The organism is Acidaminococcus hominis (assembly GCF_900291475.1).
In the GTDB taxonomy this organism is placed as follows: domain Bacteria; phylum Bacillota; class Negativicutes; order Acidaminococcales; family Acidaminococcaceae; genus Acidaminococcus; species Acidaminococcus hominis.
Genome location: NZ_OLMM01000003.1, coordinates 173,015 through 288,357, shown reverse-complemented (window position 1 = coordinate 288,357; position 115,343 = coordinate 173,015). Strand labels below are relative to the sequence as shown.

At 52.8% G+C, this 115,343-nt stretch carries 83 protein-coding genes, 5 tRNA genes, 3 rRNA genes, 1 pseudogene and 1 CRISPR repeat array (2 of these 93 running past the window's edge); of the genes and pseudogenes, 79 read left to right on the top strand and 13 right to left on the bottom strand.

Features of this window, described 5'->3' with window-relative positions; translation table 11 throughout:
* Window positions 1-132, bottom strand: partial view of a tRNA lysidine(34) synthetase gene (locus C7E10_RS03480; RefSeq protein WP_105325959.1) — the start only. It extends 660 nt beyond the left edge of the window; 132 of the gene's 792 nt are visible here — the first part of the coding sequence; the start codon lies at window positions 130-132; its stop codon lies off the left edge, out of view.
* Between the two features lie 263 nt (window positions 133-395).
* On the opposite strand from C7E10_RS03480, the gene C7E10_RS03475 reads away from it, so the two are divergent.
* The 4 genes from C7E10_RS03475 to C7E10_RS03460 all read left to right on the top strand — a co-directional run bounded on the left by C7E10_RS03475 (window position 396) and on the right by C7E10_RS03460 (window position 4,451).
* Window positions 396-854 carry a tetratricopeptide repeat protein gene (locus tag C7E10_RS03475; RefSeq protein ID WP_105325958.1) on the top strand — a complete coding sequence of 153 codons (459 nt, stop codon included), beginning with the start codon at window positions 396-398 and terminating at the stop codon, window positions 852-854.
* A gap of 420 nt (window positions 855-1,274) precedes the next feature.
* Window positions 1,275-3,452: a CRISPR-associated helicase/endonuclease Cas3 gene (locus C7E10_RS03470; protein ID WP_105325957.1), complete on the top strand. Its 2,178-nt coding sequence runs from the start codon at window positions 1,275-1,277 to the stop codon at window positions 3,450-3,452.
* Between the two features lie 31 nt (window positions 3,453-3,483).
* Window positions 3,484-4,137: a type I-C CRISPR-associated protein Cas5c gene (cas5c, locus tag C7E10_RS03465; protein WP_105325956.1), complete on the top strand. Its 654-nt coding sequence runs from the start codon at window positions 3,484-3,486 to the stop codon at window positions 4,135-4,137.
* Window positions 4,134-4,451: a type I-C CRISPR-associated protein Cas8c/Csd1 gene (locus C7E10_RS03460; RefSeq protein WP_105325955.1), complete on the top strand. Its 318-nt coding sequence runs from the start codon at window positions 4,134-4,136 to the stop codon at window positions 4,449-4,451. The genes cas5c and C7E10_RS03460 overlap by 4 nt, the downstream gene beginning before the upstream one ends.
* A 5-nt stretch (window positions 4,452-4,456) precedes the next feature.
* Here C7E10_RS03460 and C7E10_RS03455 read toward each other — a convergent pair whose 3' ends face one another.
* Both C7E10_RS03455 and C7E10_RS12190 read right to left on the bottom strand, forming a co-directional pair.
* The gene (locus C7E10_RS03455) at window positions 4,457-5,335 is read right to left on the bottom strand and encodes an IS3 family transposase (RefSeq protein WP_200820168.1); all 879 of its coding nucleotides are present in this window, start codon (window positions 5,333-5,335) and stop codon (window positions 4,457-4,459) included.
* On the bottom strand, window positions 5,286-5,654 hold the full coding sequence (locus C7E10_RS12190) for a transposase (RefSeq protein ID WP_105325519.1): 369 nt from the start codon (window positions 5,652-5,654) through the stop codon (window positions 5,286-5,288). The genes C7E10_RS03455 and C7E10_RS12190 overlap by 50 nt, the downstream gene beginning before the upstream one ends.
* Window positions 5,655-5,758: 104 nt before the next feature.
* On the opposite strand from C7E10_RS12190, the gene hxsC reads away from it, so the two are divergent.
* Window positions 5,759-6,661 carry a His-Xaa-Ser system radical SAM maturase HxsC gene (hxsC, locus tag C7E10_RS03450; protein WP_105325954.1) on the top strand — a complete coding sequence of 301 codons (903 nt, stop codon included), beginning with the start codon at window positions 5,759-5,761 and terminating at the stop codon, window positions 6,659-6,661.
* Between the two features lie 214 nt (window positions 6,662-6,875).
* Here hxsC and C7E10_RS03445 read toward each other — a convergent pair whose 3' ends face one another.
* Window positions 6,876-7,868, bottom strand: a complete 993-nt coding sequence (locus C7E10_RS03445) for a helix-turn-helix transcriptional regulator (protein WP_105325981.1) — start codon at window positions 7,866-7,868, stop codon at window positions 6,876-6,878.
* 175 nt (window positions 7,869-8,043) lie between these two features.
* On the opposite strand from C7E10_RS03445, the gene C7E10_RS03440 reads away from it, so the two are divergent.
* From C7E10_RS03440 to C7E10_RS03410, 7 genes are all read left to right on the top strand, one after another.
* A complete protein-coding gene (locus C7E10_RS03440) occupies window positions 8,044-9,492 on the top strand; it encodes a phosphoglucose isomerase-related protein (RefSeq protein ID WP_105325953.1) in 1,449 nt (482 codons plus the stop codon).
* 20 nt (window positions 9,493-9,512) lie between these two features.
* Window positions 9,513-9,965, top strand: a complete 453-nt coding sequence (gene bcp / locus C7E10_RS03435) for a thioredoxin-dependent thiol peroxidase (RefSeq protein WP_105325952.1) — start codon at window positions 9,513-9,515, stop codon at window positions 9,963-9,965.
* A complete protein-coding gene (gene yaaA / locus C7E10_RS03430; RefSeq protein ID WP_105325951.1) occupies window positions 9,965-10,711 on the top strand; it encodes a peroxide stress protein YaaA in 747 nt (248 codons plus the stop codon). Before bcp ends, yaaA begins: the two co-directional genes overlap by 1 nt.
* Window positions 10,712-10,978: 267 nt before the next feature.
* Window positions 10,979-11,953, top strand: coding sequence for an alpha/beta hydrolase (locus C7E10_RS03425; RefSeq protein ID WP_105325950.1), 975 nt, complete (start codon window positions 10,979-10,981; stop codon window positions 11,951-11,953).
* A 12-nt stretch (window positions 11,954-11,965) separates the two neighbouring features.
* Entirely contained in the window at window positions 11,966-12,547 is a 582-nt protein-coding gene (locus tag C7E10_RS03420) for a nuclear transport factor 2 family protein (RefSeq protein ID WP_199614653.1), read from the top strand.
* A gap of 3 nt (window positions 12,548-12,550) precedes the next feature.
* Window positions 12,551-13,978: an FN3 associated domain-containing protein gene (locus C7E10_RS03415; RefSeq protein WP_105325949.1), complete on the top strand. Its 1,428-nt coding sequence runs from the start codon at window positions 12,551-12,553 to the stop codon at window positions 13,976-13,978.
* A gap of 136 nt (window positions 13,979-14,114) precedes the next feature.
* On the top strand, window positions 14,115-15,014 hold the full coding sequence (locus tag C7E10_RS03410) for an AraC family transcriptional regulator (protein ID WP_105325948.1): 900 nt from the start codon (window positions 14,115-14,117) through the stop codon (window positions 15,012-15,014).
* A 595-nt stretch (window positions 15,015-15,609) separates the two neighbouring features.
* Here the strand turns inward: C7E10_RS03410 and C7E10_RS03405 are convergent.
* Complete coding sequence (locus C7E10_RS03405) at window positions 15,610-16,407, bottom strand: transglycosylase domain-containing protein (protein ID WP_105325947.1); 798 nt, start codon at window positions 16,405-16,407, stop codon at window positions 15,610-15,612.
* Window positions 16,408-16,810: 403 nt separating this feature from the next.
* Between C7E10_RS03405 and argB the strand changes: the two genes are divergently transcribed.
* The 7 genes from argB (at window position 16,811) to C7E10_RS03370 (ending at window position 26,004) form a co-directional block, all read left to right on the top strand.
* On the top strand, window positions 16,811-17,698 hold the full coding sequence (gene argB, locus C7E10_RS03400) for an acetylglutamate kinase (protein ID WP_105325946.1): 888 nt from the start codon (window positions 16,811-16,813) through the stop codon (window positions 17,696-17,698).
* A 27-nt stretch (window positions 17,699-17,725) separates the two neighbouring features.
* Window positions 17,726-18,916 (top strand): aspartate aminotransferase family protein, encoded by a 1,191-nt coding sequence (locus C7E10_RS03395; RefSeq protein WP_105325945.1) that lies wholly within the window; start codon window positions 17,726-17,728, stop codon window positions 18,914-18,916.
* A gap of 19 nt (window positions 18,917-18,935) precedes the next feature.
* A complete protein-coding gene (gene argF, locus C7E10_RS03390; RefSeq protein ID WP_105325944.1) occupies window positions 18,936-19,877 on the top strand; it encodes an ornithine carbamoyltransferase in 942 nt (313 codons plus the stop codon).
* A 41-nt stretch (window positions 19,878-19,918) separates the two neighbouring features.
* Complete coding sequence (locus C7E10_RS03385) at window positions 19,919-21,139, top strand: argininosuccinate synthase (RefSeq protein WP_105325943.1); 1,221 nt, start codon at window positions 19,919-19,921, stop codon at window positions 21,137-21,139.
* Window positions 21,139-22,551, top strand: coding sequence for an argininosuccinate lyase (gene argH, locus C7E10_RS03380; RefSeq protein WP_105325942.1), 1,413 nt, complete (start codon window positions 21,139-21,141; stop codon window positions 22,549-22,551). Before C7E10_RS03385 ends, argH begins: the two co-directional genes overlap by 1 nt.
* A gap of 123 nt (window positions 22,552-22,674) precedes the next feature.
* Entirely contained in the window at window positions 22,675-23,574 is a 900-nt protein-coding gene (locus tag C7E10_RS03375; protein ID WP_105325941.1) for a DAPG hydrolase family protein, read from the top strand.
* Window positions 23,575-24,471: 897 nt separating this feature from the next.
* Window positions 24,472-26,004, top strand: a complete 1,533-nt coding sequence (locus tag C7E10_RS03370; protein ID WP_105325940.1) for an alanine/glycine:cation symporter family protein — start codon at window positions 24,472-24,474, stop codon at window positions 26,002-26,004.
* 744 nt (window positions 26,005-26,748) lie between these two features.
* Here the strand turns inward: C7E10_RS03370 and C7E10_RS03365 are convergent.
* Window positions 26,749-27,942: an aminotransferase-like domain-containing protein gene (locus C7E10_RS03365; RefSeq protein ID WP_105325939.1), complete on the bottom strand. Its 1,194-nt coding sequence runs from the start codon at window positions 27,940-27,942 to the stop codon at window positions 26,749-26,751.
* A gap of 348 nt (window positions 27,943-28,290) precedes the next feature.
* On the opposite strand from C7E10_RS03365, the gene polA reads away from it, so the two are divergent.
* The 7 genes from polA to C7E10_RS03330 all read left to right on the top strand — a co-directional run bounded on the left by polA (window position 28,291) and on the right by C7E10_RS03330 (window position 33,560).
* Window positions 28,291-30,903, top strand: a complete 2,613-nt coding sequence (gene polA, locus C7E10_RS03360; RefSeq protein WP_105325938.1) for a DNA polymerase I — start codon at window positions 28,291-28,293, stop codon at window positions 30,901-30,903.
* Window positions 30,904-30,918: 15 nt separating this feature from the next.
* On the top strand, window positions 30,919-31,740 hold the full coding sequence (mutM, locus tag C7E10_RS03355) for a bifunctional DNA-formamidopyrimidine glycosylase/DNA-(apurinic or apyrimidinic site) lyase (protein ID WP_105325937.1): 822 nt from the start codon (window positions 30,919-30,921) through the stop codon (window positions 31,738-31,740).
* Between the two features lie 9 nt (window positions 31,741-31,749).
* The gene (gene coaE / locus C7E10_RS03350; RefSeq protein ID WP_105325936.1) at window positions 31,750-32,355 is read left to right on the top strand and encodes a dephospho-CoA kinase; all 606 of its coding nucleotides are present in this window, start codon (window positions 31,750-31,752) and stop codon (window positions 32,353-32,355) included.
* Between the two features lie 207 nt (window positions 32,356-32,562).
* Window positions 32,563-33,126, top strand: a complete 564-nt coding sequence (locus C7E10_RS03345) for a lytic transglycosylase domain-containing protein (protein ID WP_231086473.1) — start codon at window positions 32,563-32,565, stop codon at window positions 33,124-33,126.
* Between the two features lie 102 nt (window positions 33,127-33,228).
* A tRNA-Leu gene (locus C7E10_RS03340) sits at window positions 33,229-33,315 on the top strand.
* A gap of 31 nt (window positions 33,316-33,346) precedes the next feature.
* Window positions 33,347-33,432: transfer RNA gene (locus C7E10_RS03335), tRNA-Leu, on the top strand.
* Between the two features lie 41 nt (window positions 33,433-33,473).
* A tRNA-Leu gene (locus C7E10_RS03330) sits at window positions 33,474-33,560 on the top strand.
* Between the two features lie 556 nt (window positions 33,561-34,116).
* Here the strand turns inward: C7E10_RS03330 and C7E10_RS03320 are convergent.
* Both C7E10_RS03320 and C7E10_RS03315 read right to left on the bottom strand, forming a co-directional pair.
* On the bottom strand, window positions 34,117-34,461 hold the full coding sequence (locus C7E10_RS03320) for a branched-chain amino acid transporter permease (RefSeq protein ID WP_231086474.1): 345 nt from the start codon (window positions 34,459-34,461) through the stop codon (window positions 34,117-34,119).
* 1 nt (window position 34,462) lies between these two features.
* Window positions 34,463-35,155: an AzlC family ABC transporter permease gene (locus C7E10_RS03315; RefSeq protein ID WP_105325933.1), complete on the bottom strand. Its 693-nt coding sequence runs from the start codon at window positions 35,153-35,155 to the stop codon at window positions 34,463-34,465.
* Window positions 35,156-35,273: 118 nt separating this feature from the next.
* Between C7E10_RS03315 and C7E10_RS03310 the strand changes: the two genes are divergently transcribed.
* From C7E10_RS03310 to ftsH, 39 genes and pseudogenes are all read left to right on the top strand, one after another.
* Entirely contained in the window at window positions 35,274-35,828 is a 555-nt protein-coding gene (locus C7E10_RS03310) for a helix-turn-helix domain-containing protein (RefSeq protein WP_158572335.1), read from the top strand.
* 12 nt (window positions 35,829-35,840) lie between these two features.
* Window positions 35,841-36,422 (top strand): flavodoxin family protein, encoded by a 582-nt coding sequence (locus C7E10_RS03305; RefSeq protein WP_105325931.1) that lies wholly within the window; start codon window positions 35,841-35,843, stop codon window positions 36,420-36,422.
* 1,095 nt (window positions 36,423-37,517) lie between these two features.
* A complete protein-coding gene (locus C7E10_RS12185; protein ID WP_105325519.1) occupies window positions 37,518-37,886 on the top strand; it encodes a transposase in 369 nt (122 codons plus the stop codon).
* The gene (locus C7E10_RS03300) at window positions 37,837-38,715 is read left to right on the top strand and encodes an IS3 family transposase (protein ID WP_200820168.1); all 879 of its coding nucleotides are present in this window, start codon (window positions 37,837-37,839) and stop codon (window positions 38,713-38,715) included. Before C7E10_RS12185 ends, C7E10_RS03300 begins: the two co-directional genes overlap by 50 nt.
* 140 nt (window positions 38,716-38,855) lie before the next feature.
* On the top strand, window positions 38,856-39,467 hold the full coding sequence (locus C7E10_RS03295) for a type III-A CRISPR-associated RAMP protein Csm5 (protein WP_146109041.1): 612 nt from the start codon (window positions 38,856-38,858) through the stop codon (window positions 39,465-39,467).
* On the top strand, window positions 39,460-40,233 hold the full coding sequence (gene cas6 / locus C7E10_RS03290) for a CRISPR system precrRNA processing endoribonuclease RAMP protein Cas6 (RefSeq protein WP_105325929.1): 774 nt from the start codon (window positions 39,460-39,462) through the stop codon (window positions 40,231-40,233). The genes C7E10_RS03295 and cas6 overlap by 8 nt, the downstream gene beginning before the upstream one ends.
* Window positions 40,230-41,555 (top strand): type III-A CRISPR-associated CARF protein Csm6, encoded by a 1,326-nt coding sequence (gene csm6 / locus C7E10_RS03285; protein ID WP_105325928.1) that lies wholly within the window; start codon window positions 40,230-40,232, stop codon window positions 41,553-41,555. The genes cas6 and csm6 overlap by 4 nt, the downstream gene beginning before the upstream one ends.
* A gap of 24 nt (window positions 41,556-41,579) precedes the next feature.
* Entirely contained in the window at window positions 41,580-42,572 is a 993-nt protein-coding gene (gene cas1 / locus C7E10_RS03280) for a CRISPR-associated endonuclease Cas1 (RefSeq protein WP_105325927.1), read from the top strand.
* Window positions 42,572-42,853: a CRISPR-associated endonuclease Cas2 gene (gene cas2 / locus C7E10_RS03275; protein WP_105325926.1), complete on the top strand. Its 282-nt coding sequence runs from the start codon at window positions 42,572-42,574 to the stop codon at window positions 42,851-42,853. Before cas1 ends, cas2 begins: the two co-directional genes overlap by 1 nt.
* Window positions 42,854-43,073: 220 nt before the next feature.
* A CRISPR array of direct repeats spans window positions 43,074-44,014; the repeat unit is 35 nt; unit sequence ATTTTCTAAATGATTCCCCGAAAGGGGACGGAAAT.
* 65 nt (window positions 44,015-44,079) lie between these two features.
* Entirely contained in the window at window positions 44,080-44,610 is a 531-nt protein-coding gene (locus C7E10_RS03270) for a hypothetical protein (RefSeq protein ID WP_105325925.1), read from the top strand.
* Window positions 44,607-45,203, top strand: a complete 597-nt coding sequence (locus tag C7E10_RS03265; protein ID WP_105325924.1) for a class I SAM-dependent methyltransferase — start codon at window positions 44,607-44,609, stop codon at window positions 45,201-45,203. The genes C7E10_RS03270 and C7E10_RS03265 overlap by 4 nt, the downstream gene beginning before the upstream one ends.
* Window positions 45,204-45,430: 227 nt before the next feature.
* Entirely contained in the window at window positions 45,431-45,895 is a 465-nt protein-coding gene (gene queF / locus C7E10_RS03260) for a preQ(1) synthase (protein ID WP_105325923.1), read from the top strand.
* Window positions 45,888-46,613, top strand: a complete 726-nt coding sequence (queC, locus tag C7E10_RS03255; RefSeq protein WP_105325922.1) for a 7-cyano-7-deazaguanine synthase QueC — start codon at window positions 45,888-45,890, stop codon at window positions 46,611-46,613. Before queF ends, queC begins: the two co-directional genes overlap by 8 nt.
* Entirely contained in the window at window positions 46,588-46,914 is a 327-nt protein-coding gene (gene queD, locus C7E10_RS03250) for a 6-carboxytetrahydropterin synthase QueD (RefSeq protein ID WP_105325921.1), read from the top strand. The genes queC and queD overlap by 26 nt, the downstream gene beginning before the upstream one ends.
* A complete protein-coding gene (queE, locus tag C7E10_RS03245; protein ID WP_231086390.1) occupies window positions 46,904-47,557 on the top strand; it encodes a putative 7-carboxy-7-deazaguanine synthase QueE in 654 nt (217 codons plus the stop codon). The genes queD and queE overlap by 11 nt, the downstream gene beginning before the upstream one ends.
* 1,744 nt (window positions 47,558-49,301) lie before the next feature.
* Window positions 49,302-50,579 (top strand): diaminopimelate decarboxylase, encoded by a 1,278-nt coding sequence (locus tag C7E10_RS03240; RefSeq protein ID WP_105325919.1) that lies wholly within the window; start codon window positions 49,302-49,304, stop codon window positions 50,577-50,579.
* Window positions 50,576-52,294: a ClC family H(+)/Cl(-) exchange transporter gene (locus tag C7E10_RS03235; protein ID WP_105325918.1), complete on the top strand. Its 1,719-nt coding sequence runs from the start codon at window positions 50,576-50,578 to the stop codon at window positions 52,292-52,294. Before C7E10_RS03240 ends, C7E10_RS03235 begins: the two co-directional genes overlap by 4 nt.
* Before the next feature lie 705 nt (window positions 52,295-52,999).
* Window positions 53,000-54,324: pseudogene (locus C7E10_RS03220) on the top strand (IS110 family RNA-guided transposase).
* A gap of 1,446 nt (window positions 54,325-55,770) precedes the next feature.
* The gene (locus tag C7E10_RS03215) at window positions 55,771-57,090 is read left to right on the top strand and encodes a replication-associated recombination protein A (RefSeq protein WP_105325915.1); all 1,320 of its coding nucleotides are present in this window, start codon (window positions 55,771-55,773) and stop codon (window positions 57,088-57,090) included.
* A gap of 79 nt (window positions 57,091-57,169) precedes the next feature.
* A complete protein-coding gene (acpS, locus tag C7E10_RS03210) occupies window positions 57,170-57,547 on the top strand; it encodes a holo-ACP synthase (RefSeq protein WP_199614908.1) in 378 nt (125 codons plus the stop codon).
* Window positions 57,544-59,067 carry an NAD(P)H-hydrate dehydratase gene (locus C7E10_RS03205; protein WP_105325913.1) on the top strand — a complete coding sequence of 508 codons (1,524 nt, stop codon included), beginning with the start codon at window positions 57,544-57,546 and terminating at the stop codon, window positions 59,065-59,067. The genes acpS and C7E10_RS03205 overlap by 4 nt, the downstream gene beginning before the upstream one ends.
* 68 nt (window positions 59,068-59,135) lie before the next feature.
* On the top strand, window positions 59,136-60,266 hold the full coding sequence (locus C7E10_RS03200) for an N-acetylmuramoyl-L-alanine amidase family protein (RefSeq protein WP_105325912.1): 1,131 nt from the start codon (window positions 59,136-59,138) through the stop codon (window positions 60,264-60,266).
* A gap of 5 nt (window positions 60,267-60,271) precedes the next feature.
* Window positions 60,272-60,820 carry a GerMN domain-containing protein gene (locus C7E10_RS03195; RefSeq protein ID WP_158572373.1) on the top strand — a complete coding sequence of 183 codons (549 nt, stop codon included), beginning with the start codon at window positions 60,272-60,274 and terminating at the stop codon, window positions 60,818-60,820.
* 1,400 nt (window positions 60,821-62,220) lie between these two features.
* Window positions 62,221-62,934 carry a 3-keto-5-aminohexanoate cleavage protein gene (locus C7E10_RS03190; protein ID WP_158572372.1) on the top strand — a complete coding sequence of 238 codons (714 nt, stop codon included), beginning with the start codon at window positions 62,221-62,223 and terminating at the stop codon, window positions 62,932-62,934.
* Window positions 62,935-64,790: 1,856 nt separating this feature from the next.
* On the top strand, window positions 64,791-66,116 hold the full coding sequence (locus tag C7E10_RS03185; protein ID WP_105325909.1) for a hypothetical protein: 1,326 nt from the start codon (window positions 64,791-64,793) through the stop codon (window positions 66,114-66,116).
* A 151-nt stretch (window positions 66,117-66,267) separates the two neighbouring features.
* Window positions 66,268-67,761, top strand: coding sequence for a sodium/proline symporter PutP (gene putP, locus C7E10_RS03180; RefSeq protein ID WP_200820191.1), 1,494 nt, complete (start codon window positions 66,268-66,270; stop codon window positions 67,759-67,761).
* A 1,303-nt stretch (window positions 67,762-69,064) separates the two neighbouring features.
* The gene (locus C7E10_RS03175; RefSeq protein ID WP_105325907.1) at window positions 69,065-69,550 is read left to right on the top strand and encodes a YwiB family protein; all 486 of its coding nucleotides are present in this window, start codon (window positions 69,065-69,067) and stop codon (window positions 69,548-69,550) included.
* Window positions 69,483-71,141, top strand: a complete 1,659-nt coding sequence (argS, locus tag C7E10_RS03170; protein WP_105325906.1) for an arginine--tRNA ligase — start codon at window positions 69,483-69,485, stop codon at window positions 71,139-71,141. Before C7E10_RS03175 ends, argS begins: the two co-directional genes overlap by 68 nt.
* Before the next feature lie 32 nt (window positions 71,142-71,173).
* Window positions 71,174-72,793 carry a CTP synthase gene (locus C7E10_RS03165; protein WP_105325905.1) on the top strand — a complete coding sequence of 540 codons (1,620 nt, stop codon included), beginning with the start codon at window positions 71,174-71,176 and terminating at the stop codon, window positions 72,791-72,793.
* A 124-nt stretch (window positions 72,794-72,917) separates the two neighbouring features.
* Entirely contained in the window at window positions 72,918-73,880 is a 963-nt protein-coding gene (gene glpX, locus C7E10_RS03160) for a class II fructose-bisphosphatase (RefSeq protein WP_105325904.1), read from the top strand.
* A gap of 1,214 nt (window positions 73,881-75,094) precedes the next feature.
* Window positions 75,095-78,376 carry a transcription-repair coupling factor gene (mfd, locus tag C7E10_RS03155; RefSeq protein ID WP_105325903.1) on the top strand — a complete coding sequence of 1,094 codons (3,282 nt, stop codon included), beginning with the start codon at window positions 75,095-75,097 and terminating at the stop codon, window positions 78,374-78,376.
* 1,941 nt (window positions 78,377-80,317) lie between these two features.
* Window positions 80,318-81,871, top strand: a complete 1,554-nt coding sequence (locus tag C7E10_RS03150; RefSeq protein WP_105325902.1) for a putative polysaccharide biosynthesis protein — start codon at window positions 80,318-80,320, stop codon at window positions 81,869-81,871.
* A gap of 12 nt (window positions 81,872-81,883) precedes the next feature.
* The gene (gene mazG, locus C7E10_RS03145) at window positions 81,884-82,702 is read left to right on the top strand and encodes a nucleoside triphosphate pyrophosphohydrolase (protein ID WP_105325901.1); all 819 of its coding nucleotides are present in this window, start codon (window positions 81,884-81,886) and stop codon (window positions 82,700-82,702) included.
* Between the two features lie 90 nt (window positions 82,703-82,792).
* Entirely contained in the window at window positions 82,793-83,068 is a 276-nt protein-coding gene (locus C7E10_RS03140) for a non-specific DNA-binding protein Hbs (protein WP_105325900.1), read from the top strand.
* A gap of 81 nt (window positions 83,069-83,149) precedes the next feature.
* On the top strand, window positions 83,150-83,458 hold the full coding sequence (locus C7E10_RS03135; protein ID WP_105325899.1) for an FtsB family cell division protein: 309 nt from the start codon (window positions 83,150-83,152) through the stop codon (window positions 83,456-83,458).
* A 178-nt stretch (window positions 83,459-83,636) separates the two neighbouring features.
* Window positions 83,637-84,110: a S1 RNA-binding domain-containing protein gene (locus C7E10_RS03130; protein WP_105325898.1), complete on the top strand. Its 474-nt coding sequence runs from the start codon at window positions 83,637-83,639 to the stop codon at window positions 84,108-84,110.
* Complete coding sequence (gene tilS / locus C7E10_RS03125) at window positions 84,110-85,228, top strand: tRNA lysidine(34) synthetase TilS (RefSeq protein WP_105325897.1); 1,119 nt, start codon at window positions 84,110-84,112, stop codon at window positions 85,226-85,228. Before C7E10_RS03130 ends, tilS begins: the two co-directional genes overlap by 1 nt.
* Window positions 85,201-85,743, top strand: a complete 543-nt coding sequence (gene hpt, locus C7E10_RS03120) for a hypoxanthine phosphoribosyltransferase (protein WP_105325896.1) — start codon at window positions 85,201-85,203, stop codon at window positions 85,741-85,743. Before tilS ends, hpt begins: the two co-directional genes overlap by 28 nt.
* 57 nt (window positions 85,744-85,800) lie before the next feature.
* On the top strand, window positions 85,801-87,738 hold the full coding sequence (ftsH, locus tag C7E10_RS03115) for an ATP-dependent zinc metalloprotease FtsH (protein ID WP_105325895.1): 1,938 nt from the start codon (window positions 85,801-85,803) through the stop codon (window positions 87,736-87,738).
* Window positions 87,739-87,871: 133 nt separating this feature from the next.
* On the opposite strand, the gene C7E10_RS03110 is transcribed toward ftsH, so the two are convergent.
* Window positions 87,872-88,261: an endonuclease domain-containing protein gene (locus tag C7E10_RS03110; protein WP_476723632.1), complete on the bottom strand. Its 390-nt coding sequence runs from the start codon at window positions 88,259-88,261 to the stop codon at window positions 87,872-87,874.
* Between the two features lie 672 nt (window positions 88,262-88,933).
* Between C7E10_RS03110 and C7E10_RS03105 the strand changes: the two genes are divergently transcribed.
* The 10 genes from C7E10_RS03105 (at window position 88,934) to C7E10_RS03055 (ending at window position 101,771) form a co-directional block, all read left to right on the top strand.
* On the top strand, window positions 88,934-89,704 hold the full coding sequence (locus tag C7E10_RS03105; protein WP_105325894.1) for a type III pantothenate kinase: 771 nt from the start codon (window positions 88,934-88,936) through the stop codon (window positions 89,702-89,704).
* Window positions 89,705-89,753: 49 nt separating this feature from the next.
* On the top strand, window positions 89,754-90,740 hold the full coding sequence (gene dusB / locus C7E10_RS03100; protein ID WP_105325893.1) for a tRNA dihydrouridine synthase DusB: 987 nt from the start codon (window positions 89,754-89,756) through the stop codon (window positions 90,738-90,740).
* A gap of 1,404 nt (window positions 90,741-92,144) precedes the next feature.
* Complete coding sequence (locus C7E10_RS03095) at window positions 92,145-93,293, top strand: RNA-guided endonuclease InsQ/TnpB family protein (RefSeq protein WP_105325892.1); 1,149 nt, start codon at window positions 92,145-92,147, stop codon at window positions 93,291-93,293.
* 1,093 nt (window positions 93,294-94,386) lie between these two features.
* Window positions 94,387-95,942 (top strand): 16S ribosomal RNA (locus C7E10_RS03085).
* Window positions 95,943-96,051: 109 nt separating this feature from the next.
* Window positions 96,052-96,128: transfer RNA gene (locus tag C7E10_RS03080), tRNA-Ile, on the top strand.
* A 24-nt stretch (window positions 96,129-96,152) separates the two neighbouring features.
* A tRNA-Ala gene (locus C7E10_RS03075) sits at window positions 96,153-96,228 on the top strand.
* Window positions 96,229-96,564: 336 nt separating this feature from the next.
* Window positions 96,565-99,470 (top strand): 23S ribosomal RNA (locus C7E10_RS03070).
* Between the two features lie 69 nt (window positions 99,471-99,539).
* Window positions 99,540-99,656 (top strand): 5S ribosomal RNA (gene rrf, locus C7E10_RS03065).
* The 16S, 23S and 5S rRNA genes sit together here with 2 tRNA genes alongside, the layout of an rRNA operon.
* 439 nt (window positions 99,657-100,095) lie before the next feature.
* The gene (locus C7E10_RS03060; RefSeq protein WP_105325742.1) at window positions 100,096-100,857 is read left to right on the top strand and encodes a helix-turn-helix domain-containing protein; all 762 of its coding nucleotides are present in this window, start codon (window positions 100,096-100,098) and stop codon (window positions 100,855-100,857) included.
* Complete coding sequence (locus C7E10_RS03055; protein ID WP_105325363.1) at window positions 100,854-101,771, top strand: IS3 family transposase; 918 nt, start codon at window positions 100,854-100,856, stop codon at window positions 101,769-101,771. The genes C7E10_RS03060 and C7E10_RS03055 overlap by 4 nt, the downstream gene beginning before the upstream one ends.
* A gap of 522 nt (window positions 101,772-102,293) precedes the next feature.
* Here C7E10_RS03055 and C7E10_RS03050 read toward each other — a convergent pair.
* A complete protein-coding gene (locus C7E10_RS03050) occupies window positions 102,294-102,719 on the bottom strand; it encodes an endonuclease domain-containing protein (RefSeq protein ID WP_105325889.1) in 426 nt (141 codons plus the stop codon).
* Window positions 102,720-104,377: 1,658 nt separating this feature from the next.
* Between C7E10_RS03050 and C7E10_RS03040 the strand changes: the two genes are divergently transcribed.
* The 4 genes from C7E10_RS03040 (at window position 104,378) to C7E10_RS03020 (ending at window position 112,000) form a co-directional block, all read left to right on the top strand.
* Complete coding sequence (locus C7E10_RS03040; RefSeq protein WP_234997674.1) at window positions 104,378-107,440, top strand: heavy metal translocating P-type ATPase; 3,063 nt, start codon at window positions 104,378-104,380, stop codon at window positions 107,438-107,440.
* A 445-nt stretch (window positions 107,441-107,885) separates the two neighbouring features.
* Window positions 107,886-109,520: a phosphoethanolamine transferase gene (locus C7E10_RS03030; RefSeq protein ID WP_160101804.1), complete on the top strand. Its 1,635-nt coding sequence runs from the start codon at window positions 107,886-107,888 to the stop codon at window positions 109,518-109,520.
* A gap of 234 nt (window positions 109,521-109,754) precedes the next feature.
* On the top strand, window positions 109,755-111,206 hold the full coding sequence (locus C7E10_RS03025) for a sugar transferase (protein ID WP_105325886.1): 1,452 nt from the start codon (window positions 109,755-109,757) through the stop codon (window positions 111,204-111,206).
* A 29-nt stretch (window positions 111,207-111,235) separates the two neighbouring features.
* Window positions 111,236-112,000, top strand: coding sequence for a DUF4422 domain-containing protein (locus tag C7E10_RS03020; RefSeq protein WP_105325885.1), 765 nt, complete (start codon window positions 111,236-111,238; stop codon window positions 111,998-112,000).
* A gap of 458 nt (window positions 112,001-112,458) precedes the next feature.
* On the opposite strand, the gene C7E10_RS03015 is transcribed toward C7E10_RS03020, so the two are convergent.
* The 3 genes in view from C7E10_RS03015 to C7E10_RS03005 are tightly spaced (at most 12 nt apart) and all read right to left on the bottom strand, a layout consistent with a single transcriptional unit that may run on beyond the window.
* Window positions 112,459-112,662: a helix-turn-helix domain-containing protein gene (locus C7E10_RS03015; protein ID WP_045172489.1), complete on the bottom strand. Its 204-nt coding sequence runs from the start codon at window positions 112,660-112,662 to the stop codon at window positions 112,459-112,461.
* Window positions 112,663-112,666: 4 nt separating this feature from the next.
* A complete protein-coding gene (locus tag C7E10_RS03010; RefSeq protein ID WP_105325884.1) occupies window positions 112,667-115,018 on the bottom strand; it encodes an AAA family ATPase in 2,352 nt (783 codons plus the stop codon).
* 12 nt (window positions 115,019-115,030) lie between these two features.
* Window positions 115,031-115,343: the 3' end of a hypothetical protein gene (locus C7E10_RS03005; RefSeq protein WP_105325883.1), read on the bottom strand. Its footprint extends 338 nt past the window's final position; 313 of the gene's 651 nt are visible here — the last part of the coding sequence; the start codon falls outside the window, past its right edge; it ends in the stop codon at window positions 115,031-115,033.

The window sequence follows — 115,343 nt, the reverse complement described above, 5'->3', positions numbered from 1 at the left end:
CATAAACTGGCTGTCCTTGCCGCCGGAAAGACCAATGAGAATCTTGTCCCCCTCCTGGATCATGTCAAATTCAATCATCGCCCGCCACAGCTTGGTCAGCATCTCTGCGGGCACGTAAGGTTTCTTGGACATAGCAGCCTCCTTCGTAAAGAATACCTTATATTATAGCAAATTTTTCCCCAAAGAACATAGAACCTTCACATTTTTTCCGAGTTTTCCCGGCTTCCCCAAAAAGAAGCCGCCTGAGTGGGAAGATAACCATAATTGCAGGAATTTCACGAAAAATAACAAGTTCTGGGACGAAACAATTGACGCCGGAGCCCAAGTCCGCTACACTGGAAACGAATACCCCAAATACCCGGCACCCAGCAGCGTGCCTAAAACAGGAGATATATATGATGGAAATTGAAGAAACAATCCTTGCCGGCAAAAAACTGAACCCCTTGCAGCAAGAAACCCTGGAGCAGCAAATCGCAGCAGGCAGTACCCACGCCCTGGTCCTATTGGGCAAATACTACGCCTTTGGCGCCGGAGACGATGCGGACAGCGCTTTGGAACTGTTTTACCAGGCCGCCCAGCTGGGCAGCATAGATGCAATGGTGGAACTGGGCGCCCTGCTGGTACTGTTAGAAGCAGAAGACCAGGCTCTGCCCTGGTTCGAAAAAGCCGCCAAGCAGGACAATACCGAAGCCCTGCTCTATCTAGGCGACCTGTACGCCGCCCAGGAACCTACCCCCGCAAACCAGAAAAAAGCCCGGGCATATTATGCCAAAGCCGCAGAGCTGGGAAACCCAGAAGCCATCCGTATCCTTGCAGAAGGAACGATGGAAGGAGAAGAAGAAAATAAGGAATAGGGAAGGGGAGGGGAAAACGTTGTCTTCTGTAGGGGAGAGTTGCTGGAAAAAGAAAGCAGTTAACTGCATAAGAATTATTGCTGCTTGTTTCCCTCAAGAAAAGCAAACCTAAAATGATTAAAATGTTCATTTTTAATCATTTACTTGAAATTCAAGAAAAAGAATTTCAAGTGGGATTATTTTTGTACATGGTTTGTGATAGAATAAAAGAGAAGTCAAGAATTGAATAAAACCTGCGCAATGTACCACAATTTTTTTAATAAAGAATTTTGTGAGTAAACGATTCGACTTGGTGTTTTTGAAATCTCTGAAATATTTCTAGGCAGAAAGAAGGAAAATTAGAGGATATGGAGAATTTATATAATAAGTATTTTCTACCTCAATCTTTCCTTATGAAAAGTAAATCATAAAGGAGGGCCTATGGAAAATCTAGAGGATTCTCAGTACATTGCACACTTAAATGGTGAAGGACAGGATGCTCCACAGCAGCTGATAGATCATTTAATCCACGTTGCAGAATTAGCTGAATCATTTGCAACAGGTCCTGAAATGAAGCAAATGGCTTATCAGTGCGGAAAATATCATGATGTGGGTAAATATTCCAAAGAATTTCAGGAATATATTCGAGGTTTGATGAAAGGCGGAGTAGACCATTCTTCTGCTGGAGCACAACTCTTGTTCAGAAATCGAGAAATGAATAGTGTGTATGAGGCAATGTGTATTGCGGGACATCACGCAGGTTTGCCAGATATGGGAAGTAAGCTTGATACAGGAGAAGAAAGCAGCTTCTGCGGAAGAATGAAAAAACGTATTCCAGATTATGGTGCGTATATGAATGAATTGGGAAAACCTGAAAAATTGGGAATACCGATGGAACTTCTGCGCAGCCAGAATAGTATTGTAAATACCATGAGGATGAGAATGCTTTTTTCCAGTTTGGTGGATGCAGATTTCCTGGATACAGAAAGATATATGAATCCCCATCAACAAGAACGAGGGAAATTTGCTTCTATTCCCGAATTACACGCTGCTTTTTTTGACAAACTTCAAGAGAAAGGGTATTTATCTGCCAAGAACGCATTGAACGAGAAACGCTGCGAAATCCTGAAACGCTGTATTGCTATGGGAAAAGAGCCCCCTGGAATGTATTCCCTGACTGTCCCCACTGGGGGTGGCAAAACAATTTCTAGTTTTGCATTTGCTTTAGAACAAGCTAAAAAATATGGAAAAGAGCGTATTATTTACGTAATTCCATATACTTCTATTATTGAGCAAACATCATATGTTCTAAAATCTTTTTTAGGAAATCAAAATGTTTTAGAACACCACAGCCAGGTAGACTATGATGATACTAATGAAGATATGCTGCAAAAACGTTTGGCAGCAGAAAATTGGGATGCTCCGATAATTGTGACTACTAATGTACAATTCTTCGAATCTTTGTTTGCAAATAAAACTTCTCGTTGCCGCAAGCTTCACAATGTGGCAAACAGTGTCATAATTTATGATGAAGCCCAAATGCTTCCAACAAATTTTCTAAAGGCGGTTACTCAAGCAATGGAATGTTTGGCAAAAGACTTTCAATGTACTGAGGTTCTGTGCAGTGCTACCCAGCCGGCTTTGGATGATTTCTTTGCAGAACGCCCTAAGGAAATCATGGACAATATCTCGGAAATGTACAAATTCTTTAAAAGAACAAAGTTCCAGGATGATGGTCTGCAGACCTACGAAACTATTGGAGAACAAATCTCTCGTAGCAAGCAAGCCTTGTGTGTATGTCTGACAAAGGCCGAAGCTCAAAAGGTTTATGCTGCTGTAGCTGATCAGGATAACTGCTGGTATTTATCTACAGATTTATGCCCAATTCATCGGCATAAAGTCATTGAAGAAATGAAAAGACGCCTTAAGGCTGGTGAAACCTGTCGAGTTATTTCTACAAGCATTATTTCAGTAGGAGTGGATATTGATTTTCCGGTTGTATATATTGAAGAAACCGGAATTGATTCTCTCATTCAAGGTGGTGGGCGCTGTAATCGGGAAGGAAAGCATCCTTTAGAAGAAAGTATTGTCCATATTTTCCAAACAGAGGAAAGTCAAAAAAGTCGATTTCTAAAACAAGAACGACAGTGTACGCAATTGACTAAAGCTTTTATACCAGATGAAATATCTTCTCCTAATGCCATTGAATATTATTTTAAACATCTTTATCAGGCTAAGGAGGTTATCCTGGATGAAAAAAAGATTTTGGAGAAATCCAACAGACTGTCATTTGCGCAAATCGCCAAAGATTTTCATTTGATTGAGGATCACACCAAAACAGTGTTTATCCCTCTTGACGAAAACGCAGAAGTGATTGCAAATCAACTACGATTAGGTGTGCGCAATAGAGAATTGATGAGAAAGGCAGCAAAATACAGTGTTAACGTATATTCTGGTGCTTTTTTTCATACTAAAGGTTTATATGAACAATTGATTAATGATGGTTATGCAATTGAACTAGACGAAAATTTGGCGATACTGACAAATCTGGAAAAAGTCTATGATGAGAAAATGGGCTTTCATTACCATCATGAGGAGGGGATGGGAATATGTTGGTAATGCTGCAATTTGAACAAAATGAGGTGATAGGATGAATTATGGAGTGAAGATTGAATGCTGGGGGCCGTATGCCTGCTTTACCCGGCCGGAGATGAAGGCTGAGCGAGTTTCCTATGATGTAATGACCCCGTCAGCAGCGCGCGGCTTGGTAGAGGCCATCTATTGGCATCCAGGATTGCGGTATGTGATTGATGAAATTGATGTACTCAATCCCATTAAATTCACCAACATCCGCCGGAATGAACTTATGCATAAGTTAAGTGCAAGTTCAGTAAAGGCAAATGCTAAAAAAGGTAAACCTATTATGATTGTTACAAGGCAGGATATCATGCAGAGAGCCTCTACTGTTTTAAAAGATGTACGCTACTGCATCACTCTCCATTTTGAGATGACTGATAAGGCCGCTGCAGGTGATAATCCTGGGAAATTTCGCGAAATGCTTACCCGTCGGGCACGAAAGGGACAATGTTACCATCAACCTTACTTTGGAACCAGAGAATTTCCTGCTTGTTTCCGCTTGGTAGAGGATGAAGAAGTATTGATACCCTATCCGTATACCCAATCCCTAGGCTATATGCTGTATGATATGGACTATAGCAATCCAGAACAAATTACGCCAATGTTTTTCAAGGCAGAATTAAAAGATGGCATCCTGGATTTGCGGAATTGTGAGGTGCATCAATGATCTTACAAGCCCTGACAGATTATTACGATTCTTTGATTAGGGATGGCCTTGTAGGTAAGCCTGGCTGGAGTAAATTGCCTATATCTTATCAAGTAGTATTGAATGAAGATGGTAAATTAATCCAGCTTCAATCAATTTTGGCGGAAACAAGTGATGGTAAAAGCTTAAAAAAGTTTCTATTAGTACCTGAACCTGAACATAGATCAGGAACGCAAAAGAAAGCACATTTTTTATGCGATAATGCCGGATATTTATTGGGATATGAAAAAGGTATAGTGGCACGTTTGTCAAGACCAAAATCGATGAATTTCTAAATGTATCAGGCAGCAGACATTGCAGCATTGAGCAGCAGTGCCGGGAAGTAGCGCTCTGCTGGCGGGACGTTCCCGATGGCTGAGTGGCAGCGCTGGAAGTTATACACGTTGATGTAGTTGCGGATGGCCTTGCGAGCCTCCCGGATGTTGCGGTACTGCGTGAGATAGGCTTCCTCATACTTGAATGTCCGGAACCACCGCTCAATCTTGATGTTGTCGGCCCAGCGGCTCTTGCCATCCATGCTCTGGCGGATCTTGTGTTCCTTGAGGAAAGCCTTGTACTCCTTGCTGGTGAACTGGCATCCTTGGTCGGAGTTGAGAATCTGCGGCTTTGCTATACGGAGCGCCTTCCTTACGGCGGCAATGACCATCCGGGTGTCCAGGGTATCGTCCACCTCCCAGCCAACAATGCAGCGGCTGTACCAGTCGATGATGGCTGTCAGATAAACGAAACCGTGCTCCAGGGGAATGTAGGTGATGTCGATGGACCATGCCTGGTTAGGCTGCTGAATATCCACATGCTTCAGCAGGTAGGGCATCACCTGCGCTTGTTGCTGCCGCTTGGAAAGGTTCATCTTCGGATAGATGACGTCGATGCCCATCTCGCGCATATAGCGAGCTGTCTTGCGTCGTCCGGCCTGATGCCCGAGGCGCTGCAGCTGCGAGGCCAGCTGCCTTGCGCCCCAGGCAGGATTGTCCGTGTGGAAACGATCGATGATGCGCTTGCATTCCAGCTCTTCATCTGATGGAGTGTTCTCTTTGGGGTGGTAGTATTGGCTTGTGCGGTTGACGCCGAGCAGCTTTGCTGCTTTCCGAAGGGAAAGCTCCTTGCACTCACTCCTCGAAAGGTTTTGGAGAATACTGTTTCTCGTAGTCCGGTCCAAGAATTTCCTCAGATTTTTTTTTCAACCAATCCACCTGCATGGTGAGTTGGCCAACTTTGCGGGCATAGGAGGCTTTCTCCTTCCGCTCGGTCTCGAGTTTTTGATTGAGGTTGTCCTCTCTGGAATCATCGAATATGATGCTTGCCTTGCTGAGAAACTCGTTCTTCCAGTTCCGCAAGAGGTTCGGCAGGATTTCGTTCTCAGCCGCCAGCGTGTTGAGGTCTTTCTCACCCTTGAGCAGCTCGATGACGAGATCGGATTTGAATTTCGACGTGAAATGACGGCGCGTGCGTGACATGATGATTATCTCCTTTTTCATTGATCGCCTCCAGTATACCACGAGATTCACATTAAGAAATAGTTTCGAAGTTGTCTTAATTCATAGTTCCATTATAAATTATCTATAATTTACCGGAAGAAGGAATGTTGGATATTAATGATGGAGATATATTAAAATTATGCCCTGATGGTACAGTGAAACGTGTATTTAATGCTAGTTCGACACAAAATGTACTGTTTGTAACTGAAGCATGTAATTCTCAATGTATTATGTGCCCACAACCTCAAACCCCGCTTGATTACTCCGATGAGGTCCTTGAAATTTTATCATGCATTCCTAAAAAAAGCTTGAGAGAAATATGTATTTCTGGTGGGGAACCTACTGTAGGAATTAAGATATTTGAAATTATGGAGACCTTGAAAAGATACACCTATGTAGAACCAATTATTTTGACCAATGGGAGAAAATTTAATAATAAGTCTTTTACCCAAAGTTTTATAGATAGGGCTCCTTTTAATACTGTATATGCGATTCCATTGTATTCTTCTATTCCAGAAGTACATGATAGAATCGTAGGGGTATCAGGTGCTTTTAGAGAAACTATAAACGGAATATATAATTTATCTGCATTTAGAGTTCCTATAGAAATTAGAATCGTCCTCACTAGTAAAAATGTGTTTAATTTAACTGAATTGGCAAATTTTATTGGGTGGAATTTACCAATGGCTGTGCATGTGGCATTAATGGGGATGGAAGTGTGTGGAAGAGCATACGACAATATAGAGGATGTATGGATCGAACCAAAATCATATATGCAAGAATTAATTGAAGCAACCAAAATATTGGATTATCGGGATATACCTGTATCAATTTACAATCTTCCTTTATGCCTATTACCTTACGAAATAAGAAAATATAGTACTTTTAGTATATCTCAGTGGAAACAAGGCTTTATTCCTGAATGTCAATCATGTACTATGAGAGATGAATGTAACGGAATTTTTACTAGTTCAAAAAAAATTCCAGATGGAATACATGCAATTTAAGATAAGTACAATATATACCAAGGATTCTACTTGAAGTAAACGCAATTATAGTCTTTTCGTCTATTATATTTGAAAGTTGTTCTTATTCTTCTTCCTGAGTACAACAAAAAATCAGGGGAAAGAACCGGCGCTAGACCGTGGAGCAATTCACAAAATTGAAATCTCCTGCCCAAAATCTGTATGATCTTGAGCAGGAGATTTCAATTTTACTTATTTAGTCCCGATACAGATGCAGCAGCAGCCGGCCCAGCTCCCGCATTTCGTCCCGGACTTTTTCCGGTCCGGTGATGACTACGCCGTCCTTCAGGGCTGTAATCCAGCCCAGGAATTGGGGACTGACGGCCACTTCTACGGTGGTCGTTACGTGATCCGGTCCATCGGGGATAATCATTACGTCCTGGCCAAACCGGTCGATGAGTACGCCTACCAGGCCGTTTTTGGCCCGCAGGTCAACCTTCACGGTTTCTCCGTTGAACATGCCAAAATGCATATTTGCGTAGCGGGCCAGGTCCAATTTCTCAAATTCTTCCTGGCCTTCCCGGGGTTCTTCCAGCTGGACCAGGTCCTTGATCTTGTCCACCCGGTAGTGTTTGATGCAGTCGTCGATGGGTTCGTAGGCCACCAGGTAGTAGTTGTCGTCGTTTAAGACCATGGCCCAGGGGCTGACCAGGAAGCGGCGGCCGTGGTTACGGGCCACCAGGGTTTTGTGGATGTTCCATTTCATATAATGGAAGGAAACCTGGACTCCGCTGTTGATGGCCTGGTGCAGCCGGTCGATGGTATAGTAGACGCTGCGGTTGATGGTTTTGGTCCGCCCGGTAATCAGTACCTGGCGCCGCAGGTTTCTGGCCATGGGCTTGCTGGCCAGCCGTTCCAGCTTGGCAATGAGTTCCTTGGACTTGGTATCGGAAATGAACTTGGCCGATTGGACAGAGTCGATGAGCATTTTCAGTTCCGGCAGTTCAAATTGGGGATTGATCAGCCGGTAGGTGTAGCGGATGCCTTCCTTGCTGGCTGCAATATCAAGACCAAAGGCCCGGAGCTCTTCGAAATCCTGGTACAGGGTCTTCCGGTCCACATGGATTTCCTGTTTGGCCAAAAATGCAGTAATGTCTGCCAGGGTTACCCCATGGTCGGCATCTGTTTCCTGGGTGAAATATTGATATAAAAGAAGAAGTTTGAGCTTTTGGTTAACGCCCTTGGTCATAATCGCTGCCTCCTGTTTAAATATCTGAAAAAAGCATACCATATTTTGGCCAAAACGGGTATCCATTTTTTTTATTTTTCCGGGATTCATGAGGAAATTTTTGCCCATAGAGTAAGAACATGGTATCATTATAAATATAGCAAAGTATTTTTCCAGAGAGATGGAGCGAACCACTATGGAACTACGAAAAAGCATCACCCTGCCTTCCGGCTTTTGCCTGGATTTCACCAATATGCTGGGACCAGAGCAGGTGACGGACAAAGAACTGGACCAATTACAAAATAAAATCACGGCGGCAGCCCAGGGCCTGCGGCTGATCCGGGAAACCGGGCAGGCGGTGCACCATCTGTCCAAGGACGGTACCCCGGAACCGGTGTATTTTACCCGGCTGCCCTATCTCCAAAAAGGCTACCCCAATACCCAGGAGCTGCTCCAGGAGCTGACGGACTTTGGCCAGAAGGTACGCAGCAAGTACGATGCGGTGGTCTTCTGCGGGGTAGGGGGCTCCTACCTGGGGGGCAAGGTGCTCTACGACTGCTTCACCAGTGAATACTGGGCCCGGGAAGACGGGCTGCGGATGCCCCGGATTTTCTTTAGCGGCAACAACCTGGACGCAGAGGACCTGGATTCTGTGATGAACCAGCTGCTCCTTCAGGCCCAGCAGGTACGCAATGGCGAGCGCCGGCCTTTGCAGGTGCTTTTGGTGCCCATTTCCAAATCCGGCACCACCCTGGAACCCACCACGGCCTTCCTGTATTTCTATGATACCCTGGAAAAGCAGCGGACCTTGTTCCGCATGGGGGTGGCGGTGGTCACGGACAAGACCCTGGAACAGGGGCCGCTCAACCGTCTGGCCCGGAAGTACGGCTGGCCGATTTTCGACGTGCCGGTGGGCATTGGCGGCCGCTTCAGCGTGCTGTCCACCCCGGGACTGATTGTGGCTGCGGTACTGGGCATGCACCTGGAAGAACTTCTCCAGGGGGCCCGGGATATGGACCAATGGTGCCAAAGCGAAAAGCCCCAGGAAAACCCGGCCTTCTATAATGCGGTGCTGAAATATGCTGCGGCCCAGTTCCACGGCTGCCATATTGAAATTATGATGCCCTACGCCATGCGGCTGAAGGCCCTGGGGGAATGGTATGTGCAGCTTTTGGCAGAATCCCTGGGCAAGCGTCTGGACCGGAAGGGGAACCCGGTGTTCTACGGCCGCACGCCGGTGGTGGCCATTGGCACCACGGATATGCACGCCCAGACCCAGCTCCACCAGGACGGCCGCCGGGACAAGGTGGTCCAATTCCTGTTCATCAACGATATGAAAAACAAGGTGTTCATCCACAACTCCTTCCCGGAAATCGATGGCTACCAGCGGTACGAGGGAATGGACGTGGGCCGGGCCCTGCAGATTGCCCTGGAAGCCAACGAGGAAGCCCTGGCCGGTGACCACCGGCTCAGTGCCCGCTACAATCTGCCTTACATGAACGAATATTTTCTGGGCCAGCTGTTCTTCTTCCTGATGCTGAGCATCGCCTACGAAGGGGAACTGGCCGATGTGGACGCCTACGATCAGCCAGGCGTGGAAATCTACAAGCGCATTATGCGCAATAAAATGGCGGACAACGCCTAAGAACCCAAGGAGGGATAGCTATGCTGGAAGTTGGAACCCAGGCTCCGGATTTTACCCTGCCGGACCAGGACGGACAAATGCATTCTCTGAAAGAGTATCGGGGCCAAAAAGTGGTGCTGTATTTTTATCCCAAGGACAATACGCCGGGGTGCAGCCGTCAGGCCAGCGGCTTTGGGGAGCTGTATCCCCAGTTTACCGAAAAGGGCGCCGTGGTGCTGGGGGTCAGCAAGGACAGCGTGGCCTCCCACAAAAAGTTCCAGGAGAAATACAACCTGCCCTTTACCCTGCTGTCGGACCCGGAAAAGACGGTGATCCAGGCCTACGACGTGTGGAAGGAAAAGAAACTGTACGGCAAGGTTTCCATGGGTGTGGTGCGCTCCACCTATCTCATTGACGAAAACGGCATCATTACCCGGGCCCTGGACAAGGTGAAACCCGGTGATAACCCGGCCCAGATGCTGGCCGAACTGTAATGCGCATCATCATCTCCCCGGCGAAAAAAATGCAGGAAGACCGGGAGAATACTCTGCCCCTGAGCCAGCCCGCCTTCCTCAGGGAAGCCCGGCAGGTGAAGGACTATTTGCAGGCTCTGACGCTGGAGCAGCAGACCCGGCTTTGGGGCTGCAATGACGAAATTGCCCAGCTGAACCATGAGCGGCTTCTTGCTATGGACCGGGAAACTTTCCGTTCTCCGGCCCTGTTGGCCTACCAGGGCATCCAGTACCAGTACATGGCGCCGGTGGTCTTTGCGGATCAGGAGCTGGCCTATATCAGCAGGCACCTGCGGATTCTGTCCGGCTTTTACGGGCTCCTGCGGCCCCTGGACGGGGTGGTGCCCTACCGGCTGGAAATGCAGGCCAAAGCCCAGGTGGCGGGCACCAAAAACCTGTACGCCTTTTGGGGGGACAAGCTGTACAAGGCCCTGCTGGACGAAAGCCGGATTGTGGTGAACCTGGCCTCCAAAGAATACAGCAAAGCCATTACCCCGCATCTGACGCCCCAGGACCAGCTGATTACCTGCACCTTTGGGGAGCTGGCAGGGGAGAAAATCGTCCAAAAAGGCGTCTACGTGAAAATTGCCCGGGGGGAAATGGTCCGGTACCTGGCCCAGGAAGGCTCGGACGACCCGGAAGTGCTGCAGCAGTTCCACGGCAGCGGCGGCTACCAGTATGACGCAGCCCGGTCTACCCCGGAAGAATGGGTGTTTTTGAAGAAATAAAAAGCAAAAAACGACTTGCCAACTCAAGAAGAGCTGGCAGGTCGTTTTTTATGGGATGGAAAAAGGAAGCAGGGCTGCAGGCAGTTCCAATTTTTTAAAAATGATAGGAATAGGCAAGAGCAGTGAGAGAAATGGTCTACCGGCAGGGCGTCTCAAAGGTCCATAATAACAGTAGGGAAAGCTGGAAAAACAACAAGGGGGTGGGGCTTTTCTCCTTTGTCCCCTTGATGCAATAGATAGCCAAATGGAAACGAAAGGAGCGGCGAAATGCTGAGAAAAAGGTTGTTTTATATCCTGGCAGTCCTGCTGACGGGCCTTACGGGCCTAATGGTGCCTGGGGAAGCAGCGGCTCCCAGCCAGCACTTGAAATTCAGTCTCACCCGGCCGCAGGTCCGGGCCATTTCGGATATTACGTATGCCCAGTATTTTGATTGGCCCAAGAGCTTTTTGAAAATGGATATTTTGCAGCCGGAAAGCAAGGAAAAGCTGCCGGCGGTGGTGTTTGTTACCGGCGGGGGGTTCACGGCTTCGCCCAAAGAAAATTATTTGCAGCAGCGGGTGCATCTGGCAGAGCACGGGTATTTTGTGGCCAGTGTAGAGTACCGGGTGATTCCCAATGGGATGTTTCCTGACCCAGTGGTGGACGTGAAGGCGGCCCTCCGGTATCTTCGGGCCCATGCCCGGGACTTTAATATTGATCCCAATCGTATGGCGGTCATGGGTGAGTCCGCTGGCGGCTACCTGGCCGCTATGGTGGGCACCTCCAACGGGTACAAGGCCTTTGACCAGGGGGACAATCTGGACCAAAGCAGTGACGTGCAGGCCGCCATTGATATCTATGGGCTTTCGGACCTTAGCAAGGTAGCTGCGGATTTCTCCAAGGAGGAACAGCAGCGCCACGCATCCCCGGCCGCACTTCAGGCGTTGTTTATCAACGGCACTTCCTTTTCGGACAAAGGGGGCGGCAGCGTCCAGGCTACTCCAAGCACGGTGAAAGCCGCCAATCCGGTAACGTATATTTCACCCAAAACGGCACCGTTTTTGCTGCTCCATGGGGACAAGGACCAGGTGGTTTCACCCAGTCAAACCGAACTGCTCTACAACGCTTTGCAGGAAAAAGGCATTCCCGCCCAGCGTTATGTGGTAGAGGGCGCGGGGCATGCGGACCATTATTGGGCCCAGCCAGAAGTGGAGCAGGTGATTCTGGCTTTTCTGGATAAAAATTTGAAAAACAAAAAATAAGGAGGAATTCCTATGAGAAAAATGACGAAGCTGGGGGCCGCAGCAGGACTGGCAGCCCTCCTGGTACTTTTTGGACAGCCGGCTCCTATGCCGGCAGTGGAAGCGGCGGCGGTACAGGCGGGTGCAACCTCTAATAGGGAAGCCACCAGCGTCCTGGCGGACAAGCTGGCCCTAAAGGAACTGGTGGACACCTTTTCCATCCTAGCCGATGAGAAAAATGGCATTGCCCAGGAAGCCCTTTTTACAAAGGATGCGGTGGTGGAGAATTATTCCGATGGGAAACTGATGACCTCACTGACCGGCCGGGAGAACATTGGCAAAGCCTTTGATGATTTCCTGAAAACCCAGGACGTGGTATACCACATCAACGGCCAGCAGGTGGTGGATATCAAGGGCAATACGGCAACGGGCACCAGCTATTGCTACGTGGTGCTGATCAGCACCCAAAACGGCAGACAGGTGAAACGTTCCGGGGGTACCCGCTACCACGATACCTACGTAAAACAGGACGGCAAATGGCTGATCAAGAAAAGGATGGCCGATTTTGTCTGGACGGAATACGGCGATTTGCCGCTGACGAAACAGGAGGGGTAAAGCATGCGAAAGGCAATGCAGGCAGGAATTGTGGCTGCCGGTTTTGCAGCAGCCTTTGGCTTTTTTGGCCAGCTCGGTGACGTGCCTGTAGCTCTGGCCGCGGCTGCACAGCCGGCAGCGCAGACGGTGGGGGCTGGGCAGGCCGCGCTTGTCCAGGCCCTTCTGGCAAAGGAGAACGGGAGCCCCAGTACCGCTGGGACCGGTCAGCGCGCCCTTTCTGGTGTTGCTCTGCCCGTTCGGACCAGCCAGGCCAAAACCGCCCAGCCCGGGGCGTATCCTATGCCGGGCACCTACGAAATCAGCTACAGCCATATCCGGCTAGGGTCCGCCACCCCAGGGGCGGAGATCCATTATACCCTGGACGGTACGAAGCCCACCCAGGACAGTCCGGTGTTTGACCCTGCCAAGGGTGCCATCCCCATTTTGGAATTCGGCGCCGGGGCCAGCCAGAAACCCGGGACGGAGAAGACCGTAGTGGTCAAGGCCATTGCCTTTTCCAAGGGTGCGGCTCCCAGTGACGTGGCCACCCTCAGGTATAATTTTGTGGTGCACCAGCCTGGGTACTTCAGCTATGAGGTACTCCGGGAAGCGGCCCCTGATACCCCTGCCCTGATTCGAATCTCAGATTACGCCCGGGTCAATATGTTCCTGGTGGTGGGCTCCCAGCGGGCTCTGCTCATTGACAGCGGCCTGGACGCCAAGGGGGATTTGTATTCCCTGATTCAAAAGCTGGACGGGGGACTGCCCTTTGACGTGATTTCCCTCCATGGGCACGCAGACCATGCTGCCCAGACCCAAAACTTCCTGGATAAACATATCAAGGTGTATGTGCCCCACAAGGACCTGAGCTGGTTTGGGGACAACATTCCCCAAGGTACCCTGGATCCTCAAGAGGGAGACAAATTCGACCTGGGCAATACGGTGCTGACAGCCTACGCTGTTCCCGGCCATACGGTGGGAAGCCTGGTGCTGCTGGACGCAAAGACAGGGGACCTGTACTCCTCCGATTCCCTGGGCAGCAACGACCCCCTCGGCCCCAACTCCGGACTGTTGGACGACGTGGGGCTGGAATGCTCCATGGACCGGTATTACACGGCCCTGGTGGACCTGAAGCACAAGTTGAACGGACGGGCAAAACGTATTTTCACCGGCCACAATCCCCTGCCGCTGGACATCAAGTATTTGGATAATCTCATTGCTACTGTGAAGGATGCCCTGGACAGAGGTGAAAGCGCTCTGGTGCCCTCTATCAGACCGCCGGAATCCACCTATGGTTCCACCACCATGTTTGGCTATGGGGACTACCGGGTGGATCCCAACAGTGTGGCCATTAACCCCAAATATCTCCACGCAAAAGATGCCCTGGAAAATCCTCCAAAAATCATCAAAGGCTATCTGGGGCCTAAGACCAGAGTTTATCCGAAATTATAAGCAGCGGCAATCAGCTCCAGGCGCTGGACAAGGACCCAGCCGGACTTGCCGGGGCCGGGGAAGAACTGCTACAATATGGCGGAGAAGACCGGTTGGGCTGGGCAGAAAAGGCCTGCCGGCAGAAGGGAGAGAGCGTATGGAAGACAAACTGGCTGCATATCGAAAAGAACTGGCTGGCATTGTGGAACGCCAGGTAAAGGAGAACAGCTGGATCCAAACGGCGGTCCCTTCCCTGTATTTTGTGCGGCAGTATGTCACCACGGAACCGGAGGCCCTATTCCAAAAGCCTTCCCTTTGCATCATTCTTCAGGGGCGAAAAGAAATCGGCCTGGCCGAGGAACGCTTTCAGTATGGCCCTTCGGACTACCTGGTTTCCGCAGTGGGACTGCCGGTGACAGGGCAGATTCTGGAAGCCACCCGGGAAGAGCCGTATATTTCCCTGAAGTTGGAATTTACTTTGGACCAGCTGGTGGAGCTGCTGCCGGCGGTTCCTGGGGAGAAGCCCCAAAAGAAGCAGGACCGGGCCATTTATGTGAGTCCTTTGGAACTGCCTTTGATGGATGCTATGGCAAGGTTGGTACGTCTGGTGGATACCCCGGAAAATATTCCGGTGCTGGCGCCGCTTTATACCAGAGAAATCCTTTATTACCTGCTGCTGGGCCCCCAGGGAGCCAGTCTGCGGCAATTTGCCCTGAAGGACAGCAAGGCCTATCAGATGCAGGAAATTGTTCAGTATATTATTGCGCATTATAACGAAACCATCCGGGTGGAGGAACTGGCGCAAAAAGCCAGGGTCAGTGTGCCCACCGTGCACCGGCAGTTCAAGGAAGTTACCGCCATGAGCCCCCTGCAATTCCAAAAGAAGCTGCGGCTTCAGGAAGCCCGGCTGCTGCTGTTAAAAGGAACGGCGGAAGCTGCCGATGTGGCCTTCCGGGTGGGCTACGAAAGCCCTTCCCAATTCAGCCGGGAATATGCCCGGATGTTTGGCTATCCTCCCAAAGAGGACAGCAAACGGTTGCTGGAAGAGTATAGTTGAAGAAAAGAAAATAGAGGGTGTGAAATAATACTTATCCCCGAAAGAAAAAACGGCTTGCGAGAACAGAAAAAGTTCGCCAGCCGTTTTTTTACTTTTTATAACAGTATCTAATAAACGTCCTCAGTCAGTCCTACGGACTGCCAGCCCCTTAGTGGTTCGCAGCGCTCCAATCAGCCGCGCCCTGCGGGCTTGCTTCTTGGGCTGCTATCACATGGCTCACATTAGCCAAGAGCATTTTGATAAACTGACATGCTCTTGGATGTGAGCGCAACTCTTGAAGGGGCCAGTCTTAGACCACTACGAGTCATGTACTAAACGGGTATAGCAAAGCAACATAGTTTGCAAATATCTGCACTACCTGACTTTATTACTTGACAAGTAGCGGAATAGAATGCTTTCTGCAAACGTTGTGGTCGCGTCCAAATATCGTCATAAATTACCCAAAAGATATTTGGAATACGCGACCCATGTGATAGCGGCCTGCAAAGCAAACCCGCAGGGTGAAGTTGCGCAGCGAGCCGCGAACCACTCTGGCTTGCAGCGAACCACTGTAGGAAGTGGAGCCACAAGGCGCCGATAGAAGTTTCATTTCAAATCACCGCAAATGCAGCCCCTGCCGCTGGGCTTCCCGCATTTCTCCTTCGGTAATCATGCCCTGTTCGTTCATCCGTTCCAGTACCAGGTTCCGCCGCTCCCGGCAGCCTTCCGGGTTGTCAAAGGGGTTCAGGGCCGAGGGGGCGTAGGGGAGGCCGGCCAGGGCAGCGGCCTCGGACAGGGAAAGCTGGCTGGGCTCCAGGCCATAGTAGGTTTCGCTGGCCTGCTGCACGCCGGTGGCGCCTGCGCCCAGGAAGGTGGTATTCAGGTACATTTCCAGGATTTCGTCCTTGCTGTAGTGGATTTCCACCACCAGCGCCAGTCCTGCTTCCAGGATTTTCCGTTCCAGGGACTGTTCTGAGGTGAGCAGGTTGTTTTTCACCACCTGCTGGGTGATGGTGCTGCCGCCTTCTACTACCTCGTCTGCCTGGATATTCATCAGGATGGCCCGGAAAATGCCGTCCGGGTCAATGCCGTGGTGGGAGTAGAACCGTTTGTCTTCCACGGACACCAGGGCTTTGGGCAGCCAGGGGGACATCCGTTTTAAGGGGACCCAGTCTTCCGCCGGGATCCGGCTCCGGGTGATTTCCTTCAGGTGCCAGGCCCGGTACACCAGGCGCAGGGGCCGGGGCACGTCGATTCCCGGCAGCAGCCGGGTGAGCGGGTCCTCCTGGGCCGCCGCGGCAGCAGCGTAGGCGGGCACCGGGGCAGGGCCGGCCCCCGTATGCACCACAGGGCGGGTAAGATAGTAGCAGAGTGCAGCTGAGAGCAGAATGAGAAGATAAAGCAGTTTCCGCATAAGACCTCCTGTTAGGTAGGGCGCAGGGCCGGATTTTGCAAAAAAATAGAAAAAACGCTTGTTCTTTCCTATTATAACAATTTTCTCTGAACTTATTCACCAAAAACGTGTAGATTCCTGCTGAAAGGCTTATAATAATAGTACTATCAGGACAGGAAATTCCTAAAAAAAGTGGAAAAAACGGTTGCGAATTTATGCACGAAAGTGTATAATAATTCACCATAAGGACAAAGGAGGGGATGACGGCTTGGACAATTGCATAGTGGTAAAGGTCGTTTTCCCCTGCCCGCAGCCGAGGGTGAACGACGGAAAAACTCGTGTCCTGGTGAAGCGTGCCAACTATGGCTCCGACTACCGATGAGGGTCGGACAAAACGGGAAACCCATTTTGAGGAGGAAGAAATATGCAGATAAAAAACAACGAAATGAATATCTTAGTTGAAGCACTGCCATATTTAAGCGCTTTCAAGGGCAAAACGGTTGTGGTGAAATACGGCGGCAACGCCATGCTGAACGATGAGCTGAAAAACAAGGTGCTGGAAGATATCGTGTTCCTGCACTGCGCCGGCATGAAGCCGGTGGTGGTCCACGGCGGCGGCCCGGAAATTACCGCCATGCTGAAGGCAGCCGGCAAGAAATCCGAGTTTGTCAGCGGTCTTAGGGTTACCGATAAAGAAACGGTGGAAATCGCCGAACTGGCCCTGGTGGGCAAAACCAACACTGACCTGGTGCGGCGCCTGAATATTCTGGGGGGCAACGCCATTGGCCTGAACGGCAAGGACGCCCGCCTGCTGGAAGCCAAGAAACATCTGGCTGATGTGTACGAAAACGGCCAGGTGAACCTGGTGGACATCGGCTACGTGGGCACGGTGGAAAAGGTCAATACGGACCTGATCAACCTGCTTTTGGCCCATGACTACATTCCCGTCATTGCCCCCACCGGTATTGGGGAAGACGGGGAGACCTACAACATCAACGCCGACAGCGTAGCCGGCGAGGTAGCCGGGGCCCTGAAGGCCGAAAAGCTGCTGATGCTCACCGACGTGAAGGGCATCTACGAAGACCACAACGATGAGTCCACCTTCCTGTCCACCCTGACCTTTGAAAAGGCCCAGGAACTGATTGTGAAGGGCAGCATCGACGGGGGCATGATCCCCAAGGTGAAGGCCTGCATCGCCGCCCTGTCCGGGGGCGCTGTGAAGACCCACATCATCGATGGCCGCCAGGAACACTCCATCCTCCAGGAGATTTTCTCCGACAAGGGCGTGGGTACCGAAGTGGTCAGAGACTAATGCAAGAATATACAGGAGATTGTGCCGATGAATACAAAAGAAATTATTGAACAAACGGACCATTATTATCTGCCGGTGTTTGGCAGAAACCAGATTGCCCTGGACCACGGGGAAGGGGTTCATCTTTACGACGCCGACGGCAAGGAATACACCGACTTTCTGGCCGGCATTGCCGTCAACGCCCTGGGCTATAACTACAAGCCCCTGGTGGACGCCGTGAGCGCACAGGCTGGCAAGCTGCTGCACTGCTCCAACCTGTTCTACACCGAAATCCAGGCCAAGGCCGCCAAGGAGCTGTGCGAAGCCGCCCAGTTCGACCGGGTGTTCTTCTGCAACAGCGGCGCCGAAGCCAACGAAGGGGCCATCAAGCTGGCCCGGAAATACGGCGTGAAAAAGAGCCCCAAGAAATTCAAGATCATTACCGCCTTGGATTCCTTCCACGGGCGCACCATGGAAACCCTGACCGCCACCGGCCAGGAACACTACCACGAAGGGCTGAACCCTCTGCCGGAAGGCTTTGTGTACGTGCCCTTTGGGGACGTGAAGGCTCTGGAAGCGGCCATGGACGATGAGGTCTGCGGCGTGCTGCTGGAGCCCATCCAAGGGGAAGGCGGGGTCCACGTACCTCCGGCCGGCTACCTGGAAAAAGCCAAGGAGCTGTGCCAGAAGCACGATGCCCTCCTGATGTTTGACGAAATCCAGACCGGCGTCTGCCGCACGGGTTTCTGGTTTGCCTGGATGTACAGCGGCGTTAAGCCCGACGTAATGACCACCGCCAAAGCCATCGGCGGCGGCTTCCCCATGGGAGCCTTCCTGGTCACCGAGCGTCTGGCCCACGTGTTCGCCCCTGGGGACCACGGGTCCACCTTCGGCGGCAACGCCCTGTCCTGCGCCGCCTGCTATACGGCCATCAGCGAAATGAAGAAGCTGCACCTAGACGAGCAGGCTGCCAAAACCGGCGAATACTTTAAGGCCGGGCTGAAAGGCCTTCAGGCCAAGTATCCGGACAAAATCACCGACGTAAGAGGCATGGGCCTGATCCTGGGGGCGGAGCTTTCCAAACCCGGCGCCTCCCTGGTAAAGGGCTGCCTGGAAAAAGGCCTTATCATCAACTGCACGGCGGGGAACGTCCTGCGTTTTGTACCGCCGCTGATTATTACCGAACAAGACATCGACAAACTGCTCCAGGGTCTGGATGAACTCCTGGCAGACTTCTAAAGAAAACGAGGGGAAGAACATGGCTTTAAGAAATAAAGATCTGATTTCCATCCATGATTTGTCTGTAGGCGAAGTCGCCACCATCCTGGATGTCAGCCGCAAACTGAAAAAGAAACAAAAACTGGGCGAACCCCATGAATACCTGAAGGGCAAAACACTGGCCATGATTTTCTCCAAAGCCTCCACCCGGACCCGGGTTTCCTTTGAAACCGGCTTCCATCAGCTGGGCGGCCACCCCATCTACATGACCGAGTCCACCTCCCAGATTGGCCGGGGCGAACCGGTAAAAGATACCGCCCGGGTACTGTCCCGCTTTGTGGACGGCATTATGATCCGGACCTATTCCCACGAAGCCGTCAAGGAACTGGCCGACTATGCCAGTGTTCCGGTCATCAACGGCCTCACCGATCTGCTCCATCCCTGCCAGGCCCTGACCGATATGTTCACCATCCTGGAATACAAGGACGTGCTCAAGGGCCGGAAGCTGGTGTACGTAGGGGACGGCAACAACATGGCCCATTCCCTGATGTTCGCCTGCGCCAAGGTGGGCATGAACATGGTCTGCGCCAGCCCCAAGGGCTACCAGCCGGACCCCCAGATTGTGAATATGGCCAAAATGGACGCAGCCATCACCGGCTGCACCATCAAGGTAGAAGAAGACCTGTATGAAGCTGCCAAAGGCGCCGACGTCCTCTACACCGACGTCTGGGCTTCCATGGGCGAAGAAGCGGAAAAGGAAGTCCGGGTGAAAGCCCTCCACGACTACCAGATCAACGCCGAACTGCTGAGCGTGGCCCGGCCGGACGCCATGGTGCTCCACTGCCTGCCTGCCCACAGAGGGGAAGAAATCACCGACGAGGTCATCGAAGGACCCCATTCTGCGGTATTTGACGAAGCAGAAAACCGTCTTCATGTACAAAAAGCCATTATGGCCTTGCTAATGAGTGACGAAGTGTTGTAAAGTATGTAGATAGCGTATTAACGAAAAGGAGATTGCATAGCATGGATAAAAAAGACATTAAAAAAGTCGTATTGGCCTATTCCGGCGGTTTGGATACTTCCTGTATCATTCCCTGGCTGAAGGAAAACTACAACAACTGTGAAGTCATCACCGTAACGGCTGATATCGGCCAAGGGGAAGAAGTGGCTCCTGTCCATGACAAAGCCATCAAATCCGGTGCCAGCAAAGCCTACATTCTGGACCTGAAGGAAGAATTCCTGAAGGAATATGCTTGGCCCATGGTAAAATCCGGTGCCGTTTATGAAAAGAAGTACCTGCTGGGTACCTCCATTGCCCGTCCCATTATCGCCAAATACCTGGTGGACATTGCCCTGAAGGAAAACGCTGACGCTATCGCTCACGGCGCTACCGGCAAAGGCAACGACCAGGTGCGTTTCGAACTGGGCATCAAGGCTTTGGCTCCCCAACTGAAAGTCATTGCTCCCTGGAGAGAATGGGATATCAAATCCAGAGAAGACGCCATCGACTATGCAGCTGCCCATAACATTCCCGTGCCTGTAACCAAGAAAAAGGACTACAGCATGGACCGGAACATCTGGCATCTGTCCCACGAAGGCAGCGACCTGGAAGATCCGGCCAACGAACCGAAATCCGAAATCTACATCATGACCCAGACTCCGGAAGCCGCTCCGGACAAGGACGAATACATTACCCTGGACTTTGAACAGGGCGTACCGGTTGCCGTTAACGGCAAGAAAATGTCCGCTGTAGAACTGATGGAAACCCTGAACGAAATCGGCAAACGCAATGGCATTGGCATCAGCGACATGGTAGAAAACCGTCTGGTAGGCATGAAGGACAGAGGCGTCTACGAAACTCCTGGCGGCGCCATCATCTACTATGCCCACAACGAACTGGAAAACATCTGCCTGGACCGGGCTACCTTCAACTATAAGGAAACCATCGGCATCCGCTATGCAGAACTGGTTTACGATGGCATGTGGTTCTCCCCGCTGCGGGAAGCTTTGCAGGCTTTCGTGGACGAAACCCAAAAGACCGTTACCGGTACTGTGAAACTGAAGCTGTACAAAGGCAACATCATCACCGCCGGCACTACCAGCCCGTACTCCCTGTACAGCAAGGAATACGTCACCTTCGGCGAAGACGAAGTGTACAACCAGGCTGATGCCCAAGGCTTCATCAACCTGTTTGGCCTGCCGCTGACGGTAAGAGCTCTGATGAAACAAGGGAAGTTGAAATAATGGCGAAGCTTTGGGGTGGACGATTCAGTAAAGATACCAATGCCCTGGTGGATGCGTTCAACGCCTCCATTGAATACGACCAGCGGCTGTACAAGGAAGATATCCGGGGAAGCATTGCCCATGCACATATGCTGGGCAATACCGGAATCATCAGCCAGGAAGACGTGGCCCAGATTGAAAAGGGCCTGAAGGAAATCCTGGCCGAAATCGAAGCCGGCACCTTCCAGTTCCAGACCGAGCTGGAAGACATCCACATGAACGTGGAAGCCGCCCTGACGGAAAAAATCGGGGACGCCGGTGCGCGCCTGCATACAGCCCGGAGCCGCAACGACCAGGTGGCACTGGATATGCATATGTACATGAAACGGGAAGTCACCGAGGTCATTGACCTGCTGATCCGCTTTGAGGAAGCCCTGCTGACCATGGCGGAAAAGCACCTGAAGACCCTGATGCCCGGCTATACCCATCTCCAGAGAGCGCAGCCCATTACCTTTGGACACCATCTGCTGGCGTACTTTAATATGCTGCGCCGGGATTTCCGCCGCCTCCATGGGGTGTGGGAAGACGCCGACATCATGCCCCTGGGCGCAGGTGCCGTAGCCGGCACCACCCTGCCCATTGACCGCTTCCAGGTGGCCAAGGAACTGCATTTTTCCCAGGTGTACGGCAACAGCATGGACGCCGTCAGCGACCGGGACTACGTACTGGACTTCCTGTCCTTTGCTTCCGTCCTGATGCTGCACTTGTCCCGGCTCAGTGAAGAAATGTGCCTGTGGTCCTCCACGGAGTTCGGTTTTATCGAGCTGGACGATGCCTTCGCCACCGGTTCCTCCATGATGCCCCAGAAAAAGAATCCGGACATCTCCGAGCTGGTGAGAGGCAAAACCGGCCGGGTGTTTGGCAGCCTGATGGCACTGCTCACCACCGTGAAAGGCCTGCCCCTGGCGTACAACAAGGACCTCCAGGAAGACAAGGAAGGCTTCTTCGATACGGTGGATACCGTGAAGTTCTCCCTGACCGTCTACCGGGATATGATCCTGACCATGACCGTCAACGAAAAACGCATGGCCGAAGCCGTCCATCTGGACTACTCCAACGCCACCGACCTGGCCGACTACCTGGTGCGCAAGGGCATGCCCTTCCGCAAAGCCCATGAAGTGGTGGGCAAGGCCGTGGCCAAAGCCATTGCCGAGCACAAATATCTGGGCCAGCTGACTATGGAAGAATACAAAGCTATGTGCCCCCTGTTTGAAGAAGACCTGCTGGAATGCCTGAAGCCCGAAAACTGCGTAGCAGCCCGGACCTCCTACGGCGGCCCTGCCCCCAGTGAAAATGCCAAGCAAATCGCCCTGGGCAAGGAAGCTTTGGAAAAACAGAAAGCCATTTTGGCAGAACTGCAAGAACGGTTATAAGACGAAACTCCCTGTGAGAAGTTTCGCAGTCATAACAAAAAAGTACCTCTCCTAGCGGAGGGGTATTTTTTTGGCAGGTACCCGGAAATTGCCGGAACCTGCCTGAAGAAAGAAGGAATTTGTATGAACGCTGAAAAAAATACCCTGCTGACCTGGTATCCACCGGAATATGTGGCCCAGCACCAAAAGAACCGGGCACTGGTGGCCGGTACCCCCTACGAAAAATACCTGGCCGACACTCTGGAAGTCCCTGTGGCTATGGTGGAAGCCCTGAAATGGGCACCCCTGCCGGAAAAAGCCCTGTTTGCGCCTACTAGGGAAGAACTGAACCGCTTGTTCCAGCAGCCCTACAACCTGCCGGTGGCCGGGTACGGGCTTTTGGGAAATGCTGAAAGTGGCCGGATCATCTGCTCCTTCAGCCGGCACTTTTTCCCCGGGGCCACTGCCCAGATGCTGGAATGGTGGTTTGCCTGGCATATGGGGCATGACGAGCGCTACGCTCTTTGGTCCCCCTATGCCCATGTCCGGAACCGGGTGCCCTATCCAGAACGGCTGGAAGACCCAGCCAAAACCTACGCCGAAAAGCTCTATGACCCGGAAAATCCCAACCAGGTGGTGGAGCTCACCGGCGACCAGCTCCTGAATGTGACTATCCATTTCCGGGATCCCTTTGCCCTGGGACTTACCCAGGAAACCTGGCAGCAGGGCGGCTATGGCTTTAGCGCCAGCGGCTGGTCCGATCTGCCCCAGAGCCCCGGCGTGCCCTCCGGCATGATGTTCCACCTGGGCCGGGAAGTCCCCGGCGGCCTGGAACTGATTTCCCACTACTGGCTGGGGACCCACAGGGGCATGACAAAGCTGACGGGACTCGCCCAGCAAGTGGAAGCAGCCCTCAAACAGGCCCCGGCAGTCCCGGAGGAAGTACTGCTTCAAGGCGCTTTTGCCATGTCCATGCACGATATGATCGAGTTTACCCGCCTGTCCCAGATCCTGCCTGCCCTGTACGCGGAGTTCGGGAAATAAGGACAGCTGGGGGAGCGGAGGAAAAGGCTAAACGGCTGCGTAAGGCGGCAGCTATAACAAGATAGGAAAACACCTGCAACATGTTTTCCAGTTTTTTGGCACTGCGTAGAGCAGTGCCATTTTTTGTATAGAGATGAAATGATACAAGGCCCCTGGGATAACAGGGGGCCTTGTAGGCGTGTTTCCATTGTTTCCGTTCCTTGCAATGGGCTAGTGCAAGGACCATGGTAGTGTAGGCCCAATCCGCCTTCAATTATAAACTCTTTCCGTTCCGCCCCAATCATAAAGCGGGGCAAGGATGGGGTTTCCGCCCGCTCCCGCGGGCCATATATTCCCAAAAACACCTCTACACTTTTCGCAGAAAAGTGTAGGCCATTTCCTTATTTCCATCATCTACCGTCTCTTATTCCTCATCATACCCTTTTTACACTTAACCAAACGCTTATCAGCAAAATGACCAGTGAAAAGTATAGGCCATTTCCTTGTGCCCCTCAGCTATTGTTTCTTATTCTTCAGCCTCTCTTTTTAACGCTAAATCAATTGATTATCAGCTAAATGATCTGTGAGAAGTGTAGGCCATTTCCTTATTCTCATCATCTACAGTCTCTCATTCCTCTTTACTCCTTTTATAATCTATAAGATTAGTTTCCGCAATAAAAGCTTCTTTGAAAATGCCGTAGGCATTATAGGTTCGTAATATGTTTTAGCGTTTTAGGAAGCATCCCAGCAAAAAAATGAAAACTCAGTTAAAAAGGCAAGAATTACATCAATTGTACAAAGTAGAGCGGGGAAAAAAGAAAATAGCTCCAGCCATGTATCTGGCTGGAAGAATGTGCTATAGTAGAAGAGTAATTATTCAGAAAATTATTTTACAAAATAACAAGGGAGATGGTGGACATGGAAGGGCTTTTTGCCTGGGTCAATTCGGTTCTGCACTTTGTAGGGCCGTTATCGGATTTCTTTTGGGATTTTCCTACTATGTTCGGCTGGTACAAAAGTCTGCCCCTTTTAGGCAGCTTTTCTCTGGCCATCTTGGTGCTGGTGGGCTCCGGGGTGTATTTCACCCTACGCTTGGGCTTTGTCCAGGTGACCCAGTTGGGGCGGGGCATTCGGCTCCTGGCTCGGCGGCAGCAGGTCCGCACGGGGATTTCGCCCCTGGCGGCCTTTCTCCTGAGCTCCGCCATGCGGGTGGGGCCGGGGAACATCTTGGGCGTTACCGGGGCTATTGCCGTAGGCGGTCCCGGGGCCCTGTTTTGGATGTGGGTTTCCGGCTTCTTTGGCATGGCCACCGCCTTTGTGGAAGCCACCCTGGCCCAGCTGTTTAAGGAACGCCGGGGCGGGGAGTTTGTAGGGGGTCTGCCCTTCTACGGTCGGGAACTGCTAGGAGGCAAAAAGCTGGCGGGGATTTTGCTCTCCTGCCTGTACATCTTCTATGCCCTGGGCTGCCTGCCCGCCCAAGGCTTCAACGTGGTGTCCTCCCTGGGAGCCATCGCCGAAATGGTCACCGGCAGCACCATTCCTACCAATTCTTTCTTCTACTACGCCGCCGCCCTGGTGGTGCTGGTCTTTACCGGAGTACTGGCCTTTGGGGGCATCCAGAAGGTCACCCGGGCTACCAATAAAATGGTGCCGGTGATGGCCGTGGTGTACGTGGGCACCGTGCTGCTGCTGATCTTCGCCAATGTCCAATCCGTGCCCTTTTTCTTCCAGGAAGTGTTCCGGGGCGCCTTTCGGCCTGATGCCTTCTTTGGGGGCGTCTTTGGCACCGTGCTGGTCCAGGGCGTGAAGCGGGGCCTCATGTCCAACGAAGCCGGCCAGGGCACCATCACCATGTCCGCCGCTTCCGCTGATGACAACCACCCCTGTGAACAGGGCCTGCTGGCTGCGGCCGGGGTCATGCTGGACACCCATATCATCTGCACCATGACCGGCTTTATCATCGTCATGGCCCATGTGTGGACCAAGGACCCGGCAGCCTGGACGGAAGCGGGGAAACTTCCCAAGTATCTGATTTCCGTGGCGGAACTCACCCCGGGTACCAGCCTGAACCTGGCCGTGACCCTGGCGCTGACCCTGTGCTTCTGCCTGTTTGCCTACACCTGCCTCATCGGCATGGTGTCCTTTTCCGAAATCGCCGCCGCCCGGCTGGGGAGCAGCCAGACCCTGACCAATGCCGTCCGGGGCCTGTGCCTTTTGGTAGCCGCCTTTGGCATCTTGGTCAACATCGCCGGCTACGACCTGGGGAACCTGTGGGCCTTCTCCGACCTGGCCAATATCCTTATGGTGTACTGCAACGTGCCGCTGCTGCACAAAGGCTTTGCCCTGGTCCAGGCCGCCTGCCAGGACTACGTCCGCAAGGACCGGGACCCCAAGGCACCCTTTGACAGCCAGAAAGTCCTGGGCCTTGAGACACCCTGTTGGAAAGAGTAGGAACCAAAGTTTGTACACCTGCTGGCAAAGTAAGCCCGTAGGATAAGCCGCGGGCTGTTTGCGGCCTAATTTGAACTTCCTCAGTCAGCCTTGCAGGCTGCCAGCCCCTCCAGTGGTTCGCAGCGCTCCAATCAGCTTTGCTCTCCGAGCTCGCTTCTTGGGCTGCTATCACATGGCTCACATGAACCAAGAGCCTTTTGACTAACTGATTTGCTCTTGGATGTGAGCGCAACGTTTGAAGGGGCCAGTCTTAGGCCCATAGAGCCATGTGCTAAACGGGTATAGGAAAAGAAATTATAGTACGTAGATGATTGCAATATACCTTTTTATCACATGGCCAGTAGTGGATATGAACGCTTCCTGAGTGGTTCGCCGTGCTCCGTTCTCCTTCACCCTACGGGTTCGGCTCACGGACGGCTATCACATAGGTCGCATATTCCAAATGTCCTTGAAAAACAGCATTGACATTTGGATGCGACCGTAAAGCGTTGCGGCCGCATCCAAACATCCCCAAATCCTTCCAAAGGATGTTTGGTTAATAAGGCCCATGCGATAGCGGCCTGCAAAGCAAGTCCGTAGGACGCAGCTGAGCAGCGAGCCGCGAACCGCTAAGGAGGTGGGGCCCGCAGGGTCTCGGAGGAAGTTTTGAGGTGTAGATAACGGCTATAACGAACAATAAAAAAAGGCTTGCGAACGCAAATTTGTTCGCAAGCTTTTTTTTCACAGCTCTTTCAACCGCAGAGTTTATTTTCCTTCTTTAACTTCCTGCAGGGCAGCAGCCATTCTGTGGATGCCTTCCACGATTCTGTCGTCAGGCATATTGGAATAGTTGATGCGCATATGATGGTCGTTATGGCCGTTGGGGTAGAAGAATTCACCCAGCACGCCGGCCACATTCTTTTCGATGCATTTGTCGAAGACTTTCCGGGCGCTGACGCCTTCCGGGAAGGTCAGCCACAGGAACAGGCCGCCATCGGGATGGGTCCAGGTGGTGCCGTCCTTGAAGGTTTCTTCCATGGTCTTGATCAGCAGGTCACGGCGATGCTTGTACAAGGCGTTGATTTCCTTGACGTGTTCGTCCAGGCTGTATTCGTCCATGTAGCGGTCGATGATGGCTTGGTCAAAAGCGGAGGTGTGCAGGTCGGCGCTTTGCTTTACCTTCACAAATTCAGCCAGCAGGGTGGTGTTGGCAGCCAGCCAGCCAATTCTCAGGCCGGGGCAGAAGGTCTTGGAGAACGTGCCCATGCCCATGACCAGGCCTTTGGTGTCCATGCTCATCAGGGACGGCAGGGTTTCGCCATCGTAGCGTAGTTCGCCGTAGGGGTTGTCTTCCAGTACAGGAACTTCATATTTATTGATCAGGTCCATAAATGCCTTGCGGCGTTCCAGGGTCCAGCAAATGCCGGTCGGGTTCTGGAAGTCGGGAATGACATAAATCAGCTTAATCTTAGGGGTGGAAGCCAAAATCTTTTCCAGTTCTTCAGGAATCATCCCTTTTTCATCGGTAGGAACTTCTTTGAATTCCGGGCCGTAAGCCTTGAACGCATTGATGGCAGCCAGATAGGTGGGGCTTTCCATCAGCACAACATCGCCCTCATCAAAGAAAATCTTGCCGGCCAGATCCAGGTTTTGCTGGGAACCGGTGGTGATCAGGATGTTTTCAGCCTTCAGATTGGATTTGTACTTTCTGTTGGTGCGGTCAGCAATCTTTTGGCGCAGGCCAGGATTGCCTTCGGTGGTAGCGTATTGCAGCACCTTGCGGCCTTCGTCCTTACAGACTTCAGCGCAAACCTTGGCAATTTCGTCTACCGGGAACAGCTCTGGGGCAGGCAGACCGCCAGCGAAGGAAATCACTTCCGGACGCTGGGTTACTTTTAAGATTTCTCTTACTGCGGATGCTTGCATGGAATCCATCCGCTTGGCAAACTTGTACTCCATAATAAAGACCTCCTAAGATATTGCTGCACCTGAAATATGCGGCAAATAAAAAAACAGTATAAAAATGGTATCACCAACTCCACGGTGCGTCAAGAATCCCTGACAGAATACCAAATTTTATGGATAAATTATACCATTTTTGTACTAAATAATACAGGTTATTTTTAGTTGGCGGCCTTCCGCTTTCTCCTGGTGGGAAAGTGAGCCGCAAAAATGGCTAAAATTTTTTGCAGGAACAATAAGCAAAACTGAGGAACGCCACTAGCTGGCAACCCCAAACAAAATGCTTTTTGCATGGGGTCCGGGGATATCGTATAATGGAAGTATCTGAGCAAAGGATGGTGTACTATGGAAGAAACATTCCTGATTATAGACGGCAGCAGTCTGATTCACAGAGCCTTTTTCGCCCTGCCTCCCCTGACCAGCCCCACCGGGGTGCCTACGGGAGCTGTGTACGGCCTGTGCAATATGCTGCTGAAACTCCTCCAGGAGCTGAAACCGGCCTACATGGCCGTGGCCTTCGACAAGTCCCGGAAAACCTTCCGGACGGAGAAATTCGAAGCCTATAAGGGCCAGCGCAAAGCTACGCCCCCGGAACTGAAAGAGCAGTTCCCCCTGTCCATTCGCCTTTTAACGGCCATGGGCATTCCCACCCTGGAAGTGGACAACTACGAAGCCGACGACATCATCGGGACCCTGGCTGCCTCCGCCCCCAAGGATGTGCAGGTGAAAATTGTCACCGGGGACCGGGACGAATTCCAGCTGATCAGCGACAATGTCCAGGTGTACTTTACCAAAAAAGGCATCTCCAACCTGGGCATCTACGACGAGGCCGCCTTTAAGGCCGAATACCAGGGCCTGGTGCCCCGGCAGATTATCGAGCTGAAAGGGCTCATGGGGGACACCAGCGACAACATTCCCGGCGTGCCGGGGGTGGGCCCCAAGACGGCCCTGAAGCTGGTTACGGAGTACCAGACCGTGGAAAACGTCCTGGACCATGCCGCCGACGTCAAAGGCAAGTCCCTTCAGGAAAAACTCAAAACCTACCGGGACCAGGCGCTCCTGTCCAAGGATCTGGCCACCATTTGCCTGGACGTGCCGGAAATCAGCCGGGACCCCAAGGCCTACGCCCTGACCGGCATGACCGCCGAAAGCCGGAAGCTGATGCAGGAACTCCAGTTCAAGAACCTGTGGAACCGCTTTCTGCCCGTGCTGGGCAGCCAGGAAGGGGACGCCGCCGCTGAGGCTGCAGGAACCCAGGTGGAAGCTGCTGCCCCGGCCCTGCCCCAGGTGGAAATCACCACCCAGGCAGAGGCCCAGGACCTGCTGCAGCAAATCCGTCAGGCCGGCGAAGAACTGGCCCTGACCTATGCCCTGTCCGGCGACCTGCCCCACCGTACCCTGGAACAGCTGAACCTGGTTCTGGGGGACAAGGAGTACGTCTGGAAGGTTACGGACAGCAGCAAGGCCGCTGCCCTGGAACTTTTGGCAGACCCTGTGGTGAAAAAAGCCATTCCCAATCCCAAGGAACTGTACAAATATATGCTGGAGCAGGGAAGTCACCTTTTGGGCGTGGCAGACGACCCGGAACTGGCCGCCTACCTGTACGAACCCGGGGAAAATTCCTATGAGCTCACCCGGCTGGCGGAAACCTTTCTGCCCCATGGGCACGGCGGCACCGCCCAGGACGCGGCAGCCCTGGTGCCCCTCCTCCGGGGCTTTTTGGAGGACCGGAACCAGACCCAGCTGTACCAGGACATCGAGCTGCCCCTGACCGAAAACCTGGCCCTGATGGAATACCGGGGCATCGCCATAGACGAAGCCATGCTGGAAGAAGTCACCAAGGAAATGACCGGCCGGGTGGCTGCCCTGGAGCAGCAGGCCTGGAACCAGGCAGGGGAGGAGTTCAACGTCAACTCCACCAAGCAGCTGGGCGTCATCCTCTTTGAAAAATTGGGCCTGCCCATCATTAAAAAGACCAAAACCGGGTATTCTACCGACGTGTCCGTGCTGGAAGCCCTCCAGGGCGAACACCCCCTGATAGAAACCCTCATTGAATACCGGCAGCTGTCCAAGCTGCTGTCCACCTACCTGCTGGGCCTCCATCCCCTGATCAACCCGGTGACAGGCCGGATCCACACCCACTTTAACCAGATGGCCACGGTCACCGGCCGGCTGTCCAGCACGGAACCCAACCTTCAGAACATTCCCACCCGTACGGAAGTGGGCAAGCGCATGCGGGCCATGTTTGTCCCCGGCAAAGGCTACGACCTGCTGCTGTCCTGCGACTATTCCCAGGTGGAGCTCCGGGTCATGGCCAGCATTGCCGGCGACGAGCTGCTGCTGGACTCCTTCCGTCATGGCCAGGACGTCCACGCCCGCACCGCCTCCGAGGTCTTTGGTGTGCCCCTGGAGGAAGTCACCCCCTATATGCGCAGCAAGGCCAAAACCGTGAACTTCGGCATCATCTACGGCATCAGCGACTTTGGTCTGGCCAAACAGCTGGGGGTCTCCCGGGCGGAAGCGGCCCAGTACATCGACAGCTACTTTGCCCGCTACACCGGCGTCAAGGAATATATGGAACGGGAAAAACAAAAGGCCCGGGACCTGGGCTACGTGGAAACCCTGTTCGGCCGCCGGCGCTACCTGCCGGACATCCACGCCTCCAACTTCAATAAGCGCAGCTTTGCCGAACGCACCGCCATCAATACCCCCATCCAGGGCACCGCAGCAGACATCATCAAGATTGCCATGCTCCAGGTGGAAAAGAAGCTCCAGGAAGCCGGCGTCAAGAGCCGGGTGCTGCTCCAGGTTCACGATGAACTGGTGCTGGAAGTCACCCAGGACGAAGCCGAGCAGGTGGGCAAGCTGGTGAAAGAAACCATGGAACAGGCCGTAAAGCTCCAGGTGCCCCTGGTGGCCGATGTAGCCACCGGCACTAACTGGGCCCTGGCCAAATAAGGAAGCGGTGAAAGCATGCCGGAATTACCAGAAGTAGAACAAGTACGGCTGAGCCTGGGCCCCCACGTGGACGGGAAAACCATCCTGGGCGTCCGGCTGGACCTGCCCAAAATGGTCCATTACCCGGCCCCGGAGGTTTTTGCCAAGGCCGTCCAGGGCGCCCAAATCACCCGTGTAGGCCGCAGGGGCAAGTACCTGACCCTCCATTTGGCAGACGACCGGTATCTCTTGGTGCACCTGCGCATGACCGGTGCCCTGCTGGCCGGGAAAAAGGGCGACCCCGAGCCGCCCTATACCCGGCTGGCCTTTTTCCTCAGCGGGGACGAAAACCTGTACTTTACCGATATTCGCACCTTTGGGGTGGTGGAGCTCCTGGGCCAGGACGACAAACGGGACCCGGGCTACGAGGCCCTGGGGCCGGAGCCCCTGTCCCCCGAACTGACAGCGGAATACCTGCGGCAGCTGGCCAAGGGCAAGAGCACCGTGCTCAAAGCCTTCCTCCTGGACCAGAGCCATATTGCCGGCCTGGGCAACATCTACGCCGACGAAGCCCTGTTTGCCGCCGGCATCCGGCCCACCCGCCGGGTGAACCGCATAACCAAAAAAGAATGGCAGCAGGTGGTGGACGGGGTGAACCAGGTCATCGCCCAGGGCCTGAGAAACCACGGCACCACCTTCCGCAACTACCAGGACGCCAATGGCGAAATGGGGGACAACGTAAAGTACCTTCAGGTGTACCACCGGAAGGGCAAGCCCTGTTTCCGCTGCGGCACACCCCTGGTGCAGATCAAAGTGGCAGGCAGGGGCAGCGTCTACTGTCCCCACTGCCAGAAGTAGGTGAGAGCAGTGACAGTTATTGGACTTACCGGAGGCATTGCCTCAGGCAAAAGCACGGTCAGCGCCTACCTGAAAGAACTGGGTATCCCCGTTTTTGACGCAGACGCCGCCGGACATCAGGTGGAGGCGGCCGGTTCACCCACCCTGCGGCAGCTCCAGGAGGCCTTTGGCCCCGGCATTCTTACCCCGGCTGGAGAGCTCAACCGGGGAAAGCTGGCGGACCTGGCCTTCCACGACCCCAAGGCCCTAACGACCCTGAACACCATCGTCCACCGGGCCATTGCCCAAAAACGGGACGCCTTCCTGCGCCAGTACGCAGCAGCACCCGTGGCCGTGCTGGATGTACCCCTGCTGCTGGAAACCGGCTGGGACCGCCTGACGGACCAGGTGTGGCTGGTGGTGCTGGACCGGGAGCAGCAGATACAGCGGGCCATGCTCCGGTCAGGCATGACCCGGCAGGAAGTCATTGACCGGATTGACCGGCAGCTTCCCGTAGAAGAAAAGAAAAAACGCGCCCAGGTAATCCTGGACAACTCCGGTACCCGGGAGGACCTGTATGCCCAGACCCGGGCCGCCCTGGAAAAGGTGCTGGCCCAGCAGAAAGCCCAGCGCTAGGCCTCTTTACAGAACCCGTTTAGCAGGGGTCACCGATTTGTAACAAAGAATGGTTGAAAGTAGCCTGCAAAATTTGTTACAATATATAGATAGCATCATTGGCTATTATTGGTTGTTTTGGTTGAAAAACGCTGCCTTAGGGCAGTTTTGCCTATTTGGAGAGGGATCCTATTGAGAACGAGAAGACGGAGACGAGGGCCGGGCTGCTTGCCAGCACTGCTGGTATTTCTGCTGCTGCTGACTACCAGTTTTTTTGTCTGGCGGACGGACTTTGCCCAAAAGAAGCTGGTGTATAACTGGCCCTACGCCCGGGAAATTCATCTGTACAGCGCCCAATACCGGGTGGACCCGTTCCTGGCCGTAGCCGTAATCAAAAACGAAAGCGGCTTCAAGGCGGACGCGGAATCCCACACGGGAGCCCTGGGCCTGATGCAGATTATGCCGGAAACCGGCGCCTGGATTGCCCGGAGTACGGATTTCCCCAATTTTCGGGATGAACTGCTGCTGAAGCCCGAACTGAACATCAAGTTCGGCTGTTGGTATCTCAGCGAGCTGGAAAGCGAATTCCACGGCAACGAAGTGCTCATGCTGGCCGCCTACAACGCAGGCCGGGGCACCGTCAAAGAGTGGATGGAGCAGTACGGCTGGGACTATGACTTCAAAGACATATCCCAGATACCCCTGGGCGAGACCCGGTCCTATGTTGGAAAAGTGCTGGCGGACCGGGATCGCTACCAGCAGTTATACAAGCGTTCCCTGAAAGATTACTAGGGCCAAAACCACCGGAAAAATTTCTCAAAAAAAGTTTTAAAAAAGTGTTGACGAAGTTCAAACCACATGATATAATTTCGTTGTTGTCGAGATAAGACACAAGCGGCCATGGCGGAACTGGCAGACGCGCTAGCTTCAGGAGCTAGTGGGGGCAACCCCGTGGAGGTTCAATTCCTCTTGGCCGCACCAAATTTTTACCGAAACACAATCACACAACTTTGCGGTTGTGGCGGAAAGGCAGACGCGTCAGCTTGAGGGGCTGGTGAGGGCAACCTCATGCGGGTTCAAGTCCCGCCAACCGCACCAATTACTTACGCGACAACCTTTTACAATTCCATAGTTTGCATGCGGCCATGGCGGAACTGGCAGACGCGCTAGCTTCAGGAGCTAGTGGGGGCAACCCCGTGGAGGTTCAATTCCTCTTGGCCGCACCAATATAAAACAGGTGCTGTAACATCATTGATGTTACAGCTTTTTTTGTTATGCTGGTACTATGCCTGGAGGTGTCAGCCAAAAGCTGACGGAGAAAGCTCAAAACGTATTGCGGCCCTTGGCCGCAGAAGGAACCTTCCCCACCCAGGGCCTTTGCATGCATGGTATGGCCCGTCCCTCCCCTTCCTGGGAGGCGGGGAGGGCATGGGGCCGGCGGCCGCAGTTATGAGAGTGTTGCTAGCTACAGTAGTGGAGACGCCATCGTAACGATTAACAATTGACCAGAGGCGGTTATGGAAGCTTCCTTCAAGGGTGAAGGAAGTGTCGCCAGGGGCGACGATAGAAGTTTAACAAAGCTTTTTGCGGCCTCCGGCCGCTTGCCTTCCCGCAGCAACAGCAGTCCAACTGCGGGAAGGTGGGGTGCGCAGCGCCTCGGATGGGCCCGCCCCACACCTACACCCCGCTGACCGCATCAACCCAAAAATTACATCGTTTTCTGCACCAAAAAGGCGTATCGTTCACAGCTTCATCGATAGTGAACGATACGCCTTTATCCTTTCACACAAACACCTGCTGCACCAGGTACATATACAGCAGCGTGCCTCCGGCAATGGAGATCAGCATCTGCCGCTTCCAGCATTGGAGGATAACAGTCACCAAGAGCGCAATGGCCTCAGGAATCCCGTGGCTGCCGGTAAACAGGGACACGTCCTTCAGGCAGTACACCACCAGCATGGCAAAGACTGCACAGGGTAGGGCCTTGCCCAAATACTGAATGTAGGGCGGGGTGGGCTTCTTGGAGGAGAAAATCAAAAAGGGCAGGAAACGGGTCAGCATGGTGCCCACAACGCACAGGGCAATGGTGATTCCTTGTTCAAATAAAGGCATGGGGGATGGGTTCATCTTAATTCTCCTCTCTTTGGGAAATAGGCCGGCGCAGCAGGGTCAGCAGCGCCAAAATAGCCAGCATGGTAGGAATCATAAAAGACTGGGGCCCGAAAAGCCACAGGCACACAAAGGCACTGGCAAAGCCCACCAGGGCCGGCAGGGGCGTGGTTTCCTTCCGGGCCTGTTCCACGAAAATCACCGCAAACATGGACGTCATCACGAACTCGATACCCTTGGTGTCCATACGGATAAAGGACCCCAACAGCCCGCCCAACGTAGCCCCGGACACCCAGTAGAACTGGTTCAGCAACGTCACAAATACCATGAACCAGCCCTTATCCACGTCTTCCGGAATATCCGCAGTATAGTTGATGGAAAACGTTTCATCGCACATCCCGAAAATCAGGTAGTATTTCTTCAGCCCCAACCCCTTGAACCGGTCCAGCATGGCAATCCCGTAGAACAGATGCCGGGCCTGGACCAGTAGCGAAACAATGAAGGTTTGCAGAGGCGCAAAGGGCATCAGCAGCATACTCACCGTGATAAATTCCAAAGAGCCGCCAAAAATCGTCATGCTCATAATCATCGGATACCAAAAACTGAAGCCCACACTCCGGGCGTAAATCCCATAGGCCATGCCCAGAAACCAGAAGCCGGCAAAAATCGGTATGGTAAAAGGGAAAGCCGCTTTCAGCGCTTTAAGTTTCATCTTGCTTCCTCCCTGATAAAATGATATATTAAACGTAAGTTCATTATATCGAACATTATAACCCATAGTGCCCTGCTATGCAATGCAAAAGTGCGGGCATCAGAGAGGGAGACCCCATATGGAAATCTCTGCCATCATAGGCAACAACCTCCAGCAGCTTCGCAAGGAACAGGGCCTGTCCTTGGACCAGCTGGCCCTGAAAACCGGCGTGTCCAAGGCCGTGCTGTCCCAGCTGGAAAACGGCAAAGCCAACCCCACCATCAATACCATCTGGAAAATTGCCACAGCCCTGCATGTCACCTATTCGGCCCTGTTGGAGCCGCCCCGGGAAAATGTCCAAAAAGTGGCCTATACCGACCTGCGCCCCCAATTGGACGAAGCCGGCCAGTACCGGATCAGCTGCTACTATCCCACCAGCCAGGACCGAGATTTTGAAATCTACCTGCTGGAACTGGACCCCGGCGCCAGCCACATGACCGAAGGCCACCCCGCCCCGGCCCTGGAGTATCTGCTGGTCAAGCAGGGCCAGCTCACCATGACTGTAGGCGGCCAGGTGTTTACCCTGGAGGCAGGGGACAGCCTGCGCTTTGACGCCAGCCTGCGCCATACCTACCAAAACAGCGAAAACAGCCTGATGCAGGCCTATTGCATCAACCAGTATCCCAGAGCCTAAGGAGGGATAACCATGAAAGTCCTGATTTTTAAAGGAAGCCCCCGGGCCCAGGGCAACACCAACACCCTGGAAAAAATCCTGGCTGACGAACTACGCCAGAGCGGAGCAGAAGTCACCGAAATCAACCTGCCGGACCTGGAAATCCGCCCCTGCACCGCCTGCCGCTGGTGCCAGAAAGACTGGAGCACCGCCGCCTGCGTCCAACAGGACGACCTGAACCCCCTGCTGCCCCAAATCCTGGCCAGCGACCTGTTGATACTGGCAACCCCCATCTATTCCTGGTACTGCACCCCGCCCATGAAAGCCCTGCTGGACCGGCTGGTGTACGCCCTGAATATGTACTACGGCGACAAACGCGGCCTCTCCCTGTGGAAAGGCAAGAACCTGGCCCTGCTCCTCACCTGCGGCTACCGCCCCGAAAAAGGCGCCGACCTGTTTGAAGAAGGCATGAAACGCTATTGCCGCCATAGCCAGCTGCACTACTGCGGCGCCCATTGCGAACGCCACCTGGGCTACAACACCGTATTTCTGGACCAAGAAAAGACAGAAAGAACCCGCACCTTTGCCCAGGAACTGTTGCGGATAGGAAAATAAGAATAGAAAAAGCAATGCCAGATAAGAAAAGCACTGCCGGAAATGGAACTCCATTTCTGGCAGTGCTTTTCTTATGAAGCGAAAGCCGGTTAGAGAGCAGTCACCCAGCGAACCCAACCCATATTGCGGCCGAAGGGTACGGAAGGGACCTGCCCCACCCAGGGCCCATGGATTCTTGGTATGGCCCGTCCCTCCCCTTCCTGGTAGGCGGGGAGGGCAGAGGACGTGCTGGCCTTTACGAGTGGTGATTTGATAGCTCATGTAGTGGTAACGCCTATCGTAATGATTAACACTTGACCAGTGGTGTCTTGGAAGCTTCCTGAGTGGTTCGCCGTGCTCCGTTCTCCTTCACTCTACGGGTTCGGCTCACGGACGGCTATCACATAGGTCGCATATACCAAATGTCCTCGGGGAACTGATTGACATTTGGATGCGACCGTAAAACGTTGCGTTCGCGTCCAAACAGCGCTACAAGTATTCCAAAAGCTGTTTGGAATACGCGAGCCATGTGATAGCTGCCCAGAAATTGAGCCCGTAGGGCGAAAATGACTGGCTAGCAGCGAACCGCTCAGGAAGTGTCGCCGGGGGCGACGATAGAAGTTTAATCCAGGTATCATTTTTTATCAATTATTAGCGGCCTTTGGCCGCAGAAGGAGCACTCTCCGTCTTATAACCCTCAACATTTGGGAGTCGCATCCGGTCGTCCACATCAAGGCAGCAATGGAGGACCGGCTAATGCGACCTCTGTGATAGCATTCCAAGAAGCAAGCTCGAAGAGCGCAGCTGATTGGTCCAATGCGAACCACTATGGGGAGGGTGTCGCACAACGTGCGACGGGAAGGGCGAGTGCCACCTGCGCCCGCCAGCGCGCGAGGTCAGCTTCTAGAGAAAAATTCGCAATAATAATGCACTTTTGATTTCTTGGTTTCCCCCACGTTGTGCTCAGAAAAATGTAATTTTAGAAACGTGGTTGTGCTGAATTGTTGACATCAATCAAAGGTGAGAGAGGTGGCGCCGGGTATAATGGAACTATGAATTAAGACAACTTCGAAACTATTTCTTAATGTGAATCTCGTGGTATACTGGAGGCGATCAATGAAAAAGGAGATAATCATCATGTCACGCACGCGCCGTCATTTCACGTCGAAATTCAAATCCGATCTCGTCATCGAGCTGCTCAAGGGTGAGAAAGACCTCAACACGCTGGCGGCTGAGAACGAAATCCTGCCGAACCTCTTGCGGAACTGGAAGAACGAGTTTCTCAGCAAGGCAAGCATCATATTCGATGATTCCAGAGAGGACAACCTCAATCAAAAACTCGAGACCGAGCGGAAGGAGAAAGCCTCCTATGCCCGCAAAGTTGGCCAACTCACCATGCAGGTGGATTGGTTGAAAAAAAAATCTGAGGAAATTCTTGGACCGGACTACGAGAAACAGTATTCTCCAAAACCTTTCGAGGAGTGAGTGCAAGGAGCTTTCCCTTCGGAAAGCAGCAAAGCTGCTCGGCGTCAACCGCACAAGCCAATACTACCACCCCAAAGAGAACACTCCATCAGATGAAGAGCTGGAATGCAAGCGCATCATCGATCGTTTCCACACGGACAATCCTGCCTGGGGCGCAAGGCAGCTGGCCTCGCAGCTGCAGCGCCTCGGGCATCAGGCCGGACGACGCAAGACAGCTCGCTATATGCGCGAGATGGGCATCGACGTCATCTATCCGAAGATGAACCTTTCCAAGCGGCAGCAACAAGCGCAGGTGATGCCCTACCTGCTGAAGCATGTGGATATTCAGCAGCCTAACCAGGCATGGTCCATCGACATCACCTACATTCCCCTGGAGCACGGTTTCGTTTATCTGACAGCCATCATCGACTGGTACAGCCGCTGCATTGTTGGCTGGGAGGTGGACGATACCCTGGACACCCGGATGGTCATTGCCGCCGTAAGGAAGGCGCTCCGTATAGCAAAGCCGCAGATTCTCAACTCCGACCAAGGATGCCAGTTCACCAGCAAGGAGTACAAGGCTTTCCTCAAGGAACACAAGATCCGCCAGAGCATGGATGGCAAGAGCCGCTGGGCCGACAACATCAAGATTGAGCGGTGGTTCCGGACATTCAAGTATGAGGAAGCCTATCTCACGCAGTACCGCAACATCCGGGAGGCTCGCAAGGCCATCCGCAACTACATCAACGTGTATAACTTCCAGCGCTGCCACTCAGCCATCGGGAACGTCCCGCCAGCAGAGCGCTACTTCCCGGCACTGCTGCTCAATGCTGCAATGTCTGCTGCCTGATACATTTAGAAATTCATCGATTTTGGTCTTGACAAACGTGCCACTATAAAGTTGTAAAGGAAATCCATTCTATAGAAAATAAAAAAATAGACGAAATTAAAGCGAAATTAGAAGAGCTCGACAATGAACTGGAAAACTATTTGTTAAAAATAAAAACAGAAAAAGATTTCACGGATGATACCTGCAGCAACGATTGTTTAAGAGGAGTGCGTTGCGGAGATGCAATGCTTGTTGATGGTATGCCAAATGGGAAACGCAGGAATGTTCCTACAGCTATTGTAAAGAAAATAGATATAAAAGATAAGCCGTATAAACCTAATGAAATAAACGTCTACTTTGAGACAATCCGACCAGGAACAAAATTCCAATTTACATTGACTTTGGAAAAACCATTGCTGGCTAATATTGGAATTTCGTCAGTAGACGATTTGATGAAGATTCTGGAGGAATATTACCAATCACTAAATAAAGTTTTAATGGAGGGGTTTCCAAATAGACATGATTTATTTACTAAAATGCGGAAAGGAAATGCATATTTAGGAAGGAATACTGGCTTTTTGCATAAAAGCTTGCTTTGGGCATTGGCAGATACACCAAAAGATGCGGTTCCAGTCATATGGACAATTTTGCATAATGAATTTGAAGATCATAAACATAATATGGACAAGCAAATCTCTCCACATATGTTAAAATGTGTTGAATTTGGGAAAGAATTACAACTTATGGGGGGAGTGAGGATTTACCGTGTTTAGCAAACCCTTAACCACTATTGAATTGACGCTTCAGCCCAAGGAACAAACCAAACTGACCCAATCTGCCGGCAGCCTGCTTCAGGGAGTCCTGATGGAAATTATTGACCCCGACTACGCAGCCCAACTGCACCTGGAGAACCTGCGACCCTACAGTCAATACCTTTATGTGGACAGGCAGGAACACACTCTGAAATGGCGGCTTTCCAGCCTGAACCAGGAGGCGGCCCAGAGACTGCTGGAACTCGCCTGGAATTTGCCGGAGACCTTCCGCCTGAAACAAAAGGGCGTAACCGTGGAGATCACCCAGCGGCAATGCTGCAGAGAAACAGATTATGACACCCTGGCCAATACCTTTCTGGGTGAGGGGAAAAACTACCGCAAACTTCATTTTGCTTTTCTGACCTCCACCACCTTTAAAACCAATGGCACCTATGCCCTTTATCCGGAGCTGGAACTGCTGTTTCACAGCCTGCTCCAACGCTGGAACCACTTTAGTGACAGTGAAGTCATCGATGCTCCGGATGCCGTACAGGAGCTGGTAAACAATCTCTTTGTCGGCGGCTATGACCTGAAGCTACACCCCTTTGCCCTGGAGGGCACCCGGGTCCAGGCCTTTCGGGGCAATTATACCGTAGTTTTAAAAAATAATATCATCTTACGCCGGCTTGCAGCCCTTCTGGCTGACTACGCCCAATTTTCCGGCGTGGGTATCAAAACAGCCCTGGGCATGGGCGGCACCCAGGTAGAAATGGAGCTGTGGCGATGAAAATTTTATACTCAGCTGTAGGAGATACGGACCCCATCCGGGATTTGCGGGATGGAGCCATCCTTCATATTGTCCGCTGGTACCAGCCGGATAAGGCCGTGCTCTTTCTGAGCAAGGAAATGACCGAGAAGGAAGAAGCACGCCAATGGTACACCAAGCCTATCCTAGCGGTAAAACCGGATTGTGAGCTTGAACTGATCAAAACCGATATTGTGGACGTTCACAAACTGGATTCTTTGTACCGGATGACCGATGAGTTCTACCGCCTGGTGGATGCCTATCCGGAGGCAGAAATCCTGCTGAATACCAGCTCCGGTACTCCCCAGATGAAGATGATTTTGGCTGTTCTGGCCATTGAATATGACAAGGCCAAGGCCATCCAGGTTTCTTCTCCCCAAAAAGGCTCCAACCGCAATACTGAGCATTTGTTGGATACTACTCCGGTAGAAGACATTATCGAAGGGAATTTGGACAATCTCCCCGAAGAATGTGAAAATCGCTGTACAGAACCCAAACTGCGCTTTATCAAATACCGGCAGGTGGCCCGGGAACTGGTGGAACTGGTCCAGGCCTACAGCTACAAGAATGCCGTGGAACTGGCTAATAAAAACCGGGATATCCTGTCCCAGGAAGTACTGGACCTGGTGCAGCACGCCTATGAACGCTCCAACCTGGATTACGAGGCAGCAGAGAAAACCTTGAGTCAGTATCCTGCCTATGAGGAATTTCTCTTTCCCCAGGTACGGGACAAAGCTGCCATTAAGCTGCGGGAATACCTGTGGGTCATGGAAATTCGCCTGAAACAGGACTATAAGCAGGACTTCTTTGTCAAGCTGAGCCCATTTCTCTATGAACTGCTCTGTTTTTATATTACCAAAAAGCTCCAGATTCCATTGGAAAAATTCACCGGCAAGAAAAACTACGATAAAATGCAGCTTTCTGAAATCAAAGAGAATTTTCCGGAATATTACCAGAAGCTTAAGGATACCTTACCTTATCCCCTGCGGGATGGGCAGAATTTGTCCTATTATTATCTGGAACTGTTCCTGCAGACCCGAGAGGAAGTACCGGAGGCTATCAAGAAAACGTTGCAGACCTTGCGGAACGTAGAAAGCAAAATCCGCAATAAACAAGCCCATCAGATTCAGCCACTGACCGATGCTGATGTGAAAGCTGCAGTGGGAAAATCCATGCAGGAAATCTATCAGGACATTCAGGCGGTTTTTTATTTTGTTCTGGGGGATCATTACCGGGTGCCTAAAGAAATGGTGTATGATCAGCTGAACCAAAAACTGGAAGAACTGCTGAAAGCTCAGGTATAATCATTTTTTAGAGGAGGCAACGGGATGACGTCTCTGTATGTAACTGAAGGCGGCGCTTTTATTCGGCGCATAGGCGGCCATGTAAGCATTGGGCGGAATAACGAAGTCTTGATGGAAGTTCCCTTGGAAAAGGTGGAAGATGTTACTGTGGTAGATCATGTCCAAATTTCCTCCAATTTACTCACTGATTTAATTCAGCGCGGAATTCCTATTACCTGGCTTTCTGGAAAAGGACAATATTTTGGTACATTGGTGAATACCCAGCAGGTGGATATTTTTAAGCAGCAGAAACAGTTTGAACTATTGTTAAATGGAAGTTTCTATTTTGAGCTGGCTAAAAAAGTCATAGCTGCCAAGACACATAACCAGTTAACGATATTGCGTCGATATCAGCGAAATGTAGCTGAAGGATTATTGGAATCGCAGATTCATAATATCGTTACGCTGCGGGGACGTATTTTCAGAACCGAAAATGTGCAAGAACTGATGGGTTATGAAGGAATCATCAGTAGGGTATATTTCGATGCGTTGGGGCAGATTGTTCCCGAGGAATTTGCGTTTTCCAAGCGTACCAAACATCCACCAAGAGATCCTTTCAATTCTATGCTGAGCATGGGCTATAGTATGCTCTTTAATGAGATTCTTAGTTCAGTTGTAGGCCAAGGTCTGCATCCCTATGTAGGCTTCTGCCATGCCCTGGCTAAAGGCCATCCAGCCTTGGTTTCCGACTTGATTGAAGAATGGAGAGCTCCTTTGGTGGATTCGTTGGTGCTGAGTTTAGTGAGAAAGCATATGGTGAATCTGGACTGTTTTGACACGATAGAAGAGGGTTGTTTTTTGAATGCAGAAGGACGAAAAATCTTCCTTCAGGCGTATCACAAAAAACTTTGCTCGAACAATCAATATATTGAAGGGGCTCATAGTTACCGGGAATCCATTGCCCAGCAGTGCAGGGCTTATGCAGCAGCACTTAAAAATGAAGATTTTGCCTTATATAAACCCCTGGAGATTTTCTGATGAGAGAAAAAGAATGTATCGTCCTGATTATCTATGACATCGTAGATAACAAGAAACGGAATAAAATGGTAAAGTGTCTGGAACGGTACGGCGTGAGAGTGCAGAAATCTGCTTTTGAGGCACTTTTAGGACGCAAAAAGTATGATCGATTAATTGATGAAAGCCATCGTATAATCGACCCTGCAACAGATTCCTTGCGTATCTATATTCTTGATTCTATTGTGAATGTCTACACCTGGGGACTGGGCGAACGGAAAGAAGAAGACTGCGTGATTTTGTAAGCTAAGAGAATAAGCAAAATTCTCTTTACGGACGACAGTAAGTCCTGTTATACTAAAAAGCAGTTGTTCTGCACTTGATAGTAAAACAGCGCCGGACCGCATGGGGTCTGGCTTTGCAGGTATTTTACCGCTGCTATGTGCACCCATTTCCTCCAATTTTACCAACAGCGCCGTTTTTCCCTGTTTTCAGCCAGGCAGAAAGCGGCTTCCAGGGGCTAGGATTTTCTAAATGATTCCCCGAAAGGGGACGGAAATAGGATCAAACCGGATAAACGGCTTGATCCTATCTCCCCCCTACTATTTTCTAAATGATTCCCCGAAAGGGGACGGAAATACATCACGATGAGAGCAAAAACTAGAGAAGATTTCAATTTTCTAAATGATTCCCCGAAAGGGGACGGAAATTGTTGTTCCAATCCCTTCATCGTTACCGCATTTTCATATTCCATTTTCTAAATGATTCCCCGAAAGGGGACGGAAATTAGCATAAGATGTAAATCCAACGAGGATCACTCCCCAATTTTCTAAATGATTCCCCGAAAGGGGACGGAAATTTTTGCTTGTCTTTATTGTATCAAATTATTGCCAACCTATTTTCTAAATGATTCCCCGAAAGGGGACGGAAATATTTTAATTCCCCCTTTGTGTGTACTTCTTAATGGATACCCAATTTTCTAAATGATTCCCCGAAAGGGGACGGAAATATCAGGTGTTGCCATTGCGGTAACTCTTTGATGCTTTTATTGATTTTCTAAATGATTCCCCGAAAGGGGACGGAAATTATGCAACGGAAAAAATTACAATGAAGACCTGGATGCCTACCGATTTTCTAAATGATTCCCCGAAAGGGGACGGAAATCTCGTGGTATTCCGGCGGTTTAAAAGATTGCGCGTTTCTGGAAATTTTCTAAATGATTCCCCGAAAGGGGACGGAAACTTTGTTCGTCATCTTGTTCACCCCCTGTGAATGTGATTATTTTCTAAATGATTCCCCGAAGGGGACGGAAACCCGTAGCCGCCATCCTTCAGATGGAATACCGCATAGTAGTACAATTTTCTAAATGATTCCCCGAAAGGGGACGGAAACTTAAAAGCAACTGCGTATTGGCATACGATGTAATTCTGGATTTTCTAAATGATTCCCCGAAAGGGGACGGAAATTTTTGCTATATGAGCTTCCTATAGCAAAGACAATTTTTTTAGCTTTTTCCCTTGGAGGCGTCACGATGACCAGTGAGCTAAAGGTTTTACAGCAGCAGTTCCCCCGGGTGCAGGCCTGCTGGGCTGCTATTGTTCTCTACGGGCAGCATTCTGCTACCTACAAATTTGCTTTGGCGCGGTGTCTGCTGGAGCTGGCGCAGCGGGGGCAGAAACGGGTCTCGCTGGAAGAGTTGGCGGTGCCCTATGCCTGGTACTTGTGTATCCACACGGCCAGGGCGCCTCGGCAGTTCACCAGTCGTTCCAGTACGGTGTTTCGCAGCTGTGAGGAGTTCAATGCGGGCAAAATCAACCAGGAGGCGCTGCTGCAGGTGGTGGTGCAGTACGGGTTCAACAATGTTCTTGACGCTTTCCACATTGTAAACGGGGAAGCGGTGCCGGTGCGGTTTTTTGAAAAGCGGTTTGTGGGCAGCAGCAAGGGTATTGTGCTGACGGAGGCTTTGTTTCAGCTGGTGCGGCAGGGGAATGTGCAGCAGCTGCTGCTGGAAGTGGAGCAGCGCTGGGGTGAAGTGGAAGCGGCCTGGGCCAGGGGGAAATGATGAGCTGGGAAAACGACAGGACCATTGCTTACTACAATGCCCAGGGGGAAAGCTACTATGCCCGGACGGTGGGGGTAGATATGGCTGCCAACCGGGACCGGTTCCTGGGGCTTGTCCAGCCGGGTGGGCGCATTATGGACCTGGGGGCAGGCAGCGGCCGGGATCTGGCGGTTTTCCGGCAACGGGGTTTTGCGGCTGAGGGGCTGGAGGCCTCGGAGGTGCTGTGCCGGCTGGCTGGGCAGCACGCAGGGGTCCGGGTGGTATGCCAACGGCTCCAGGACTGGCAGGGGGAGCAACTGTATGATGGCATTTGGGCCAATGCGGTGCTGCTCCACCTGACGAAAGGGGAATGCCGGAAGTTCCTGGGCAGGGTGGGGGACTGTCTGGCGCCGGAAGGTATATTTTATTTTTCCCTGAAATGTGGTATCGTAACAGGGATGGACGGGGAAGGCCGGTATTTTGCCAATTATTCCCCCCAGGAGATCCGGCAGTTGGTGCAGGGAAGTGGGCTGAACTTGCTGGAGCTGTGGGAAAGCGGGGACCTGCTGCAGCGGCAGGGATTTTGCTGGGTGAATGTGCTGGCGAAAAAGTAAGGATGCTTTACAGTCGCTCCAATCAAAAGGAGCGTGGGTTGAAATTATTATTGAACTAACGGATAATTATTATCCGTTATGTCGCCCCTTTTCACAAGGGGCGTGGATTGCCAGTCCAGGGCGTGCTGCCCTGGGCTTTTGTTTGTTTTTACGGTTAGACGTTCGAGGCAAGATGTTATATAATAGGATATTGACAACCCTAAGGGGAATGTTTTTAGGAGGTTATTATGAGAACGAAAGAAGAATTGGCAGGGATTACGGAACTGGGCAGCGGCAAGACTGTTTATGCCAACACCTACAATCCCGGCGTACTGGAATGCTTCCCCAACAAGCACGAGGAAGCGCCTTATATGGTGAAACTGAATTGTCCTGAATTTACCAGTCTGTGCCCGAAGACGGGGCAGCCGGATTTTGGCCGGATTGTGATCAGCTATATTCCGGACCATGCGTTGGTGGAAAGCAAGTCTCTCAAATTGTACCTGTTCTCTTTCCGGAACAACGGGGATTTTCACGAGGACTGTGTGAATATCATCAAAAACGACCTGGTGAACTTGCTGCACCCCAAATATCTGGAGGTGGCGGGGTACTTTAATCCCCGGGGCGGCATCAGCATTCTGCCCTTTGCGGTGTATGCCCAGCCGGACTACCAGGATATGGCCAAGCGGAGAATGGAGGCTTTCATCCATGAGTAAGAAAGCACTGGTGCTTTCCAGCGGCGGGGTGGATTCTACCACCTGTGTGTCGGTGGCGGTGGAGACGTTCGGGAAGGAAAACGTGTCCACGGTTTCCATTTTCTACGGCCAGAAGCACGTAAAGGAACTGGAAGCGGCCCGGAAGGTGGCGGAGTACTATGGTTTGCCCCATTATGAGCTGGATCTGTCCGGGATTTTCCAGTATTCCAACTGCTCCCTGCTCCAGGGCTCCACGGAGGAGATTGTCCATAAGAGCTACGACCAGCAGATTGCGGAAAACGGGGAGGGGAAGGTTTCTACCTACGTGCCTTTCCGGAATGGGCTGATGCTGTCGGCGGTGGCCAGTCTGGCTATGAGCCTGTACGAAAACGATGACGTGGCCATTTACCTGGGGGCCCATGCGGACGATGCAGCAGGGAACGCCTATGCGGACTGCAGCGAGGAGTTTGTGGCTGCCATGGGGAAGGCCATTTCCATCGGCACCTACAACCAATGTCATTTGGAAGCGCCCTTTGCGGGGCTGAATAAGGCCGGGGTGGTGAAACGGGGCCTGGAACTGAAGACTCCCTATGAACTCACCTGGAGCTGCTACGAGGGCGGCGACCGTCCCTGCGGCACCTGCGGCACCTGTATCGACCGGGCCAGGGCTTTTGCGGCCAACGGGGTCCCGGACCCAGCTTTGGAGGAATATGATGTACACAGTAACAAAAAGAATTGAAGTCAGCGGCGCGCACCGGCTGGACCTGAACTATACCAGCAAATGTACCCATCTGCACGGCCACAACTGGATCATTGATGTGACCTGTCAGCGGGAAGAGCTGGACGAAAACGGCATGGTGGTGGATTTTGGCAAGATCAAGGAAGTGGTCATGGCCCTGGACCATGCGTTCATCAACGATGTGGTGAAAATCAACCCTACGGCGGAAAACATCGCCAAATGGATCCACGACCGGGTTCCCTACTGCACCCGGGTTTCCGTCCAGGAATCGGAAGGGAATGTGGCGATTTATGAAGACTGAGTTTCCCCTGGTAGAGATTTTTGACTCCGTGGAAGGGGAGGGGAAGCGCACCGGCTATATGGCGGTGTTTGTGCGCTTTGCCGGCTGCAACCTGCGCTGCAGCTACTGCGATACGGCCTACTCCTGGAACGTGAAGGACGCGGCGGAGGTGCTGAACCTGGCGGAGCTGCTGGACAGGATCCACAGCTACCCCTGGAAGAAGGTGACCCTTACTGGCGGCGAGCCTTTGCTGCAGCCTCTGGAGGAGCTTTGCGGCATCCTCAGCCAGGAAGGGTACGAGGTGAATATCGAGACCAACGGCGCCGTGCCCCTGCTGCGGGCGCGGCCTGCCGGGCTGTTCTATACCATGGATGTGAAATCCCCGTCCTCCGGCGCCCGGGAAAAGATGCTCATGGGCAACCTGTCCCAGCTGAACGCAGACGACGTGGTGAAGTTCGTGGTGGGCAGCCAGGAAGATTTGGCGGATATGGTCAAGGTACTGGAACAGTACCCCTTTACCGCCAAAGTGTACCTGTCCCCGGTGTATGGGGAGATAGAGCCCAAGGAACTGGTGGAGTTCGTCCGGGAGCACAAGTTGGCCAATGTGTGCGTCCAGGTACAGCTGCATAAGGTGATTTGGGACCCGGCCATGCGCGGGGTGTAGTGGGAATATGATGTAAAATGGGAAAACCAGGCTTTCGGATTGGACGAAAGCCTGGTTTTTTGATGAGAAGAAGGGGCCCTTCGGGCATTCTGAATTGGGTTGGTGCGGGGCGCTACTTAAATGGGTGCAGGCCCATTCGGGGACTGGGATGGTGTTCGCAATGTTGGCCTTTCCGTTCTCTTTAAGGTATATTTTCAAAAACGCGACGGAGCGCTGACTGTTTTTGAAAACACACCCCGCAGAAACGGTGTACCACAAGCTGTAATCAGGCTAGTACTGGCAAATTTGTTGCAGCTACCCTAGTGCGTTTGCGCTGCCCCTCTATCGTGTCCTTACATTGGGCATGGGCCTCTGAAGTGCCGACACCTTACCAAAAGCGGGACCCGCAAGGGCCTATCAGGACGACGATGAAGACTCCAGGACACTGCGGAGTGGCAGTTACATTGCGCAAGTTTGGTACGTGTGTATGCACCCCTCCGGGGTAGCGGGGGCGAGGGGACCTTCCGCCACTGTGCGTTCCAAGGAATTGTGGACGACCCACTACACTTGCGAGGAACGCACGGTGGCGACTTCCTCGTTGGTGCTTCGCTGCGCTCATCACAGGGCATCTTCCAAGGGGGCTTGGAAAATGCCGCAACGAGGCAGATAACTTGAGGTGACGTTCCCGTTTCTTACAATACTCTAGTGCAAGAACCTTGGTCGTACAAGACCCCATCCGCCGGCGAGTTGCCGGCACCTTCCCCGCCTTGGACCACTGTTGGGCGGAGAAGGCAAGCGGCCGGCGGCCGCAAAATATGGGTGAACTTCCTCAGTCATCCCTCTGGGCTGACAGCCCCTTCACGCTTGAAGGGGCCGGCCTTAGGCCCATACGAGTCATGTGCTAAACGGGTTTTGAGAAAAGAATTATGATAGGTAAAAAAATTCTACATCTAACCACATCTAGAACTTGAACAGCAGCGGCATAGAACGCTTCCTGTAAGCGTTGCGGCCGCATCCAAACATCCCCACAGGCATCCAAAGGATGTTTGGTCAATAAGGCCCATGCGACAGCCGTCCAGGAGCCAAGCCTGCAAGGCGATGGCGAATGGAATACGGCGAACCGCTGTAGGAAGTGGCACCGGTAGGTGCCGATAGAAGTTTAATTACCGCTTTTTCGCGGCGCTAGCGCCGCATATGCCTTCCACTTACCAGTGCACTGCTTGGCGTGCACTGGTAAAGAGGAAGGTGCCTGACGCTAGGAAGGCGGATGGGGTTCAAAATCAGGTTGCCTAGGCCAGCACTACACCCGTTGAGAACGTCGACCAAAAATCCGGTACAGAGTTTTCTACAGCAAAAAATTGCCGTAGGCAATTTTTCTGTAGTTGGACTACATAACGGTCCGCACTAGCCCCAAAAGGGGACAGGCCTTTCCCCATTTGGGGAAAGCGGCACCACAGGTGCCGATAGGGGTTTCCAAGCCCGCCTAGGCGGGCTCTATATATTCTTAAAAACACCTCTACACTTTTCGCAGAAAAGTGTAGGTTTTCCTCCTTATTCCCATACTCTATTCCCCCTTGTTCGCCCTAACTTACGTACTTTCACCTAGAAAAACTCCTTCTCGTTCACAAAATGTGTAAGATCTGTCTCATTTCCTCCAATACACATTCTCTTCGGGAAAAAACTCTTTCATTCTCTCCCCCGATAATGGTAAAATAAAATACAGTGTACAATACACATATAAACCTGAGGGGGGTATATTCGTATAATGAAGAAAGTTCCTTTTGTAACGAAAGAAAAGGTCCTGGAGATTGCCAAGACCTATGACACTCCGTTTTATTTGTATGATGAGAAGGGTATCCGGGAGACGGCTCGGAAGATTCGTCAGGCTTTTGCCTGGAACAAGGGCTTCAAGGAATATTTTGCGGTGAAGGCTACGCCGCTGCCGAAGCTGCTGGAGATTCTCCAGGAGGAGGGCTGCGGGACGGACTGTTCTTCCTACACGGAATTGATTATGTCCGATGTATGTGGTTTCAAGAAGCATGATATTATGTTTTCTTCCAACGATACGCCGGTAAAAGATATGAAATTGGCCAGTGATCTGGGGGTTATCATCAACCTGGATGACTTTACGATGATCGACTTCCTGGAACAGGTGGCTGGCAGTATTCCGGAAACCATCTGCTGCCGGTTCAACCCGGGTGGTGTGTTCAGCCTGGGCAACGGGATCATGGACAATCCTGGGGACGCCAAGTACGGTATGACCCGGGAACAGATTCGGGACGCTTTCAAGATTCTGAAGGAAAAGGGTGCCAAGCATTTTGGTATCCATGCGTTCCTGGCCAGCAACACGGTGACCAACGACTATTATCCGGAACTGGCCCGGCAGCTGTTCCAGCTGGCTGTGGACCTGAAGGAAGAAACCGGCGTGGCCGTGGAATTCATCAATCTGTCCGGCGGCGTGGGCATTCCTTACCGTCCGGAACAGGAACCCAACGATATTCTGGCCATTGGTGCCGGGGTGGAGAAGGTGTACAACGAGGTGCTGGTTCCGGCTGGCATGGGCAATGTGGCGCTGTTCACCGAAATGGGCCGTTTTGTGACGGGTCCTTACGGCGCTTTGATTACCAAGGTGCTGCATTTCAAACATATTTATAAGGAATACGCTGGGGTGGATGCCTGCGCTGCCAACCTGATGCGGCCTGCTATGTACGGGGCTTACCATCACATTACGGTGCTGGGCAAGGAAGACGCTGCCTGCGACACGGTATACGATGTGACCGGCGGTCTGTGCGAAAACAACGACAAGTTCGCGGTGGACCGTCCGCTGCCCAAACTGGAAAAGGGCGACTATCTGTTCATCCACGATGCCGGGGCCCACGGTTCCGCCATGGGTTACAACTACAACGGCAAGCTGTGGTGTGCGGAATTCCTGCTGAAGGAAGACGGCAGCATTGAAATGATGCGCCGTGCCGAGACTCCTCAAGATTACTTTGCTACGTTGGACTTCACCGGCCTGTTCGACGATCTGAAGAAGTACGAGTGAATAAAAGCGAGCGGGAAAAGACGCTGCAGGGTATGCTGCACATACCCGGTCTGAAGCTGCGTCTGGCCTTCGAGGGCATTTTGGTGGGAGTGGCGGCCGGCTTATTAATCACTCTCCTGCGCTTGGGGCTGGGTTTTGTGGCTGAACGGCGGGATTCCATGGTGGAATTTCTGCAGAACGTGCCTCCCGCGTACGTCTTATTATGGGTAGGGGCCCTGGTGGTGCTGGCCATCATCATGGGCGGCCTGGTCCGCTGGGCGCCTATGGCAGGCGGCAGCGGCATTCCCCAGGTCCGGGGCATTGTGCTGGGACTGACCAAAAGTCCCCACTGGGCCCGGGTCATCTTTGTCAAACTGGTGGATACGTCCCTGGGTATTGGTGCCGGGCTGTCCATGGGCCGGGAAGGGCCTTCGGTACAGATCGGGGCCATGTCCGGCCAGGGCATCAGTCGGCTCCTCAACAACACCAATCTGGAGGAGCGGGCGCTGATCAGCAGCGGTGCCGGGGCAGGGCTGGCTGCGGCCTTTAACGCCCCTATGGCGGGGGTCATGTTCACCATGGAAACCATCCACAAGAATATGTCCGCCATGGTGATGGTGCCCACCCTGATGGCCTGTATTGTGGCCACGGTGCTGGTGCATTCGGTGTTTGGCTGGGAAACGGTGTTCCTGATTCCCAAAATGCCCATTATGCCGGTGGAATACCTGCCGCTCCTGATCGGGCTGGGGCTTTTTACCGGGCTCATGGGGGTGGCCTTCAACAAGGGCAGCATGAACATGGGGCGCTTTTACGGCCTGCCCATTTTCCGCTACCATTGGATGAAACTGGCATTCCCCCTGCTGCTAACTATTCCCCTGACCTATCTCCTGCCTGAAGTGCTGGGCGCCGGGGATAATATCATCGAGGATATGGTGGAGCTGAAGGGAACGTTGGCCATTCTCCTGGTGCTGCTGGTGGGCAAGTTTGTGTTCACCCTGTTCAGTACCGGGTCCGGAGCCCCCGGCGGCAGCCTCCAGCCCATGCTGGTACTGGGCGCTGTCTGCGGTGCCATCTACGGCAACGTAGCCATGGAAATGGGCTGGCTGCCTCCCGAATACCGGCTCCACATGGTGGTCTTTGCCATGGCCGGGTTCTTTACCGGCTGCGTCCGGGCCCCCGTTACCGCCATTTTGCTGCTGTTGGAACTGACAGGACGGTTCTATCACCTGGTGCCCCTGGGCATCGTGTCCCTGTTTGCCTATGCAGCCGGCGAACTCTGCCACGACACCCCGATCTTTGACGCCATGCTGGAGAAAATCATCGACAAGCACGAGCGGAACAAGAACAACCTGGTGGCCCCCGCCCAGCAGAACCTGCTGGAAGAAGCGGTAGAAGGCGGGTCCCCGGTGGAGGGCAAGACCCTGGCAGAAATCCGCTTCCCGGGCAGAGCGCTGGTAGTCAGCGTCCGCCGGGGCGACCAGGACCTGATTCCCCAGAGAGATACACGGTTACTAGCCGGCGACTATGTGTATCTCATCCCCAACCACGCCAAACTGCGGGAACTGGCACGATTGTTCCGCGCACGGGTGGAAGAACGGCCTGAGTGGGCTGGGAAGCTGGGGGAGGAAAGCGGAGAGAAGAAAGCCGCTGCAGAATCCCCGGTACCTCCAGTAACGCTTGAAGCAGGGAAGAATGGTAAGGGTGGAAAAGCGGCGAAGGAAGAAAAGAAGAAGTAAAAACAAAGAAGAATATGAAAACGACTTGCGAACTCGGGAGAGGGCGCAAGTCGTTTTTTTTGAAGGGAGAGGGTGGGGTGGGGCGTTACTAAAATGGGTGCAATTGGAGTGCTTGTTCGCAATGTTTGCCTTTCCGTTCTCTTTGGGGTATATTTTCAAAAAAGCGACGGAGCGCTGACTATTTTTGAAAACATAGCCACCAGTTGGTGCGGTCAGCGAACCTGAAGTGTGCTGGCTCGGGGTATCCACTCTCCTGCATCACTACCTTTAAAAGAGGTAGTGATGCTTTCCTCTCCCCTCGTATGATATGTATGTGAGTTATTAAAAACAGCTCACATACATATTTTTTGTGCGTATAGCGGTAAGAACCATTCGGAGAATTTTCCTCTTCCGGTTTCCCGTCTATACAATCTGAAGCTCTGTAACAAAAGGTTTTCCCATGGTACGATATCAGTAGAGTCTGATGTCCGGAGGCACTGCTATCTCCCCTTGCAGCCAGTTCGTCTGTGTCTGCTCCCTTTAGCATGCGGCCCAGCTCATGAAGCATTACTCCGCTAACACAGAAGTTGCATCTCCTGCCTTAGCACCAGCAAAAAGGCTGACAGGATGAATGCTAATTGCGCGAGGTTGCGGTTACTTCATGATGCCTGGGATAAACCTTTTGCTCAGGCTTCACAAATCTGATCTGGGAAGGAGGATGATATCATGATTAAGATCAACACTTTGTCAACTTTATACGTCGGTATTGATGTAAGTTCAAAATCCAATGTTGTCTATGCCATGGACTTTGAACAGAATAAGCTTCTTTCTGATTCTTTCCCTAATAATCAGCCTGGCGCTGAAAAATTGGCGAATGCTATCTGTAAATGTATGCTTTCTCATCGAAATCTAAATACTATCGTTTTCGCATTAGAATCCACCTCCATGTACAGTATTCATATTGCCAATTTCCTGTCAGCCAGCGAAATTCTCATGCCTTTTCATCCGTATGTTTATTGTCTCAATCCAAAAATCACAGCGAATTACCGAAAAACTTTTATTGGNACAACTGACCAAAAACTTTTATTGGCCTTTCCAAAACTGATTCAACGGACGCATATATCATTTCTGATTTAGCTCGGGTTGGCAAAATCAAGAGTTCTCCCTGGAGAGGCAGTCAGTTTCTTGCACTCAAGCGTCTGACACGGCACCGACTGCACCTCGCTGAATGCATCACAAGAGAAAAGACCTACATGATTTCCAATCTGTTTCTTAAATTTAGTGAACTGGAGATTTTGGATCAGGAATCACAGCCCTTTAGTAACATTTTTGGGACCACTTCAGCTGCCGTTTTGACAGAATTCTTTTCTGTACAGGATATTGTGGATGCCAGCGAAGAAGAGCTCCTACAATTTCTGGCAAAAAAAAGCCGGAATCGCATTACAAACTTAGCTGAAACCTCTAAATTGCTAAAAAAGGCCGCCCAGGATTCCTATCGTCTTGATAAGCGTGCAGCTGAACCCCTGACAATCGCTCTGGCCAGTTCGTTCAACTGTATTGAGTCTTACAAGAAGGAAATTAAGGCAATTGATCATGCTATAGAAAAGACGGTCAAGGGCGTTAATCCTAACGCCTACATGATTCTACGGTCCATTCCTGGTATTGGACCAGTCTTGGCTGCTGGCATTCTCGCTGAGATTGGTGATATTTCCGCTTTTCGCTCAGCTGATTCGCTAGCTAAATACGTTGGACTTACTTGGCGCAAGAGCGATTCAGGCGACTTCGTGGCCGAGGAAACACCCGTTTTCAGAACGGGTAACACATATCTCCGTAATTATATTGGAGAGGCTGCAAACAGTGTCCGAAGATACATCCCTGAATACGCAGAGTATTACGCCAAGAAATATGCTGAAGTGCCAAAGCATCAGCATAAAAGAGCACTCGCGCTTGCATCTCGTAAATTAGTACGACTCGTTTTTGGTTTGCTGGTCAAAAACCAACTGTACGCCGGCGGAAAGTTGAACGCCGAACAGAATAACGATTTCAAATAGCACCCGTTTTTTTTGAAGCAACATCGGGTGCAGGTGAAGTGCGCCCTTTTTTTGATTAATACATAGAATATCTTAAAAAAAATATGCTTGACATATTACCAGAATGCTAAAGGCGAGAGGTTAAATGCTAGTACTGGCAAAGTTGTTGCAGTCACCATAGTGCGTTTGCGCTGCTCTCCTGTCGTATCCTCGCGCCACAGAACCCCGTCTCTTGGAATCTTGGTTGGCGGGGCATCTTGTCGCTCGGACACTACGGAGAGGCAGTCACGTTGCGCAAGAATGGTACGTGTGTATGCACCCCTCCGGGGCGGTGGGGCGTAGAGCACCTTTCGCCACCCCGCGTTCCAAGGAACTGTAGACGACCCACCAGACTTGCGAGGAACGCGGCGTGGCGACTTCCTCATTTGTGATTGCTTCGCAATCACAGGACCGAAATCAATTTTTGCTAATTGATTTCAGTCGGTAATGAGGCAGAAAGCTGAATACAGGAATGCTTTCGTTGCTTGCAAAAGGCTAGTTCTAGAAGAATGGTAGTGCAGGCCCCATCCGAGGCGCTCCGCGCCCCACCTTCCCCGCTTGGACTGCTGTTGTGCGGAGAAGGCAAGCGGCCGGCGGCCGCAGAAAAGCTGGATAAACTTCCTCTGCCGACTACGTCGGTATCTCCTTCACGCTTGAAGGAGACGTTCGTAATCATCACTGGTCAACTTCATATCAGCACTATATTTTAGATTCTACATGACCAGTAGTGGTTTGGAAGCCTACCACAGTGGTTCGCAGCTAGCCAATCAGCTACGCCCATTTTGGGCTTGCTTCTTGGGCTGCTATCACATGGCTCGCATGAACCAAGAGTCTTTTTATAAACTGTAGACTCTTGGATGCGAGCGCAAAGCGTTGTGGTAGGTGTCAGCCAAAGGCTGACGGAGGAAGTTTAACCAAGTATATGCGGCCTTCGGCCGCATGCCTTCCACTTACCAGTGCACTGCTTGGCGTGCACTGGAAAAGGGGAAGGTGGCGGTGGAATCACCGGCGGATGGGGTTCAAAATCAGGTTGCCTAGGCCAGCACTATACCCGTTGAGAACGTCGACCAAAAATCCGGCACAGAGTTTTCTACAGCAAAAAATTGCCGTAGGCAATTTTTCTGTAGTTGGACTACCTAACGGTTCGCACTAGCCCTAAAAGGGGACAGACCTTTCCCCACTTGGGGGAAGCGGCACCGCTGGTGCCGATAGGGGTCTTCCAAGCCCGCTTTGCGGGCCCGGTCACCTCCCATTTCCGCAGACCGCACTAACCAGCCCAAATCTCTCGCCTGTAGGGGAGAGATGTCACCGAAGGTGACAGAGAGTGGATACCCCGAACCAGCACACTTCAGGTTCGCGGACCGCACTAGCCCCTGCTCAATATGGTATAATAGAATGTATCGATATTTTACTGTCAGGAGGGGGCCTATGGACGAAAGTAGTTTATTCGAAGCGCCGGTGGAGGAGCCGTTGGCGGCTCGGCTGCGGCCGCGCAATTTAGACGAGTTTGCGGGGCAGCGGCAGCTCCTGGGTCCGGGGAAGGTGCTGCGGAATTTGATTGAGGCCGACCGGATCACCTCCATGATTTTTTGGGGTCCGCCGGGGGTCGGTAAGACCACGTTGGCCCAGATTATTGCGCAGCACACGCATTCTACGTTTATCAATTTTTCTGCGGTGACCAGTGGGATCAAGGAGATCCGCACGGTGATGCAGCGGGCGGACGATAATCGGCGCTACGGGAGCCGGACGATTGTATTTGTGGACGAGATTCACCGGTTCAACCGGGCGCAGCAGGATGCGTTCCTGCCGTTTGTGGAGAAGGGGGCCATTATTCTTATCGGCGCCACCACGGAAAATCCTTCGTTTGAGGTGAACGGGGCTCTGCTGAGCCGGTGCAAGGTGTTTGTGCTGAAGGCGCTCTCTACGGAGGAGATTCTCCAGGTGCTGAACCGGGCGCTGACGGACCCTCGGGGGCTGAAAAATGACCATGTGCACATTGCGCCTGAGGACCTGGAGCTGATTGCCCGCTTTAGCAACGGGGATGCCCGGTCGGCGCTGTCGACTCTCGAAATGGTGGCGCTTAACGGGGAGAAGCGGGAGGACGGGCTGTACATTACCCGGGACATCATTGAGCAATGTACGTCCAAGAAGTCCCTGCTCTACGACAAGCACGGGGAGGAGCACTACAATCTGATTTCGGCCCTGCACAAGTCCATGCGCAATTCGGACCCGGACGCGGCGGTCTACTGGCTGGCCCGGATGCTGGAGGCGGGGGAGGACCCGCTCTACATTGCCCGGCGGGTGGTGCGGTTTGCCAGCGAGGATGTGGGGCTGGCGGATTCCCGGGGGCTGGAGGTGGCGGTGGCTGCCTACCAGGCCTGTCATTTTATCGGGATGCCGGAGTGCAGTGTGAATCTGACCCATGCGGTGATCTACCTGTCCATGGCGCCCAAGTCCAATGCCATGGAGCTGGCCTATATGGAAGCCAAGGCGGATGCGGTGAATTCCCTGGCGGAACCGGTGCCTTTGGTGATCCGGAATGCGCCAACAAAGCTGATGGCGGACCTGCACTACGGGGAGGGCTACCAGTACGCCCACGATACCAAGGAGAAGGTGGCGGCCATGCAGTGCCTGCCGGATTCTCTGAAGGACAAGACCTACTACCATCCTACGGAACAGGGGCTGGAAGCCCGGTACAAGGAGCGGCTGCGGCAAATCCGGGACTGGAAGAAGGCCCATGAGAAGTAAGCCAACAAATTGGACACAATTTTGACAAAGAATCGTAAGAACTTTTCCCTATGATAGAGAGGTTAAAGGAGAAAATATTATGATATTGGGCATTGGTGTAGATATATTGGAAGTGGGCCGGATGGAACGGGCCCTGAAACAGAAGGATTTCCGGGAGCAGGTGTTCACTCCGGGAGAGATTGCCTATTGCGAGCGCAAGGGCGCCCACAGCAGTGAATCCTATGCGGCCCGGTTTGCGGCCAAGGAGGCGGTGGGCAAGGCCCTGGGCACCGGGGTGCACCGGAGCCAGCTGCTGGAGATTGAAGTGCTTACGGACGCAAGCGGCCAGCCTTCTCTGCATTTTACCGGGGACATCGCCCGGCTGGCAGGGGAGAAAAAGCTGGGCAGGGCTTTTGTGTCTCTCAGCCATACGGCGGGGAACGCCATTGCCCAGGTGATTTTGGAGGCGGCGCAATGAAACTGATTAAAGGCAGTGTGATGAAAAGCGTGGACGCCCGGGCCATCAACGAAATCGGTATGGCCGAGGCAGTGCTGGTGGAAAATGCCGGCCGGGCCGTGTGTGAAGGGGCGCTGGAGCTGCTGGAAGGTGACGCCCGGGACCGGAAAATCACCGTGCTCTCCGGCAAGGGCAACAACGGGGCTGACGGCCTGGCGGCTGCCCGGGACCTGGCGGCAGAAGGGGCCCAGGTCAGCGTGATTCTGGCAGAGCCTCCGGCGGCCTTTGGTCCGGGAGCGGCGCTCCAGCTGCGGATTCTCCAGTATATGCCGGGCTGCACCTTTGTGGAATGGGCGGAAGAACCGGAGCGGGCTCTCAGCCTGTGCCGGGAAAGCGACCTGATTCTGGACGGGCTTTTGGGCACCAGTTTTCACGGGGTGCCCCGGGAACCGTTAAAATCTCTCATTGAAGCGGTGAACGACCTCCATAAGACCGTTCTGGCCATTGACATTCCCAGCGGGGTGGAGGCGGACACCGGTGCCAGCGTGCTGGCCCTCCAGGCGGACGTGACGGTGACCATGATTGCCCCCAAGCACGGGCTGTACCTGTATCCTGGCGCCCGCTATGCCGGGGAGATTTACCTGGCCGGGCTGAACGTGCCTCCCTGCCTGGTGGAAGAAGCCCCGGGGGCGGAGTACCTCTTGGAGCCGGAAATGGTCCGGGACTGGCTGCCCCGGCGCCGGGCAGATGCCCACAAGGGCGTCAACGGCCGGATTGCGGTGCTGGCCGGGAGTCTGGGCTACGCCGGTGCGGCCGAGCTGTGCAGCAAGGCGGTGGTCCGGGCCGGCGGGGGTTTGGTGACCCTCTACACCCGGCAGGAAGTGTTGGAGCCCCTCATTATCAAAAATACGGAAGTGATGGTCCGACCCCAGCCCAGCTTTGACCCCAAGGACCTGCTGCCCTTGCTTGCAAACGCAGACGTGGTGGCGGCGGGCCCCGGCATGGGCAAGGACCCCCGGACTCAGCAGCTGCTGCGGGAACTGCTGCCCCAGCTGGACCAGCCCCTGGTGCTGGACGCGGACGGGCTGAATGCACTGGCCGGGCAGGACGACCTGCTCCGGAGCCTGAAGCGGAAAATCTTTACTCCCCACCCGGGAGAAATGGCCCGGCTGTTGGGCCGGCCCATTGGGGAAATCCTGAAGCACCCTCTGGAATGCGCCCGGGAAGGGGCGGAGAAGTGGCAGGCGGTGGTGGTGCTGAAATGCACCCCCGCTGTGATTGCCCTGCCCACGGGAGAACTTTATATTAATACGACCGGCAATGCCGGCATGGCTACCGGCGGCTGCGGCGACGTGCTGACGGGCACCGTGGCAGCCCTTCTGGGCCAGGGCCTGAACCTGGAGAAAGCGGCCTGCTGCGCGGTGTACGCCCATGGACTGGCCGGCGACCTGGCAGCCGAAGAACGGGGCCAGATTGGCCTCAAGGCCGGGGACCTGCTGGAGCAGCTGCCCCAGGCCATTGCAAAGATTTTGGAAGTGTAATACTTCCCCGATTTGCCAGGACCCGGCGAAACGTGATAAAATGACCGGGTATAAGAGGAGGTACGATTGTGTTCAAAAAGCTATTTTTACTCTGTGCATGCCTGTTGGCCGTTCTCGGTCTGGGCGGTACGGGACAGGCTCTGGCCGCACCCACCATCCAGAACGTGGTGTACGGCGTCAACCCGGACGGACGGCTTCGGATTGTGCTGGATACCAATACTGCCGCCCGGTATAAAACAGAATTTGTGGGCAACGAGCTCCAGGTGACGGTGTACGGCAACCTGAGTTCCTCTGTGCCCAAGGTATATTCCTCCTCCAAGGCCCCCTACGTGAAGCGGGTGACCCTGGAACGGAAAATCAACCGGACTATCGTCCATGTGGCCATGAACCGGAGCCTGACCCGGGACGCGGTGAACGTGTTCCCCCTGAAGGCCGACCGGGTAGCCAAGCGGCCCACCCGGGTGGTGGTGGACGTGATTGCCGGCCCGCCCCAGAAGAAGTTCATTCCCAAGCCCAAGGTGCCCAAGACGGCCATCACCTCGCCCTGGCAGCCTACTCGGCCCAGCGTGGCGGCGGATACGGACTTTGGCAGCACCTACTCGGTAGTAGGGGGCATCAAGGGCAAACGGATTACTTTGGACGCAGGCCACGGCGGTTCTGACCCCGGTACCCACGGGCTCATTACCGGCACCTTTGAAAAAGACGTGACCCTGCCCATTACCAAACGGGTGAAGGAACTGCTGGAGCAGCGGGGCGCCATTGTGTACATGACCCGCACCACCGACGTGGACGTGTACGGACCCGATGCCACCGACCGGCAGGAACTCCAGGCCCGGGTGGATGTGGCCGAAAACAGCCACTCCGATATGTTCATCAGCATCCATATCAACGCCAGTGAGAATACCAGCGTAGGCGGCTATTCCACCTACTACTTCCCCAAGACCAAGTACGATATCCAGGTGGCCCAGGCCATCCAGGACCAGCTGATGAAGACCGCCGATGTGGACGATTTGGGCGTACGGTTCGCCAACTTCTATGTGAACAAGAGAAGCACCATGCCCGGTGCCCTGGTGGAATGCCTGTTCCTGACCAACCGGAAAGAAGAGCAGCTGCTGATTTCCCCGGCTTTCCAGGATAAGGTAGCAGAAGCCATTGCCGATGGGATTACGGACTTCTACAATCAGCACCAGGGAGGTTGATGGTAATGATGGAATGGAAAAAGTTTGGGGTAATATGCGTATTGGGACTGACCCTTATGGCGGCAGCAGGCTGCTCTGACGGCAGCAAGAACGCCACCAGTGCCGGCACGCCGGCCACCCAGCAGGCCCAGACCACCAAACCCCAGGGAGTGGAAAAGACCCTGTACCGCAAACCCAAGGACGGCAGCCAGAAACTGGTGGCCGTGAAAACCACGGTTCAGGGGGATACCGCCCAGCAGCAGCTGGAAACCCTGAAGGAACTGGTAGAAAAACAGCCCGAAGGGGATAAGACCTTCCCCAAGAACCTGAAAGTCAACAAACTCACCGTGAAGGACGGCCTGGCTACTGTGGACCTGAGCAAAGAATTCCTCACCCGCCGCGCCGGAGAATATGACACCACCATGATGATCTACGCACTGGTGAACACCCTCACCGAGTTCCCGGACATCAAGAAAGTCACCTTCACCGTCAACGGCGAGCCCGTGGAAGTACTGGGGCAGATGGATATGACCACGCCTTTTGAACGGAACGAAACCTTCTTGCCGAAAGCGTAGGGAGAAGAAAGAATGTGGGATATGACCCCGGCTGTGCAGCGTGCACAGCCGGGGTTGTTTTATTGTGGGGACTGCGGGGTGTAGTGCACACCGGGCCCTCCGGGCAACTTTGATTTTTGTTTGCGATGTTTGCCTTTCCGTCCCCCTGCGGTAGCCCACCACAAAGCTGGTGCTCTTTTGGAAACTTGGGGAGCAATGCTTTGTGGTTGGGCCACCGCATTTGAACGGTGTACGATTCTGACGTAATCAGCCCCGTGGGTCAAGCCTGTTGCAGTTACCATCGTGCGGTTGCGCTGCCACTCTATCGTGTCCTTACTTTGGGCATGGGCCTCCCAAGTGCCGACACCTTACCAGAAGCGGGACCCGCAAGGGCCTATCAGGACGACGATGAAGACTCCAGGACACTGCGGAGTGACAGTTACGTTGCGCAAGAATGGTACGTGTGTATGCACCCCTCCGGGGCGGCTGGGACGAGGGGACCTTCCGTCACCCTGCGTTCCAATGGACCGCAGCCGACCCACCACACTTGCGAGGAACGCACGGTGACGACTTCCTCGTTGGTGCTTGCTGCGCAATCACAGGGCATCTTTCAAGGAGCTTGAAAGATGCCGCAACGAGGAAGACAAATTGATTCGTCTCTAATTTCGTTGCTCTCAATAGGCTAGTACTTATAATTAGGTCCTGCAGGACCCCATCCGCCGGCGAGTACGCCGGCACCTTCCCCACCTTGGACTGCTGTGGGGTGGAGAAGGCAAGCGGCCTGCGGCCGCAAAAAAGCTGGATAAACTTCCTCAGTCATCCCTACGGGCTGACAGCCCCTCCACGCTTGAAGGGGCCGGTCTTAGGCCACTAATGGTCATCTTCTTATCAGCACTATATTTTGGATTTTACTTGACAAGTGGTGGCCTGGACGCCTACCACAAGCGTGTGGTAGGTGTCAGCCGCTAGGCTGACGAAGAAAGTTTAACCAAGTATTTAGCGTCCTTCGGCCGCAGCGGAGCACTCTCCGTCGCCTCCCGGCGCCACCTGCGCCCGCATGCGCGCGAGGTCAACTTCTCTACAAAATTCGCAATAACAATAGACTTTATACTTCTTATCCACACCCACATTGTGCTCATAAAAACTTAAATTTAGGAACGCAATGTAATGTTTTGTTGACTAATCGCGGTTTTCGCGGCCTCCGGCCGCTACTGCCTTCCGCTTACCTGTTCGCTATGCGAACAGGAGAAGGGGAAGGAATGTTCCGCCCCCAGTGCTAAAGCGGAACAAGGATGGGGTTTAAAACCTACCTTCCCAACTCTTTTGCGCTTGCTGCTCTACAATCCACATCCTCCCCCCCTTATGCTTTTCTCTTTTTAGGTTTTATACTTGTTCAGTTTTCTCAGCGAGGTGAAATTCAAATGATAAAAATTTCTATGAACGGCGGGGTTTCCAAAGCCCAGAATCCGTATGTTCCTATTACGGTAGAGGAATATGCAGCGGAGATTGGGCAGTTTTTGCAGTTGGGCATCAAGCATTTCCACATTCATTTTCGGGACGCTGGGGGTAAGGAATCTCTGGAGCAGGAGGTGGTCCTGCCGCAATTTCTGGCTCTCAAGAAACGTTTTCCCAACTGTCAGATTGGTATCGGGTCCCCGCTGCAAAATGGCATGACTGCTGCAAAGCGGCAAAAGGCCATTGCTGCCTGGACCTGGCGGCCGGACTATATTTCCGTCAATGTGTGTGAAGAGGGGAGCTGCGCTTTAAGCAAAACGCTGCAGCAGCTGCAGGTGCCTATCGAATATGGCATCTTTACCCTGGCAGACGCTGAAGAATTTGTGGCGCGGCAGTACAGTCAATCTGCCTTTCGGGTGCTGATTGAAGTCAGCGGAGAAGCCACCGATGAAGCCACGGTGGAAAAGGCTGCAGCTATTTTAACGTTTTTGCAGAAACGGTATCCGGACCTGGAATATCTCCTGCACGGGGAAGATATCCATACCTGGGCAGTCATCCAATATGCCCGGCAAAAGGGCTATGCCTGGCGCATTGGCTTTGAAGATATTGATTGCTTTGCCAATGGGGAAAAAGCCCATTCCAATATTGAACTGTACAAACATTGCATCAGTGAGGCGTAGGGATTACGACGAAATATCCGGGGATTCCCGGCACCACATCACTTCAGGTTCGCGGACCGCAACAACAGCACGGTGGCGACTTCCTCGTTGGTGATTCGCTATGCTCATCACAGGACATCTTTCAAGGAGCTTGAACGATGCCGCAACGAGGAAGACAGCTTATACGTTTCTGATTCGTTACTCTCGATAGGTGCTTGCAATAACCTTGGTCTTGCTGGCCCCAACCGCCTTCCTGCGTCAGGCACCTTCCCCACCTTGGACTACTGTGGGGTGGAGAAGGCATTCGGCCTGCGGCCGCAAAAAAGCTAGATAAACTTCCTCAGTCATCCCTACGGGCTGACAGCCCCTCCACGCTTGAAGGGGCCGGTCTTAGGCCACTAATGGTCATCTTCTTATCAGCACTATATTTTGGATTTTACTTGACCAGTGGTGGCCTGGACGCCTACCACAGTGGTTCGCAGCTAGCCAATCAGCTACGCCCAGTTTGGGCTTGCTTCTTGGGCTGCTATCACATGGCTCGCATTAACCAAGAGTCTTTTGATAAACTGTAGACTCTTGGATGCGACCGCAAAGCGTTGCTGGTAGGTGTCAGCCATTACCTTCCACGTTTACGGGGAAGGGGAATCACCCGTAGGGTGGTGGAAAGGGGGCTGACGAAGGAAGTTTAACCAAGTATTTAGCGTCCTTCGGCCGCAGCGGAGCACTCTCCGTCGCCTCCCGGCGCCACCTGCGCCCGCATGCGCGCGAGGTCAACTTCTCTACAAAATTCGCAATAACAATAGACTTTATACTTCTTATCCACACCCACATTGTGTTCATAAAAACTTAAATTTAGGAACGCAATGTAATGTTTTGTTGACTAATCGCGGTTTTCGCGGCCTCCGGCCNAAGTTTAACCAAGTATTTAGCGTCCTTCGGCCGCAGCGGAGCACTCTCCGTCGCCTCCCGGCGCCACCTGCGCCCGCATGCGCGCGAGGTCAACTTCTCTACAAAATTCGCAATAACAATAGACTTTATACTTCTTATCCACACCCACATTGTGTTCATAAAAACTTAAATTTAGGAACGCAATGTAATGTTTTGTTGACTAATCGCGGTTTTCGCGGCCTCCGGCCGCATTTGCCTTCCACTTACCTGTTCGCTATGCGAACAGGAGAAGGGGAAGGAACGCCCCGCTCCAGTCATAAAGCGGGGCAAGGATGGGGTTCAAAAGTAGGATGCCTGCACTACACCCGTTGAGAACATCGACCAAAAATCCGGTACAGAGTTTTCTGCAGCAAAAAATTGCCCTTGGGCAATTTTTCCGTAGTTGAGCTACCGTCCTTCTTGCACTAGCCCCAAAAGGGGACGAACTTTCCCCTTGGGGAAATGCCGTAAAGCGGCAATAGGGGCGCCCGGAGGGTCAGACCTGCACTACACCCCGCAGACCGCACCAACCTTTAAAGGCTCCTCACTTTATGCGGCCGCATCCAAACATCCCACGGATGTTTGGTCAATAAGGCCCATGCGATAGCGGGATTGGTCTGGCCCCTTCAAGCGTGAAGGGGCTGTCAGCGCTATGAGCTGACTGGGGAAGTTCCAGGACGCAGCTGCGCAGCGAGCCGCGAACCGCTCGAGGATTCCCGGCACCAGCACACTTCAGGTTCGCAGACCGCACCAACGCAAAAAAATATCTAGTTCATGCATTCTTCATATTCTAGGTTTATACTTATCTTGTTACTTTCTACTGAGGGGGTATTACCATGCATTCTATTTCTTCTTTGCACCATAAATTATCTTTGCTTTGTGTGTTGTCGATTTTGTCCGCTGCGCCTGCGGTGTATGCGGCGTCTTCCACGGCTCCTGGGGCGCCTGCGATGCCGGCGTCTATTGGGGCGGCGGGGAAGCTGCCGGGGCCGGGTACGCCGCTGGGGAACCAGCTGGGTGTTCCTTTGGGGAATCCGCCTGAGGGGTTGCCCCTGGGGGCACCGCCTGAGGGGCTGGGCAATCAGTCTTTTAACCAGGGCTCTGCGGCTGCGACTTTAACCAAGGCCGGGGTATACCGGGACCAGAAATACCAGTCCAAGGAGCAGGACCAGAATGCGCTCCGGGTAACGGGCCGGGGGGTAACTCTGGAAGGGGTCCGGGTGGACAAGGCCGCCGGGGACTCTACCAGCACGGAGCAGGGGGACTTTTACGGGCTCAACGCTGCGGTGCTGGCTACGGACGGGGCGCATTTGTCCGTGGTAGGGGGCAAGATTACGTCTTCTGCCAAAAACGGCAACGGGCTCTTCAGCTACGGGGAGGGTACCCAGGTGCTGGCGGACCACGTGACCATCCGCACCACCGGCAACAATTCCGGGGGTATCCAGACCACCGGCGGGGGCACCACCAAGGCCACAGGTCTGGACTTGGCTACCACCGGCGACTCCTCTGCCGCCATTCGTTCCGACCGGGGCGGGGGCACGGTGAATGTGACCGGGGGCCGCTTTACCACCAGCGGCTACGGTTCTCCGGCTATTTATTCCACGGCGGCCATTACGGTGACCAAGGCCAAACTCCAGGCCAAGAATTCCGAGGGGGCCGTCATTGAGGGCATGAACCAGATTCACCTGAAGGACTGCGAGCTGGAAGGCAATATGCCGGACGTGCGGGTCATGGGACCTAATACCATCCGGGAGGAAAACGTCCATACGGTGATGATCTACCAATCCATGAGCGGGGACGCAGAGGAGGGCACCTCGGACTTTGCCATGACCGGGGGCAGGCTGATCTCCCACCGGGGGGACGTGATTTACGTCACCAATACGTCCTGCCACATTGACCTGTCCGGCGTGGAGATTGAAAACCACGGGGACGGGGCCCTGCTCCGGATTGTGGGCAACAGCGGCAAACGGGGCTGGGGGAAGGCTGGCAGCAACGGCGGCCAGGCTACTGTCACTGCCACCAACCAGAAGCTCAAGGGGGATATGGTGGTGGATTCCATTTCCCATCTGGACCTGACCCTGAACCCGGGCACGGAGTACAAGGGCGCCATTATCCTCCAGGAAAACAACCAGGGCAGCACCCAGGAAAGCGGCATTGACGTGACCATTGCCAAGGGTGCCGTCTGGAAGCTTACCGGGGATTCCACCGTGTCCAGCCTGGACAACCAGGGCCGCATTGATACCAATGGCCACAAACTTACCGTGCTGGATGACTGACCTGCGTGGCGTCCGTCCGCACAGCAGAAATGGCACGTTACACTTTCACAAAATTCCTTGCGCTAATTCCAAATCTACGTTATAATGTGATTTATTCATTTCACTAACATTTTACTAAATCTTTTCAAACGATGAGGAAGGACGTGGCATTTTGGAAGCAACCTGGAGTACAATCGCCGCACTGGTCATTTACTTCGCCATATTGATCGGTATCGGCCTGGTTTCCTACAAAAAGAATGACGACATGGAAGGGTATGCCCTGGGGGGACGGGCACTGGGCCCCTGGGTGACTTCCATGAGCGCAGAGGCCTCCGACATGAGCGGCTGGATGCTCATGGGGCTGCCGGGGTATGCGTACCTGGCCGGCATCAGCGCAGCCTGGATTGCCATTGGGCTGATTTTGGGCACCTGGGCCAACTGGGAACTGGTGGCCAAACGGCTGCGGATTTTCACCCAGCACCTGGGCAACTCCATTACCCTGCCCGAGTACTTTGACAACCGGTTTCAGGACAAGCAGAAAAAACTGCGGATTGCGTCTTCCGTTTTTATCTTCATCTTTTTCCTGATCTACACCTCCTCTGGCTTTGTGGCCGGGGGCAAGCTGTTTGAAACCGTCTTCGGCTGGGACTATACCATGAGCCTGGTGGTGACCGCCGGCATCGTGGTGTTCTACACCATGGTGGGGGGCTTTGCCGCCGTGTGCTGGACCGATATGTTCCAGGGCTTTCTGATGTTCTTCTCCGTGCTGATTGTGCCCATTACCGCCATCTACTACGTAGGCGGCGTGGGGCCCACCATTGCCCGGCTGAACGCCATCAGCCCCAACTATTTCAGCCTGATCAAGGGCGCCGACGGCAGCGTTCTCAGCCTGACCGCCATTGTATCCCTGCTGGCCTGGGGCTTTGGCTACTTTGGCCAGCCCCATATCCTGGTGCGCTTTATGGCCATTGAGAACCCCCGGGAAATCAAGCAGGCCACCCACATCGCCATGACCTGGGTGGTCATCTCCCTGTTCATGTCCGTAATGGTAGGTCTTGCCGGCCGGGTGTACCTGGGACCCATTCTTCAGGGCTCCGCTGCCGAAACCGTGTTCATCAAACTGAGCACCCAGTTCTACCACCCCTTTGTGGCCAGTATCATTACCTCCGGCATTTTGGGGGCCATTATGAGTACCTCCAGCAGCCAGCTTTTGGTCGCCGCGTCTTCCTTTACCACTGACTTTTATAAGCCCGTGCTCCGGAAGAACGCCGAAGCCGGGGAAATGGTGAAGGTCAGCCGCCTGATGATTGTCCTGGTGTCTATTTTCTCCATTATCCTGGCCCTGGACCCCGACAGCATGATCCTGTCCATCGTGTCCTACGCCTGGGCAGGCTTTGGCGCCGCCTTTGGACCCCTGGTGCTCCTGAGCCTGTACTGGAAACGCATGACCACCAACGGCGCCTTTGCCGGCATCCTGGTGGGCGGCTCCACCGTCCTCATTTGGAAAAACCTCTTCGCCTATACCGGCGTGTACGAAATCATCCCCGGCTTCTTCCTGTCCCTGTTGGCCATCGTGGTCTTCAGCTTGCTGGATAAAGAACCCCCGGCGGAGATTGCAGCCAAGTATGACGAGGCTGTGGCGGAATATGGGAAACATGTGGATTGAGAGAAGAATACAAGAAAAAACGACTTGCGAACTCGGGAGAGTGCGCAAGTCGTTTTTTAGTTAGTGCGGTCCGCAAACCTGAAGTGTGCTGGCCTGGGGAATCCACTCTCAGTCATCCACTAGCGTGGCTGCCAGCTCTCCCCTACAGGCGAGAGCTATGGGCGCCCGCTGGGCAGGTATTGAACCCCATCCGCCGGCGAGTTCGCCGGCACCTTCCCCACCTTGGACTGTTGGTGGGTGGAGAAGGCATGCGGCCTACGGCCGAGCGGTTCGCCGTATTCCGTTCGCCTTCACCCTTCGGGTTCGGTTCACGGACGGCTATCGCAGGGGTCGTATATTCCATTTCTCTGTGGCCAGGGCCTTGAGAAATGGATACGACTCCCAAAAACGTGGATAAACTTCCTCAGTCATCCCTGCGGGCTGACAGCCCCTACAACGCTTTGCGCTCATATCCAATTCTCAAGGCTATATGCCGCAGAGCATTGGTTAATATGAGCCATGTGATAGCGGCCTGCAAAGCGAACCTGAAAGGTGAAGCTGAGCAGCATGCCGCGAACCACTCAGGGGCCAGGCTTAGGCCCATACGAGTCATGTGCTAAACGGGTTTTGAGAAAAGAATTATGATAGATAAAAAATTCCACATATAACCCCATCTAGAACTTGACTAGCAGTGGCATAGAACGCTTCCTTCAAGCGTGAAGGAAGTGTCGCCGCAGGCGACGATAGAAGTTCATCCAGGTGTTTAGCGGCGCCAGCGCCGCATATGCCTTCCACTTACCAGTGCACTGCTTCGTGCACTGGAAAAGAGGAAGGTGCCTGACGCTAGGAAGGCGGATGGGGTTCAAAAGTAGGATACCTGCACTACACCTGTTGAGAACGTCGACCAAAAATCCGGTACAGAGTTTTCTACAGCAAAAAATTGCCGTAGGCAATTTTTCTGTAGTTGGACTACCTAACGGTCCGCACTAGCCCCAAAAGGGGACGAACTTTCCCCTTGGGGAAATGCCGCAAAGCGGCAATGGGGTAGGCAAGCTGGTCCGGTCGTCACTACTCCCCCACACCCCACCCCTCCCCACTTTNGAGAGCCAGGTGTGAAGAAGAGGCGCGGCAACAGGGAAGGTAGTGTGTAGGGAGCATGAAGTACACTTCCTGCAAGGGCAGATGTAAGACTAGCTGGATCCAGTGATTTTCAGTGCAATGCCAGGTTGGACCAAGGTGCAGAAACGCGAAAGATCGTCGGCAGCGTCAGAGGGGTATAAGAGACAGGGCATGAAGAGAGTGCCTTTTATTTTTTGGAGAGGCCATGATTCCTGTAAAGATTACGATTCATAGCGAAAATTTAAGCGATGGCTCCCAGCCCCTGGACCTGGTCACTTCCGGCCAGCTGCAGACGGTGGGCCGTGCTACGTATGTACGCTATGAGGAAACACCCATTACCGGGATGGAAGGCACCAAAACCACCCTGAAATGGACGGAAGACACCCTGACGGTGATCCGCCACGGGCGTTATGAGCATCGACAGACGTATGTACGGGGCCGGAACACTTCTTTTCAGTACCAGACCCCGTATTTTACTGTGCCCATGATGGTCTTCACCCGGGACCTGACCATTGTCCGTCAGCCCCGGGGTTGGCATGTACAGGCCTTTTACGACCTGGAAATGCAGGACCAGCCCAATGGGTCCATACGCTTGACTATTGAAATTGAGGAGGAAGAAATTCGTGGACATGAAAAAAGTACTGGCAGAAGCGGTCATCGCCGCAGTCCAAAAAGCCATTCAGGCAGGTAAGCTGCCCCAGGGCGATTTGGTACCGGTGGTTCTCACCGTTCCGCCCCAGAAGGCATTTGGCGACTTTGCTACCAACTTTGCCCTGCAGGCCGCCCGCAATCTGCACTGCGCGCCGCGGGTAATTGCAGGTGCCATCCAGGAATTCCTGGACTGCCCCAGTGTGGAAAAGGTGGAAGTTGCCGGACCTGGCTTCCTGAATTTCTTCTTGAAGGAAGACTGGCTGTCCGCAGCCCTGCGGAATATTCTGGCCCAGGGGGAAAACTACGGCAACCTGCCTGCCAAAGCAGGGGAGAAGATCCAGATTGAATACGTCAGCGCCAACCCCACCGGCCCTCTGCATGTAGGCCACGGCCGGGGTGCTGCAGTGGGTTCCGCCCTGGCCAACCTGATGAAGGCTGCCGGCTACGATGTGAGCCAGGAGTACTACATCAACGACGCCGGCAACCAGATGCACAATCTGGCGGCTTCCGTGAACGCCCGCTACCTGGAGCTCTACAACATTCCCTGTGAATTCCCGGAAAACGGCTACCACGGGGAAGACATTGTGGTCACCGCCAAACGGATCCAGAAGAAATACGGCGACAGCTTTATCCATATGCCGGAAGCAGAACGGCTGGAAAAATTCCAGAGCATTGCCAAGGACGAAAAGCTGGCCGCCCTCCGGGAGGACCTGGAAGCCTTCAACTGCCACTTTGATGTGTGGTTCAGTGAACAATCCCTCCACGATGCCCATAAGATTGAAGAAGCGGTAGCCGAGCTGGAAAAGAAGGGCTACATCTACGAAAAGGACGGGGCCAAATGGTTCCGCTCCACGGATTTCGGCGACGACAAGGACAGAGTGGTCATCCGGGACAACGGCGTTTCCACCTACTTTGCCGCCGACATTGCCTACCACCGGAACAAGTACGAACGGGGCTTTGACCGCCTGATCAACCTGTGGGGCGCCGACCATCACGGCTACATTCCCCGGGTAAAGGCCGCCATGCAGGCCCTGGGCTACGACCCCAGCCACCTGGAAATCCTGATCCTGCAAATGGTCAGCCTGTACCGGAACGGCGAGCTGGTAAAGATGAGCAAACGTACCGGCAAGAGCGTGACCCTGAACGAGCTCATCGAAGAAGTGGGCACCGACGCAGCCCGGTTCTTCTTCATCATGCGCAGCATGGACAGCCAGCTGGACTTTGACCTGACCCTGGCCACCGAGCATTCCAACGACAACCCGGTGTACTACGTCCAGTACGCCCATGCCCGGATCTGCAGCATCCTGCGCCAAATGGCCGACGAAAAGATTACCCTGGACCCCAACGCGGACCTGTCCGTGCTGAAGGAGCCCATTGAAATAGACCTGATCAAGAAGCTCAACGACTACACCGAGCTCATCGACACGGCTGCCCTGGAACGGGCACCCCATAAGATTGCCCACTATACCTACGAACTGGCAGGAATGTTCCATTCCTTCTACAACCAGTGCCGGGTACTGGGCGTCGACCCTGCCCTCCAGCAGGCTCGATTGGCACTAATTACAGCTGTGGGCAATACCCTGCGCCATGGTTTGAAGATTCTGGGCGTCAGCGCACCGGAACATATGTAATATAGAAAGAAAGCGGAAAAGGGAGGAAAAAAATGACCAAGTATATTTTCGTAACAGGCGGCGTGGTTTCGTCCTTAGGCAAAGGCATTACGGCCGCATCTCTGGGCCGTTTGCTCAAGAGCAGAGGCTATAAGGTGACCATCCAAAAGTTCGACCCGTACATCAACATTGACCCCGGGACCATGAGCCCCTACCAGCATGGTGAAGTATTCGTTACCGACGACGGCGCCGAAACCGACCTGGACCTGGGCCATTATGAACGGTTCATCGACATCAACCTGACCCGCAACTCCAACGTGACTGCCGGCCGGATCTACCAATCCGTTATCGACAAGGAACGCAGAGGGGACTATCTGGGCCGCACCGTACAGGTCATTCCCCATATCACCAACGAAATCAAGGAACGGGTGTACCGGGTAGGCCGGGAAGAAGAAGCTGACTTCGTGATCACCGAAATCGGCGGTACCGTAGGCGACATCGAAAGCGAACCCTTCCTGGAAGCCATCCGCCAAGTGAAGAAGGACGTGGGCAAGAACGATGTGCTGTACATCCACGTGACCCTGGTTCCCTACATCTCCGCTGCCGGCGAACTGAAGACCAAACCCACCCAGCACAGCGTAAAAGAACTGCGCAGCATCGGCATTACCCCCGATATCCTGGTTTGCCGTTCCGAAAAGGAAATCAGCCGGGAAATGCGGGAAAAGATGGCCATGTTCTGCGACGTGGACGCTGACGCCGTGTTCCAATCCATCACCGCTCCCAGCATCTACGAAGTACCCATGCTGCTGGAAGACCAGGGCCTGGACAAAGTGGTTCTGAAAAAACTGGATATGGAAGACAAACCCAAGGATATGGCTGCCTGGCATGCCATGGTGGAAAAGATTCTGGCACCCCATGCCAAAAAATCCACCATTGCCATCGTGGGCAAATACGTAGAACTGCCTGACGCCTACATTTCCATCGTGGAAGCCCTGAAACACGCCAGCTACTTCCATGACGCCGATGTGGACATCGAATACATCAACGCTTCCGACCTGGAAGAAGCCGACGCCAACTACGAAGAAATCTTCAAGGGCGTGGACGGCATCCTGGTGCCCGGCGGCTTTGGCGACCGGGGCATCGAAGGCATGATCCGTGCCGTACGCTATGCCCGGGAAAACAAGATTCCCTTCTTCGGCATCTGCCTGGGTATGCAGTGCGCAGTCATCGAATATGCCCGGGACATCTGCGGCATGAAGAAAGCCAACAGTACCGAATTTGACGAAACCACCCCGTACCCCGTCATTTACCTGATGCCGGAACAAATGAGCGTGGAAATCAAAGGCGGCACCATGCGGCTGGGCAAATACCCCTGCAAGCTGTATCCCGGCACCCTGGCCGAAAAGGCCTATGGCACCGACCTGATCAGCGAACGCCATCGCCATCGCTACGAAGTGAACAACGAACTCCGTGACCAGCTGTTCGAAAAGGGCCTGGTGCTGGGCGGCACCCTGCCCAACGGCAAGCTGGTAGAAATCGTAGAACTGCCCACGGAAGTCCATCCCTGGTTCCTGGGCGTACAGTTCCACCCCGAACTGAAATCCCGTCCCACCAATCCCCATCCGCTGTTCAAGGACTTCATCGCTGCTGCCCTGGCTTGCCAGAAGCACTAAGCCTGAAGAACGCAAGACAGAAAAGAAAACGGGCGGCATTTGCCGTAACCCGTTTCTTTTCTTTGGGATTCTTGGTACAATAAAAGAGCAATGGAAATTGCTGAAAAATTTGGGAGGCGTAGGAATGAACAGAGAATTATCCATGGAATTTGTACGTGTAACAGAAGCAGCCGCCATGGCCAGCGCCCGCGGCGTAGGCCGGGGCGACAAGAACGGCATTGACCAACTGGCTGTAGACGCTATGCGGAAAATGTTTGATACCGTCAACATCAGCGGTACCGTAGTCATCGGCGAAGGGGAAATGGACGAAGCCCCCATGCTGTACATCGGCGAAAAAGTCGGTGCCGGCGGTCCCGAAGTAGACATCGCTGTTGACCCGGTGGAAGGCACCAACCTGGTGGCCAAAGGCCAGCTGGGCGCCATCGCTGTTATCGCCATTGCCCCCAAGGGCTGCCTGCTCCATGCACCCGATATGTACATGGACAAAATCGCCGTTGGCCCCAGAGCCAAAGGCTGCATCAACATTGACGATCCTGTCAGCGTAAACCTGGAACGCGTGGCCAAAGCCATGCACAGAAACGTCAACGACCTGACCGTCGTTGCCCTGGACCGTCCCCGTCATCGCAAGATCATTGAAGAAGTAAGAGCTGCTGGTGCCCGCATCCGCCTGATTAGCGATGGTGACGTAGATCCCATCGTCAACTGCGGCATCGAAGGTACCGGTATCCATATGTACATCGGCCGGGGCGGCGCTCCGGAAGGCGTACTGGCTGCAGCCGGCCTGAAATGCCTGGGCGGCGATATGCAAGCCCGCCTGGTGCCTGAAAACGACGAACAAACCCAGCGCTGCCATGAAATGGGCATCGCCGATACCCGTCAAGTCCTGACCATCGAAGACCTGGTAAAAGGCGACGACTGCATGTTCACCGCTACCGGCATCACCAACTGCGACCTGCTGAGAGGCGTTAACTTCTTCGGCAACGGCGCCCGGACCCATACCGTATCCATGCGGTACGCCACCGGCACCGTACGTTTCGTTGATGCAGTCCATACCTTCGACCGCAGCAACATCAACGTAAAACTGTAATACCAATACCATAAGAACCAGAAGGGGGTGTGGATTCATTCACACCCCCCTGCTGTATTGGTGGGAAAGAGGGGGGGAGGGAAACCCCAACCGCCTTCCTGGCGTCAGGCACCTTCCCCTTCTCCTGTTCGCACAACGCGGCGAACAGGTAAGTGGAAGGCAGCGGCCGGAGGCCGCAAAAGGAGCACTCTTCCCCGCCCTAGCAGGCGGTACCTCTCCCGTAAACGCGTGAGGTCAACTTCTAGAGAAATTTCGCAATAATAATATACTTTATATTGCTTATGTACTCCCACATTGTTCTCAAAAATAAGTAACTTTAGAAATGTGGTAGTGCCTTACTGTTGACCTCTATCAAGCGTGACAGAGGTGGCGCCGGTAGGCGACGAAGAGAGTTTAAAATAGCAATATAATTATATTATTTAAACTTTAATAGGGTATATTGGCAGGTTTTTGGGGTCATTGACTAATCTGTTGGAGCTAAACTTCTATCGGCACCTAGCGGTGCCACTTCCTACAGTGGTTCGCTGCTAGCCAGTCATTTTCACCTTTCAGGCTCAATTCCTGGGCAGCTATCACATGGCTCGCGTATACCAAACAGCTTTTGGAATACTTGTAGCGCTGTTTGGACGCGAACGCAACGCTTGCAGGAAGCGTTCTATGCCGCTACTGGTTAAGTAACAAACTAGGGTAGTGCAGGTATTTACGAACTATGTTGCTTTGCTATACTCGTTTAGCACATGACTCGTATAGGCCTAAGACCGGCCCGGCAAAGCGTTGCGCTCACATCCAAGAGCATGTCAGTTTATCAAAATGCTCTTGGCTAATGTGAGCGCTGCGAACCACTCAGGGGCTGTCAGCCCGTAGGGATGACTGAGGAAGTTTACCCAAGTATTGCGGCCGCAGGCCGCATGCCTTCCACTTACCAGTGCACTGGTAAAGAGGAAGGTGCCTGACGCTAGGAAGGCGGATGGGGTTCAAAAGTAGGATGTCTGCACTACACCCGTTGAGAACGTCGACCAAAAATCCGGTACAGAGTTTTCTACAGCAAAAAATTGCCGTAGGCAATTTTTCTGTAGTTGGACTACCTAACGGTCCGCACTAGCCCCAGCGGGGACGGATTTCCCCCATGGGGGAAATGCCGCAAAGCGGCAATGGGGCCGCCCCACCACAATTCAATTCCTTTTACATCTCTATGTAGATTGGTAGTATCTAATATGTCTAATGAAATCATTCCTTTGCTTTTAAACGAAAAAAACGTAGGGGACGGGGCTTCTCTCTGGCAAAATGCCAAGGGGCCCGTTACTCTCACCGGCTTAACTTCTTCTGTTAAAGTCGGCTTTTTGTGCGCTCTTCAGGAAAAGGCCGGGGCCAAGCAGCCCCTGGTGATCTTCACCGCCAACCGGGAAATCATCCGTGCCTACCGCCGGGAGCTGGCGTACTTCTATCCGGACCTGGCCATGCGGGAGCTGTATCCCGCCAGCCTGATCCACGGCCAGGTGGATACCCGGAACGAAGAAGTCCTGGCCGAACGGGCCGCAGCCCTGGAAATGATCTACAAGCAGGAACCCGGCATCATCTTCATTACTGCCGAGGCTGCCATCCAGAAGCTGCCGCCGCCGGACAGCATCATCAAGGAAAATATCCGTCTGAAACCCGGCATGGAAATTGACCAGGAGACCGTGGTAGCCAAGCTGGTGAAAGCCGGCTACGAACGCACCGAACAGGTGGACACCATCGGCCAATTGGCCGTCCGGGGCGACATCATGGACATTTTCCCCATTAACCACAAAGATCCTGTGCGCATCGAATGGTTCGACAACACCATTGACGTGGTGCGCCATTTCGATATCGATACCCAGCGGAGCATCGGCCCGGCCAAACAGGCCAACATCATGCCCATTGCCCTGCCGGACCAGGAGCCCATCTCCAACATCTTTGCCTACCTGGCAGCGGACTCCCTGGTGGTCCTGGACGAACCCTCCGCCTTCTTTGAAGAATGCAAGAAGAGCTTCGGGGACAACCGGGAATTTGCCGACCAGCTGCTGCTCCAGGCCCAGATGATCGACCTGGCCAAGGAGTGCCATCTGGCGGCGGTCAGCGACCTGGGACATCCCTACTTTGCCAATGCTCCCAAACTTCATGTTCAGGTTCGCACCATTGCGCCCTACAACAAGAATACCGAGCTGCTGCAAAAAGACCTGTCCGGCTGGATCAGCCAGGGCGTCCACCCGCTCATTATGATGGGCACCCGGGACAAAGCCGCAGGCATCGCCGAAAGCCTCCGGGGCGCCGGCATTCCCATGGAGCTGGCCACGGACCCCCTGACCCTGCCCGAGAAGGGCGGCCTGGTGTTCCAGGGCAGCCTGACCAGCGGCTTCTACTTCTGGAACGAAAACTGGCTTCTCTTGACCGAAGGAGACCTGTTCGGCACCCAGAAACGCCGCCGCATTACCCGGAAAAAGGGCAAGGGCCCTGCCATCACCAACTACTTCTCCGACATCTCAGTGGGGGATTACGTGGTCCACGACGTCCAGGGCATCGGCCGCTACATGGGCGTGGAGACCATCGTCATTGACGGCGTCCATCGGGACTACCTGCAGCTCCAGTACGCCAAGGGCGACAAGCTCCACGTACCCGTAGAGCAGGTGGGCCTGCTGCACAAATACATCGGCAACGAGGGCACCCCGCCCAAGCTGTCCAATATGGGCCGGAACGACTGGCAGAAAGCCCGGACCAAGGCCCAGAAGGCCATTACCATCCTGGCCACCGAGCTGCTGCGGCTGTACGCCCAGCGGAAAATCACCCCGGGCCATGCCTTTGCCCCGGATACCCCCCTCCAGAAGGAATTCGAGGACAGCTTCCCCTTTGAGGAAACCCCGGACCAGCTGAAAGCCATTGCGGAAATCAAGGCCGATATGGAAAAGCCCGTTCCCATGGACCGGCTCCTGTGCGGCGACGTGGGCTACGGCAAAACCGAGGTGGCCATTCGGGCCGCCTTCAAGGCCGTGATGGACGGCATGCAGGTAGCCGTCCTGGCCCCTACCACCGTCCTGGCCCAGCAGCACCTGCTGACCTTTACCCAGCGCATGGCCTCCTTTGGCGTGAATATCGAAATGCTCAGCCGCTTCCGGTCCGCCAAGGAGCAGCGGGAAATCATCAAGAAACTGGCCGCCGGCCAGATTGACATCATCATCGGCACCCACCGGATTTTGTCCCCGGACATCTCCTTCCAGTCCCTGGGGCTCCTCATCATCGACGAGGAACAGCGCTTTGGGGTGGCCCAGAAGGAGAAAATGAAGCAGTGGAGCGCCGGCATTGACGTGCTGACCCTGTCCGCCACGCCCATCCCCCGGACCCTGCACCTGGCCCTGGTCAAAGGCCGGGACATGAGCATCATCGAGTCCCCGCCCGAAGACCGGCTGCCCGTAGAAACCTACGTGGCCGAGTACGACGAGGGCATGATTAAAGAAGCCCTGGAGCGGGAAGTCCGCCGGGGCGGCCGGATCTACTACGTGTCCAACCGCATCGAGGGCCTTACCAGCATTGCCACCAGACTCCGGGAACTGGTACCCGGGCTTACCATCGGCATTGCCCACGGCCGCATGACCGAAGACGAACTGGAAGACGTGATGATTGGCTTCTACCACGGGGACTTTGACGTCCTCCTGTGCACCACCATCATCGAAAACGGCCTGGACGTGCCCCTGGCCAACACCATCATCATTGACGGCGCCGAGAACTTCGGCCTGTCCCAGCTGTACCAGATGCGGGGCAGAGTAGGACGCTCCTCTAGGCTGGCCTATGCCTACTTCCTGTACAAGAAGAACCGCGTCCTCAGCGAAATTGCCCAGAAACGCCTCCAGGCCATTCGGGACTTTACCGAACTGGGCGCCGGCTTTAAAATCGCCATGCGGGACCTGGAAATCCGCGGCGCCGGAAACCTTTTGGGCGCCGAACAGCACGGCCAGATTGCCGGCGTAGGCTTTGACCTGTACTGCCGGCTGCTGGAACAGACCATCAACGCCCTGCAAAACGGCGCCGATCCCCAGGAACCCGTGATCCCGGACCCCGTCAGCGATATGAAACTGGACGCCTACATCCCCGACGAATACATCGCCAACCCCCGGTACAAAATGGAAATCTACCATCGCCTGGGGGCATTGAAATACGAAGAAAAAGACGACCTTATGGACGAAATCATCGACCGCTTTGGCACCCCGCCAGAGCAGGTCGTGAACCTGTGGCGCGTAGCTGCCCTGAGAGACCTGTGCCGGAAACTCCGCATCATCGGCATCTCTGTAAGACCCGGAGAAATCCGCATCACCTTCCACCAGCACAGCACCGCCAACCCCGACGTGTTGAAAGCCCTGATCAGAGAATACGTCCCCAGAGCCAACTTGAAAGTCGCCGCCCAACCCCAATTCATTCTTAAAACCCATGGCATGAAAGGCGACCCCTTAACCTGGCTGGAGAAAAATATCCCACGGTTGGTGTGAAGGCTTGGTATAATGGGGGAGGAGGCTGATTTAGCAACGCTTCCGTTGCTTGCAAAAGGCTAGTTCTAGAAGTTTGATAGTGCAGGCCCCAACCGCCTTCAATTGTAAACTCTTTCCGTCCCGCCCCTTTCCACCACCCTTCGGGCGGTTCCCCTTCCCCATAAATGTGGAAGGTAGTGGCGGGCCAGCTTCCTAGTGGTTCGCGGCTCGCTGCGCAGCGGCGTCCTACGGACTTGCTTTGCAGGCCGCTATCACATGGGTCACGTATTCCAAATATCTTTTGAGTAACTCGTGACGATATTTGGACGTGACCGCAACGCTTGAGGAAGCTAAATAAGGAAAAAGTACCTTCCCTTGAAGACGCCCCATCTGCGCCTTTGGAATTCTTATGATAGGCGCATCTTCCCCATTTCAGCTGCTCCACAGCTGAAACGGAGAAGACATGCGGCCGGGGGCCGCAGAAAAGCTGGATAAACTTCCTCAGTCATCCCTACGGGCTGACAGCCCCTTCAACGCTTTGCGCTCATATCCAATTCTCAAGGCTATATGCCGCAGAGAATTGGTTAATATGAGCCATGTGATAGCGGCCTGCAAAGCGAACCTGGAAGGTGAAGCTGAGCAGCATGCCGCGAACCACTCAGGGGCCGGTCTTAGGCCACTAATGGTCATCTTCTTATCAGCAACTATATTTTGGATTTTACTTGACCAGTGGTGGCCTGGACGCCTACCACAAGCGTTGCGTTCGCGTCCAAACAGCGATACAAGTATTCCAGAAGCTGTTTGGTGTACGCGAGCCATGTGATAGCTGCCCAGGAATTGAGCCCGTAGGGCGAAAATGACTGGCTAGCAGCGAACCACTGTGGTAGGTGTCAGCCGCTAGGCTGACGAAGGAAGTTTAAAACCATACTTTATGCTTCAAACAAAGTATAATTATATTGCTATTTTAATATTATTAGAACTCTCTTCGTCGCCTTCCGGCGCCACTTCCCTCACTCTTGATGGAAGTCAAAACTTATGTACCACCACGTTTCTAAAATTACATTTTATTGAGCACAATGTGGGGGTGGAAAAGAAGAATAAAATACATTGTTATTGCGAATTTTGTAGAGAAGCTGACCTCGCGCGCGGGCGGGCGCAGGTGGCGCCGAGAGGCGACGGAGAGTGCTCCTTTTGCGGCCTTTGGCCGCATCTGCCTTCCACTTACCAGTGCACTGCTTGGCGTGCACTGGTAAAGGGGAAGGTGCCGGCGAACTCGCCGGCGGATGGGGTTCAAAAGTAGGATGTCTGCACTACGCCCCGCAGACCGCACGACCTTTTAAAGGCTCCAACCTTTATGCGGCCGCATCCAAACAGCCCGCAGATTCTTCAAGTGGCTGTTTGGTTAATAAGGCCCATGCGATAGCCGTCCAAGAAGCAAGTCCGTCAGGACGTAGCTGATTGGAACACGGCGAACCGCTGGGGGGAGCTGGCAGCCGCAGGCTGACTAAGGGAGTCGTATATTCCATTTCTCAAGGCCTTGGCCGTAGAGAAATGGAATATACGACCCCTGCGACAGCCGTCCAGGAGCCAAACCTGCAAGGTGACGGCGACTGGAATACGGCGAACCGCTCGGGGATTCCCGGCACCACATCACTTCAGGTTTGCGGACCGCACGACCAAAATCCAATTTTTCTGTAGTTGAGCTACCGTCCTTCTTGCACTAGCCCCAAAAGGGGACAAACCTTTCCCCTCCGGGGAAAATGGCACCGCAGGTGCCAATAGGGGTTCCCTAGGCCGCCCTGCGGCCCCATATATTCCCAAAAACACCTCTACACTTTTCGCAGAAAAGTGTAGGCCATTTCCTTTTTCTTTTTCACTATTCCCCCTCCCACTTCTTCACCCCCTTTTTAACGCTTAACCAATCGCTTAACGGCTAAATGACCTGTGAAAGGAGTCACATCCATGGCAGACCGCTTTATGAAAGGAACCTTAATCCTGGCAGCAGCCGGGCTGATGGTGAAGGTACTGGGCTCGGTGAACCGGATCCTGCTCTCCCGCCTTCTAGGCGGGGAGGGGATTGGGCTCTACCAGATTGCCTACCCCATCTACCTGCTGCTGGTGTCCCTGTCCGCTGCCGGGATTCCTGCGGCCATTTCCATTATGATTTCCCAACGGGCCGCTGCCCGGGACCAAAAGGGTGCCCGGCAGGTGCTGTGGACCTCTGTGGGGCTTATGTTCCTGGGGGGCCTTGCCCTGGCAGCGCTGGCCCTGGGGCTGATTCCCTGGCTCATTGACAGCCATATCATCAAGGACGCCCGGGCCCGGTACGCCATGCTGGCCCTGGTGCCCGCCATTGCCATTTCCATCCCTGTCTCCTGTTTCCGGGGGTATTTCCAGGGGTTCCAGGAAATGGTACCCACCGCCGTAAGCCAGATTGCCGAGCAGTTTACCCGGGTGGTGACCATGGTGATTCTGGCCTATCTGCTGCCCCAGGGACTTCCTATGGCGGCCGCTGGAGCGGCCTTTGGTGCGGTTCCCGGCGCCATTGCAAGTCTTCTGATTTTAGGAGGCTTCTATTATAAACAGCAGCGCCGCTGGCGCACCCTGGAGAGCGCCTCCGCCGTGACGGAGCGTGTTTCTGTGTCGCGGACAGCCTGGCAGATTATCACCCTGGCGCTGCCCGTCACCTGCGCCAATTTGATGGTGCCTGTAGTGTCCGGGATTGAGATGATTTTGGTCCCCGACCGGCTGCTGGCGGCCGGCTTTACCGTAGCCGCCTCCACCCAGGCTCTGGGGTATTTGTCCGGCATGGCCATGCCTCTGGTGAACATGGGAACCATTCCCACCAACTCCCTGGCCGCCTCCGTGGTCCCCGCCATCAGCGAGGCCAAAGTGCTCCATCGCAGGGACCTGATGCAGGACAAAGCCCAGCGGGCCATCCGCTTCTTTTTGCTGCTGAATCTCCCGGCCGCAGTGGGCGTCTGCGTACTGGGGGCGCCGTTCTCCCGGCTTTTGTACGGCACCAGCCACGCCGGCGCGGTGATCACCGCCCTGGCCCCGGCCATCTTCTTTCTGGGGCTTCACCAGGTGTCCACGGCTATCCTTCAGGGCCTGGGGCATACCCGGATTCCCATGATCAATATGCTGCTGAGCCTGGTGGTGAAGGTCAGCCTGCTGTGGGTCCTGGCCGCCAACCCCGCCTATAACATTTTGGGGGCCGCCTGGGCCACCGACGCCAACCTGGCCCTGGCCGGCTGCGCCAATGTATTTTTCATGTATAAGACCGACAAAATCACCTTCCCTTTTGTCCATCTGGGACGGATACTCATCGCTTCCGCCGTCATGGGAGGCGCCGTCCTTTTTGCCTGGAAGAACGTCCTGTCCAAGGCCCTGCCCTTCGTTCCCGGCATCTTGGCCACCGTGGCCCTGGGGGCTGCCCTGTATCTGGCCGCCCTGCTGCTGACGAAAGAAGTAAGCGTAGGGGAGCTGAAAAAACTGCTCAAGAGAAAAAACTAAGGAGGCAACACCATGCATAAACCCATTCCCCCTGCACCCACTACCCCTGGCGTGCTGGACCTGCGTCCGCTGATCCAGCTGGTGCAGGTACTCCGTGAGCCCGGGGGCTGCCCCTGGGACCAGGTCCAAACCCACCGTTCCATGCGCCGGGAGCTGGTGGAGGAGGTCTACGAAATGCTGGAGGCCATTGACGATAATGATGTTGCCGGTATGCGGGAAGAGCTGGGGGACGTGCTCCTCCAGGTGGTCTTCCACGCCCGGCTGGCCGAGGAGGACGGACTGTTTTCCATGCAGGACATCATCACCGACGTGGTGGACAAGCTGGTTTACCGCCACCCCCACGTGTTTGGCGATACCCAGGTGGACGGGGCGGCCCAGGTGGTGGCCAACTGGGAAACCCTGAAGGCCAAGGAGAAGACCGACCGGAAAAGCGTCCTGGACGGCATTGCCAAGGGCCTGCCCTCTCTCATGCGGGCCTACAAACTTAGCGCCAAAGCCGCCAAAACGGGCTTTGACTGGCCGGACGCCCCTGCCGCAAGGCAGAAGGTGGACGAGGAACTTTTGGAGCTCCAGGAGGCCGCAGAGGCCGGAGACGGGGACCACACCGAGGAAGAACTGGGGGACGCCCTGTTCGCCCTGGCGGTTTACGCAAGAAAGCTGGAGCTGGAGCCGGAAACGGCCCTGAACCGGGCCTGCAACAAGTTCGACCGGCGTTTTCGGTACGTAGAGGCGCTGGTAAAGGCTGACCACAGGGAGTGGAAAGACCTGTCTTTGGAGGACCTGACGGCCCTCTGGAACCAGGCAAAACAGCATTTTTCTGTGACTAAATAAAAAACACGTGCATTTTTACTGGGTTTGTGCTACTATGTCTACAGTCGGGCGCCATTAGAAGGGCGCAATAAGTATTTAGGAGGATTTCTTATGAACAAAAGTGAACTGATCTCTGAAGTTGCGTCTAAAACCGCTCTGCCGAAAAAAGACGCTGAAAAGGCCGTAAACGCATTTATCGATACCGTTAAAGAAGCCGTTGCCAAGGATGACAAGGTACAGCTGATTGGTTTTGGTACTTTCGAAGCTCGGGTTCGCAATGCTCGCAGCGGCAAAAATCCTCGTACCGGTGCAACCATCCAAATCGAAGAAGCTAGAGTTCCCGCTTTCAAAGCCGGCAAAGCTTTCAAGGATGCCGTAAACAAGTAATTGCTCTGCACTGCAGCCTGATGCCCCGGGTATCAGGTTGCTTTTTTTCTCTGGGTTTGAACAAACAGGAAAGGATGGACCATGACAGCAAAAAGAAAGATTCCTCGTTACTTTGTACTGGGACTGGCAGCCATTCTAAGCCTTTTTCTGTTTCGTGTAGCCAGCCAAGGCTATGACCTTTACTGCGTCCACAAGGAAACGGTGAAAACCCAGGCGAAGGTGGATTCCCTGAAAAAGGAAAACGCCCAGCTGGAACAGGAGAAGGAAAACTTGGGAGACATTCGCTACATCGAGAAGGTCGCCCGCAATGAGCACAACATGGTGGGAAAGAACGAGATCCCCTTGTTTATGATTGACGGTAAGGACAAAGCCAAAGCTTCCGGGAAATAGTTCCTGGAAGCTTGTTTTTATAGTATCTACAGGAAGCCCCGCTTCCAGAAACCTCCGAAAGCGCCTAAAAAGGCCGCCAATTCGCAGGAACTCAGTTATTTTGCGTCTTGACGAACTTTCCTTAACAACGGTATAATGGTTAACGTAACAATACTTTTAAGGAGGATGTCTTTCACCTATGGCTTTGGATAAGGGAGCTGTGATAGAAGGGGTAGTCACCGGGATTACCAACTTCGGAGCTTTTGTGCAATTACCGGAAAATAAAGTGGGTTTGATTCACATTTCTGAGGTGTCTAACGTATTCGTTAAGGATGTACATGACTTCCTGAAGGTCAAAGAGAAAGTCACGGTGAAAGTCGTTTCCATCGACGATAAAGGCAAAATCGGGTTGTCTCTGAAGGCCCTGATGCCGGCCGCACAGCCGGAAGCCGAAAAGAGAACCGGGGAACCCAAACATTTTGAATCGCGGCGTTTTGAGAACAAACGGCCGGAAGGCAAGCATTTTCATGCTGGCGCGCCCAAGGCAGCAGGTCCTATGTCCTTTGAGGACAAGCTGTCCCGCTTTATGAAAGAAAGCGATGACCGCCTGCTGGATCTCAAACGGAATACAGAATCAAAACGGGGCGGCCGCGGTGCCCGCAGAGGAGATTAATGGACACGAAAGGTACTTCCTCGGAAGTACCTTTTTTTGTTTCAGAGGCTTGCTGTAAGGACCCGGAGAACAAGCTTCTGGAACTGGTGCGGCGGAGCCCCCTGTGGCAGAGCGGCACCACCGTCCTGGCAGCCTGCTCGGGAGGCGCCGATTCCCTGGCCCTCACCGACGCCATGCTGGACGCCGGCGCCCTGGACCGGGTGGATATCCTGGTTGCCCATGTGCAGCACCACCTGCGAGGGGACGAAGCCGAACGGGACGCCCAGCTGGTGGAAGCCTACTGCAAGGAGCAGGGGGCGGCCTTTGTCCGACTGGACATTAACCCCAAAGCCCTGGCTGAAGGGGCGGGGCTTTCCCTGGAGGACGCCGCCCGGCGCCTGCGCTATGAGGCCCTGGAAGGCTGCCGCAAAAGGGTGGGGGCCAGCGCCATCTTTACCGCCCATCACCTGGACGACCAGGCCGAAACGGTGCTGTTAAACCTCCTAAGGGGGGCGGGCACCCGGGGCTTTCGGGGCATGCTGCCGGTCAAGGGCTACGTAGCAAGACCCCTTCTGGCAGCCACCCGCCAGGATACCGAAGCCTATTGCAGGGCCCGGCATTTGCATTACTGCACGGACAGCACCAACGACGATACGGCCCTGCGCAGGAACTGGGTCCGCAAGGTGCTTTTGCCCCTGCTCAGGGAGCAGAATCCCCGGATTGCCGTCCAGTTGGCCCAAAGCGCTGCGGTGGCAGCCTGGGATGAGGAATGCCTGGGAGAACTGGCCACGGCCTATACCCAGGACCACCAGAAACGCACCCCGGAAGGCCTGGTGCTGGACACCGGCACCGACTTTCTGGCCCTGCCCCTGGCCGTCAGCACCCGGATTCTCCGCCAGCTGGTGGAGGACGCCGGAGGCAGCGAAATGCGCTTTGACCAGGTGCAGCAGCTATACCAATTGATTTTGCGGGGCATCGGGGGCAAGTCCCTGGACGTACCGGGAAAGGTACGGGTGACCTACCGCCAGGGCAGGCTCACCGCCCGTAAAAATACCATCGCCCGCAGCAAGGAGCGGGCAGCCAAATACCAAAAAAAGGAGCAGCAGCGAAAATGCATGAAAATATCGAAAGAGTACTGATTGACGAAAAATCCCTGAAGGAACGGATTGCCCAGCTGGGTGCCCAAATTAGCAAGGACTACGAAGGCCAGGAACTGGTGGTCATCGGTCTGCTCAAGGGCGCCGCCTATTTCCTGACGGAACTGACCCAGCACATCACCGTGCCCGTACGCATTGACTTTATCAAAGCCTCCTCCTATGGCTCCGGCACCACCACCACCACCGGCAAAGTGGATATCCAATACGATACCTCCCGGAACCTGGCCGGCAAGAACATTCTCCTGGTAGACGACGTCATCGACACCGGGCTGACCCTGAAAGCCGTAGGCGAGCTGCTGCGCAACCGCAACCCCAAGACCCTGAAGGTTGCCGCCATGCTGGATAAAAAAGAAAGAAGACTGGTGAAAGTCCTGCCGGACTACGCCGGTTTTGAGATCCCCGACGAATTTGTCGTGGGCTTTGGTCTGGATTACGATGAAGAATACCGGAACCTGCCCTTTATTGGCATTCTCAAGAGATCTGTATATGAAAAATAATGTCCGTGTCTGGAACCCTTCCCATGGAAGCACCTTCAGACAGGAAAGGAGCTGCGCGTGAGCAAATTTATTCGAAACCTGGTATTTTACCTGCTCGTAGTGATTCTGGGCGTGTGGATTTACGACTACTATAACGCCTCCAACGTCCCCAAGAACGAAATGAGTTACAGCAACTTCATGAAGGAAGTCCAGCAGGATGACGTGAAATCCGTCACCATCGTGGACAACTCCGTGATCAAAGGCAAGCTGAAGAGCGGCGCCGAGTTTACCACCATCGCCCCCCGGGACGACAAAATGGTGGATACCCTCCGGGCCCGTGACGTGGAGATTCGGGCAGAACTGCCGCCCCAGCCCTCCATGCTCAGTTCTCTCCTGACTTCCCTGCTGCCCATGGTGGTCATCGTGATCCTGTGGTTCTTCATGATGAACAACGCCCAGGGCGGCGGCAGCAAGGTCATGAGCTTTGGCAAGAGCAAAGCCAAACTGTACGGCGACGGCAAGAGCAAGGTCACCTTTAAGGACGTGGCCGGCGCTGATGAAGCCAAGCAGGAACTGGAAGAAGTCGTAGAATTCCTCAAGGCACCCCAGAAGTACAACCAACTGGGTGCCAAGATTCCCAAAGGCGTACTGCTGTACGGCCCTCCTGGCACCGGTAAAACCCTGCTGGCCAAAGCCGTAGCAGGCGAAGCCGGCGTGCCCTTCTTCAGCATCTCCGGTTCCGACTTTGTGGAAATGTTCGTCGGCGTGGGCGCCTCCCGTGTCCGGGACCTGTTTGACCAGGCCAAGAAAAACGCCCCCTGCATTGTCTTCATCGACGAAATCGACGCCGTAGGCCGCCAGAGAGGCGCAGGCCTGGGCGGCGGACACGACGAACGGGAACAGACCCTGAACCAATTGCTGGTCGAAATGGACGGCTTTGGCGCCAACGAAGGCATCATCATGATTGCCGCCACCAACCGCCCGGATATCCTGGACCCGGCCCTTCTGCGGCCCGGCCGCTTTGACCGCCAGATTGTGGTGGACAAACCCGACGTGCGCGGCAGACGCGCCATCTTGCGGGTACACACCAAAGGCAAACCCATCGACTCCAACGTGGACCTGGGCATCCTGGCCCGGCGTACCCCCGGCTTTACCGGCGCCGACCTGGCCAACCTGGTCAACGAAGGCGCCCTCCTGGCAGCCCGGCATAACCAGATGACCATCACCATGAGCGACATGGAAGAAGCCGCCGAACGCGTCATGATGGGACCCGAACGCAAGAGCCGCCTTATCACCGACGAAGAAAAACGCCTGACTGCCTACCATGAAGGCGGCCATACCCTGGTGGGCATGATGCTGGACCATACCGACCCTGTCCACAAGGTTACCATTATCCCCAGAGGCAGAGCCGGCGGCTATACCCTGAGCCTGCCCAAAGAAGACCGTTACTACGCTACCCGCAGCGAAATGCTGGATGAACTGAAAGTCCTTTTGGGCGGCCGTGTGGCAGAAGCCCTGGTGCTCCATGAAATCAGTAGCGGCGCCAGCAACGACCTCCAGCGCGCCACCGAACTGGCCCGCCAGATGACCTGCGAATACGGCATGAGCGACGTCCTGGGCGCCGTAACCTTCGGCCATCGCCAGGAACAAGTCTTCCTGGGCCGGGATATCGGCAGAGAAAACAACTACAGCGAAAAAGTCGCTGCCCAGATTGACAGCGAAATCCGCCGGTTTATTGACGAAGCCTATGAAGGCACTGTCACCCTGCTGAGCAAAAACATCGACAAACTCCACCTCATCGCCCAGGCCCTGATCGAACGGGAAACCCTGGAAGGCCATGAGATTGAAGAACTGCTGAAATACGGCCACATCCTGGAAAAAGGCGAGAACCCCGAAGCCCCGAAAAATGAACCCCCGGCTGACGGTACCCCCGCACCCATTCCCCCTGTGACCACCGAAGCAGCTGCCCCCGCAGCAGCACCCCAACCCAGCACCAGCGAAGTACCTCAGGCGTAGGGCGGGGAGAAGGAAACACATTTACAAACCAAACCAAGGGCTGTGCCAGACACAGCCCTTTTTTCCAGACTTTGTGTTAACGATTCTTTACGTTATGAGAAACGAAAGGATGACGACGATGCGCAACGAAATACTAAAANTCTAATTCTTTTTTCTTCCGTGCGGTAATTTTCATATGATATCGGTTCATTTTTTCAACCATAGCCTTCACTTTATTATCAATGTCTGTACAAACCACATCAAATTGTTGATTTACTTCCAAATTCGTATATCGCAATACCTGAATTCCCATTTTGGCTAGAAATTCCGTGCGCTTTTGATCATATACCCTTGCAGCATCTTCATAATGTTGACTGCCGTCCAGTTCAATGGCCAGCTTTAATTGGACACAGTAAAAATCAACGATATATTCTCCGATTACTTTTTGCCTGCGCCATCTGATCCAGTAGCCGCGGAGGAAGTTGTACCATAGTTTCCTCTCTTGCTTGGTCATGTTTTTCCGTAATTCTCGGGCATTGTTCATCAGTTCTTTGTGTCGTTCTGTCTGCATATCTTCCATGACTTTTGCTCCTTTGCGCCTAGATATCCTCATAGTAACGAAACAAATAGGGGATGTCTATAGCTTGAGAACGAACGGGAAGAATGGGCATAGGAACGGGTAAACTGTACTATTTCAGGCATTAGTTCTTGCTTCTCTAAGTGGATTTCCTGCACCATTATGATCGTTTACCTACTACGGCTAAAAAACATCTCCCGTAATCACTACGATAGTTTACCGTTTTATGGAGCCTCACCCAGTCTTCTTCCCCCTCACCTCGGCAAATTCGCCCTCTCCCGGCCGAAACGGCATTGTGGGTAACCCAACCTACCCCACCCCGCCTTTTTCTTGCACGAGCCGCCGCTGGCCGCACCAACCCAAACCCACGCTTACCCGTTTTTTCACCCGGAGTGCCAGTCTTTTTCATACCCAAAATGCGCCCTTCTTTGGAAACTTTGACCCCCTTTAGCCGCTTGACGGCCAGCAGCAGTCCCGGCAGGAATGCGTTTACATTCCTGCTCTCCACACATTACCCCTTGCACGATTTTACCTATTTGATATAATATAGGCGTTTATGGCCGGCCTTAAACCGGGTTCCACGGAAGCCCGGCAGCACGGAAAACAATACCGGCCTTTAGAAAACTGGAGGTAGAAACCATGTTAATGGTTATGGATGTAGGGAACACCAACATTGTGGTAGGTGTACATGACGGGGAAAGCTGGCAGGCCCATTGGCGCATTTCCAGCAGCCGCTCCCGGACTTCGGATGAATTCGGAATCATCCTGGGCAGCATGTTCGCCTACAGCGGCATGGATATGAAAGATATCGAGCATATCATCATCTCCACCGTTGTACCGCCCCTGTTGGTTCCCCTGTGCAATATGTGCAAACGCTATTTCGGGATTACCCCCTTTGTGGTAACCTCCGAAATCAACACCGGACTGCAGCTGGACTACGATGACCCGTCCCAGATCGGCGCCGACCGCATCGTTAACGCCGTGGCCGCCCACCAAATGTACGGCGACAAGGGCAACCTGATCATCATCGACTTTGGCACCGCCACCACCTTCTGCGCCCTGACCCCCGCCGGGGAATACCTGGGCGGCGCCATCGCCCCGGGCATCGGCATTTCCACCGAAGCCCTGTTCCAGAAGGCTGCCAAGCTGCCCCGGATTGAACTGATCAAACCGGAAAAAACCATCTGTAAGGACACCATCCACGCCATGCGTTCCGGCGTCATCTTCGGCTTTGTCGGCCAGATGGACGGCCTGATTACCCGCATGAAGAAGGAACTGGGCGGCCAGGCCTTCGTAATCGCCACCGGCGGCTTCGGTAAGCTCATGGCCTCCGAATCCGAACTGGTGGACGTAGTAGAACCCTTCCTGACCCTGGAAGGACTCCGGATGCTCCACGAAATGAACCAATAACCACAGGCAGCGCTCCTAACCGGGGGCGTTGCTTTTTTTAGGAGGACCTATGACCCCATTTCTCAAAGACCTGTTTACCCGCACCACCCCCGTGATCCTGGCCCCCATGGCCGGCGTCACCGACCTGCCCTTTCGGGTTATCTGCCGGGAGCTGGGCGCCGACTACACCGTATCCGAAATGGTCAGCGCCAAAGCCCTGATGTATAAAAACCAAAAATCCCTGGCCATGCTGGAAATTGCCCCGGAAGAACACCCCGCTGCTATCCAGCTCTTTGGCTCCGTGCCCCAGGAACTGGCCGACGCCGCCAAACTGGCCCAGGCCCATGGCGCCGACCTCATCGACTTTAATATGGGCTGCCCCGTCCACAAAATCGTCTCCAACGGAGAAGGCTCCGCCCTGATGAAAGACCCCGAACGCGCCTACGCCATCTTGGCAGCTATGGTGGACGCCGTGGACATCCCCGTTACCGTGAAATTCCGCACCGGCTGGGACCAGGAACACCAAAACTGCGTAGAAATCGCCAAACTGGCCGAAAAAGCCGGCGTTGCTGCTGTAGCCGTCCATGGCCGCACCCGGACCCAGTTCTACAGCGGCAAAGCCGATTGGGAAAAAATCCGCGAAGTCAAAGAAAGCGTCGGTATTCCCGTCATCGGCAACGGTGACGTCTTTACCCCCGGCGACGCCCTGGCCCTGAAAAAAGCCACCCATTGCGACGGCATCATGATCGCCAGAGGCGCCCAAGGCAACCCCTGGATCTTTAGAGAAGTCAAAGCCGCATTGGAAGGCAAACCCATCCCCAGCGTATCGCTGGAAGAACGCTTCGCCATGGTCCGCCGCCACCTGGCCGACTTGATCGCCTTTAAAGGCGAACGCGTAGCCCTGAGAGAAATGCGCCACCACGGCGCCTGCTACTTCACCGGCCTGCCCCATAGCGCATACTATAGAAACGCCATCAACCAGACCACCAAACACGACGACTTTTTGAAAATCCTGGACGAGTACGAAGACGAATTGCAGGACGAAAGAGCATTGTAGGAGAAGAAAATAAAAACGAATGAAAAACGTACCGCTTTCCAGGAGAAGGAGAGCGGTACGTTTTTTATGAGGAAGAAGGGAGTAGGGGGGAGGCGGTCGGCTGCAATGCTGGAATAGGTCGGCTGGATGCAGGGTATTATGGTTTTCATTCGGTTTTAGGGAGTCGTATCCATTTCTCAAGGCTCTAGCCGTAGAGAAATGGAATATACGCCCCCTGCGATAGCCGTCCAGGAATTGAGCCTGAAAGGCGAAAATGACTGGAGTACGGCGAACCGCTCGGCCTCCCGGCCGCTTGCCTTCTCCGCCCACTCGTCTTCTCCGTTTCAGCTGTGGAACAGCTGAAATGGGGAAGATGCGCCTAGTATAAGAATTCCAAAGGCGCAGATGGGGCGTGTTCAAGGGAAGGTGCCTGACGCCAGGAGGGCGGTTGGGGCGGCCCAGGTGATATGCTTTTTATCCAGGTATTATGATTTCAGTAGTGAACTACTGGAATACATGACTTAGCCCTCCGAGCATCCTGGTGTTGAACTCCATCCGCCGGCGAATTGCCGGCACCTTCCTCTTCACCGTTCATTTAGCTGTTAAGCGATTGGTTAAACGTAAAAAGAGGGTGAAGAGGGGTGAGGGAGGATAGATGAAGGGAAAAAGGAAATGGCCTACACTTTTCTGTGAAAAGTGTAGAGGTGTTTTTAACAATATATGACCCTCCGGGCAACTTGGATTTGAACTCCATCCGCCGGCTAATTCGCCGGCACCTTCCTCTTCTCCTGTTCGAGCGAAGCTGCGAACAGGAGAAGAGGAAGGCAGCGGCCGGTGGCCGCAAAATACTAGGATAAACTTCCTCCGTCAGCCTATGGCTGACACCTACCACACGCTTGTGGTAGGCTTCCATAACCAATACTGGTCATGTAGAATCTAAAATATCGTGCTGATATGAAGCTGACCAGTGGCTCTCTGGAACGCTTCCTGCAAGCGTTGCGCTCGCGTCCAAACAGCGCTCCAGGTATTCCAAAAAGCTGTTTGGTATACGCGAGCCATGTGATAGCTGCCCAGGAATTGAGCCCGTAGGGCGAAAATGACTGGCTAGCAGCGAACCACTTAGGAAGTGTCGCCAAAGGCGACGATAGAAGTTTTATTTTTTCGCAGCCCCGGAAAGAGTTCATAATTGAGGGCGGATGGGGCAACAGAGCCTTATGCTTTTACTTTGAATACCTTTCCATTGTCCTTTGGCCACTACACCGTACAATCCCACCCACACCCAAACAAAATTTCACATAATACACTTAACACAACCCATATTTTGTAATATTTCACTCTAGATAGAACACCTGTTCATATGCTATACTGTCCTCAACAAGCAACGCAACGGACCTAATTTCATACAGCCCTACGAGGTACACCACCATGAAACCCACTACCTATACCTACAAACTCTACCCATCCCGCCGCAATAAGCACCTGCACCAGCTGCTTGAAGCAGCACGGCAGACCTATAACCACTGCATCAAACTCTATCGCCGCTATTATCGCCTGTATCACGAAAAACTACCCAAACAAAAACTCCAGCGCCAGCTGACTAAACAACAAAAATTGCCGCACTATGCCTATCTCCGCCAGCTGCCGTCCAGCATCAGAAACGCCATACCTTACAAAATCGAAAAAGCCTACCAATCCTATTTTTCCATCCTGGGAAAAAACAAAAGAGCCGCACCCCCGTGCTGCCGCAGCCAAGAAGCATTCACCACCATCACCCTGTACCAATCCGGCTGGAAACTGGACGAAGAACACCACCGCATTCGCATAGGCAAAACCTGGTACAAATACTTTCGTGATAGAGCCCTACCCAGCAAACCCAAGTCCGTTACCCTCAAACGCAGCCCCCTGGGCGACTTCTACCTCTACTTCACCTGCCAGATACCCAAACAGTTTATCCCGTTTCGCAAACGAAAGGTCATAGGACTGGACTACAGCATGCAGGACTTTCTGTGCGGATCCGATGGAAATAGGATTTCTGAACCACAGTTCTTGCGGGAAAGCCTGGCTGCCATTCAGAAAGCAGCAGACTCTCTTGCCCATAAACACTCAGGTTCCAATAACTATCAACGAGCCAAGAAGGACCTGCTGCGAAAGTACGAAAAACTGAAGAACCAACGCAGCGATTTCCAGTGGAAGTTGGCCCGCAAGCTTGTCCAAGACTATACCGTAGTGGCCATCGAAAGCCTGGACAGCCAGAAATTGCAGAAAAAGTTTGGACATCGCATAGCAGATTATGCATTGGCAGACTTTATCAAGAAACTCAAATATAAAGCAGAAGAAACCAATACACTGATTTTTGAACATCACCCATATTTTGCTTCCAGTCAGACCTGCAGCAACTGCGGGCATCGCAATCCCCAGGTGAAAAATATGCAGGTGAAGACCTGGATTTGTCCCCACTGTGGGGCAGAGCATGACAGGGACACCAATGCGGCGATCAACCTTGCCCAACACGCAATGGAAATATTGCTGCGGGGCGGGAAGCAAAGAATGCGCACCACATCAGAGCAAAAGTAATTCAGTATTTATTTTCTAGAAAGCTTCAACAGCTGTTGAACAATTCCCGGGATTCACAGCACAAGAAATTCTTGAGGTAGGGCATTACCTCTTGCGGAGCCATATTCCATACGGGAACCGGCTCCCACGAATGTACAAGAGACAGCGCATCACCACAGATCTCCTGTATGTATGCCAGAGGTGTTTTTTGATTTTATCAATCCATCTTCGAAGCCAGAAACCAGCAGCAGGGCCCTTGCAGTAAAACGTAAGAATCACCAAAGCGGTAAGAAGGAGGAGGGGGCTAATAAGCCGCTTTCCCCAGCAGATAAACACTTGGAGCTCCATTATCTGCCGGAGGAAAGGAAAGCCTAGCAGACTTGCCCTACGGCGTATTTCTGCGCCTGAAAATAACCCTTAAACTTTTTTTGAATAAAGTGTTGACGACCGTAACTTCCTGTGCTATTATATACAAGCTGTCTCGTACGGAAACAAACGAGCAGCTAACAGCAGGCAGAAAGTCAAGTACTTCAATCGCCTTGGATGAACTATTGAATTAGCCTTCACCCAAAGCAATTTAGGAAAGCAAATGACAGGTGTCTGGCCAAACTATTTTAGCGAAGCTATTTTAGGAAGGCCCTAGAGTATCGTTGAAACCAACCTTTCGCAAGCAGTAGAAATGCTGCACCAGACGAATCTCGGTTTTAATATATTCTCAAAAACACCCTGAACGAGCAGACGACAGGTGTCTGGCCAAGCTTTTTAGCAAGGCCAAAGAATGACATTGAAACCAACCTTCCGCGAACAGCAGCAATGCTGCACCAAGCGAACCTCGGTTTTAATATATTCTAAAAAACACCTCTACAGTTTTCGCAGAAAACTGTAGTAAGTCCTCAACTTTCCTAAAAAATAATGCTTGACATTCCACCTAAACTCTGTTATTATAATCTAGCTGTTGAAACACAGCGAACGAACCCTGAGAACTGAATATTGATTGACAGATGTGCGGGTCAAGTCACCTTTACGGTGATGAGATCGAGTCACTTCGAGACAACGAAGTAAAAAAATCAAAGCTAGTATTTTCAAAAGCCAAGCGGCTTTTCAAAATAATTCTATTTTGGAGAGTTTGATCCTGGCTCAGGACGAACGCTGGCGGCGTGCTTAACACATGCAAGTCGAACGGAGAATTTATTTCGGTAAATTCTTAGTGGCGAACGGGTGAGTAACGCGTAGGCAACCTGCCCTCCAGTTGGGGACAACATTCCGAAAGGAATGCTAATACCGAATGTGATCCTTCTTCCGCATGGAAGAAGGATGAAAGATGGCCTCTATTTATAAGCTATCGCTGGAAGATGGGCCTGCGTCTGATTAGCTAGTTGGTGGGGTAACGGCTCACCAAGGCGATGATCAGTAGCCGGTCTGAGAGGATGAACGGCCACATTGGGACTGAGACACGGCCCAAACTCCTACGGGAGGCAGCAGTGGGGAATCTTCCGCAATGGACGAAAGTCTGACGGAGCAACGCCGCGTGAGTGATGAAGGTCTTCGGATTGTAAAACTCTGTTGTCAGGGACGAATGTGCGAACGTTGAATAAGCGTTTGTATTGACGGTACCTGACGAGGAAGCCACGGCTAACTACGTGCCAGCAGCCGCGGTAATACGTAGGTGGCAAGCGTTGTCCGGAATTATTGGGCGTAAAGAGCATGTAGGCGGGCTTTTAAGTCCGACGTGAAAATGCGGGGCTTAACCCCGTATGGCGTTGGATACTGGAAGTCTTGAGTGCAGGAGAGGAAAGGGGAATTCCCAGTGTAGCGGTGAAATGCGTAGATATTGGGAGGAACACCAGTGGCGAAGGCGCCTTTCTGGACTGTGTCTGACGCTGAGATGCGAAAGCCAGGGTAGCAAACGGGATTAGATACCCCGGTAGTCCTGGCCGTAAACGATGGGTACTAGGTGTAGGAGGTATCGACCCCTTCTGTGCCGGAGTTAACGCAATAAGTACCCCGCCTGGGGACTACGATCGCAAGATTGAAACTCAAAGGAATTGACGGGGGCCCGCACAAGCGGTGGAGTATGTGGTTTAATTCGACGCAACGCGAAGAACCTTACCAAGGCTTGACATTGAGTGAAAGACCTAGAGATAGGTCCCCTTCTTCGGAAGCACGAAAACAGGTGGTGCATGGCTGTCGTCAGCTCGTGTCGTGAGATGTTGGGTTAAGTCCCGCAACGAGCGCAACCCTTATCCTATGTTACCAGCACGTAATGGTGGGGACTCATAGGAGACTGCCAGGGATAACCTGGAGGAAGGCGGGGATGACGTCAAGTCATCATGCCCCTTATGTCTTGGGCTACACACGTACTACAATGGTCGGCAACAAAGGGCAGCAAAGCCGCGAGGCAGAGCAAATCCCATAAACCCGACCCCAGTTCGGATCGCAGGCTGCAACCCGCCTGCGTGAAGTTGGAATCGCTAGTAATCGCAGGTCAGCATACTGCGGTGAATACGTTCCCGGGCCTTGTACACACCGCCCGTCACACCACGAAAGTTGGTAACACCCGAAGCCGGTGAGATAACCGTAAGGAGTCAGCTGTCTAAGGTGGGGCCGATGATTGGGGTGAAGTCGTAACAAGGTAGCCGTTCGAGAACGAGCGGCTGGATCACCTCCTTTCTATGGAGAACCGTTGGGTACTACGGTACATCAACTATTCTCGTCGACGCACATCTGTCAATATCAATATTCTGTTTTGAGGGTTCTGCCCTCAAGATGGTAAGGAAATGGGCCCATAGCTCAGCTGGTTAGAGCGCACGCCTGATAAGCGTGAGGTCAGTGGTTCGAGTCCACTTGGGCCCACCATATTTTCCTAAAGGAATGTATGCTGGGGGCGTAGCTCAGCTGGGAGAGCACCTGCCTTGCAAGCAGGGGGTCAGGAGTTCGATTCTCCTCGTCTCCACCAATTACTTACTATCGTATGAACCTTGAAAACTTCATAGAAGAGACAAAAACAGTTTTGATGAAAATCAAAATTAAATCTACTACGTATTGTGATGAATATGTAGTAGAAACCTCTAATCTAAATGCGAATTTAGAAGACGAGTAACGAGAAAACTAGGAACGTAAATGTTCCTTAGTAGAACTAGCAGTTTTCACTGAAAAGTGGAAACGAAAGCTCCAGCAAGATTCGAGGCAGTTCGCGAAGCGAGGAAGCAAATTTCCGGAGATAATACACTTAGTATATCGAGGAAAATTTGTGACGAGCGACAAAGAAATGGCCGAATATTGCTAGGAGATAAGTCAAGCTACTAAGGGCATACGGCGGATGCCTAGGCACTAAGAGCCGATGAAGGACGCGGTAAGCTGCGAAAAGCTACGGGGAACCGCAAGCAGGTTTTGATCCGTAGATGTCCGAATGGGGAAACCCACCAGCCGTAATGGGCTGGTATCCTTAGGGAAGGGAACCCGGTGAACTGAAACATCTAAGTAGCCGGAGGAAGAGAAATCAAACGAGATGCCCACAGTAGCGGCGAGCGAAGAGGGCAGAGCCTAAACCGGGAAGCTTCGGCTTTCCGGGGTTACGGACTCACATAATTCAAGTTCATCCTAGCCGAATTACCTGGAAAGGTAAGCCACAGAGCATAAAAGCTGCGTAGGTTAAAGGACGAGCGAGAAGGTGAGTATCCAGAGTACCACGAAGCACGAGGAATTTTGTGGGAAGTCGGGGGGACCACCCTCCAAGGCTAAACACTACTTAGTGACCGATAGCGCATAGTACCGTGAGGGAAAGGTGAAAAGAACCGCGGGAGCGGAGTGAAAGAGAACCTGAAACCGTATGTCTACAAGCAGTCGGAGCGCAAGCGACGGCGTGCCTATTGAAGAATGAGCCAACGAGTTGCGGGCACTAGCGAGGTTAAGCAGGAAATGCGGAGCCGTAGGGAAACCGAGTCTGAAAAGGGCGATGAGTTAGTGTTCGCAGACCCGAAACTGTAGTGATCTACCCATGATCAGGTTGAAGCACAGGTAAAATTGTGTGGAGGACCGAACCGGTGAGTGTTGAAAAACTTTCGGATGAATCGTGGGTAGCGGTGAAATTCCAATCGAACGCAGAGATAGCTGGTTCTCCTCGAAATAGCTTTAGGGCTAGCCTCAAGCAGTAAGCATAGGCGGTAGAGCACTGATCGGGATAGGGACTGTAATGGTTACCGAACCCTGTCAAACTACGAATGGTTATGCTGCAGAGCTTGGGAGTCAGACTACGAGAGATAAGTCCCGTTGTCAAAAGGGAAACAGCCCAGACCATCAGCTAAGGTCCCCAATGCCATACTAAGTGGAAAAGGATGTGGGGTCTCATAAACAACCAGGATGTTGGCTCAGAAGCAGCCACCATTTAAAGAGTGCGTAATAGCTCACTGGTCGAGAGGCCCTGCGCCGAAGATTCCCGGGGCTAAAGTATGGAACCGAAGCTATGGATGCAAGCTTAGGCTTGCGTGGTAGAGGAGCGTTCCCATCGGGTTGAAGTCGTACTGTAAGGTACGGTGGACTGGTGGGAAGTGAGAATGTTGGCATGAGTAGCGAAAAGAAAGGTGAGAATCCTTTCCACCGAAAGCATAAGGATTCCTGAGCAACGATCGTCGTCTCAGGGTAAGTCGGGACCTAATCCGAGGCAAAGAGCGTAGGAGATGGACAACTGGTTGATATTCCAGTACCGGCAGCAATCGTTTGAACAATGGAGTGACGCAGGAAGGCAGGTCCGCACGAGATTGGTAGTTCGTGTGCAAGCATGCAGGCTGGTGTACAGGCAAATCCGTACACTGAGGCTGAGGTGTGACGCGGAGGGAACTTGTTCCCGAAGGGATTGAGCCTACGCTGCCGAGAAAAGCTTCTAGTGAGAAAGCTGCCGCCCGTACCGTAAACCGACACAGGTATGCGGGGAGAGAATCCTAAGGTGCGCGGGAGAACCCTCGTTAAGGAACTCGGCAAAATGTACCCGTAACTTCGGGATAAGGGTAGCCATCGTGGTGAAAGGACTTGCTCCTGGAGCCTAGGATGGTCGCAGAGAAGAGGCCCAAGCGACTGTTAACCAGAAACACAGGTGCCTGCGAAAGAGAAATCTGATGTATAGGTGCTGACACCTGCCCAGTGCTGGAAGGTTAAAGAAGGATGTCCGGGTTCGACCCAAAGCATTCGACTGAAGCCCCAGTGAACGGCGGCCGTAACTATAACGGTCCTAAGGTAGCGAAATTCCTTGTCGGGTAAGTTCCGACCCGCACGAAAGGTGTAACGATTTGGGCACTGTCTCAACGAGGGACCCGGTGAAATTGAAATACCTGTGAAGATGCAGGTTACCCGCGACTGGACAGAAAGACCCCATGGAGCTTTACTGTAACCTAATATTGGGTTCTGATATTTGATGCACAGGATAGGTGGGAGGCAGAGATGGTAGTCCTTTGGGATTACCGGAGCCGCCGTTGGGATACCACCCTTCAACTATCGGGATTCTAACCGAGCGAGTAACGATCGCCGGGACATTGTTAGGCGGGCAGTTTGACTGGGGCGGTCGCCTCCTAAAGAGTAACGGAGGCGCCCAAAGGTTCCCTCAGCGCGGACGGAAACCGCGCGCGGAGTGTAAAGGCAGAAGGGAGCTTGACTGCGAGCCAAACACGGCGAGCAGGTACGAAAGTAGGGCTTAGTGATCCGGTGGCATCCAAGTGGAAGGGCCATCGCTCAACGGATAAAAGCTACCCTGGGGATAACAGGCTAATCTCTCCCAAGAGTCCATATCGACGGGGAGGTTTGGCACCTCGATGTCGGCTCATCACATCCTGGGGCTGAAGTCGGTCCCAAGGGCTGGGCTGTTCGCCCATTAAAGTGGTACGTGAGCTGGGTTCAGAACGTCGTGAGACAGTTCGGTCCCTATCCATCGCGGGCGTAAGAGATTTGAAGGGGGCTGCTCCTAGTACGAGAGGACCGGAGTGGACAGACCGCTGGTGTACCAATTATCCTGCCAAGGGTATAGTTGGGTAGCTACGTCTGGAACGGATAAACGCTGAAAGCATCTAAGCGTGAAGCCATCCTTAAGATGAGATCTCTCACGGAGTAATCCGGTAAGACACCTTGAAGAACACAAGGTTGATAGGCAGGATGTGTAAGCACAGCAATGTGTTCAGCTGACCTGTACTAATATGTCGAGGGCTTGACTTAAACCGCAAGTCCAAGAAGTAAAAAACGTCTCTTCATGAAGTTTTGAAGGCTCATGCCTTCAATTGAAAATCCGGTGGTTATGGCTGAAGGGATCCACCTGTTCCCATGCCGAACACAGTAGTTAAGCCTTCATACGCCGAAAGTACTCGACTGGAAACGGTCCGGGAGGATAGGAAGCTGCCGGTTAGGCAAGACCCGAGTGATGACTCACTCGGGTCTTTTCTTATTTGAAAAACAATAACCCAGCCCTTCCCGGGGAGATCCCGGGGATTGGGCTGGGTTGTCTATTATCTGGGGGCAGCGGTTAAACGCACTGCTAGCGATTCACTGGAGGTGCGGGCCAAATGGGATGTTGCGGCCGGAGGCCGCTGTGCCTTATCCGCACAACTTCTGGAGGTCCTGGCTTTGAACCCCAACCTGGCCACGCTTTGTTCTTGGGGCGTGGCCTTTCCTTCCCCTTCTCCTGTTCGCGCAACGCAGCGAACAGGTAAGTGGAAGGTAGCGGCCTTTGGCCGAAATGCTGGGAAAGGTCCGCTGGATGCCGGGTATTGCAGTTTTCATCCAGGTATTAGCGGCCACCGGCCGCTTGCCTTCTCCACCCCACAGTGGTCCAAGGTGGTATGCTATGAATAAAGTAGACTGGCATATAGTTAAACCTCCTGGATTCGTTGAAAGGAGAGTATGTAAAATGTCTATATCGAAAGTCAGTGCAGAGGATAAATTAAAGGCTGTCAAAGCTGTTCTTGCTCATGAAGAATCACCAATGGTTTCTGCAAAAAGGTTAGGGGTTCACTGGAAAGCAGTACAGTATTGGGTAGATGAATATATAGGAAATGGTCCTGAGGTATTTAACAAAAGACAGGTTAAAAGTTATTCTGCTGATCTTAAGATCCAATGCGTAGAGGAATATCTTAAGGGCGAAACGACTATGTCCCAGCTGGTACAAAAATACGGATTAAAAAGTTCTCGTCAAATCAGAGACTGGTTAAAGAAGTATAATAGTCATGAGGAACTAAAAAGTTCGGGTACTGGAGGTGCCAAGATCATGACTAAAGCTAGACAAACGACCTTTGACGAGCGCGTTGAAATCGTAAAATACTGCATTGAAAACGGGAATGCTTACCATGAAACCGCTGAAAAGTTTAAGGTTTCCTACCAGCAAGTCAGAAATTACGTCTTAAAATATAATAAGTACAATACCGAAGGACTCATAGATGGGCGCGGACACAGGAAGCCAGTAGAAGTCCCTGAAGAAGCCCCTACAGAATATGAGTGTATGAAAGCTGAACTCAAACTGGCTAATGCAAAACTCAAAGCCAAGGATATGGAGATTGATTTCCTAAAAAAACTCGATATTGTGGAAAGGAGGCGGGATTCACACAAATAAGATATGGAGCCATTTATGAAGCCATTAAAGAACTGCACGCTGAAAAGAATTACCCTATTCTTGGCCTGTGCAAATTGGGAAAAGTGTCCCGGGCCGGCTACTACAAATGGCTTCATAGAGAGCCTTCAGCACGCGAAATTGACGACAAGGAAATTGCTAAAAGAATAGAAGAGATATACAAGGCTGACCCAGCTAAAGGGTACAGACGAATAGCTGATGACTTACGAGCCCCAAATAAGAAGATCTATCCTGACACGAAACCAATAGCAATTGGTGACGGTCGCGTTCTTCATCTTTGTCGAGTGATAAATATAAAGTCTACGATTAAATATGCCCCTAAGGGCTGCACCCAGCGTGCAATAGATCCTGCATACATTGCAGAAAATATCTTGAATAGGGAATTTAAAGCCGATGCCCCTAACCAGAAATGGTGTACTGACGTCTCAGAATTTCACTACTATGAGGGGGTAGTTGTGCATAAGGTATATCTGAGCGCGATTATTGACCTGTATGACAGACGAATTGTTTCCTATGTGATAAGCAACCGGAACGATAAAAATTTGGTATTCAATACCTTCAATAAGGCATTGTTGAAAAACCCTGGCGCGCATCCCCTGTTTCACTCTGACCGGGGATTCCAATACACCTGCAGGGATTTCCGCAAGATGATTCTAGATGCTGGTATGACGCAGAGTATGTCACGGATAGGAAAATGCATTGATAATGGCCCGATGGAAGGCTTCTGGGGCATGCTGAAAAGAGAACGGTACTATACTCGTGACTTCGACAGCCGTAAAGCTTTGGTAACGATGATTAATAACTACATGGAGTATTACAACAGTGGCCGTTTGCAGCGGAATTTGGGCCGTTTGACCCCTATGCAAAAACATAATAGCTACCAAATGGCGGCGTAGAGGTTTATATTATTAGGAACTGTCTACTTGACGGGGAGCACACCAAGGTGGGGAAGGTGCCTGACGTCAGGAAGGCGGTTGGGGCGGTCCAGACATTATGATTTCAGTAGTGAACTACTGGAATACATGACTTAGCCCTCCGGGCATTTTGGTTGCGAACTCCATCCGCCGGCGAATTGCCGGCACCTTCCTCTTCTACAGTGCGTGCCAAGCAGCGCACTGTTAAGTGGAAGGCAGCGGCCTTCGGCCGAAATCCTGGGAGAGGTCCGCTTGATATTGGGTTTTACGTTTCTCATTCGGGTATTATGGCTTTCATTCGGTTTTTGCGGCCACCGGCTGCTAGCCTTCTCCGCCCATTGTCTCCTCCATTTCGCCGTGGAAACGGCTGAAATGGGGGAGATGCGCCTATTCCAAGGCTACTAGAGGCGCAGAGGGGGAGAGTGGACGTAGGGAAGGTGCCTGACGCCAGGAAGGCGGTTGGGGCAGGCCAGGTATTATTTTTTCATCCAGGCAATACTCCTTTTACTCATCTAATTCTTTTTTCTTCCGTGCGGTAATTTTCATATGATATCGGTTCATTTTTTCAACCATAGCCTTCACTTTATTATCAATGTCTGTACAAACCACATCAAATTGTTGATTTACTTCCAAATTCGTATATCGCAATACCTGAATTCCCATTTTGGCTAGAAATTCCGTGCGCTTTTGATCATATACCCTTGCAGCATCTTCATAATGTTGACTGCCGTCCAATTCAATGGCCAGCTTTAATTGGACACAGTAAAAATCAACGATATATTCTCCGATTACTTTTTGCCTGCGCCATCTGATCCAGTAGCCGCGGAGGAAGTTGTACCATAGTTTCCTCTCTTGCTTGGTCATGTTTTTCCGTAATTCTCGGGCATTGTTCATCAGTTCTTTGTGTCGTTCTGTCTGCGTATATTCCATAATTCTTACTCCTTTGCGCATAGATATCCTCATAGTAACGAAACAAATAGGGGCTGTCTATAGCTTGAGAACGAACGGGAAGAATGGGCATAGGAACGGGAAACGGGTACTATTTTAGGCAGTAGTTATCGACTTGCTGACTAGATTGTTCTGCACTACAATCCTTGATTCTCTCAATTCCCAATTTTTATGAGTGCAGGATTTATCATCAATAAATTCCCAGTGTACCAATTCACGCCCATACCTTGTTGTAAACTCCATCCGCCGGCTAATTCGCCGGCACCTTCCTCTTCTACAGTGCGTGCCAAGCAGCGCACTGTTAAGGGGAAGGCAGCGGCCTTCGGCCGAAATGCTGGGAAAGGTCTGCTTGAAATTGGGTTTTACGTTTCTCATTCGGGTATTATGATTATCAATTGGTCAGTGCAGATTCAGCTCATAACGCCTGGTTTAAACCAGTTACTAATTCTTTTCAGCAGATTTTAGCGGCCACCGGCCGCTTGCCTTCTCCGCCCCACAGTGGTGCAAGGCGGGGAAGGTGCCTGACGCCAGGAAGGCGGTTGGGGCGGTCCAGGCATTATGATTTCAGTAGTGAACTACTGGAATACATGACTTAGCCCTCCGGGCATCCTGGTGTTGAACCCCAACCTTGTTCCGCTTCTGCACTGGGGGCGGAACGTTCCTTCCCCTTCTACAGTGCGTGCCAAGCAGCGCACTGTTAAGTGGAAGGCAAAGGCCTTCGGCCGAAATTCTAGGAGAGGTAGGCTTGATATTGGGATTTACGTTTCTCATTCAGGCATTAGGCTATTTACCCAGGCGTTTGCGGCCACCGGCCGTCTGCCTTACCCTCCTATTCCCCAGCTACTAGAGGCGCAGGGGGGCGGCAGACGGGGGCTCCCCCTCCCGATCAATACCTTCATCTTGATTCCTCAACAGCTTGAAGCCTCCCATTGTCCCGGGCTTCAAGCTGTTGGTATTTTCCTTATTCTTTTAGCTCCACCGTATATTACATTTCCTCTCTGCTTTTTCCTCTCCCAACTAATGTACACCTTCAGTACAATTGACGAATTCCTCAGCCACTAGAGGTGCAGGGGGGCGGCAGACGGGGGCTCCCCCCGCAATCAATACCTTCATCTTGATTCCTCAACAGCTTGAAGCCTCCCGCTGCCCCGGCTTCAAGCTGTTGGTATTTTTCTTTAATCCTCCAATTCTACTGTATTTCTCCCTTTCCTCCAATCGATTCCTCTCCCTACCACTGTACACACCTTTAGTATAATTGACGAATTCCCCAGCTGCTAGGGGCGCAGGGGGGCGGCAGACGGGGGCTCCCCCCGCAATCAATACCTTCATCTTGATTCCTCAACAGCTTGAAGCCTTCCGCTGCCCCTGGCTTCAAGCTGTTGGTATTTTTCTTCATTCTTCCAATTCTACTGTATTTCTCCCCTCCTTCCAATCGATTCCTCTCTCAACTACTGTACACACCTTCAGTACTATTGACAAATTCCTCCTCCTTTGCTATGATTATCATGCAAACAATACCTAGGTAGGGTATGTGGAACAATCAATCTTGTCATTTTGTCCCACTCTTTCTTCTCTCTTTCTTCCCTGCCTTTCATTTCGACAAATCCTTTTTCGATTTGTCCGTCAAGGAGGTCTTTTCCGTGAAACAATATATGGTAACGGGTATGACGTGCGCCTCTTGTCAGGCGCATGTGGAGAAGGCGGTGGCTGCCGTCCCCGGGGTCAAATCTGTGTCGGTATCGCTTTTGACCAATAGTATGGGGGTGGAGGGTTCCGCTGACGATGCGACCATTATTAAGGCCGTGGAGGATGCTGGCTATGGTGCTTCTGTCAAGGGTGCGCAGACCCAGAAGCAGGGGGTAGCTGAGAAGCTGGCGGCGGACGAGGAGGCGCTGAAGGATCATGATACGCCGAAATTGCGCCGGCGGTTGATTCTTTCCTTGGGCTTCCTGGTAGTGCTGATGTATCTCACCATGGGGCACAATATGCTGAACTGGCCGGTGCCCGAGCTTCTCTCCGGGAATCTGCCGGGGCTGATGCTGACCCAGGTGTTCCTGGCTCTCATTGTCATGGGCATCAACCGGGCGTTCTTCATCAGCGGGTTCAAGTCCCTGATGCACGGGGCTCCCAATATGGATACGCTGGTTGCTTTGGGCTCCTCGGTTTCTTTCCTGTGGAGCACGGCGGTGTTCTACAATATTTCCTATCTCATGAGTCAGGGCGCTTCCTACGCCCAGCTGCTGCCGCTGTACAAAGGGGATTTGTACTTTGAAACGGCAGCTATGATTCCTTCCTTGATTACCTTAGGGAAGATGCTGGAGGCCATGTCCAAGGGCCGGACCACGGATGCCCTGAAGGGGCTGATGAAGATGGCTCCCAAGACAGCGGTGCTGCTCCGGGACGGCCAGGAGGTTACGGTCTCCATTGATGATGTGCAGATCGGCGACATTTTCGCCGTGCGCCCTGGGGAAAATATCCCTGTGGACGGTGTGGTGGTCAAGGGTTCTTCTGCGGTAAACGAATCCGCCCTGACGGGCGAAAGCCTGCCGGTGGACAAGAACCCTGGGGACAAGGTTTCCACCGCCACCATGAACCAATCCGGGTACCTGGAATGCCGGGCTACCCGGGTAGGGGAAGACACCACCCTGAGCCAGATTATCAAACTGGTCAGCGATGCGGCGGCCACCAAGGCCCCCATTGCCCGGATTGCGGATAAGGTTTCTGCAGTATTCGTCCCCACCATCATCGGGGTGGCCGTGGTCACCACCTTGGGCTGGCTGTTTGCCGGCGCACCGCTGGGTCAGGCCATTGCCCGTGGGATTGCGGTGCTGGTTATCGCCTGCCCCTGCGCCCTGGGCCTGGCAACCCCTGTAGCCATTATGGTGGGCAGCGGCGTAGGTGCCAAGAACGGTATCCTGTTCAAAACCTCCCAGTCCCTGGAAGCTGCCGGCAAGGTCTCCATTGTGGCCTTGGATAAAACCGGTACCATTACCAAAGGGCAGCCCAAGGTAACGGATATTGTGCCCGCCCCTGGCTATACCAAAGAAAGTCTGCTGCAGCTGGCCTATGACCTGGAACAAAAATCCGAGCATCCGCTGGCCAAGGCTGTGGTAGAAGAAGCGGATAAAAACGGCCTGAAGGCTGAAAACGTAGATGATTTTAAAGCCCTGCCCGGGAACGGGCTGGAAGTGACTCGCGGCGGCGAGAAACTGGTAGGGGGCAGCCTGACCTACCTGCGCTCCCTGGGGGCGGCAACCCAGAAACTGGAAGCCAAAGCGGCTGAACTGGCCTCTGACGGGAAAACCCCGCTGCTGTTTGCCGCAAATGGCAAGGCTGCCGGCCTGATTGCCGTAGCCGACGTCATTAAGGAAGACTCCGCCAAAGCCATCAAGGAACTGCAAAACATGGGCATTACCGTGGTCATGCTGACCGGGGATAACGAACGCACTGCCGAAGCCATTGGCCGTCAGGCCGGGGTGGACAAGGTAGTGGCCGGCGTCCTGCCGGAAGGCAAGGAAGCCGTGATCCGCAAGCTCCAGCAGTTTGGCTCCGTAGCCATGGTAGGGGACGGCATCAACGACGCCCCGGCCCTGACCCGGGCTGACATTGGTATCGCTATTGGCGCCGGTGCCGACGTGGCCATTGATTCCGCTGATATCGTCCTGATGAACAGCCGCCTGTCCGATGTGTCCGCTGCTGTCCGGCTGAGCCGGGGCACCGTTACCAACATCCACGAGAACCTGTTCTGGGCCTTCTTCTACAACGTGATCTGCATTCCCCTGGCCGCCGGCCTGTTCTCCTACAAGATGAACCCCATGGTAGGCGCCGCCGCCATGAGCGTGTCCAGCTTCACCGTGTGCATGAATGCTCTGCGGCTGAACCTGTTCAAGCTCCATAACGCCGGTCACGATAAGAAACGGAAAAACGATGCCAGAGAAGCCGTTCTGAAAGAACAGCTGAACCCCGCCCCTGCAACTGCCTGCCCTGTGCCAGCAGCCCCTGTGAAACTCCAGGGAGCACCCCTGCCGGAACAGCCTGCCCAGGGCCAAACCATTACCCTGAACGTAAAAGGCATGATGTGCGCCCATTGCGAAGGCAGAGTGAAGAAAGCCCTGGAAGCCTTGCCGGGCGTAGTCAGCGCAGCCCCCAGCCACGAAGCCGGGAATGCGGTAGTAGTCACCACCCAGCCCCTGGATGACGCTGCCGTGAAAGAAGCTATTGCCAAGGCCGGGTATGAATACCTGGGCCAGGTAGAAGCTCCTAAAGAAACTACCATTACCCTCAACGTGAAAGGCATGATGTGCGCCCATTGCGAAGGCAGAGTGAAGAAAGCATTAGAAGCCCTGCCGGGCGTAGTCAGCGCAGCCCCCAGCCACGAAGCCGGGAATGCTGTAGTGGTCACCACCCAGCCCCTGGATGACGCTGCGGTGAAAGAAACCATTGCCAAGGCCGGGTATGAATACCTGGGCCGGGCCGAAGTTCCTAAGGAAACTACCATTACTCTCAACGTCAAAGGAATGATGTGCGCCCATTGCGAGGGCAGAGTGAAGAAAGCCCTGGAAGCCCTGCCGGGCGTAGTCAGCGCAGCCCCCAGCCACGAAGCTGGGAACGCTGTAGTGGTCACCACCCAGCCCCTGGATGACGCTGCGGTGAAAGAAGCCATTACTAAGGCCGGGTATGAATACCTGGGCCATGCGGCATAAGCGAATACGAAATAAGAAAGCCGTCTGATGAGGAGAAATCCCTTGTCAGGCGGCTTGTTTTATGTAAGCATTAAACGAGTACCGGCCCCGCATTGGCAGATTCAAAACACACCCTGCCCGTCAACACCCAACGCCCTTAATTTGCTTTATTTTCTTATTCGTGCTACAATCTTTACATATACTTTACAAATTTTGGTATATTTCGAATCCAATTAGAACAAGGAGTGTTGGTAGGCATTTGAATTTTGGGGAGAAGCGAGAAAATTTACGCAAGGCGGGGGTATTCTGTATTGTTTATATGCTCCTGCTGTATGTGATCCTTTCCTTAATTACAGGGGCACCGTATCTGCATGGGTTTCGATATGTCTTATTTGCGGCATTGTTAAATGCCTTGGCTGGGTATTATTGGCATTATGATACTCGCTACCTGGGAATTACGGCATTTATGACGTTCTTTTTGACTTCAGGTTCCTGGGTGCAGCTGCTGGATCATGCCCAGCTGACACCTTATATGGTACTGGGAAATGTATCTTTTGCCGGGGCTCTCTGGGCAGGACTGCTGCTCTTTTGGGTATTTATGCGGCAGGCAGGGAATACCCTGGGGGTATCGCTGCTGGGAAAATGCATCGGCAATGTTCTTCTTGGGGCAGGGCTCTTGGTATTATCCTTATTTAATACCATATTTTGGGGCTATTTTGCCATAAGCCGGCATTATCTGCGGCCGGATATTGTTATGACCGTCTACCAGACCAACCTGAAGGAAGCCTTGGATTACCTTAGCTCTCAACCTATGTCCCACCTGCTGTTGGTGGTGCCGGTGCTGTTCTTGTTCGGGCTGGGATTCTATAAAATTCTGCACTATTTATGCCAAACAGGAAGCCCTTCCAAGCACAGCCAAAAATTCACCAAAGGCAGCCTGGTGCTGCTTCCGGTGTGCCTTCTACTTATACGGCTGATTCTTTTTATGTCCGGCCAAACAACGGCCCAAAGTTTTCAGCGCTACGAACCCTTTCGGATTATTATTGCGGTGCAGGATTCTGTCCGCAGCTATCAGGACTTTGCTGCCAATAAGGCCAAACGTCAGGCACAGTTGGCCCAATTGGGAACGCTCCCGGTAAGCCCCGGCCATCAGGGCCTGTACGTGCTGGTCATCGGCGAATCCAATACCCGGGACCATATGGGGGTATATGGCTATGCCCGGGCAACCACGCCATTTCTTAGCCAACTGGCCCAGGAAAAGAAAGCCATGATTTTCCCCCATGCCTATTCCAACCATACCCATACCGTGCCTACCCTGACCTATGCCCTTACCGAGAAAAACCAGTACAACCAGGTAAAACCGGAAGACGCCTATTCCCTTACGGAAGTGGCCCAGGCCGCAGGCTTTTCCACCTACTGGTACAGCAACCAGACCCGGTATGGCGCTTGGGCTACCCCGGTTACGGAAATAGGCTCTACCGCCCAGCATCAGGTCTGGCTCAACGGAGAAATCGGAGAGAGCAGTTATGCAGCCTATCATGATGGCCTGCTGGTGGAAAAAGCCGCCAAAGACCTGTCCCAGGCAGAGAACGCACTGATTGTCATCCATCTTAAAGGAGAACATACCAAATACCCTGACCGCTATCCAGCAGAATTTGCAAAGTTTACCGGCAGTGCCAATCCTAGGGTGGACCAGTACGACAATGCAGTCCTATACACAGATGATGTCCTGAAGCAGATTTACCAACTGGCCAGTAAGAATCCCCATTTCCAAGGTCTGGTGTATTTCTCTGATCACGGCGAAGAAGTAGAGCAGGGAAAGAGCCACGAGAGCACCAAATTCACCCCGCCCATGAGCCATATTCCCTTGATTTTGGTACTGTCCCCTACCTACCAGCAGCAGAATCCTGCTTTGTACCGGACCCTTACCCAGCAACGGCAGAATTATTGGACCAATGACCTGGCCTATAACCTGCTGGTGGAGCTGATGGGCATTCAGAATCTCCCTCTGACAGAACTACAATTTACTTTAGGCAACCCAGCTTATGACAGGAATCAAGAAAATTTACGTACCCTTCATGGGGAACGGAAACTGGAGTAAGTGAAAATGTAATTGAACAGCAAAAGAAATGAGATAAATATGCTGTCTGACAAAAACTATTTCGTTTGTCAGACGGCTTTTCATAGAAATTGACAAAACTTCTTACTGGATAATTAATAAGGATTGAAAATGGCCTGTTTCCTTGTAAAAGCCAGCCTAAAAGGGTATAATTTTTTATATACGCTTTTTATACATGGGGTATTAAGGAAAATCTGTTAAAGGGGAGAATCGACTATGACCGCAGCTGAGAAAACCATGTCTTCCTCCAGCTCTTTTATTCATCACCATTTGAATTACTTTTTGCCGGCGGTGTTTACCATTACCGACTGGCTGTTTATATTACTGGCTGAGTCTTGTGCATATTCCCTGCGAAACTGCATTATGGGCAGCCAGTATTTTCATATTGCCTGGGCCAATTTCTACCTGGTATTTCCGCTGTCGTTCATCCTGTTTTTCCGGCATGCCCAGGTGTACCAGCGCCGGATGGCCTTTTGGAAAATGCTCCAGCGGATGTTTGATGCCTGTACCTACGCTATCATTTTTATTATCTTCTTTATGTATGCCACCCATATTGCAGCCAGCACTTCCCGACTGTTTGTAGGACTGTTCTGGATTCTGTCCTTTGTCTTTGCGGCCATTTCCCGGTACATTATGACCTGGGTCCTGGAATGGGCCGGGGTGGGCCGGATTCCGGTGCTCCTGGTAGGCGGCGGTAAAACCGCCCGGCTGCTGCTGCGGGGGCTGCGGGAGGACATTGGCATGGCCTTTCATATTGTAGGCTATGTGGATGATGGAGGCCCCCAAAAGGAAAACGTAGGGGATTTGCCCTACCTGGGCACCTTCCACGATATCCCGGAAATTATCCAACAGACGGAGGTCCAGGACGTATTTATTGCGGCCCCTGGGCTGCCCCCGGCCAAGTTGGACCAGCTGATGCACAGAATCCAGCCCTTGGTACGGAACCTGTCCTTTGTGCCCGACCTGATTGGCCTGCCCCTGAATGGGGTGGTGGTGGAAAATGTGTACCAAGAGCGGGTGCCGCTCATGAGCCTCCAGAATAACCTGGCTCGGCCTTATAACCGGCTGGTGAAACGGATTTTTGACTTGGTGGTCACTACCATTGGTACCATCTGCATCAGTCCCATTTTGCTGCTGCTGGCCATTTTGGTAAAATTGGATTCCCCAGGCCCCGTGTTCTTTGCCCATAAGCGGATTGGCAAGGATGGGAAAGAATTTCCCTGCCTGAAATTCCGCAGCATGTGCGTGGACGCAGACGCGAAACTGAAAGAATACCTGGCCGCCAATCCGGAAGCCAAAAAGGAATGGGACGCTGAGTTTAAACTAAAAGACGATCCCCGGGTCACCCGGATGGGCCGGATTCTCCGTCGTACCAGCCTGGACGAACTGCCCCAGCTGTTTAACGTGCTCCGGGGAGAAATGAGCCTTGTGGGACCCCGCCCCATTGTGACAGCGGAGATTCCCAAGTACGGGGACTATATCCACGATTTCTATATGGTCCACCCCGGCATTACCGGCATGTGGCAGGTAAACGGCCGCAGCGATACCACCTACGAAGAACGGGTCCAGATGGATTCTTGGTACGTACGAAACTGGTCCGTGTGGCTGGATATTATGCTGCTGTGGAAAACGGTAGGCGTGGTGCTGAGTCATAAAGGTGCATATTGATAGAAAATTGAGCAGGGAGTACGGAAACAATGGATATTAAAATATTGGTTGCAGCCCATAAAGCCTATTGGATGCCTGAAAATCCAGTTTATCTGCCACTACAGGTGGGGGCTGAGGGCAAGCCAAAGCTTGGTTATACCCCGGATAACACGGGAGACAATATTTCAGCCAAGAATCCCTGTTTTTGTGAATTGACGGGGCTGTACTGGGCCTGGAAGAACCTGGACTGCGAATATATTGGCTTGTGCCATTACCGGCGGTATTTTGGGAAAACAATCCATACCGATGATATCGAGAAGAAAAAACAGGCCATTTTTCACCAAAAAGATTATGAGCGGCTGCTCCAGCAATATGACGTAATCCTTCCGGAAAAACGCCACTATTATATTGAAACGGTCCGGAGCCAGTACGAGCATGCCCACTACAAAAAGGACCTGGACTTGGCCGAGCGCTTGGTGGGGGAACTATACCCGGAATACAGCAAAGCTTTTACTCAGGTCATGAATCGCCGGTCCCTGCATATTCTCAATATGTTTGTGATGAAGAAAAGTCTGTTTGATGCCTATTGTCAATGGCTGTTTCCTATCCTTTTTGCTATGGAAAAGCAGGTGGATATAACGGGCTACAGTCCTTATGAGCAGCGACTGTACGGCTTTTTGTCTGAGCGGTTATTTAATGTGTGGTTGGAAAAACAGCAGCTAAAGACCTGTGAGGTGCCTGTGGTATTCCTGGAAAAAATTGATTGGGTAAAGAAAGGAACTGCGTTTTTGCAAAGAAAGTTTCGCAAACGGTAAAAGAATGGTATTATTGGATTACTCAGTTTGTTTCCTGTGGTATTTGCTGTGAACGACAATATGCAGCTAAAGTGACAATAACTTCTTATACAAGAAAGATATGATTTGGAGATTTGTTATATAATAATTCTTTATGCTGAGATAACTTCCCTTTTTACCTTAGAAAGGAAAATATATGAAATAAGCCTTTCCGTATTGATAAAAAAATTTTCCGCACCCCAAACAGTAAAAGCGGCTTGATATATGGGCTTCTGAAGGATTTTCCTTCGAAGGCTCATTTTTTATTTTCCCCTAAAAAGAATATCTGTGTATTCAGGAATATTCTTTCTAAAGTCATAAATGCACAACATCTGAACGATAGGATAAAAGACCACCGTTCAATAGTTTGGTAATCGTTCATGGTTTATGTGAGAAAAGGACTCCATGCAGACTATATCAGTTTACATGGAGTCCTTTTTTTAATCATTGATCGTTTCGATAATATCTTCTACACGGCAATGAAGGGCCTCGCAGATTTTAAGCAGGACATCGGTTGTAATATTGGCACCTTTGCCGAGCTTTGCAATCGAAGCGGAACTTACTCCGGCTGCTTCCTTTAATTCCATCTTGGTCATATTTTTGTCAATCAACAACTTCCATAGTTTATTGTAGCTGATACGCATTTCATTATTCTCCTTGTTCGTTACCCATCATCATATTGAAGTGCTGTTCCTGATTCATGTATTTGAAAATCATTTTAAATGTATCCCTGTAAAGCTGTTCATCGAGGAAATCGTCCGTGTAGTTGATTCCATCATTCACGCTGGAATTATCGGAGATGATGTAAGACAGAAGGACCTTAGCCATCTCGTATCGTTCTGGAGTTTCATGGCCATTTTCGTCATATAGAAAGTTGTTCTTATGGTCTTCCAGGATACGTTTTCTCAAATCGTCTCCTTCATAGCCGCATAATTGCAGGAAATAATATTCTAAAATCCTGCGGATGGTGCTCTTTAACGGGATACCGCTCCGGACTTCCTTATAAGATTCCCAAAGGGCAGCGTAGGAGTTCTTGACGGGATTGACATTCATCATTTTGGTAGGGCAGTCGGGGTTCTGCTTTTCAAACAACTGGACGGAAGATTTATTGTTGATTTTGCGGACCAGGTAAAAAGATACAAAGTTCCACTGTCGGGCATAAAGGTAACTTACCTCTCGATGGAAATAAGCATTATGGGTAAGAATGAAAATCTGCTTGATGAAATTTCCATCTGCTGCCGGTTGCCGGTTGTCAATATTGTTTCGGCAAATATGGATCATCTTACGGATTTGAGCACTTACAATAAAAAGCGTACCACTGTCCATGCTGGAAACGGGGTCATCAATAACAACTATTTTTTGCAGAGAATCGCTGTCTGCGTCAGTGCTCCCGAATACAGTTTGCTGGAAATACAGGAAGGCGATGAAATTCTTTTCTCCTTCACTAAGGTCATGTGCAATTTCTTCTTCTCCTGTTTCGGTATCGGTACGGACTACAGCATAGTTACGAATCGGCGAAGGAATTACTCGTTTTACAGAACCATCCGGATTTCTTCTTTCTTCCCAGTGGGGACAGACTTTAAATCCCTGGAATCCGGCATCTTTCAGCATAAGGTTTATGTTGTTCATGGCGGACTCAGTTTCTTTTGTCTGGCTGTTTAGAACACGGATTTCTTCTCTGATATCCGCACCTTGCTCTGTCTGAGTATCAATGATTTCCTGTTGCTTGTTTAGCTGTTTATTAATGTCAGAGATACTTTTGTTGAAAGCCTTGATTGTTTCATTTGTTATGAAGGACATGAAAGAAAAGACTTTTTCTTTGCATTCTTCTTTTTTCTTAGGGGCATCAGCAACTACCATGTTGTTATCAGAAATTAGTTTATTATAATCTGTAATCATTTTTTGGAGTTCTTGTAGTAGTGGTGCGGTATTATCCAATTTAATAGATTTAGAAGGTTCGGCTATTTTTTCTTTTATCCGGTTTATGTTTGTAGAAATAATACCTCTTAGGGCTTCCAGTTTATCCTTGTAGGGTTTTTCATCAAGGACAGGATATAGCGGTTCTGGAAGTTTTGACAAAGGCATAAATAAAGCGTTGGCTGTGTTTCTGTAATCTTCAAGGAATGCTGATAGCTTTGTAAGGTTCTTCTCGTATTGGTCATCAAAACTGTCTGTCAAGAATTTTTCAAATTCTGAAGGCAAAGGCTGTGAACAAAAAGGACATTTCCCATCGGTTTTGCCATGATATGCAGAATGGCCTTGACGCACCCATTCGGAAGCCTCGATTTTCTTCCAAAATTTTGCAAGTTGGGTATCTGAGGAATTGACAATTGCAACAGATAGAATTTCGCTGCCTTCAATGCTGTCAAGCACAGTAGTATCGCTAATTGTATTAAAGCGAGGATAGCTCTGTGCTGTAGAAGAGTAGGCAGAATCATACATCCGTTTAAGATCATCCAAATCATATTCGCTGGGTGAACACAGTTTTACTTTGTCGGCTAAATTAGCCTTTGATTTGAGGTATCCAGCCTGTGTGCCTGGAAATGTTTTACGCAGTTTTCCAGTCCGCCGCCAGATTTCATCGTAGAACTTTGTACAGATTTCTTTTTTTATTTTAATTAATTTTTCTTTTTCATCCGTGGCATCTGATACTTTTTCCTGTGCATCAGCCAGCTGCTCTGCAGCCTCATCAATCTTGTCCTGGATTTCTGCATTCTCCTCGGCCATCGTAAAAACACCTGGAAGGTTATGGAAGTTCTGCATATTTCGATTGATATATTCTTGGTTGAAAACCAATACCTGGTAGTCTGTGGCAGATCTTCCTGGAGCATACTTGATGCCAGTTCCAGATTGGATTGCTTTGGCAATAGTGGATTTTCCCGTGCCGTTGTTTCCGAAAAAGTAGTTGATATAGGTGGGGGTGATGACAATGCCTGTATTTTTAAAGGTTGCATCATCCACTCTAATTTCTGTTATTTCGCTTGGATATTTTCTGTTCATAGACAGTCACCTTTAAATAGAAGGGTGCGGGAGATATCCCAGTCCAGACTCATTGAAAGCTTCAAAAAGATTCACTTTATGGATAGACCAGGCAGTGCGATTCAAATCCGTAATGGCACAACTCATGTTCAAGTCGAAATAAATAGCATATTTCTGTTCACAAAGTATTTTTTGATGGAATGGTGCAATGGGCTGGAACGCCACTCTAACTTGGTAGCCTTCCATTTTTACTCGTGTTATATATGCGAATATCGCGGTTTGATTAGGATCTGTAATTCCATTGAACCCTGTGTTTTCCATACAGACAATGGCCGGAAAGGTCTTC

Excerpts from the sequence above, each read along its gene's own strand:
- csm6 (WP_105325928.1), top strand. The coding sequence starts at position 40,230 with ATGAAAATTTTATACTCAGCTGTAGGAGATACGGACCCCATCCGGGAT.
- mazG (WP_105325901.1), top strand. The coding sequence starts at position 81,884 with ATGCATAAACCCATTCCCCCTGCACCCACTACCCCTGGCGTGCTGGAC.
- argH (WP_105325942.1), top strand. The coding sequence starts at position 21,139 with ATGGCGAAGCTTTGGGGTGGACGATTCAGTAAAGATACCAATGCCCTG.
- C7E10_RS03140 (WP_105325900.1), top strand. The coding sequence starts at position 82,793 with ATGAACAAAAGTGAACTGATCTCTGAAGTTGCGTCTAAAACCGCTCTG.
- C7E10_RS12190 (WP_105325519.1), bottom strand. The coding sequence starts at position 5,654 with ATGAAAAAGGAGATAATCATCATGTCACGCACGCGCCGTCATTTCACG.
- acpS (WP_199614908.1), top strand. The coding sequence starts at position 57,170 with ATGATATTGGGCATTGGTGTAGATATATTGGAAGTGGGCCGGATGGAA.
- C7E10_RS03190 (WP_158572372.1), top strand. The coding sequence starts at position 62,221 with ATGATAAAAATTTCTATGAACGGCGGGGTTTCCAAAGCCCAGAATCCG.
- C7E10_RS03030 (WP_160101804.1), top strand. The coding sequence starts at position 107,886 with ATGACGTTCTTTTTGACTTCAGGTTCCTGGGTGCAGCTGCTGGATCAT.
- C7E10_RS03025 (WP_105325886.1), top strand. The coding sequence starts at position 109,755 with ATGACCGCAGCTGAGAAAACCATGTCTTCCTCCAGCTCTTTTATTCAT.
- hpt (WP_105325896.1), top strand. The coding sequence starts at position 85,201 with ATGCATGAAAATATCGAAAGAGTACTGATTGACGAAAAATCCCTGAAG.
- C7E10_RS03475 (WP_105325958.1), top strand. The coding sequence starts at position 396 with ATGATGGAAATTGAAGAAACAATCCTTGCCGGCAAAAAACTGAACCCC.
- C7E10_RS03060 (WP_105325742.1), top strand. The coding sequence starts at position 100,096 with ATGAATAAAGTAGACTGGCATATAGTTAAACCTCCTGGATTCGTTGAA.
- C7E10_RS03445 (WP_105325981.1), bottom strand. The coding sequence starts at position 7,868 with ATGACCAAGGGCGTTAACCAAAAGCTCAAACTTCTTCTTTTATATCAA.
- glpX (WP_105325904.1), top strand. The coding sequence starts at position 72,918 with ATGAACAGAGAATTATCCATGGAATTTGTACGTGTAACAGAAGCAGCC.
- C7E10_RS03185 (WP_105325909.1), top strand. The coding sequence starts at position 64,791 with ATGCCGGCGTCTATTGGGGCGGCGGGGAAGCTGCCGGGGCCGGGTACG.
- C7E10_RS12185 (WP_105325519.1), top strand. The coding sequence starts at position 37,518 with ATGAAAAAGGAGATAATCATCATGTCACGCACGCGCCGTCATTTCACG.
- hxsC (WP_105325954.1), top strand. The coding sequence starts at position 5,759 with ATGTTGGATATTAATGATGGAGATATATTAAAATTATGCCCTGATGGT.
- C7E10_RS03175 (WP_105325907.1), top strand. The coding sequence starts at position 69,065 with ATGATTCCTGTAAAGATTACGATTCATAGCGAAAATTTAAGCGATGGC.
- queC (WP_105325922.1), top strand. The coding sequence starts at position 45,888 with ATGAGTAAGAAAGCACTGGTGCTTTCCAGCGGCGGGGTGGATTCTACC.
- C7E10_RS03215 (WP_105325915.1), top strand. The coding sequence starts at position 55,771 with ATGGACGAAAGTAGTTTATTCGAAGCGCCGGTGGAGGAGCCGTTGGCG.
- C7E10_RS03395 (WP_105325945.1), top strand. The coding sequence starts at position 17,726 with ATGAATACAAAAGAAATTATTGAACAAACGGACCATTATTATCTGCCG.
- C7E10_RS03370 (WP_105325940.1), top strand. The coding sequence starts at position 24,472 with ATGGAAGGGCTTTTTGCCTGGGTCAATTCGGTTCTGCACTTTGTAGGG.
- C7E10_RS03460 (WP_105325955.1), top strand. The coding sequence starts at position 4,134 with ATGATCTTACAAGCCCTGACAGATTATTACGATTCTTTGATTAGGGAT.
- C7E10_RS03020 (WP_105325885.1), top strand. The coding sequence starts at position 111,236 with ATGGATATTAAAATATTGGTTGCAGCCCATAAAGCCTATTGGATGCCT.
- bcp (WP_105325952.1), top strand. The coding sequence starts at position 9,513 with ATGCTGGAAGTTGGAACCCAGGCTCCGGATTTTACCCTGCCGGACCAG.
- C7E10_RS03270 (WP_105325925.1), top strand. The coding sequence starts at position 44,080 with ATGACCAGTGAGCTAAAGGTTTTACAGCAGCAGTTCCCCCGGGTGCAG.
- C7E10_RS03440 (WP_105325953.1), top strand. The coding sequence starts at position 8,044 with ATGGAACTACGAAAAAGCATCACCCTGCCTTCCGGCTTTTGCCTGGAT.
- C7E10_RS03470 (WP_105325957.1), top strand. The coding sequence starts at position 1,275 with ATGGAAAATCTAGAGGATTCTCAGTACATTGCACACTTAAATGGTGAA.
- C7E10_RS03010 (WP_105325884.1), bottom strand. The coding sequence starts at position 115,018 with ATGAACAGAAAATATCCAAGCGAAATAACAGAAATTAGAGTGGATGAT.
- mfd (WP_105325903.1), top strand. The coding sequence starts at position 75,095 with ATGTCTAATGAAATCATTCCTTTGCTTTTAAACGAAAAAAACGTAGGG.
- mutM (WP_105325937.1), top strand. The coding sequence starts at position 30,919 with ATGCCGGAATTACCAGAAGTAGAACAAGTACGGCTGAGCCTGGGCCCC.
- C7E10_RS03150 (WP_105325902.1), top strand. The coding sequence starts at position 80,318 with ATGGCAGACCGCTTTATGAAAGGAACCTTAATCCTGGCAGCAGCCGGG.
- C7E10_RS03195 (WP_158572373.1), top strand. The coding sequence starts at position 60,272 with ATGATGGAATGGAAAAAGTTTGGGGTAATATGCGTATTGGGACTGACC.
- cas5c (WP_105325956.1), top strand. The coding sequence starts at position 3,484 with ATGAATTATGGAGTGAAGATTGAATGCTGGGGGCCGTATGCCTGCTTT.
- C7E10_RS03315 (WP_105325933.1), bottom strand. The coding sequence starts at position 35,155 with ATGAAACTTAAAGCGCTGAAAGCGGCTTTCCCTTTTACCATACCGATT.
- C7E10_RS03375 (WP_105325941.1), top strand. The coding sequence starts at position 22,675 with ATGAACGCTGAAAAAAATACCCTGCTGACCTGGTATCCACCGGAATAT.
- C7E10_RS03320 (WP_231086474.1), bottom strand. The coding sequence starts at position 34,461 with ATGAACCCATCCCCCATGCCTTTATTTGAACAAGGAATCACCATTGCC.
- C7E10_RS03265 (WP_105325924.1), top strand. The coding sequence starts at position 44,607 with ATGATGAGCTGGGAAAACGACAGGACCATTGCTTACTACAATGCCCAG.
- polA (WP_105325938.1), top strand. The coding sequence starts at position 28,291 with ATGGAAGAAACATTCCTGATTATAGACGGCAGCAGTCTGATTCACAGA.
- C7E10_RS03420 (WP_199614653.1), top strand. The coding sequence starts at position 11,966 with ATGAGAAAAATGACGAAGCTGGGGGCCGCAGCAGGACTGGCAGCCCTC.
- C7E10_RS03015 (WP_045172489.1), bottom strand. The coding sequence starts at position 112,662 with ATGCGTATCAGCTACAATAAACTATGGAAGTTGTTGATTGACAAAAAT.
- C7E10_RS03365 (WP_105325939.1), bottom strand. The coding sequence starts at position 27,942 with ATGGAGTACAAGTTTGCCAAGCGGATGGATTCCATGCAAGCATCCGCA.
- C7E10_RS03425 (WP_105325950.1), top strand. The coding sequence starts at position 10,979 with ATGCTGAGAAAAAGGTTGTTTTATATCCTGGCAGTCCTGCTGACGGGC.
- C7E10_RS03310 (WP_158572335.1), top strand. The coding sequence starts at position 35,274 with ATGGAAATCTCTGCCATCATAGGCAACAACCTCCAGCAGCTTCGCAAG.
- C7E10_RS03415 (WP_105325949.1), top strand. The coding sequence starts at position 12,551 with ATGCGAAAGGCAATGCAGGCAGGAATTGTGGCTGCCGGTTTTGCAGCA.
- C7E10_RS03305 (WP_105325931.1), top strand. The coding sequence starts at position 35,841 with ATGAAAGTCCTGATTTTTAAAGGAAGCCCCCGGGCCCAGGGCAACACC.
- dusB (WP_105325893.1), top strand. The coding sequence starts at position 89,754 with ATGACCCCATTTCTCAAAGACCTGTTTACCCGCACCACCCCCGTGATC.
- C7E10_RS03095 (WP_105325892.1), top strand. The coding sequence starts at position 92,145 with ATGAAACCCACTACCTATACCTACAAACTCTACCCATCCCGCCGCAAT.
- queD (WP_105325921.1), top strand. The coding sequence starts at position 46,588 with ATGTACACAGTAACAAAAAGAATTGAAGTCAGCGGCGCGCACCGGCTG.
- C7E10_RS03105 (WP_105325894.1), top strand. The coding sequence starts at position 88,934 with ATGTTAATGGTTATGGATGTAGGGAACACCAACATTGTGGTAGGTGTA.
- C7E10_RS03165 (WP_105325905.1), top strand. The coding sequence starts at position 71,174 with ATGACCAAGTATATTTTCGTAACAGGCGGCGTGGTTTCGTCCTTAGGC.
- C7E10_RS03205 (WP_105325913.1), top strand. The coding sequence starts at position 57,544 with ATGAAACTGATTAAAGGCAGTGTGATGAAAAGCGTGGACGCCCGGGCC.
- yaaA (WP_105325951.1), top strand. The coding sequence starts at position 9,965 with ATGCGCATCATCATCTCCCCGGCGAAAAAAATGCAGGAAGACCGGGAG.
- cas1 (WP_105325927.1), top strand. The coding sequence starts at position 41,580 with ATGACGTCTCTGTATGTAACTGAAGGCGGCGCTTTTATTCGGCGCATA.
- C7E10_RS03410 (WP_105325948.1), top strand. The coding sequence starts at position 14,115 with ATGGAAGACAAACTGGCTGCATATCGAAAAGAACTGGCTGGCATTGTG.
- queF (WP_105325923.1), top strand. The coding sequence starts at position 45,431 with ATGAGAACGAAAGAAGAATTGGCAGGGATTACGGAACTGGGCAGCGGC.
- argB (WP_105325946.1), top strand. The coding sequence starts at position 16,811 with ATGCAGATAAAAAACAACGAAATGAATATCTTAGTTGAAGCACTGCCA.
- C7E10_RS03240 (WP_105325919.1), top strand. The coding sequence starts at position 49,302 with ATGAAGAAAGTTCCTTTTGTAACGAAAGAAAAGGTCCTGGAGATTGCC.
- C7E10_RS03385 (WP_105325943.1), top strand. The coding sequence starts at position 19,919 with ATGGATAAAAAAGACATTAAAAAAGTCGTATTGGCCTATTCCGGCGGT.
- argF (WP_105325944.1), top strand. The coding sequence starts at position 18,936 with ATGGCTTTAAGAAATAAAGATCTGATTTCCATCCATGATTTGTCTGTA.
- C7E10_RS03050 (WP_105325889.1), bottom strand. The coding sequence starts at position 102,719 with ATGGAATATACGCAGACAGAACGACACAAAGAACTGATGAACAATGCC.
- C7E10_RS03130 (WP_105325898.1), top strand. The coding sequence starts at position 83,637 with ATGGCTTTGGATAAGGGAGCTGTGATAGAAGGGGTAGTCACCGGGATT.
- C7E10_RS03405 (WP_105325947.1), bottom strand. The coding sequence starts at position 16,407 with ATGCGGAAACTGCTTTATCTTCTCATTCTGCTCTCAGCTGCACTCTGC.
- cas2 (WP_105325926.1), top strand. The coding sequence starts at position 42,572 with ATGAGAGAAAAAGAATGTATCGTCCTGATTATCTATGACATCGTAGAT.
- queE (WP_231086390.1), top strand. The coding sequence starts at position 46,904 with ATGAAGACTGAGTTTCCCCTGGTAGAGATTTTTGACTCCGTGGAAGGG.
- C7E10_RS03135 (WP_105325899.1), top strand. The coding sequence starts at position 83,150 with ATGACAGCAAAAAGAAAGATTCCTCGTTACTTTGTACTGGGACTGGCA.
- tilS (WP_105325897.1), top strand. The coding sequence starts at position 84,110 with ATGGACACGAAAGGTACTTCCTCGGAAGTACCTTTTTTTGTTTCAGAG.